At 67.5% G+C, this 111650-nt stretch carries 111 protein-coding genes, 1 tRNA gene and 1 riboswitch (1 of these 113 only partly in view); of the genes, 59 read left to right on the forward strand and 53 right to left on the reverse strand.

Going from position 1 to position 111650, the window contains the following annotated elements; genetic code table 11:
* Window positions 1–501, reverse strand: the 5' portion of a protein-coding gene (locus RQI43_RS03240; protein WP_311274194.1) for a WD40 repeat domain-containing protein. The gene continues 507 nt to the left of window position 1, outside the view; only the first 501 of its 1008 coding nucleotides appear in the window; its start codon is at window positions 499–501; the stop codon falls past the left edge of the window.
* A 13-nt stretch (window positions 502–514) separates the two neighbouring features.
* On the reverse strand, window positions 515–1186 hold the full coding sequence (locus RQI43_RS03245) for a YoaK family protein (RefSeq protein ID WP_056432017.1): 672 nt from the start codon (window positions 1184–1186) through the stop codon (window positions 515–517).
* 226 nt (window positions 1187–1412) lie between these two features.
* Between RQI43_RS03245 and RQI43_RS03250 the strand changes: the two genes are divergently transcribed.
* From RQI43_RS03250 to RQI43_RS03260, 3 genes are all read left to right on the forward strand, one after another.
* A complete protein-coding gene (locus tag RQI43_RS03250; protein WP_056432015.1) occupies window positions 1413–1841 on the forward strand; it encodes a response regulator in 429 nt (142 codons plus the stop codon).
* Between the two features lie 38 nt (window positions 1842–1879).
* Window positions 1880–2263 (forward strand): hypothetical protein, encoded by a 384-nt coding sequence (locus RQI43_RS03255; RefSeq protein WP_056432009.1) that lies wholly within the window; start codon window positions 1880–1882, stop codon window positions 2261–2263.
* A 200-nt stretch (window positions 2264–2463) separates the two neighbouring features.
* Window positions 2464–3543 (forward strand): ROK family protein, encoded by a 1080-nt coding sequence (locus RQI43_RS03260; RefSeq protein ID WP_056432441.1) that lies wholly within the window; start codon window positions 2464–2466, stop codon window positions 3541–3543.
* 63 nt (window positions 3544–3606) lie between these two features.
* Here the strand turns inward: RQI43_RS03260 and RQI43_RS03265 are convergent, their stop codons facing one another.
* From RQI43_RS03265 to RQI43_RS03280, 4 genes are all read right to left on the reverse strand, one after another.
* Window positions 3607–4275, reverse strand: coding sequence for a DUF2939 domain-containing protein (locus RQI43_RS03265; protein WP_056432005.1), 669 nt, complete (start codon window positions 4273–4275; stop codon window positions 3607–3609).
* Complete coding sequence (locus tag RQI43_RS03270) at window positions 4272–4850, reverse strand: RNA pyrophosphohydrolase (protein WP_405030543.1); 579 nt, start codon at window positions 4848–4850, stop codon at window positions 4272–4274. The genes RQI43_RS03265 and RQI43_RS03270 overlap by 4 nt, the downstream gene beginning before the upstream one ends.
* Before the next feature lie 67 nt (window positions 4851–4917).
* Complete coding sequence (locus RQI43_RS03275) at window positions 4918–5676, reverse strand: phosphatase PAP2 family protein (protein WP_056432001.1); 759 nt, start codon at window positions 5674–5676, stop codon at window positions 4918–4920.
* A gap of 13 nt (window positions 5677–5689) precedes the next feature.
* The gene (locus tag RQI43_RS03280; RefSeq protein ID WP_311274196.1) at window positions 5690–6265 is read right to left on the reverse strand and encodes a 2'-5' RNA ligase family protein; all 576 of its coding nucleotides are present in this window, start codon (window positions 6263–6265) and stop codon (window positions 5690–5692) included.
* 105 nt (window positions 6266–6370) lie between these two features.
* Here RQI43_RS03280 and RQI43_RS03285 point away from each other — a divergent pair, with 105 nt between their 5' ends.
* The 7 genes from RQI43_RS03285 to RQI43_RS03315 all read left to right on the forward strand — a co-directional run bounded on the left by RQI43_RS03285 (window position 6371) and on the right by RQI43_RS03315 (window position 11626).
* The gene (locus RQI43_RS03285) at window positions 6371–7348 is read left to right on the forward strand and encodes a glutathione S-transferase family protein (protein WP_311274197.1); all 978 of its coding nucleotides are present in this window, start codon (window positions 6371–6373) and stop codon (window positions 7346–7348) included.
* Window position 7349: 1 nt separating this feature from the next.
* The gene (locus RQI43_RS03290; RefSeq protein ID WP_405030544.1) at window positions 7350–7907 is read left to right on the forward strand and encodes a hypothetical protein; all 558 of its coding nucleotides are present in this window, start codon (window positions 7350–7352) and stop codon (window positions 7905–7907) included.
* A gap of 155 nt (window positions 7908–8062) precedes the next feature.
* Window positions 8063–8992, forward strand: coding sequence for a co-chaperone YbbN (locus tag RQI43_RS03295; RefSeq protein ID WP_056431989.1), 930 nt, complete (start codon window positions 8063–8065; stop codon window positions 8990–8992).
* Window positions 8993–9020: 28 nt separating this feature from the next.
* Window positions 9021–9689, forward strand: coding sequence for an LON peptidase substrate-binding domain-containing protein (locus RQI43_RS03300; RefSeq protein ID WP_056431988.1), 669 nt, complete (start codon window positions 9021–9023; stop codon window positions 9687–9689).
* A 26-nt stretch (window positions 9690–9715) separates the two neighbouring features.
* A complete protein-coding gene (locus RQI43_RS03305; RefSeq protein ID WP_056431985.1) occupies window positions 9716–9922 on the forward strand; it encodes a Trm112 family protein in 207 nt (68 codons plus the stop codon).
* Window positions 9923–9930: 8 nt separating this feature from the next.
* Complete coding sequence (locus RQI43_RS03310; protein ID WP_311274198.1) at window positions 9931–10920, forward strand: asparaginase; 990 nt, start codon at window positions 9931–9933, stop codon at window positions 10918–10920.
* 313 nt (window positions 10921–11233) lie between these two features.
* Window positions 11234–11626 carry a hypothetical protein gene (locus RQI43_RS03315; RefSeq protein ID WP_056431979.1) on the forward strand — a complete coding sequence of 131 codons (393 nt, stop codon included), beginning with the start codon at window positions 11234–11236 and terminating at the stop codon, window positions 11624–11626.
* 6 nt (window positions 11627–11632) lie between these two features.
* Here the strand turns inward: RQI43_RS03315 and RQI43_RS03320 are convergent, their stop codons facing one another.
* The 3 genes from RQI43_RS03320 to RQI43_RS03330 all read right to left on the reverse strand — a co-directional run bounded on the left by RQI43_RS03320 (window position 11633) and on the right by RQI43_RS03330 (window position 15471).
* Window positions 11633–11992 carry an STAS/SEC14 domain-containing protein gene (locus RQI43_RS03320; RefSeq protein ID WP_056432431.1) on the reverse strand — a complete coding sequence of 120 codons (360 nt, stop codon included), beginning with the start codon at window positions 11990–11992 and terminating at the stop codon, window positions 11633–11635.
* 84 nt (window positions 11993–12076) lie between these two features.
* Entirely contained in the window at window positions 12077–14254 is a 2178-nt protein-coding gene (locus RQI43_RS03325) for a primosomal protein N' (protein ID WP_311274199.1), read from the reverse strand.
* A 26-nt stretch (window positions 14255–14280) separates the two neighbouring features.
* Window positions 14281–15471, reverse strand: coding sequence for an MFS transporter (locus tag RQI43_RS03330; protein WP_311274200.1), 1191 nt, complete (start codon window positions 15469–15471; stop codon window positions 14281–14283).
* Between the two features lie 107 nt (window positions 15472–15578).
* Between RQI43_RS03330 and RQI43_RS03335 the strand changes: the two genes are divergently transcribed.
* The gene (locus RQI43_RS03335; RefSeq protein ID WP_311274201.1) at window positions 15579–16322 is read left to right on the forward strand and encodes an alpha/beta fold hydrolase; all 744 of its coding nucleotides are present in this window, start codon (window positions 15579–15581) and stop codon (window positions 16320–16322) included.
* 139 nt (window positions 16323–16461) lie between these two features.
* Complete coding sequence (locus RQI43_RS03340; RefSeq protein ID WP_311274202.1) at window positions 16462–17322, forward strand: cell envelope integrity EipB family protein; 861 nt, start codon at window positions 16462–16464, stop codon at window positions 17320–17322.
* A 123-nt stretch (window positions 17323–17445) separates the two neighbouring features.
* On the opposite strand, the gene RQI43_RS03345 is transcribed toward RQI43_RS03340, so the two are convergent.
* Window positions 17446–17751, reverse strand: a complete 306-nt coding sequence (locus RQI43_RS03345; RefSeq protein ID WP_056431966.1) for a DUF3572 domain-containing protein — start codon at window positions 17749–17751, stop codon at window positions 17446–17448.
* Between the two features lie 76 nt (window positions 17752–17827).
* Here RQI43_RS03345 and RQI43_RS03350 point away from each other — a divergent pair, with 76 nt between their 5' ends.
* Both RQI43_RS03350 and RQI43_RS03355 read left to right on the forward strand, forming a co-directional pair.
* Window positions 17828–18205 (forward strand): response regulator, encoded by a 378-nt coding sequence (locus RQI43_RS03350; protein WP_018045229.1) that lies wholly within the window; start codon window positions 17828–17830, stop codon window positions 18203–18205.
* 56 nt (window positions 18206–18261) lie between these two features.
* Window positions 18262–19635, forward strand: a complete 1374-nt coding sequence (locus RQI43_RS03355) for a PleD family two-component system response regulator (RefSeq protein ID WP_311274203.1) — start codon at window positions 18262–18264, stop codon at window positions 19633–19635.
* Between the two features lie 22 nt (window positions 19636–19657).
* Here RQI43_RS03355 and RQI43_RS03360 read toward each other — a convergent pair whose 3' ends face one another.
* From RQI43_RS03360 to RQI43_RS03375, 4 genes are all read right to left on the reverse strand, one after another.
* The gene (locus tag RQI43_RS03360; protein ID WP_311274204.1) at window positions 19658–20869 is read right to left on the reverse strand and encodes an O-antigen ligase family protein; all 1212 of its coding nucleotides are present in this window, start codon (window positions 20867–20869) and stop codon (window positions 19658–19660) included.
* A gap of 22 nt (window positions 20870–20891) precedes the next feature.
* Window positions 20892–21485, reverse strand: a complete 594-nt coding sequence (locus RQI43_RS03365) for a DUF2059 domain-containing protein (protein WP_207410209.1) — start codon at window positions 21483–21485, stop codon at window positions 20892–20894.
* Window positions 21486–21536: 51 nt separating this feature from the next.
* Window positions 21537–22247, reverse strand: coding sequence for a ribose-5-phosphate isomerase RpiA (gene rpiA, locus RQI43_RS03370; RefSeq protein ID WP_311274205.1), 711 nt, complete (start codon window positions 22245–22247; stop codon window positions 21537–21539).
* A gap of 164 nt (window positions 22248–22411) precedes the next feature.
* Window positions 22412–22966, reverse strand: coding sequence for a hypothetical protein (locus RQI43_RS03375; protein WP_244477879.1), 555 nt, complete (start codon window positions 22964–22966; stop codon window positions 22412–22414).
* 280 nt (window positions 22967–23246) lie between these two features.
* On the opposite strand from RQI43_RS03375, the gene gph reads away from it, so the two are divergent.
* Window positions 23247–23936, forward strand: a complete 690-nt coding sequence (gene gph / locus RQI43_RS03380) for a phosphoglycolate phosphatase (protein ID WP_207410205.1) — start codon at window positions 23247–23249, stop codon at window positions 23934–23936.
* Between the two features lie 6 nt (window positions 23937–23942).
* Here gph and RQI43_RS03385 read toward each other — a convergent pair.
* The 4 genes from RQI43_RS03385 to RQI43_RS03400 all read right to left on the reverse strand — a co-directional run bounded on the left by RQI43_RS03385 (window position 23943) and on the right by RQI43_RS03400 (window position 28114).
* A tRNA-Val gene (locus RQI43_RS03385) sits at window positions 23943–24017 on the reverse strand.
* 130 nt (window positions 24018–24147) lie between these two features.
* On the reverse strand, window positions 24148–25869 hold the full coding sequence (locus tag RQI43_RS03390) for an iron ABC transporter permease (protein ID WP_311274206.1): 1722 nt from the start codon (window positions 25867–25869) through the stop codon (window positions 24148–24150).
* Between the two features lie 11 nt (window positions 25870–25880).
* Window positions 25881–26909, reverse strand: coding sequence for an extracellular solute-binding protein (locus RQI43_RS03395; protein WP_207410196.1), 1029 nt, complete (start codon window positions 26907–26909; stop codon window positions 25881–25883).
* 125 nt (window positions 26910–27034) lie between these two features.
* Window positions 27035–28114 (reverse strand): ABC transporter ATP-binding protein, encoded by a 1080-nt coding sequence (locus tag RQI43_RS03400; RefSeq protein ID WP_311274207.1) that lies wholly within the window; start codon window positions 28112–28114, stop codon window positions 27035–27037.
* Window positions 28115–28496: 382 nt separating this feature from the next.
* Here RQI43_RS03400 and RQI43_RS03405 point away from each other — a divergent pair, with 382 nt between their 5' ends.
* Window positions 28497–29027, forward strand: coding sequence for a GcrA family cell cycle regulator (locus RQI43_RS03405; RefSeq protein ID WP_246747706.1), 531 nt, complete (start codon window positions 28497–28499; stop codon window positions 29025–29027).
* A gap of 449 nt (window positions 29028–29476) precedes the next feature.
* On the opposite strand, the gene RQI43_RS03410 is transcribed toward RQI43_RS03405, so the two are convergent.
* From RQI43_RS03410 to RQI43_RS03450, 9 genes are all read right to left on the reverse strand, one after another.
* Entirely contained in the window at window positions 29477–30754 is a 1278-nt protein-coding gene (locus tag RQI43_RS03410) for an aminotransferase (RefSeq protein ID WP_311274208.1), read from the reverse strand.
* 67 nt (window positions 30755–30821) lie between these two features.
* Window positions 30822–31742 carry an ROK family protein gene (locus RQI43_RS03415; protein WP_311274209.1) on the reverse strand — a complete coding sequence of 307 codons (921 nt, stop codon included), beginning with the start codon at window positions 31740–31742 and terminating at the stop codon, window positions 30822–30824.
* 9 nt (window positions 31743–31751) lie between these two features.
* Complete coding sequence (locus RQI43_RS03420) at window positions 31752–33143, reverse strand: dicarboxylate/amino acid:cation symporter (protein WP_056431940.1); 1392 nt, start codon at window positions 33141–33143, stop codon at window positions 31752–31754.
* Between the two features lie 266 nt (window positions 33144–33409).
* A complete protein-coding gene (locus tag RQI43_RS03425) occupies window positions 33410–34303 on the reverse strand; it encodes a hypothetical protein (protein ID WP_311274210.1) in 894 nt (297 codons plus the stop codon).
* Window positions 34304–34595: 292 nt separating this feature from the next.
* Window positions 34596–35003, reverse strand: a complete 408-nt coding sequence (gene msrB / locus RQI43_RS03430) for a peptide-methionine (R)-S-oxide reductase MsrB (protein ID WP_056431934.1) — start codon at window positions 35001–35003, stop codon at window positions 34596–34598.
* A 64-nt stretch (window positions 35004–35067) separates the two neighbouring features.
* Window positions 35068–36147 carry a YihY/virulence factor BrkB family protein gene (locus RQI43_RS03435; protein ID WP_311274345.1) on the reverse strand — a complete coding sequence of 360 codons (1080 nt, stop codon included), beginning with the start codon at window positions 36145–36147 and terminating at the stop codon, window positions 35068–35070.
* A 162-nt stretch (window positions 36148–36309) separates the two neighbouring features.
* Window positions 36310–37830: a malonyl-CoA synthase gene (locus RQI43_RS03440; protein ID WP_311274211.1), complete on the reverse strand. Its 1521-nt coding sequence runs from the start codon at window positions 37828–37830 to the stop codon at window positions 36310–36312.
* A gap of 54 nt (window positions 37831–37884) precedes the next feature.
* On the reverse strand, window positions 37885–39291 hold the full coding sequence (locus RQI43_RS03445; protein ID WP_056431929.1) for a malonyl-CoA decarboxylase: 1407 nt from the start codon (window positions 39289–39291) through the stop codon (window positions 37885–37887).
* A 225-nt stretch (window positions 39292–39516) separates the two neighbouring features.
* A complete protein-coding gene (locus RQI43_RS03450) occupies window positions 39517–39711 on the reverse strand; it encodes a hypothetical protein (RefSeq protein WP_056431926.1) in 195 nt (64 codons plus the stop codon).
* Window positions 39712–40085: 374 nt separating this feature from the next.
* Between RQI43_RS03450 and RQI43_RS03455 the strand changes: the two genes are divergently transcribed.
* Entirely contained in the window at window positions 40086–41273 is a 1188-nt protein-coding gene (locus RQI43_RS03455; protein WP_056431923.1) for an MFS transporter, read from the forward strand.
* On the opposite strand, the gene cobD is transcribed toward RQI43_RS03455, so the two are convergent.
* A complete protein-coding gene (cobD, locus tag RQI43_RS03460; protein WP_311274212.1) occupies window positions 41274–42293 on the reverse strand; it encodes a threonine-phosphate decarboxylase CobD in 1020 nt (339 codons plus the stop codon). It abuts the gene before it with no gap.
* Between the two features lie 51 nt (window positions 42294–42344).
* Between cobD and cbiB the strand changes: the two genes are divergently transcribed.
* Both cbiB and RQI43_RS03470 read left to right on the forward strand, forming a co-directional pair.
* The gene (gene cbiB / locus RQI43_RS03465; RefSeq protein ID WP_311274213.1) at window positions 42345–43346 is read left to right on the forward strand and encodes an adenosylcobinamide-phosphate synthase CbiB; all 1002 of its coding nucleotides are present in this window, start codon (window positions 42345–42347) and stop codon (window positions 43344–43346) included.
* Between the two features lie 58 nt (window positions 43347–43404).
* Complete coding sequence (locus tag RQI43_RS03470; RefSeq protein ID WP_311274214.1) at window positions 43405–44448, forward strand: DUF3616 domain-containing protein; 1044 nt, start codon at window positions 43405–43407, stop codon at window positions 44446–44448.
* 282 nt (window positions 44449–44730) lie between these two features.
* On the opposite strand, the gene RQI43_RS03475 is transcribed toward RQI43_RS03470, so the two are convergent.
* A complete protein-coding gene (locus RQI43_RS03475) occupies window positions 44731–46191 on the reverse strand; it encodes a cobyric acid synthase (RefSeq protein WP_311274215.1) in 1461 nt (486 codons plus the stop codon).
* A gap of 57 nt (window positions 46192–46248) precedes the next feature.
* Window positions 46249–46971 carry a hypothetical protein gene (locus RQI43_RS03480; protein WP_244477878.1) on the reverse strand — a complete coding sequence of 241 codons (723 nt, stop codon included), beginning with the start codon at window positions 46969–46971 and terminating at the stop codon, window positions 46249–46251.
* A 91-nt stretch (window positions 46972–47062) separates the two neighbouring features.
* Here RQI43_RS03480 and RQI43_RS03485 point away from each other — a divergent pair, with 91 nt between their 5' ends.
* Window positions 47063–47476 carry a RusA family crossover junction endodeoxyribonuclease gene (locus RQI43_RS03485; protein ID WP_311274216.1) on the forward strand — a complete coding sequence of 138 codons (414 nt, stop codon included), beginning with the start codon at window positions 47063–47065 and terminating at the stop codon, window positions 47474–47476.
* The gene (locus tag RQI43_RS03490) at window positions 47473–48123 is read left to right on the forward strand and encodes a hypothetical protein (protein ID WP_311274217.1); all 651 of its coding nucleotides are present in this window, start codon (window positions 47473–47475) and stop codon (window positions 48121–48123) included. Before RQI43_RS03485 ends, RQI43_RS03490 begins: the two co-directional genes overlap by 4 nt.
* A 13-nt stretch (window positions 48124–48136) precedes the next feature.
* Here RQI43_RS03490 and cobO read toward each other — a convergent pair whose 3' ends face one another.
* Both cobO and cobU read right to left on the reverse strand, forming a co-directional pair.
* Entirely contained in the window at window positions 48137–48757 is a 621-nt protein-coding gene (gene cobO / locus RQI43_RS03495) for a cob(I)yrinic acid a,c-diamide adenosyltransferase (protein ID WP_311274218.1), read from the reverse strand.
* A complete protein-coding gene (gene cobU, locus RQI43_RS03500; protein WP_311274219.1) occupies window positions 48754–49266 on the reverse strand; it encodes a bifunctional adenosylcobinamide kinase/adenosylcobinamide-phosphate guanylyltransferase in 513 nt (170 codons plus the stop codon). The genes cobO and cobU overlap by 4 nt, the downstream gene beginning before the upstream one ends.
* A 106-nt stretch (window positions 49267–49372) precedes the next feature.
* Window positions 49373–49567: riboswitch (cobalamin riboswitch) on the forward strand.
* A gap of 53 nt (window positions 49568–49620) precedes the next feature.
* Here cobU and RQI43_RS03505 point away from each other — a divergent pair.
* From RQI43_RS03505 to cobJ, 10 genes are read left to right on the forward strand one after another with little or no spacing between them, the layout of a single operon-like run.
* Window positions 49621–49797 carry a CbtB-domain containing protein gene (locus RQI43_RS03505; protein WP_207410167.1) on the forward strand — a complete coding sequence of 59 codons (177 nt, stop codon included), beginning with the start codon at window positions 49621–49623 and terminating at the stop codon, window positions 49795–49797.
* 30 nt (window positions 49798–49827) lie between these two features.
* Complete coding sequence (locus RQI43_RS03510; protein ID WP_311274220.1) at window positions 49828–50622, forward strand: CbtA family protein; 795 nt, start codon at window positions 49828–49830, stop codon at window positions 50620–50622.
* Window positions 50615–51037, forward strand: a complete 423-nt coding sequence (locus tag RQI43_RS03515) for a DUF1636 domain-containing protein (RefSeq protein ID WP_311274221.1) — start codon at window positions 50615–50617, stop codon at window positions 51035–51037. Before RQI43_RS03510 ends, RQI43_RS03515 begins: the two co-directional genes overlap by 8 nt.
* On the forward strand, window positions 51034–52068 hold the full coding sequence (gene cobW, locus RQI43_RS03520) for a cobalamin biosynthesis protein CobW (protein ID WP_311274222.1): 1035 nt from the start codon (window positions 51034–51036) through the stop codon (window positions 52066–52068). Before RQI43_RS03515 ends, cobW begins: the two co-directional genes overlap by 4 nt.
* Window positions 52065–52997 carry a DUF4349 domain-containing protein gene (locus RQI43_RS03525; RefSeq protein ID WP_405030545.1) on the forward strand — a complete coding sequence of 311 codons (933 nt, stop codon included), beginning with the start codon at window positions 52065–52067 and terminating at the stop codon, window positions 52995–52997. Before cobW ends, RQI43_RS03525 begins: the two co-directional genes overlap by 4 nt.
* Window positions 52998–53010: 13 nt before the next feature.
* A complete protein-coding gene (gene cobN / locus RQI43_RS03530) occupies window positions 53011–56505 on the forward strand; it encodes a cobaltochelatase subunit CobN (protein WP_311274224.1) in 3495 nt (1164 codons plus the stop codon).
* Window positions 56502–57830, forward strand: a complete 1329-nt coding sequence (locus tag RQI43_RS03535) for a hypothetical protein (protein ID WP_311274225.1) — start codon at window positions 56502–56504, stop codon at window positions 57828–57830. Before cobN ends, RQI43_RS03535 begins: the two co-directional genes overlap by 4 nt.
* Window positions 57827–58459 (forward strand): precorrin-8X methylmutase, encoded by a 633-nt coding sequence (locus RQI43_RS03540; RefSeq protein ID WP_056254407.1) that lies wholly within the window; start codon window positions 57827–57829, stop codon window positions 58457–58459. The genes RQI43_RS03535 and RQI43_RS03540 overlap by 4 nt, the downstream gene beginning before the upstream one ends.
* The gene (locus RQI43_RS03545; protein WP_311274226.1) at window positions 58459–59250 is read left to right on the forward strand and encodes a precorrin-2 C(20)-methyltransferase; all 792 of its coding nucleotides are present in this window, start codon (window positions 58459–58461) and stop codon (window positions 59248–59250) included. Before RQI43_RS03540 ends, RQI43_RS03545 begins: the two co-directional genes overlap by 1 nt.
* Window positions 59247–60002 (forward strand): precorrin-3B C(17)-methyltransferase, encoded by a 756-nt coding sequence (gene cobJ / locus RQI43_RS03550; protein ID WP_311274227.1) that lies wholly within the window; start codon window positions 59247–59249, stop codon window positions 60000–60002. Before RQI43_RS03545 ends, cobJ begins: the two co-directional genes overlap by 4 nt.
* Before the next feature lie 170 nt (window positions 60003–60172).
* Here the strand turns inward: cobJ and RQI43_RS03555 are convergent, their stop codons facing one another.
* Window positions 60173–60910 (reverse strand): cobalt-precorrin-6A reductase, encoded by a 738-nt coding sequence (locus tag RQI43_RS03555; RefSeq protein ID WP_311274228.1) that lies wholly within the window; start codon window positions 60908–60910, stop codon window positions 60173–60175.
* A gap of 44 nt (window positions 60911–60954) precedes the next feature.
* Here RQI43_RS03555 and cbiE point away from each other — a divergent pair, with 44 nt between their 5' ends.
* From cbiE to RQI43_RS03575, 4 genes are all read left to right on the forward strand, one after another.
* A complete protein-coding gene (gene cbiE, locus RQI43_RS03560; RefSeq protein ID WP_311274229.1) occupies window positions 60955–62184 on the forward strand; it encodes a precorrin-6y C5,15-methyltransferase (decarboxylating) subunit CbiE in 1230 nt (409 codons plus the stop codon).
* Window positions 62185–62474: 290 nt separating this feature from the next.
* On the forward strand, window positions 62475–62873 hold the full coding sequence (locus RQI43_RS03565; protein WP_311274230.1) for a cobalamin biosynthesis protein: 399 nt from the start codon (window positions 62475–62477) through the stop codon (window positions 62871–62873).
* The gene (gene cobM, locus RQI43_RS03570; protein ID WP_311274231.1) at window positions 62870–63652 is read left to right on the forward strand and encodes a precorrin-4 C(11)-methyltransferase; all 783 of its coding nucleotides are present in this window, start codon (window positions 62870–62872) and stop codon (window positions 63650–63652) included. The genes RQI43_RS03565 and cobM overlap by 4 nt, the downstream gene beginning before the upstream one ends.
* On the forward strand, window positions 63649–64977 hold the full coding sequence (locus tag RQI43_RS03575; protein ID WP_311274232.1) for a cobyrinate a,c-diamide synthase: 1329 nt from the start codon (window positions 63649–63651) through the stop codon (window positions 64975–64977). The genes cobM and RQI43_RS03575 overlap by 4 nt, the downstream gene beginning before the upstream one ends.
* A gap of 11 nt (window positions 64978–64988) precedes the next feature.
* On the opposite strand, the gene RQI43_RS03580 is transcribed toward RQI43_RS03575, so the two are convergent.
* Entirely contained in the window at window positions 64989–65387 is a 399-nt protein-coding gene (locus tag RQI43_RS03580; RefSeq protein WP_056431861.1) for a helix-turn-helix domain-containing protein, read from the reverse strand.
* Window positions 65388–65846: 459 nt separating this feature from the next.
* Between RQI43_RS03580 and RQI43_RS03585 the strand changes: the two genes are divergently transcribed.
* Entirely contained in the window at window positions 65847–66206 is a 360-nt protein-coding gene (locus RQI43_RS03585) for an antibiotic biosynthesis monooxygenase (RefSeq protein WP_056431858.1), read from the forward strand.
* 500 nt (window positions 66207–66706) lie between these two features.
* The gene (locus tag RQI43_RS03590; protein ID WP_246747704.1) at window positions 66707–68212 is read left to right on the forward strand and encodes an exopolysaccharide biosynthesis polyprenyl glycosylphosphotransferase; all 1506 of its coding nucleotides are present in this window, start codon (window positions 66707–66709) and stop codon (window positions 68210–68212) included.
* 18 nt (window positions 68213–68230) lie between these two features.
* Here RQI43_RS03590 and RQI43_RS03595 read toward each other — a convergent pair whose 3' ends face one another.
* Window positions 68231–68725 (reverse strand): Fur family transcriptional regulator, encoded by a 495-nt coding sequence (locus tag RQI43_RS03595; protein WP_311274233.1) that lies wholly within the window; start codon window positions 68723–68725, stop codon window positions 68231–68233.
* A gap of 134 nt (window positions 68726–68859) precedes the next feature.
* Here RQI43_RS03595 and RQI43_RS03600 point away from each other — a divergent pair, with 134 nt between their 5' ends.
* From RQI43_RS03600 to RQI43_RS03610, 3 genes are read left to right on the forward strand one after another with little or no spacing between them, the layout of a single operon-like run.
* A complete protein-coding gene (locus tag RQI43_RS03600; RefSeq protein WP_280136573.1) occupies window positions 68860–68991 on the forward strand; it encodes a hypothetical protein in 132 nt (43 codons plus the stop codon).
* 2 nt (window positions 68992–68993) lie between these two features.
* A complete protein-coding gene (locus tag RQI43_RS03605; protein ID WP_311274234.1) occupies window positions 68994–69857 on the forward strand; it encodes an ATP-binding cassette domain-containing protein in 864 nt (287 codons plus the stop codon).
* Between the two features lie 38 nt (window positions 69858–69895).
* Window positions 69896–70720, forward strand: a complete 825-nt coding sequence (locus RQI43_RS03610) for a metal ABC transporter permease (protein ID WP_311274346.1) — start codon at window positions 69896–69898, stop codon at window positions 70718–70720.
* Window positions 70721–70776: 56 nt separating this feature from the next.
* On the opposite strand, the gene RQI43_RS03615 is transcribed toward RQI43_RS03610, so the two are convergent.
* Window positions 70777–71379, reverse strand: coding sequence for an exopolysaccharide biosynthesis protein (locus RQI43_RS03615; protein ID WP_311274235.1), 603 nt, complete (start codon window positions 71377–71379; stop codon window positions 70777–70779).
* Window positions 71380–71773: 394 nt separating this feature from the next.
* Between RQI43_RS03615 and bcsS the strand changes: the two genes are divergently transcribed.
* Window positions 71774–72469, forward strand: coding sequence for a cellulose biosynthesis protein BcsS (bcsS, locus tag RQI43_RS03620; RefSeq protein ID WP_311274236.1), 696 nt, complete (start codon window positions 71774–71776; stop codon window positions 72467–72469).
* A 3-nt stretch (window positions 72470–72472) separates the two neighbouring features.
* Here bcsS and RQI43_RS03625 read toward each other — a convergent pair whose 3' ends face one another.
* Together RQI43_RS03625 and RQI43_RS03630 are read right to left on the reverse strand one after the other, a co-directional pair.
* The gene (locus RQI43_RS03625; protein WP_311274237.1) at window positions 72473–74023 is read right to left on the reverse strand and encodes a cryptochrome/photolyase family protein; all 1551 of its coding nucleotides are present in this window, start codon (window positions 74021–74023) and stop codon (window positions 72473–72475) included.
* Complete coding sequence (locus tag RQI43_RS03630; protein ID WP_311274238.1) at window positions 74020–74754, reverse strand: SDR family oxidoreductase; 735 nt, start codon at window positions 74752–74754, stop codon at window positions 74020–74022. Before RQI43_RS03630 ends, RQI43_RS03625 begins: the two co-directional genes overlap by 4 nt.
* 114 nt (window positions 74755–74868) lie before the next feature.
* Between RQI43_RS03630 and RQI43_RS03635 the strand changes: the two genes are divergently transcribed.
* Together RQI43_RS03635 and RQI43_RS03640 are read left to right on the forward strand one after the other, a co-directional pair.
* Window positions 74869–75735 (forward strand): formyltransferase family protein, encoded by an 867-nt coding sequence (locus RQI43_RS03635; RefSeq protein WP_056431836.1) that lies wholly within the window; start codon window positions 74869–74871, stop codon window positions 75733–75735.
* 12 nt (window positions 75736–75747) lie between these two features.
* Window positions 75748–75909 carry a DUF2256 domain-containing protein gene (locus RQI43_RS03640; protein ID WP_207410132.1) on the forward strand — a complete coding sequence of 54 codons (162 nt, stop codon included), beginning with the start codon at window positions 75748–75750 and terminating at the stop codon, window positions 75907–75909.
* Here the strand turns inward: RQI43_RS03640 and RQI43_RS03645 are convergent, their stop codons facing one another.
* Genes RQI43_RS03645 through RQI43_RS03660 form a run of 4 tightly spaced genes read right to left on the reverse strand, consistent with a single transcriptional unit; the run spans window position 75910 to window position 78582 of the window.
* Entirely contained in the window at window positions 75910–76503 is a 594-nt protein-coding gene (locus RQI43_RS03645; RefSeq protein WP_311274239.1) for a nucleotidyltransferase family protein, read from the reverse strand.
* Window positions 76496–77536 carry a molybdopterin-binding protein gene (locus RQI43_RS03650; RefSeq protein ID WP_311274240.1) on the reverse strand — a complete coding sequence of 347 codons (1041 nt, stop codon included), beginning with the start codon at window positions 77534–77536 and terminating at the stop codon, window positions 76496–76498. The genes RQI43_RS03645 and RQI43_RS03650 overlap by 8 nt, the downstream gene beginning before the upstream one ends.
* Window positions 77533–78249 (reverse strand): XdhC family protein, encoded by a 717-nt coding sequence (locus RQI43_RS03655; protein ID WP_311274241.1) that lies wholly within the window; start codon window positions 78247–78249, stop codon window positions 77533–77535. The genes RQI43_RS03650 and RQI43_RS03655 overlap by 4 nt, the downstream gene beginning before the upstream one ends.
* Before the next feature lie 9 nt (window positions 78250–78258).
* Window positions 78259–78582, reverse strand: coding sequence for an XdhC family protein (locus RQI43_RS03660; protein WP_056432390.1), 324 nt, complete (start codon window positions 78580–78582; stop codon window positions 78259–78261).
* 265 nt (window positions 78583–78847) lie between these two features.
* Here RQI43_RS03660 and RQI43_RS03665 point away from each other — a divergent pair, with 265 nt between their 5' ends.
* Together RQI43_RS03665 and infA are read left to right on the forward strand one after the other, a co-directional pair.
* Window positions 78848–79993 (forward strand): branched-chain amino acid ABC transporter substrate-binding protein, encoded by a 1146-nt coding sequence (locus RQI43_RS03665; protein ID WP_311274242.1) that lies wholly within the window; start codon window positions 78848–78850, stop codon window positions 79991–79993.
* 323 nt (window positions 79994–80316) lie between these two features.
* Complete coding sequence (infA, locus tag RQI43_RS03670; RefSeq protein WP_018045296.1) at window positions 80317–80589, forward strand: translation initiation factor IF-1; 273 nt, start codon at window positions 80317–80319, stop codon at window positions 80587–80589.
* 175 nt (window positions 80590–80764) lie between these two features.
* Here infA and parC read toward each other — a convergent pair whose 3' ends face one another.
* Window positions 80765–83017, reverse strand: a complete 2253-nt coding sequence (parC, locus tag RQI43_RS03675; protein WP_056431822.1) for a DNA topoisomerase IV subunit A — start codon at window positions 83015–83017, stop codon at window positions 80765–80767.
* A gap of 53 nt (window positions 83018–83070) precedes the next feature.
* On the reverse strand, window positions 83071–83811 hold the full coding sequence (gene recO, locus RQI43_RS03680) for a DNA repair protein RecO (protein WP_311274243.1): 741 nt from the start codon (window positions 83809–83811) through the stop codon (window positions 83071–83073).
* Window positions 83812–84007: 196 nt separating this feature from the next.
* On the opposite strand from recO, the gene RQI43_RS03685 reads away from it, so the two are divergent.
* The 4 genes from RQI43_RS03685 to putA all read left to right on the forward strand — a co-directional run bounded on the left by RQI43_RS03685 (window position 84008) and on the right by putA (window position 90002).
* Window positions 84008–84394: a hypothetical protein gene (locus tag RQI43_RS03685; protein ID WP_405030551.1), complete on the forward strand. Its 387-nt coding sequence runs from the start codon at window positions 84008–84010 to the stop codon at window positions 84392–84394.
* A 68-nt stretch (window positions 84395–84462) separates the two neighbouring features.
* Complete coding sequence (locus RQI43_RS03690) at window positions 84463–85260, forward strand: hypothetical protein (RefSeq protein ID WP_311274244.1); 798 nt, start codon at window positions 84463–84465, stop codon at window positions 85258–85260.
* 59 nt (window positions 85261–85319) lie between these two features.
* The gene (locus tag RQI43_RS03695) at window positions 85320–86036 is read left to right on the forward strand and encodes a gamma-glutamylcyclotransferase (protein ID WP_311274245.1); all 717 of its coding nucleotides are present in this window, start codon (window positions 85320–85322) and stop codon (window positions 86034–86036) included.
* Window positions 86037–86258: 222 nt separating this feature from the next.
* Window positions 86259–90002, forward strand: coding sequence for a bifunctional proline dehydrogenase/L-glutamate gamma-semialdehyde dehydrogenase PutA (gene putA / locus RQI43_RS03700; RefSeq protein WP_311274246.1), 3744 nt, complete (start codon window positions 86259–86261; stop codon window positions 90000–90002).
* Window positions 90003–90169: 167 nt separating this feature from the next.
* Here putA and RQI43_RS03705 read toward each other — a convergent pair whose 3' ends face one another.
* The 3 genes from RQI43_RS03705 to RQI43_RS03715 all read right to left on the reverse strand — a co-directional run bounded on the left by RQI43_RS03705 (window position 90170) and on the right by RQI43_RS03715 (window position 91928).
* Window positions 90170–90604, reverse strand: a complete 435-nt coding sequence (locus RQI43_RS03705; RefSeq protein ID WP_311274247.1) for an MEKHLA domain-containing protein — start codon at window positions 90602–90604, stop codon at window positions 90170–90172.
* 14 nt (window positions 90605–90618) lie between these two features.
* Window positions 90619–90978 (reverse strand): hypothetical protein, encoded by a 360-nt coding sequence (locus tag RQI43_RS03710; RefSeq protein ID WP_056431800.1) that lies wholly within the window; start codon window positions 90976–90978, stop codon window positions 90619–90621.
* 179 nt (window positions 90979–91157) lie between these two features.
* The gene (locus RQI43_RS03715) at window positions 91158–91928 is read right to left on the reverse strand and encodes an SDR family oxidoreductase (protein ID WP_311274248.1); all 771 of its coding nucleotides are present in this window, start codon (window positions 91926–91928) and stop codon (window positions 91158–91160) included.
* A gap of 99 nt (window positions 91929–92027) precedes the next feature.
* Between RQI43_RS03715 and RQI43_RS03720 the strand changes: the two genes are divergently transcribed.
* Window positions 92028–92417, forward strand: coding sequence for a helix-turn-helix domain-containing protein (locus RQI43_RS03720; RefSeq protein WP_311274249.1), 390 nt, complete (start codon window positions 92028–92030; stop codon window positions 92415–92417).
* 5 nt (window positions 92418–92422) lie between these two features.
* Here RQI43_RS03720 and dnaE read toward each other — a convergent pair whose 3' ends face one another.
* Both dnaE and RQI43_RS03730 read right to left on the reverse strand, forming a co-directional pair.
* Window positions 92423–95932 (reverse strand): DNA polymerase III subunit alpha, encoded by a 3510-nt coding sequence (gene dnaE / locus RQI43_RS03725; protein WP_311274250.1) that lies wholly within the window; start codon window positions 95930–95932, stop codon window positions 92423–92425.
* A gap of 109 nt (window positions 95933–96041) precedes the next feature.
* The gene (locus RQI43_RS03730) at window positions 96042–97904 is read right to left on the reverse strand and encodes an ABC transporter transmembrane domain-containing protein (protein ID WP_056431786.1); all 1863 of its coding nucleotides are present in this window, start codon (window positions 97902–97904) and stop codon (window positions 96042–96044) included.
* A gap of 188 nt (window positions 97905–98092) precedes the next feature.
* Between RQI43_RS03730 and rpmE the strand changes: the two genes are divergently transcribed.
* The gene (rpmE, locus tag RQI43_RS03735; protein WP_018045309.1) at window positions 98093–98347 is read left to right on the forward strand and encodes a 50S ribosomal protein L31; all 255 of its coding nucleotides are present in this window, start codon (window positions 98093–98095) and stop codon (window positions 98345–98347) included.
* 119 nt (window positions 98348–98466) lie between these two features.
* Here rpmE and RQI43_RS03740 read toward each other — a convergent pair whose 3' ends face one another.
* Window positions 98467–98994, reverse strand: a complete 528-nt coding sequence (locus RQI43_RS03740; protein WP_056431783.1) for a DUF1465 family protein — start codon at window positions 98992–98994, stop codon at window positions 98467–98469.
* 538 nt (window positions 98995–99532) lie between these two features.
* Here RQI43_RS03740 and rpmH point away from each other — a divergent pair.
* The 5 genes from rpmH to RQI43_RS03765 all read left to right on the forward strand — a co-directional run bounded on the left by rpmH (window position 99533) and on the right by RQI43_RS03765 (window position 103469).
* The gene (gene rpmH / locus RQI43_RS03745; protein WP_018045311.1) at window positions 99533–99667 is read left to right on the forward strand and encodes a 50S ribosomal protein L34; all 135 of its coding nucleotides are present in this window, start codon (window positions 99533–99535) and stop codon (window positions 99665–99667) included.
* Window positions 99668–99734: 67 nt separating this feature from the next.
* Complete coding sequence (gene rnpA, locus RQI43_RS03750; RefSeq protein WP_311274251.1) at window positions 99735–100379, forward strand: ribonuclease P protein component; 645 nt, start codon at window positions 99735–99737, stop codon at window positions 100377–100379.
* Window positions 100372–102216 (forward strand): membrane protein insertase YidC, encoded by a 1845-nt coding sequence (gene yidC, locus RQI43_RS03755; protein WP_311274252.1) that lies wholly within the window; start codon window positions 100372–100374, stop codon window positions 102214–102216. Before rnpA ends, yidC begins: the two co-directional genes overlap by 8 nt.
* Before the next feature lie 192 nt (window positions 102217–102408).
* Window positions 102409–103059 (forward strand): ribosome biogenesis GTP-binding protein YihA/YsxC, encoded by a 651-nt coding sequence (yihA, locus tag RQI43_RS03760; RefSeq protein WP_056432386.1) that lies wholly within the window; start codon window positions 102409–102411, stop codon window positions 103057–103059.
* Window positions 103056–103469, forward strand: a complete 414-nt coding sequence (locus RQI43_RS03765) for a DUF423 domain-containing protein (RefSeq protein ID WP_311274253.1) — start codon at window positions 103056–103058, stop codon at window positions 103467–103469. The genes yihA and RQI43_RS03765 overlap by 4 nt, the downstream gene beginning before the upstream one ends.
* Before the next feature lie 147 nt (window positions 103470–103616).
* On the opposite strand, the gene RQI43_RS03770 is transcribed toward RQI43_RS03765, so the two are convergent.
* Window positions 103617–104624, reverse strand: a complete 1008-nt coding sequence (locus RQI43_RS03770; protein ID WP_082469889.1) for a calcium-binding protein — start codon at window positions 104622–104624, stop codon at window positions 103617–103619.
* 527 nt (window positions 104625–105151) lie between these two features.
* Between RQI43_RS03770 and RQI43_RS03775 the strand changes: the two genes are divergently transcribed.
* The gene (locus RQI43_RS03775) at window positions 105152–105739 is read left to right on the forward strand and encodes a hypothetical protein (RefSeq protein ID WP_311274254.1); all 588 of its coding nucleotides are present in this window, start codon (window positions 105152–105154) and stop codon (window positions 105737–105739) included.
* A gap of 101 nt (window positions 105740–105840) precedes the next feature.
* Here RQI43_RS03775 and RQI43_RS03780 read toward each other — a convergent pair whose 3' ends face one another.
* Entirely contained in the window at window positions 105841–107322 is a 1482-nt protein-coding gene (locus RQI43_RS03780) for a short-chain fatty acid transporter (RefSeq protein WP_056452022.1), read from the reverse strand.
* Window positions 107323–107511: 189 nt separating this feature from the next.
* Here RQI43_RS03780 and RQI43_RS03785 point away from each other — a divergent pair, with 189 nt between their 5' ends.
* Window positions 107512–107868 carry a hypothetical protein gene (locus RQI43_RS03785; RefSeq protein ID WP_311274255.1) on the forward strand — a complete coding sequence of 119 codons (357 nt, stop codon included), beginning with the start codon at window positions 107512–107514 and terminating at the stop codon, window positions 107866–107868.
* A gap of 128 nt (window positions 107869–107996) precedes the next feature.
* Here the strand turns inward: RQI43_RS03785 and clpB are convergent, their stop codons facing one another.
* The gene (gene clpB, locus RQI43_RS03790) at window positions 107997–110627 is read right to left on the reverse strand and encodes an ATP-dependent chaperone ClpB (RefSeq protein WP_311274256.1); all 2631 of its coding nucleotides are present in this window, start codon (window positions 110625–110627) and stop codon (window positions 107997–107999) included.
* Between the two features lie 201 nt (window positions 110628–110828).
* On the opposite strand from clpB, the gene RQI43_RS03795 reads away from it, so the two are divergent.
* Complete coding sequence (locus RQI43_RS03795) at window positions 110829–111635, forward strand: MOSC domain-containing protein (protein WP_311274257.1); 807 nt, start codon at window positions 110829–110831, stop codon at window positions 111633–111635.
* The last annotated feature ends 15 nt before the right edge of the window (window positions 111636–111650 follow it).

Consider the following 111650-nt stretch of genomic DNA (forward strand, 5'->3'; position numbering starts at 1 on the left):
GGGCGTGGTTTCGAGATTCGGGTACCAGAGCGTCGCGCCGTTGTAATGCGCCACGGCGAGGCGGTAGCCCTTGGGTGCGAAGGCGAGGCCGCGTGCGGTGGACGGCGCCGCGAAGATCTTCTCGCGGCCCTTGGCATCGCGGGCGACGACGTTGCGACCGGCCGCGTAGGCGATCGCCCCGTCGGGATGAAGCGCCAGGGCGTCGATCCAGGCGCCGCCCTTGGCGACGGCGACTTGCGTCATGTCACCGTCCGCCGCCGTGGCCACGATGCGGCCATCGTCGCCGCCCGTCACGATCCGGCGGCCATCGCCGGACGCCACGAGGATGCCGGCCTCGGGATGGGCCTCGACGCGCCGGGTCGTCTCTGGGCCGACCAGCAGCACGGCCCCGTCACCCAGCGCCAGCGCCAGCACATCCTTCAGCCAGACCGCTCCCGTGACATGGGCGCCGGCCTCCAGCGGGACGACATGATCGAAGAGTGTCGGAGCGCTCACGCTCATCGGTGAAAACCTCTCAGGTCGCGGATGCGGCGTCCGGCGCCGATCTCACGACGGTCATGACCGTCGCGACCAGGGCGAGACAACCGGCGATACCGGCGGGAATGGCGAGGGCATACAACGCGAAGCGGCCATAGGCGACCGTTCCGGCCAGCGAACCGCAGAGCAGCGAGAGCCAGACGAGCCCGTCACCGACCCAGCCGAAGCGCGGGCCGCGCCCCGCCAGGGCGGTGGCGAGTTTCTGCCCGGTGCTGAACAGCGCCCCGGTGACGAAGGTGGTGCCGGCCCGGAATCCCTGGACATGGGCGAGAACCGCATTCTGCGCGCCCATGGCGAGGGCGAGAAGCAGCGAGGCGTGGCCGGGACCGGGATCCTCCACCGCCGTTAGATAGGCGCCGGACACGAGGACGGTCTCGAAGCCGAGGAGGACCGGCGTGCTCCACCGCGCCGGGGTCAACGCCGAGAGCCCGCCGCCGCACAGGGCGCCGAGGACGAAGGCAGCGATCAGGAGACCCGGCAGGATCGCCAGAAACGGCGTGTCGCGCCCCAGCGCCACGGCGAACTGGGTCGTGTTGCCGCTCATGAACGACGTATAGAAGCCGCCGAGCCGGATGAACCCGAGCGCGTCCACGTAGCCGGCCAGGGCCGTGAGGATGAGGCCGAAGCCCAGATGCCAGGAACGGCTCATGACAGGGACCGGCTCATTTCCGAGACCGGCTCATGGCAGCGCGCGCCTGCCCGGTGCCCCGTTCCGTCCCGGGACGACCGGTACCGGTCCGGTAGGGTTAAGGCATTGCTTACCAAGTCCGCGCAATTCGAATGAACGGGATCGAACATCGAAGCCGTGAGCCCCGTTGGTGTGACGATCCGGCGTCGGAATGGTCATTCCAAGCCGGGTGAGTTGGAGTTGCGTCATGATCCCTGTCGCTTACGCTGCCTTTGCGGTGCCGAACTTCGCCTCCGTGCGCGGAGCCGAAACCGTCCTCGTGGTGGAGGATGAAGCCATGGTGTGCGAGCTGGCCGTCGAGGCCCTTATCGACGAAGGCTATCGCGTTCTGAGTGCCGCCGATGCCGAAGAGGCCGAGGACATCCTGGCGCGTGAACGCATCGACCTGCTCTTCACCGATATCGATTTGGCCCGCAACACCAACGGCCTCACCCTGGCCCGTCATGCGCGGCGCCTGCGCCCGAACCTTCCGGTCATCTACACCTCGGGTGGTCGCGGAAGCCTGTCGCAGGCGGATGCGGTAGCGGAATCAATCTTCGTGCCGAAACCCTATCGGCCGAGCCAACTCATTGCCCTCGCCAACGGCCTGCTGCGCCGTTTCCCCCATTACGCCTGAGCGCCTTCCGCGCCCGCCTACTTGGAGCCCCATTCCCCATGCGCACCCTTCTCGCCACCGCCCTCGTCCTCTTCGGCACGACGCTCAGCGCCTACACGACGGGGAACGCGAAGGCCGCGTGCGACGTGAAGGGAGCGAAGCTGGAAGAGGCCATCGCGGGCAAGACCGAGCTCCGCGAGACGGCCAACAAACAGGCCGTGCGCGACTTGCGCACCCTGCGCGACGCCGCGATCATCCTGGAAACGTACAAGTATGAGAGCGAATGCGATCGTCTCGTCACGATCATCAAGGCGCTGGCCGCCAATCCCGAGAAGGCGATCGAGCAGAGCGGCGATACGGACGAGGAGAAGGCGGAGGACCTGATGGAGGCCCGCCAGCCGAAGGCGCCGACCGGTGAGGCCGCGCCCGCCAAGCCCAAATGACCGCCTTCCCTCGTAAGGGCCGTTCCCGAAGGTAGAACCTCTGTGACAGGGCCCCCGAGGGAACGGACCTGCGACAAGAATGCTTGCACCGCTGGTCATTCCGCTTCGATGCGGCGGACCAGCGGTGGCCGGGTCTCCACGAGGGCGATCTCGAGCCCCCGCACGTTTCCTTCGTCTTTGGTGAAAAGGATCGATCGAGCATGGGCACCGATACGGCAACGCGCGGATCGAGCATCTCTCACGCGTCGAACGATCTGCCCTCGGTCGTCCTCGACGATTACAATATCGAACTGAAGAACGGAGAGGGTTTCGTCGGCGATCGCGTGTCGAAGGCGGCGTTCCGGGATCTCATCGAGGATTGGCGGGAAAAGCTGCGCAAGCTCGGCCCCGATCCGCTGGGGGCGAAAGCGAGCCGCGATTTCAGCAAGCGGCGTCTCGACGATCTGCTGATCGACGGCCCTCCGCTCGCCGCCGGTGTGGTCTTCGGCGCGGTCGAGGAATTCGCGCAGGAGCTCGCCACCGTGGTGCGGCGCTTCCTCCGCCAGAAAGGATGGCGCGACACGCAGAGCATCGTCGTGGGTGGAGGTTTCAGCGACAGTCTCGCGGGACGTCTGGCCATCGACCGGGCGAGCGTGATCCTCCGGGCCGGCGGCCTCAACCTGAAGCTCGAACCGATCCGCCATCATCCCGACGAGGCGGGGCTGATCGGAGCCGTGCACCTCGCGCCATCCTGGATCTTCTCGGGCTACGACAGCCTCCTGGCCGTCGATATCGGCGGGAGCAACATCAGGGCCGGAGTCGTCTCCACGAACCTGAAGAAGGCCTCCGACCTATCACGCGCCGAAATCTGGCGCTCGGAACTCTGGCGTCACCGCGACGAGGATCCGGCTCCAAGCCGTGACGAGGCGGTGGACCGGCTGATCGCGATGCTGAACGACCTGATCTCGCGGGCGGAGCGATCGCGCCTGAAGCTCGCGCCGTTCATCGGCGTAGGGTGCCCCGGCGTCATCGCCGCCGACGGGACCATCGAACGCGGCGGTCAGAACCTTCCCGGAAATTGGGAGAGCAGCCGCTTCAACCTTACCGAGCGGCTCGTCGAGGCGATCCCCACCATCGGCGATCATGACACCATGGTGCTCATGCATAACGACGCCGTGGTGCAGGGCCTGTCGGCCATGTCGGACATGACCGACGTCGCACGGTGGGGCGTCCTCACCATCGGCACCGGCCTCGGCAATGCCCGCTTCACCAACCGCCGGCTTCCCGACACGGTGCATTGAGAAGAGACGGACCGTCCGGCCCCGATCAAAGATCGAAGGATGCCCCAGGGAGAAAGCGATGCCCTAGGGAGAAGAAGCTGGCGCGGCATCCTGGTCGGGCCGGTTCCGGGCACGGGCGACCTTGCTGGCGATGCGGTTCCGCAGTTCGCTCGGTAGTTCGATCTCGACCAGCCGCCACGACCATCCACGCAGGCGAAGGCGCAGGCGGAATCGCTGCGCCCGTGGCGCTTCGGGGGGTACGGCGATGACGAGGGCACGAAACCCCCGCATGTCGGAGGCGAAGTAGTACGGGACCAGCCGGAAGATCGTCTCGATCTTCAACCCGGCGGCGCTGCTTGCGTGCTCGGCCTTCAACCACGCCCCATCCCCACCGAGGGGGCCGAGATCGAGGGATTGAGGAATGCCGTCATCGAGAAGGTCGATGACCGACTGTGCCGTGACCAGGGATTCGGTCAAGGGTTCGGCGAGGGCCGCAGCGGCCTCGATCAGTCTCTGCTTGTCCGGGGAGAGTGGGACCTCGGCACCGGCCTCGCCGCGCGGCTGAGCGGCCGCTGCCGAAACCTGCCGGATCATGGATTGGCGCAGGGTGCGGAAATTGACGTGCCGCTCGACATAGCCGACGTCCCGCGCCTGCACGGCCCGGGCAAGGTCGTAAAGCATCCAGAACGGCGTCAGCGTATAGACGAACCACGCCAGAACCAGGGAAACCGGGATCCACCACAATCGCGTCATTGCGACGGAGCGGCCCTCTGTGCCTGTTCGCTCCAACCGGCGTGGCCCGCGAATTCCGCGATCACGGCCTCGTAGACCGGGCGTTTGAACGGCACGATGAGATCGGGCAGTCCGGCCATGGGCTCCCAGCGCCAGGCATCGAATTCCGATTTGTGGAGGCCGCCGCCAGGTGAAATCACGTCGATCTCGGTCTCCGGCCCGACGAGACCGAAGGCGAACCACTTCTGCGTCTGTCCGCGATAACGGCCCTTCCAGGCCTGTTTCAGCACGGCCGGCGGCAGGTCGTAGGCGAGCCAGCCGGACGATTCTCCCAGAAGCGTGACGGAACCGGGCGAGACGTTGGTCTCCTCGTGAAGCTCACGCAGCGCAGCCGCCAGTGGGGCCTCCCCTTCGTCGATCCCTCCCTGCGGCATCTGCCAGGCGAGGTTGCCGTCGACATGTTCCGGCCCCGCCTCCTTGCGACGACGGCCGACGAAGACGCCGCCTTTCGGGGCGATCAGCATGATCCCGACGCAGGGCCGGTACGGCAGGTCGAGTGCGAGGTCGGGGGTGGGGAGGTTCATGCGCGGGACCATAGGTCAGGGGATCGATGGGCCGCAATGCGCCACGCCGTCGTTCGACGCGTCAAAGCACGGAATGCTGTCATCCCGGAGGCGGATCGGGGGCCTCGACCTCTCCCTTGCGCTGGAGAATGAGCGCGACGAACCAGCAGAGCGAGGCCCATGCCGCGCCGATGCACCAGCCGGCGAGCACGTCGCTCGGCCAGTGAACGCCGAGATAGATCCGGCTGGCGCCGACCAGGAGCGTCATCCCGACGCCGACGATGAGGACCAGCACCTTCACGGACCGGTTCGGATCGACGCGGGCGAGAAGCGACGCCAGGGTGAGGTAGGCGATCGCCGACATCATCGCGTGGCCGCTGGGGAAGCTCGCGGTGAACACGTCCATGCCGTGGGGGACGAGATCCGGCCGGGGCCGGTGGTAGAACATCTTGAGCACGGTGGAGACGAGGAGCCCCCCTCCGATGGCGCCCAGAACGAAGACGGCAATGCGGTGCCGCCGGGTGGTGGCGAGATAGGCCACCGCGCTCAGCGTGACGAAGGTGATGGTGAAGACGCTTCCCAGGCCGGTGATGTCGCGCATGGTCTCCTCCAGCCATCGCGGTCCGATCGGGTCGGACAGGTCGGCCGGGTTGCGCAGGGCCAGGAGGATCTTGCGGTCGAGGGCGGCCGTGGATCCCTCCCCCACCTCGTCGGCGAGATAGAAGAAGCCGTAGCCGAGACAACTCACGCCGAGCAGGGCCACCAGGGGACCCACCTCGTTGAGGCGAAGACGCAGCCACAGGGCGGTGGCCCGGTCGAAGAGCGGATGGTTGAGATAGGTCGGAAGCGGAGCCTTCATGGTGCGGTCTTCATCATCCGTTCGTCCTTCGATCGATTTCCACGCCCGAAGGCGAACTTGCCCGCCCGAAGGCGAAGCGTCCCTGCTGTTGCCATGGTCCGCCAAGGTAACGCCAGAGCAGAAGCCCCGTCGCGGTGAAACGGAACGGCTCGAAATCCCGTTCCAGCGCCCGATGCAGGACACGCGCGGCCTCCGGCGAGACCTTGTTCTGGATGGTGACGTGGGGCCTCCAGCCCTGTCGATCCTGCGCGGTCAATGCATCGCCGTAGCGCCGGGCGATGCCGTCCCTGACCGAGGCGAGGACGTCGGAGGCAAGCGTGAAGGCGACGCCGCGCCCGAGGAAGCGCAGACCGGTCACCTCGACGACGACCGGCGGCGCGGCGGCAGTCTGTTCGGCGAGCGTCCTCGAGATGCCCTCCTCCTCGGGGCCCGGCAGATGATGGAACAGGGTGGCATGGGCCGGGATATGGTTGAGCTTTTCCGGGAAATGCCGCCGCCTCAACCCGTCGAAATGCGCGAAGGCCGCCTTGTCCATCTCCAGCGTGAGGATAAGGGGAACGGATGTAGGGCCGCTGGGGGATTCGCTCATTCCCGCCAGATGGAGCGGAACGGCGCGCAATCCAGCCGTCCGGCCCTACTCAGCGAAGATGCGTGGCCCATCTGAATCGAGCCAAGCACGGGAGAGGGATCGGGCATGGGACTTCTGGTCGACGGCGTCTGGCAGGACAAGTGGTATGACACCAAGGAGACCGGCGGGCGCTTCAAGCGAACCGACGCGAAGTTCCGCAACTGGGTCACAGCCGACGGCAAGCCGGGCCCGTCTGGCGAAGGCGGCTTTCCGGGTGAGGCCGGGCGCTATCACCTCTACGTCTCGCTCGCCTGCCCTTGGGCCCATCGCACGCTGATCGTCCGCGCACTGAAAGGTCTCGAGGACGCCATCTCCGTTTCGGTGGTCGATCCGCTGATGGGGCCGGACGGCTGGGTCTTCGGAGACACGCCGGGGGCGACGCCCGATACGGTGAACGGCGCGAGCCGCCTCTACGAGGTCTACCTCGCGGCTGTGCCCGACTTCACCGGTCGGGTCACGGTGCCGATCCTATGGGACAAGCAGCGCCGCACCATCGTGTCCAACGAATCCTCCGAAATCATCCGGATGCTGAACGACGCCTTCGGCGGGACTGGACCCGATCTCTATCCAGAGGCGCTGCGCGGCGAGATCGATGCAATCAACGCACGGGTCTACGACGCGGTGAATAACGGCGTGTACAAGGCCGGCTTCGCGACGAAGCAGGAGGCCTACGAGGAAGCCTTCGACGCCCTGTTCGCGGAACTCGATTCCCTCGACGAGCGCCTGGGCCGGGCGCGCTACCTCTGTGGCTCAGCGCTCACCGAGGCCGATATCCGCCTGTTCACGACCCTGGTGCGGTTCGACCCGGTCTATGTCGGCCACTTCAAGTGCAACCTGCGCCGGATCGCCGACTACCCGAACCTGTCGCACTACCTGCGCGACCTCTACGCCCTGCCGGGCGTCGCCGGGACCGTCGATCTCGTCCACATCAAGCGCCACTATTACGAGAGCCATCCGACCATCAACCCGACCGGCATCGTGCCGAAAGGCCCCGAACTCGATCTCGACGCGCCCAATGATCGCGCCTCGCGCTTCGGAGCCTGAGATGACGCGGTTCGACGCGATCGGCCCTCGACAGATCGAATGGGGGACATACATCTGCGTGATGACGACACGATCCTCCTTTCTTCGGCCCGCGACCCGCTCGAGCCTGCCCGGTCTCTGTCTGGCGCTTGCGATGGCGGTTCCTGCTTCGGCCCAGATGGCGATCAAGCTCGAAGGCTCTTGCGAAAAGCTGATCGTCGCCGGGTTAGACATCACCCAGAACTGCAAGGACACGATGATGAACACCGTGTCCCGCAACCGGGCGAGCTTCGATTTCTCGGCATGGGATGGGCGCGGCCTGAGCTTCAGCGGCAGCGGCGCCCAGCAGGAGCGCACCGAGGAGACCGACGCGCTTCAGCCGATCAACCTCGTCGTGCCGAGCGAGACGACCAGCGAAGGGGTGGTCCGTGGGCCGCTCGTCGCCGTCGGCTCCTGCAGCTTCAGCACGCCATCCGAGGGAAAGACCGCGATCACCTGCGAGGCGAATGCCGCCAAGGGTCGGTACGAGGCGCGGTTCGTCACCGATGCGAAGGCCCCGCCGACCGCACCCAAGCCCTGAGGCGGACGAGCCGTCCGGGTCTTGCATGGAGAAGCGGGATAGACGCGAAGGCGCTCTGGTCTCGCTGCGACATCGCGCCCATCTAGGGCTCGGTGATATGTGATCGGCGAGACCGGCCTCGTGCCGACGATCGGGCCGCTAGAGTTGAGGATGGCATGCTGAACGACGTTTCCACCGCCGGGGCGACCCCCGCCGGCGGCCCCCAGAACCTCATCAAGGATGTCACCTCCGCGACCTTCCGCGAGGAGGTGATCACCGCATCGATGACGCAGCCGGTGCTGGTGGATTTCTGGGCCACGTGGTGCGGCCCGTGCAAGCAGCTGACGCCGCTGCTCGAGAAGGCGGTGACCGCCGCCAAGGGCGGGGTCATCCTGGCCAAGGTGAACATTGATGAGAATCCGGCGATCTGGAGCCAGATCAGCCAGCAGCTCGGGCTGCAATCGATCCCCGCCGTCATCGCCATCGACAAGGGGCGTCCCGTCGACGGTTTCGTCGGCGCGCTGCCGGAGAGCGAGATCAAGGAATTCATCGGCCGCCTCGCCGGTCCCGCCGGCCCGACGCCGGTGGAGGCGATGATGGCCGAGGCGGAGGTCGCGCTCGGCGAAGGCGATTTCGCCGGTGCGTCCGAGCTCTATGCCGCAGTTTTGGGTGAGGAGCCGGGAAATCTGGTGGCCCTCGCGGCGCTCGCGAAGATCCAGCTCGATGCCGGCGAGATCGCCAACGCCCGCCAGATCCTCGACATGGCGCCGCCGGAGAAAACCGGTGACCCGGCCCTCGCCGGCATCCGCGCGGCGGTGGAGCTCGCCGAACAGGCCGCGTCCCTCGGCGATCTCGGTGTCTTCCAGAAGCGCATCGCCGCCGACCCGGCCGATTTCCAGGCCCGGTTCGACTTCGCCCTCGGGCTCAACGGGCTCGGCAAGCGGGACGAGGCGGTGGACGAACTGATCGAGATCGAGCGCCGCGACAAGACCTGGAACGACGGCGCGGCGCGCAAGCAGCTGCTGACCTTCTTCGAGGCCTGGGGCTTGATGGACAAGGCCTCGATCCGCGGCCGGCGACGACTTTCGACGCTGGTCTTCGCGTGACGCAGAAACGCCAGGGCGGAGACAGGCGATGAGCACCCATTCGGGCTATAAAGGACCGGGCGATTGCCCCGGCGTCATCCCTGTCTTTCCTCTGCCCGGCGCTTTGCTGCTGCCTCGCGGACAGATGCCGCTGAACATCTTCGAACCGCGCTACCTCGCCATGGTGGACGACGCGCTGAGGACGGACCGGGTCATCGGCATGATCCAGCCCGACGTTGAGAGCGGATCGTCGCCGATGACGCCGAAGCTGTTTCGCGTCGGCTGCCTCGGCCGGATCACCCAGTTCGCCGAGACCGGCGATGGGCGCTACCTGATCTCCCTCACCGGGATCAGCCGGTTTCGTGTGGAGAGCGAGCTCGCCACCACCACCCGCTACCGCCGCTGCCAGGTCTCCTACGACGATTTCCTCAGCGATTTCGAACCGAGGGCCGGCGAAGAGGCGGTGGACCGCGAGGGCGTGCTGAAGGCGCTTCGGGACTTCGTCGAGGTCAACGACCTCAAGGTCGATTGGGCCGGGATCGACGAGGCGCCGAACGAAGCCCTCGTCAACGCCCTCTGCATGATGAGCCCGTTCGGCTCGCGAGAAAAACAGGCGATGCTGGAGGCGGCCGACCTCAAGACCCGCGCCGAGGTCTTGATTGCGGTGACCGAGATGGAGTTGGTGCGCGGATCGGGGTCCGAACCGACCCTGCAGTGACTCCGTTGACCCGAGGATAGGACACGATGGCAGACGAGATCCCCAACGCCGTGGAAGCCACGCGCGTCGACCCCAAGCTCCTCGAACTCCTGGTCTGCCCCCTGACCAAGCAGTCGCTCGAGTACGATTCCGCCCGCCAGGAGCTGATCAGCCGTTCGGCCAAGCTCGCCTATCCGATCCGGGACGGCATCCCGATCATGCTGCCCGAGGAAGCGCGGCCCCTGAACGACTGAGGCGAAAGGTGACGGACGTCGTTCTCCCCACCGTCGCCATCGTCGCCACAGGCGGCACCATCGCGATGAAAACCGACCCGGTGACCCATGCACCGGTGCCGGCTTTGTCCGGAGCCGACCTCGTCGCCGCCGCGCCGGGCCTGGAGAAGCTCGCGCGGATCACCGTGACGGAGTTCTCCAACATCCCGAGCGCGGAGATGGGCCCGGACCTGTGGCCCTCGCTGACACGGACCGTCGAGGGATTGCTCGCCGATCCCGAGATCGCCGGAGTCGTGGTCCTGCACGGGACCGACACCCTCGACACCACAGCCTATTTCCTCGATCTGACGCTGCGCAGCGACAAGCCGGTCGTCGTCATCGGCGCGCAGCGCAACGCCTCCGACCCCGACAGTGACGGGGCCCGCAACCTGCTCAATGCGGTGCGCCAGATCCTCACGCCCACCGCCGCATCCCTTGGCGTGACGGTGACCCTCAACCACGCGATCAACGCCGCGCGTGAGGTGAGGAAGACCCACACCCACAATGTGGAGACCTTCCATTCCGGCGAGACCGGCTATCTCGGCACCATCGACGAGGATCGCGTGGTGATCCGCCGGACGCCCCTGCGACGGCAGACCCTGCCGCTGCCCGAACGGCTCGCCAGAATCGCCATCGTGTCGATGTATGCCGGTGCCGATGGCAGCCAGATCCGCCATGCCGTGGAGAGCGGCGCGGAAGGGATCGTGGTGGCCGCCCTCGGCATGGGCAACGTCAATGCCGCGCTCCTCGATGCGATCAGGAGCGCCATCGCCCAGGGTGTCGGCATCGTCATCGCCACCAAGCTGGAGAACGGCCGCGCCCTGCCCGTCTACGGCTTCCCCGGCGGCGGGAGCACCTTGAAGGCGGAGGGCGCCGTATTCGCCGACGACCTGTCGCCGGACAAGGCCCGTGTGCTCGCCCTCCTCGCGCTCCCGATCACTCGGGACCGTGACGCGTTGCAGGCCTATTTCGATCGTTGAAACGAGCGTTGATCTGAGGTGCCATCGCCCGGCACCGAAGCATTGCCAACATCGAAGCGATCCCGACTTGGCTATAGTTTGCACGCCATGTCACGCCGCGCCCGATTTGCACGCTCCCGCTCGACATTTCGCTCGAGCATTCGCCACCGTCTGCATACGAGAACGGCGAAGCTTAACTTGGCCGATGCCATAAATTTGCCCTGAGCATCCTAGATCTATACAATCCAACAACTCACAGAACGCAGGATTCCTCTCAAGAGCGCCGAAAGGCTGCCCGTGGGAATCTGTGAACTATCTCAACTCAGGGGGAAACATGTCGAAACTCGTGGCTGTGCTGGCGCTCGGAGCCGGACTCTCATCCGCTCATCTTCAACCGGCCGTCAGCCGCGAGGGCGGCAATTTCAACGGCGCGTGGTCCGTCGAGCTCGTGACCGAGAGCGGCATCTGCGACAGCCGCTACAGCTATTCGGTCTCGGTGCAGGACGGTCAGGTTCGGCTCATCTCGTCGGCCGACCGCGCGACGATGACCGGCCGCGTCGGCACCGACGGAACGGTGGGGCTCAATGTCTCGAATGGCGGCGCGAGCGGTGCGGCTTCTGGCCGGCTCGACGCCCGTTCGGGCAGCGGCACCTGGAAGGTTTCCCCGCTCTGCTCGGGGCGCTGGACGGCGCGGCGTCAGACCACGCGCACCGCCCAGGCCGAGTAGGGTGCGTTAAGCGGCGGCGAGCCAGCTCCGTGCCTCATCGATATGGGCGCGGTCGAAGGTCTTGATCTGCGCCGGGGACACCTTGCCGAACGTATCGGCGATCATCCGCAGCCAGGATGCGTCGGTGACGAGCGCGACGTGGCTGACGCCCTTCATCATGGCGAGACCGAAGCGGACGTCCTTGAAGAAGGCCGCGGGCTCCATGCCCTTGAACTCGCGCACGTCCTCCAGAAGCTTGAGCTTGCCGCCCTTGTCGAGGTCGGCCTGCATGGCGGCGATCACGGTGTTCATGTCCTGGTCGGTGATCTGCCCATCCACGACGATTTCCGCGACGGTCGAATCCGGGTTCTTGGTGTAGGTCAGCACGTGCAGCACTCCTCGTGGGGTCGAAGATCTTCAGGGCGTTAGGTCTTCAGGTCGAACGCTACCCAAGCGAACGTCAGGCCAGGGTTATAGGAAACTCTGAGGGTCTACGTCGATGGCGACCTTCACGTTGCCGCGAACCTTCGGTCCCCGCTTCAGCCAATCGCGAAGATACGACTGGAGATCGACCGCCCGCTCGGTCTTGACCAGCAGGCGAAACCGGTAGCGCCCCCGGATCAGCGCGAGCGGCGCTTCCGCCGGCCCCAACACCATCACACCATCGGGCGGATCGGCGGCACGGGCCAGGGCCTGCCCATGCGCCTCGGCGGTCTCGCGCTCATTGGCCGAGACGATGAGGGCGGCGAGACGCCCGAAGGGCGGCAGTCCCGCCGCTTCCCGAGCGGCGATTTCCTCCTCGTAGAACCGCGTCGCGTCGCCGGAAAGCAGGGCCGCGATCACCGGATGGTCCGGCTGGTAGGTCTGGACCAGGGCACGCCCCGGCTTCTCGCCGCGCCCGGCACGGCCCGTCACCTGCTGCAGCAACTGGAAGGTCCGCTCCGCCGCGCGGGGATCGCCCGAGGTCAGGCCGATATCGGCATCGAGCACGCCCACCAGGGTCAGGTGCGGGAAGTTATGGCCCTTGGCGACCAATTGCGTGCCGATGACGATGTCGCATTCCCCGTCCGCCACGCTATGCAACTCGGCGCGCAGGCGCTCGGCGCCGCCGGGAAAGTCGGAGGAGAGCACGATGATGCGCTTGTCGGGGAACAGCTCCGTCACCTCCTCGGCGATGCGTTCGACCCCCGGCCCGCAGGGGGTGAGGTTGTCGAACGTGCCGCATTCGGTACAGGCATCGGGCCGGCGCTCGGCATAGCCGCATTGGTGGCAGACCAGGGCCTTGCGGAAGCGGTGCTCCACCAGCCAGGTCGAGCAGTTGCGGCACTGGTAGCGGTGGCCGCAGGCACGGCACAGGGTGAGCGGCGCATAGCCCCGCCGGTTGAGGAACAGAAGCGCCTGATCGCCGGCCTCGATCGTGGCACGGACGGCATTGACCAGGGGCGGGGCGATGAAGCGGCCCTTCTCCGGCTTGTCCAGGCGCATGTCGATGGCGTGGATATCCGGCAGCCGCCGCCCGCCGAAGCGTTCGGGCAGGACGATATGGGCGTAGCGCCCTTTCTCGGCATTGACCTTGGTCTCGATTGAGGGCGTCGCCGAGGCGAGGACCACAGGGCAGTTCTCCAGCCGGCCGCGTACCACCGCCATGTCACGGGCATGGTAATGCACCCCGTCTTCCTGCTTGTAGGCCGCCTCGTGCTCCTCATCGACGACGACGAGGCCAAGATCGGTGAAGGGCAGGAACAGGGCGGAGCGCGCGCCGACCACCACCGAGACCTCGCCCGCCGCCACGCCGGCGCGCAGGCGCTCGCGGCGCTTCGAGCCGATGCCGGAATGCCAGGTCGCCGGGCGGACGCCGAAACGCTCGGCGAACCGGTCGAGGAACTGCGCCGTCAGGGCGATTTCCGGCATCAGGATGAGGGCCTGGTGCCCGCGCCGGACGGCTTCGGCCACGGCTTCGAAATAGACCTCGGTCTTGCCCGAGCCGGTGACGCCTTCGAGGAGGATCGTCGGCGCTTTCGCATCCTCCGGCGCGGGAAAGGCCAGGCCGATGAGGTCACGGGCCGCTTGGTCTTGCGCCTCCGACAGGGGGACGCGCTCGTGGTCCGGATCGGGCGGGAGCGCCACCGGCTCCGGTGCCAGAGCCAGGGCTTCGAGGGCGCCATCGTCGATGAGGCCGTCGACCACGCTGAGCGAGACGCCCGCCTCCTTGGCGAGCGCGCTCTTGCCGCGCATCGCCCCATCGGCGGTGACTGCCAGCACCTTCATCCGCGCCGCGGTCGGCCGGGCGGGCGGCTTGCCCGAACCGCGCACGCCGATCCGCGAGGTCTCGCCGCGCGCCGCCTCATCGGGCAGGCGCAGGGCCATGGCCAGAGCCGAGCCCTTCGGCGCCAGGGTGTAGCGGGCGAGCCAATCGACGAGCTCGCGCAACGGGTCGGACAGGGCCGGCGCCTCGACCCGCCCCGTCACCTGCCGCAGGTTCGAGCCGCCGGGGCTCTCCGCCACCTGCCAGACCACACCCACCGTCTCACGCGGCCCGAGCGGCACCTGCACGACATCGCCCGGCGAAAGGACCAGCCCTGCGGGCACGGCGTAGCTATAGGCGTTGTCGAGCGCGAGCGGGATTAGGATATCGGCGACGCTGGGCATGGGCTCTTCTGCATGGGAACCATGTTCTATCTATGTACTCTCTCGCCCGATCGCGACCGCTCGCCGCGCGCTAGAAGAACCGCCACCGGAAGGGCCGCGAGACTGACCCCGCTCATGACCCACAACCCCGACGCCCCGTAAGCGGCGAAGAGCGGACCGGACGCAAGCGTGAACAAGGCAGAGGACAGGCCGAGGCCGAGAGGACCATAGAGGGTCAGGGCCGTGACGGTGAGGTTCTGCGGCACGCAGCGACCGATCTCCTTCAGGCAGGCGAGATGCAGGAGCGCGAAGGTGAGCCCGTGCAGGCACTGGATCGCCATGAGCACGGTCAGCGACACGGTCTCGGCGCTGATCCCCCATCGCAGCGCCCCGACGAGGGCGGCGAGCCCGATCGCCCGGCCCGGTTCTAGCCGCGCCAGGATCCATGGGCCGGCGACGAGGAAGACCACGATTTCCGACGCCACCGCCTCCGCCCAGAGCAACCCGGCGACATCCGGCGTGATGCCATGGCGGCTCCACAGGATCATCGCGAAAGCGTCGTGCAAGGCATGGGCGCCGAGGATCAGGGAAGCGGCGAGGACGACGAGCCCGAACCGCCGGTTCGCCAGGACGATCATCAGGCCTCGCCCTGCGGCCGGTCTCGCGGGCTCAGCGATCGGCTGGGTCGGCAGCGTCCAGGCTGCGAAGCCGGCGGCGATGAAGAGCCCCGCCCCGAGGAGGATCGCGCCTCTGATTCCGACGGTCACCACCACCATGCCGGCGAGGCTGGTGGCCAGGATGAAGGCGGCCGAACCGGCCCCCCTCACCCAGCCATAGTCGAAGCGTCGCCTACCTTCCGAGGCCGAGAGGGCGAGGGCATCGGCGAACGGGGCCAGGGGCGCGGTGAAGACCGCATAGGCGAGAGCGACGACGAAGAGACCGGCGAAACCAGCAACCGCCAGATGGGCCGAGGCCGCCACCCCCGTCAGGGCGGCGGCAAGAGTGAAGACCGGGCCGACGATCCCCCATCGGTCGGCGATCCGTCCGGCCAGCGGCCCGGCAGCCATCCGCACCAGCATCGCCATCGCCAGGAGCCAGGCGATCTCCTGCGCCGACAATCCGCGCTGTTCGAGGAACAGCGGCAGGAACGGCGACAGCGCGCCGTACCCGCCATAAAGCGCCGTGAACAGCGCGAGATGGCCGAACAGGCTTCGGCGATCCTTGGCGCTGGCGCTCACGCGAGTGTGGCCGGCATCGGACGTTTCCTCGCTTGCGTCATGGCCGTGGCGGGCTCTACCCCTTCGGCAGCCCGATGATCGGGCGATGCGCTGCGGGGAGACACCCGATGACGGCTTTGCCGCTCACCTTCCTTGGCCCGGACGATCGGCCAGGGGAAGCCCGCGCCCGGGAAGGCGTCGTGCTGCTTCACGGCATCGCGCGCCGCTCGGCCTCCCTCGGGCGGATGGAGCGCGCCTTCAGGGCCGAGGGATTCCTCACCCTCAACCTGAATTATCCGGGGCGGAAGGCAGACCTCGCCAGCATCGTCGCCGAGGTGGCGCCACAGGTGGCGGGTTTCGCCGCCGGGGTCGCGCGGGTGCATTTCGTGACCCATTCCATGGGCGGCCTCGTCGCGCGCGGGCTCATCAACCGGCATCGCCCGGCCAATCTCGGCCGCGTGGTGATGCTGGGAACGCCGAATGGCGGCAGCGAAGTCGCCGATTTCCTCCACCGGATGCTACCCTACCGCCTGTTCTTCGGCCCGGCGGGGGTGCAGCTCACCACCTTTCGCGACCGGGATCTCGTCGCGCTCCTCGGCGAGGTCGATTTTCCCCTCGGGATCATCGCGGCGGACCGCTCGATCTGGCTGATCGAATCCTTCCTGATCCTGCCTCGCCCCAATGACGGCCGTGTCAGCGTGGCGCGAACCCGCGTGGCCGGCATGACCGACCATCTGACGATCCATTCCACCCATGACCTGATGATTCTGAACCGGGCTGCGATCGCGGCCGCCCTGCGCTTTATTCGGCATGGACGCTTCCGCGAGAACCGAACCGGCGAGGAATCACGTGTCGCGCTTCTCGGTGGATGAGGCCGATGCCCGGCCGCCTTCGAGGCCCGCCCCACCGCACCAGAATACGCCGCCGTTGCCGCTCCGGCATCGACCCCCTATCTGTGTCGACGCATCGGCACGCCGTTCCCTTCGACCGGCGCGTCCATCGGGAGACCTCATGCGGTTGCCAAGTTCCACCCTCGCCATCGCGTTCGGCGCATTTGCCGCCTTCACGGCCATCGCCGAGGCCGCGCCGATGCGACTGGCCGGCCACCGCGCGGTCTACGACCTGTCGCTGGCCGAGAGCCGGGGCGCGCGGGCGGTGGAGAGTGCGCGGGGTCGCATCGTCCTCGATTTCAGAGGCGATGCCTGCAAGGGCTACACGATGCAGACCCGGCAGGTGACGGAACTCGACAGCGGCGAGACCGGCAAGCGCCTTTCCGACCTGCGCAACACCACCTTCGAGGGCGGCGACGGACATCATTTCCGCTTCAAGACCAACACGGTGCTCAACGGCAGCGCATCCACGGCGGTGGATGGGACAGCCGAGAGCGGCGCCGAGGCGCTGAAGGTCAAGCTCAAGGAGCCCAAGCGCGACCAATACACCGAGACCGGCCCCGTATTGTTTCCGACCTTCCACATGCGCCGCATGATCGAAGCGGCACAGGCCGGCGAGACGACGATGTCGGCCAAGGTGTTCGACGGGTCGGACGACGGGCGCAAGATCTTCGACACGCTCGCGGTGATCGGCAAGCCGGTCACCACGGACGAGCCCGCGAAGAATGGCACGGCCGACCGCGACAAGCCCCTGCGGGAGGGCGAGATGGCGGGGATGCGGCGCTGGCCTGTGACCCTCAGCTACTTCACCGCCGGACAGGGCGAGCGCACCCCGGTCTACGTCCTCTCCTTTCTCCTCTACGAGAATGGTGTGAGCGGCGGACTGAGCCTCAACTACGGTGATTTCACCATCGCGGGCGACCTGAGCCGTCTCGACCTGCACAAGGCCGAGGCCAAGACCGAGGCCGAGTGCAAGCCATGACGCCAGTCGCCCCGCCGCCTCGTCGAGGCGGGCGGGCCTAGGCTCGAGACCACTCGTGTCTTGTCGCCCCCATACGGGAGTAGCGGCGCGCAGCCTTACGTTGCCGGCCGCCGGACCGGGGCGTCAGCCGAAATCGGCATCGGGATCGGGGGGGCCGAGACGGCGCCACGCGTCGGCAATGCGCTCCGGTTTCATATCGAGCGCCGTGGCACAGGCGATCAGCACGGCTTCGTCGCCCATGACATGGTCGAGGACCGCCGAGAGAAAGGCGGGATCGGCAGCACTCTCCCGCAACGTATCTGGTGTCAGGCCGGAGGAGGCCATGAACGGCAAGAGCCTGTCGCCGTCCTCCGCGATCCATCCGAGCACCGAGATGGCGACCTGCTCCGCGGATTGATCGGGGCGGTCGGATTTGCGTTTCGTCAACATGTATCCCTTAGGTTCTCATCGAGCGGGACGCCGGTCCTTCCAAAATGCGCCGCCAGCCTGCCGGGAACAATGAGCCATGCCGAAAACAGTGCTCATCGTCGAGGACAACGAGCTGAACATGAAGCTCTTCAACGATCTGTTGGAAGGGCATGGCTACGCGACTCTCAAGACGGCCAACGGGATCGAGGCCATCGAACTCGCCCGCGCCCACCGTCCCGACCTGATTCTGATGGACATCCAGCTTCCCGAGGTTTCCGGCCTCGAAGTCACGAAGTGGCTGAAGGAAGACGACGACCTCAAGCATATCCCCGTCATCGCCATCACGGCCTTCGCCATGAAGGGCGATGAGGAGCGCATCCGCGAGGGGGGCTGCGAAGCCTATCTGTCGAAGCCGATCTCGGTCGCCAAGTTTCTTGCCACCGTCCGCCTCTACCTCGGCGACGGAGCCCGTTGAGGAGCACACCGTCGACAGGGTCGCCCCGTCGAGCCCGTTAACTTGAGCGAGGAACGATGTCGGCCCGCATCCTGATCGTCGATGATCTCTTTCCGAATGTGAAGCTGCTCGAGACCAAGCTGTCGCTCGAGTATTTCGACGTTCTGGCGGCCATGAACGGGCCGGATGCGATCTCGATCTGTGAGAAGGGCCTGTGCGATCTCGTCCTGCTCGACGTGATGATGCCGGGCATGGACGGGTTCGAAGTCTGCCGCCGCCTCAAGAGCAGTCCGACCACCGCCCACCTTCCGGTCGTGATGGTGACGGCCCTCGACCAGCCGGCGGACAGGTTGCGCGGCCTCGATGCGGGGGCAGACGACTTCCTGACGAAGCCCATCGACGACACCGCCCTGTTCGCGCGGGTACGCAACCTCGTCCGCCTGAAGGCGGTCACCGACGAGCTGCGCCAGAGAGCGCTCGCCTCCCGGGAATTCGGCATGGGCGATCCCCTCGCCCTCGCCACCGCCGAGGACGGCCAGAATGCCTCGATCCTGCTGGTCGAGGATCGGGCGAGCTCGGCCGAGCGGCTATCGGCGGCCCTCAGCCAGCACCATCGGGTCACCGTGGTCGCCGATCCGCACGAGGCCCTGGTCCTGGCCATCGAAGGGGATTTCGAGCTGGCTCTCGTGAGCCTCGACCTTCAGGGGTTCGACGGCCTGCGCCTCTGCAGCCAGATCCTGTCCCTCGACCGCATCCGCAACATGCCGGTGATGATGATCGCCGAGGAGAACGAGAGGGCGCGGGTCATCCGCGGCCTCGAATTCGGCGTGCACGACTATCTGCTGCGCCCGGTCGACCGGAACGAGCTCGTCGCCCGCGTGCGCACACAGCTGCGTCGCAGCCGCTTTTCGGAAACCCTGCGCGGCGCCGTGCAGGCATCCATGGAGATGGCCGTCACGGATGGCCTCACCGGGCTCCACAACCGGCGCTACCTCGACAGCCATCTCGCGGTGCTGTTCGCCGATGCCGCCCCGCGTCACCGCGCCGTCTCGATGCTGATGCTCGATATCGACCGGTTCAAAACGATCAACGACACCTACGGTCACGATGCCGGTGACGAGGTGCTCCGCTCCTTTGCCAACCGCATCCGCCTGCATACCCGCGAGATCGATATCGTCGCCCGCTATGGCGGCGAAGAGGTGGTCATCATTCTGCCCGATGCGGAGCCGGACGCCGCCCATCACATCGCCGAGCGCATCCGCGAACGCATCGAAGCGGTGCCGTTCCTGATCCAGCGGGAAACGCGGGACATCCACGTCACCGTCTCCATCGGGGTAGCGTGCCGCCATGCCGATGATTCGGGACCGGCCGATATGCTGAAGCGGGCGGACCTCGCGCTCTACCGCGCCAAATCCTCCGGCCGTAACCGCGTCGAGGCCGAGGCCGCCTGAAGCGGCCAGGACGGGCCGGGTTTCATGTCGGCTCCTTGCCAGCCTCGCGCGTCCAGGCGACGGCGGCACCGACAGCCGCGATCCACCAGCCCTGCCAGGCCCCGTGCTCCACGAAGGCGACGGCCGTGCACGACCCCACGAGGCCGAGGGCGATGACGCTTTCCCCGCGCGGCAGGCGTCCGATGAGCGCCACCATCATCATCAGGATCGCCCCGGCCAGGGTCGCGCCGACGATACCGAGCTCAGCCCAGATCTGCAGGAAGATGTTGTGTGGGTGGCCCACCGCCAGCATCGGGCGCAGGCCGGGCTCGATCCGTGCGGCGACGGGCGTCTCGATGAATCGCGCCGAGGTCCCGAACCCGGCGCCTTGCCAGGGATCGAGGGCTACGGCCGCGCCGAAGCTGCGAGCGATGGCGACCCGTGCGCGCGAACTGCTCTGGACCAGACGCTCGTGGATGGCATCGGGCATGACTTTCTGAAGAATATCCCCCTCGACCGGCGAGAGGATGAGGGCGAGAGCCAGGGCAGCGCCCACGATGGCGAGCCCGACCCGGCGAGGGGTCAGGACGGCGATGAGGGCCGTGATGGCACCGGCTGCGAGACCCATGGCGGCGGCGCCGCTAATCGATCGCAGGATGGCCCCGGTACCGATCACGATTACCAAAAGCGCCGCGATCCCATGCCCGCGCCGGTAGAGAAGATAAGCCAGGGGCCCCATTACGGGCGCGATCGTCAGGGCTGGGCGATTGAAGACGAACAGCGCCACCCGTGAGCCCATCGCCCGATGAAGGGGAAGGTGGGTGGCCAGGGCCACGACGATGTAGAGCCCGGCGATCGCGATGGACCAGGCGGCGAGCCGGGGCGTGAAGGCCGGCATGTTTCCGGGCGCGAGGCGCGCGAGGAGATAGGCCCCCACGATGGTCGGCAGGAATTCCTGCATGTTGCGCCAGGACAGATCCTCCACCGGGCTCCAGGAGATGCTCGCCAGCGACCAGACGACGAAGCCGAGGACTGCGAGACCGATCGGCGTGGCGAGCGGCCTCGCCACGAACCGCACCGTACCGCGCGCATCCTCGATCAGCCCGGCGATGAGGAAGAACGAGGCGGAGAGGCCGACGACGGTCGGGCTCGACCGATTGGCCAGCGCCATGGCCACCGGAAGGATGGCGAGTGTGATGGCACCGGTGGCGCGCAGGCGCGCGACCGTCTCCGATCGGGGCGGGAAAGAGATCATTGGAGACGGGCGGACCGGACGGTTACTGGAGTTCGTGGCCGCGCTTGCCCATCTCGGCACGCACACGGACCATCATGTATTCGGACACACCCTGGGTCCAGTTCTGCATGGCCTGGACGATCTCGTCGAGCACCTGCGGCTGGGTCTCGACGTAGCGCTTGCCCGCCGCCGAATGGAAGAAGGCGACGATCTCGGTGAGCTCCGCCTCGGACAGGCGGCTCGCGTAGATCTTGGCCGCCGTCTCGATCATCATCTGCTTTTGCAGTTCCATCTCGGGCGCCAGGGAGGTGAGAACCTCATCGAGATCCTTGGTCAGGTCCGGGCGGGTGATGGCCGCCTGTTTGATCTGCTGGCCAAAGGCCGGAAGAATCGAGTCGAACGACCGGGCGATGCCGGAGCTGAGGGTGACTTCGCGGGCCAGGGCCAGATGGTTCGGCGTGTAGGTCGGCTGCTGGGCCGCGGGCGTAGCGGGCGCAGGTGCGGCGGGCTTGGCCCCGGGCTTGGCCGGCGCGGCAGGCTTCTGCGCCTGAGCCAGGCCGGCGGTCGGAGCCGAGACGGAGAGGATTCCGGCGAGGACCGAGGCGGTCAGGACAAAAAAGAGGGGGCGGCGGGACATGCGAGCGCTCCGGAAAGACGTGTCGAGAAATCAAGCGGATGGGGAAGCGCGTCAGACCGCGCCGAGACAGGTGACATGCGCCTGCCCGTCACGGGCCTCCGCCAGGATTGCGCCCGTGGCGAGCCCGATGAACAGACCGTGCTCGACCACGCCGGGCACCGCCCAGAGCGCGGCGGACAGGCGTTCGGGATCGGCGATGACCTTCAGATGGGCATCGAGGATGAGGTGGCCGCCATCTGTCACGAAGGGCGAGCCGCCGGGTCCGGAGCGCAGCACGAGATCGCCCGCGCAGCCAGCACTCTCGATGGCCTTTCCCACGGCGATGCGGGTAGCGCCAAGGCCGAACGAATTGACCTCCACCGGCAGCGGAAACGCGCCGAGGGTGGTCACGGATTTCGCCGCGTCGGCGATCACCACCATACGGCGGCTCGCGAAAGCCACGATCTTTTCGCGCAGGAGTGCGCCGCCGCCGCCCTTCACCAGACGCATCGCGGCATCGATCTCATCAGCGCCATCGATGGTGAGGTCGAGTTCGGGCAGGTCTTCGAGGGTGGTCAGGGGAATGCCGACGCGCTCGGCGGCGATTCGCGTCGCCTCCGAGGTGGGCACACCCGTCACCTTGAGTCCCTCGCGCACCCTGGCGCCGAGAAGCTCCACGAACACGTTGGCGGTGCTGCCGGTACCGATGCCGAGTCGCATCCCATCTTCGACGAGGTCGAGGGCGCGGGCGGCGGCGGCACGACGCAGATCGGGTCCGCTCACGAGGGAGACCGGTTCGTCGGGAGGGCGGGGACCAGATGCATGGATGGGCACTCGGGCTACGGGCTGGGCCGCTGAAAGTCCCGAGGCCCTAGCACGGCTGGCAACGGCGTCCAACGGAGCACTTGCCGAACGCGGCACTTGCCGAGAACACGCAGCGATTGTCGTCAGGGCCGGGTGTTCTGGGGCGGCGTGGCACTCGGCCCCGCTCGGCCGGGCGCCTGGCCCGTGGCCACGGCCTCTTCGGGACCGCTGGTGGCCGGGTTCGCCTGGGCCGTGCACACCACCGCTTCCTTCTGGAGCTGGACGTAGCAGATGCTCATCTCACCCGTGCGGTAGTTGACGCGGAACACCCCGGCCTCCCGGGTGTGGCGGGAGGCGACGAGGCCATATTCGGACGGGGCCTGGGCGCTGGCGCCCTCCCCGGAGCCGTAGCACACGGTGAGGCCGACGCTGCCCACCGCACCCTCGCGCAGACCGTACTGGCAGGACGTGACCTCGCCGGTGACCTTGTCCACGCGATAGACCCTGTTGAGGTCGATCTGCGGCGCGGGCACGAACTCGAAGGAAGCGGCGGACGCGGCGCCGACAGTGCCGGCGAGAACGCTGAGGGTGATCGCTACCCGGCATCCAAAATTGCTCCAGCGCCGCCCCCGCGAACGGGCGGAAGCGGCCGGAACCATGAGTGTGAACGCGGGATCGGTCGGCAGGGTCGAACGCATGGTCGCCTTCGTGTCCGGATGAAGACAAGGGAATCTCACGGCCGCTCCCCTATATCGGCCTTGCGGCGCAACCGTGACCCGCTCGCGAATGCCTTGATCGCACCACGTCACGATTCTAGAGGGTGGAATCGGATACCGGATCCGGGTCGATCGCGTAAGTCCTTGTCCCCTAACCGGCTTTTCCCAATGGGCCATGCCGCTTTATCGGGCGGGGACCGCCGCGCAAACCGGTTCTTCACCATCGCGCCCTTTACCGACCCACAGAACCCAGCGAGCCACCATGCCAAGCCTGCCGCCCATCGTCGTGTTCGACCTCGACGGAACCCTTGCCGAGACCGCGGGCGACCTCGTCGGCACCCTCAACGCGATCCTCACCCGCGAAGGCCTGCCGACACTGCCCCTGGATCAAGCCCGCGACATGATCGGCGCCGGCGCGAAGGCGCTGATCCAGCGTGGCTTCGAGGCGGCGGGGGAAACGCTCGACGACACAAGGCTGCAGACCCTCTTCGTCGATTTCCTCGACCATTACGGCCGCCATCTCAGCGAGCATTCCTACCTGTTCCCCGGCGTCGAGACGGCGCTCGAGATGCTGAGCGCCCGCGGCTTCCTGCTGGCGGTCTGCACCAACAAGGTCGAGGCCCATGCCAAGCAACTGCTTGAGGAGCTCGGTGTTGCCGGCCGCTTCGCCGCCATCTGCGGCCGCGACACGTTCCCGGTCTACAAGCCCAATCCGGCCCATATCACCCTCACGGTGGAGCAGGCGAAGGGCGACGTCTCGCGCGCGGTGATGGTGGGTGATTCCCGCGCCGATATCGATGCCGCGAAGGCCGCCGGCATTCCGGTGATCGCGGTGCCGTTCGGCTATACCGACCTGCCGGTGGAGCAACTCGGCCCCACGCGGGTGATCCAGCATTTCGATGACTTGGTGGATGCGGTCGAGACCCTCGTGCCGGCTATCGCTGCGGCTTGAGGGGAATGGTGGGCGCGACAGGGATCGAACCTGTGACCCTTCGCGTGTGAAGCGAATGCTCTCCCGCTGAGCTACGCACCCGGACCGAGGGCCTTCTAGGGCGAGGCCCACGCGCCCGTCAAGGGCCTCTGTCGCGTTGGTCGGCAGCGACCATGCCGAGCCGGCATACGATAAGGTTCGGAAGCCCGGCGAACGGCCTCGATCCCGAACCTCAACCGCCCCTCGGGGTCCGCTCCGGCGAGCCGAAGCGGAGGAGCAAAGCCACCGGGATCAGGCCGACGACGACGATGAGGAGGGCCGCCACCGCGCCGTCCTCGTAGGTGCCGCGCACCGCCTCCCCATAGAGATGGGTCGCGAGGGTCTCGACGTTGAGGGGGCGCAGGAGCAGGGTTGCGGGCAGTTCCTTGACGCAGTCGACGAAAACGAGGAGCGCGCCGCTCAGCAAAGCCGGCCACGTCATCGGCAGGTGGACGCGCATCAGCGTGCCGACAGCCCCCCGGCCGAGCATGCGCCCGGCTTCCCCGAGGGAGGCCGGCACTTTCGACAGGCCGGCCTCGCAGGCGCCGACACCGACCGCAAGGAAGCGCACCAGATAGGCGACGACGAGGGCGCCACCCGCTCCGACTCCGATGATGGCCGGGGCGACGCCGAAGAGCGCCGTCGTGACACGGGACAGGGAAGCATCGGCGAGAGCCAGCGGGCCGAGGAGCCCGATCGCCAGGATCGCGCCGGGAAGCGCGTAGCCGAGGGCGGCGATGCGGATCAGCCCCTGCCCGAAACGTCGCGCGACGAGGCGCGGGCCGGCGGCGACGAGGAAGCCGCATATCGCCGCCAGCAGGGTGGCGAGGCCGGCATAGAGCAGGGTGTTTCCCGCCTCGGCGATGACTCCCCGGGGAAATCCCAGCCGGGTCACGCGGGCGATGGCGGAATGGACGAGATAGGCCGCCGGAATCAGGAAACCGATGGCAATGGGAAGAGTGCCGAGACACAAGGCGGCCAGGACCGACGCGCCGGACAGGCGATGGCGGGCCATGCCGCGCTGGCGCTGTGCCGTGCCGGAATAGCCGCGCCCGCGCCGGCCCCAGCGTTCGGCCGCCAGCAGCAGGAGCACCATCGCCAGCATGACCAGGGCGATCTGCGCGGCGCCGGGCAGATCGGAGCGGTTGATCCAGGTGGCGTAGACCTGAACCGTGAGCGTCCTTACGCCGAGAAATTCGGCGGCGCCGATATCGTTGAGTGTCTCCATCAGGGCGAGGCTGGTGCCGAGGGCGATGGCGGGGCGCGCCAGCGGCAAGGCGACGTGGAAGAAGACCGCCATCGGCGACCGTCCGAGAATGCGCGCCGCCTCGATGAGCGTGCCTGCCTGCATCAGGAACAGCGCCCGCGTCGGCAGGTAGACGTATGGATAGAGCACGAAGCCGAGAAGCAGGATGCAGCCCGGCAGGGACCTGATCTCGGGCAGCAGCAGATCCTTCGGCCGCGCGACGCCGAGAGCATCGCGTAGCGCGGTCTGGACCGGGCCTATCGGATGAAGCAGGTCGAGATAGGCGAAGGCGACGATGTAGGTCGGCACCGCCAAGGGCAGCAGCAACCCGATTTCCAGGAGGCGTCGGCCCCGGAACTCGTAGGCCGAGACGAGCCAGGCGGAGCCGACCCCAAGCATGACGACGAGGAGGCCGACGCCGCCGAGGAGCAACGCAGTGGTGAGCGTCGCCTGCGGCAGGACATGCGCCAGGAGATGCGGCCAGACCTCGCTCGATCCCCCCGCCGCCGTCAGCGACAGGGATACGACCGGGCTCAGGATCAGGACGGCGAGCGCCAGCGCTCCCGCCGCCCAGGCGAGAGGCCCGGCGCGCAGGCGCGACGCCGGGCGCGGAACGACGTCCGTGCCGAGCGCGGCCTCCGATCCGGCCAGTTCGGCAGCCACCCGCATCGGCCTGGGCTTCAGTTGTCGAAGCCGACCGTATCCACCAGCAGGCTCGCGGCCTTCCGGTTACGGGCGATCTCGGCCAGGGGCACGGTATCGATGGTCAGCGGGCCCAGCGCGGTGAGCTGGGGGTCGATCGGCGCGCCCACCTTCACCGGATACTCGAAATTGGCCTTCGCATAGAGGCCCTGGCCTTCGTCCGAGACGAGGTATTCGAGAAGCTTGACCGCTTCGTCGCGGTTCGGCGCGCCTTTCGCGACGACGGCGCCGGAGACGTTCACATGGGTGCCACCGCTCGTGAAGACCGGCAGTACGACCTTGATCCCGTCGCCCCATTTCTGCTGGTCCGGGCCACCCTTGCCCGAGCGCATCAGCCCGACATAGTACGAGTTGCCGAGACCGACGGTGCAGGTTCCGGCCAGGATATCGCGGGCTACGTCACGGTCGCCGCCGGCCGGCTTGCGCGCGAGGTTGGCCTTCACACCGGTCAGCCATTCCTTCGCCTTATCCGGCCCGTGCTTGACGATGTAATGGGCGATGAGCGCCGTGTTGTAAGGGTGCTGGCCCGCGCGCAGGCAGAGCTTGCCCTTCCATTTCGGGTCGGCGAGATCCTCGTAGGTCAGGGCCTTCTCCGCGAGGTCCTTGTCGGCATAGGCGACACGGGCGCGCATGGAGAGGGCGTACCAGAGACCACCGGCATCGCGCAGGGGGGCCGGGACGGCGGCTTCCAGGGTCTCCGTACGGACCGGCTGCGCCAAGCCGCGATCCACGAGTTCGATGAGATTGCCGATATCGACGGTCATGAGCACGTCTGCCTTAGACCGCTCGCCCTCGGAGGCCACGCGCTCGGCGAGGCCCTTCTCGACGAAAACGGTGTTGACGGTGACGCCGCTCTTGGCCGTGTAGGCATCGAGCAAGGGCTTGATCAGGCCGGGCTCGCGCGTGGTGTAGATGTTGACCTCGGCGGCCGTCGCTCCGGAGATCCAGGCGAAAGCCGTCGCGCCGCCGACCAGACATTTCGAGACCCAACCGACCATGACGTCCATTCCTCTTCCCGTGGCGAACGGTTCTGGGCCGCATCTTCACGAGAAAAGCAAGACTTATGTCTTCAGTTTATTATCGTTAAAAACTATACTTCTGGATATTGCCAAGCACGAGCAACCGCGCGGAATTAATCCGTCTCGAGCGGAAAAACCAACCCTGCGCCGTTAGCGAGCCTCAGGCCGACGCAATCGCCCTCCCCCGCCGATGTCTCTTCCGCGACGGTGAGGCGGAACGTGTCGGAGAACCCCTCCGCCGCCAGGGTCAATTCCGCGACGGGTCCGAGGAAGCGCCGGTGGATGACCCGCGCCGGATGACCGGTTTCCGCGCCGGATAGCAGAATCGCCTCGGGCCTGACGCAGGCGGCCACCCTTGCGCCGCTGGCGATTCCCGGCGCCGGAAACTTGCCGAGCGGCGTCGTTGCCGCGCCGTCGATGCAGCGCGTGGGGAAAGCGATGAGATCACCGAAGAAGCTCGCGGCGAAATGCGAGACGGGACGCCGGTAGAGATCCGCACCGGTGTCGATCTGGACGATGCGTCCGCTCCGCATCAGGACGATACGGTCACTCACCAGCAAGGCCTCCTCCGGGTCGTGCGTCACCAGGAGCGCCGTCGCGCCCGTGGCGCGCAGCACCGAGATCGTGTCGGCCCGGACCCGGTCGCGGTTGCGCCGGTCGAGATTGGAGAAGGGCTCGTCGAGGAGCAGCACGCGTGGCCCCGGCGCCAAGGCGCGGGCGAGCGCCACGCGCTGGCTCTCGCCGCCGGACAGGTCGCCGGGATAACTCGCGGCCCGGTCGGCGAGGCCGACCTGTTCCAGCCGCGCCCTCGCCACGGCATCGGCCTCATCGGCGCGCAGCCGGTGAAGGCCGAAGCGAACGTTCTGCATGACGGTGAGGTGGGGGAACAGGGCGTAGTCCTGGAACATCAATCCGACGCCCCGCTCCTCCGGCGGCACCCTCGGGCCCATGATCTGCCCATCGAGAAGGACGAGACCGCCGCTTGGCTGTTCGAGCCCCGCCACCGCACGTAGCAGGGTGCTCTTGCCGCAGCCGGAATCACCCAGAAGGGCGATGATCTCGCCCGCGCGAACGGCGAGGGAGACGTCGTCGAGGGCGAGCTTGCGACCGAAATCGACACGCAGGCCGCGTGTTTCGAGGCGTGGCGGCACCTCGCCGGAGCGGCGTCCCTCGGTCGGATCGGGCGCGACCATGACCTCTCCTTCACTTCTCGGCTCTTGGTGAAACACGCGCTTCTCGCCCGATCCCGCGTCAGGTCAAGGAAAAGCTGGGCCGGCGGGCGATGCGGTCGGATGCGGAGGAGGATTATACCGTCGCACTCATGGTGGAGCCGCATCGCCGCCGCCCATTCAGAATACAGCCGAGACGCCCCCGACGGTTTGCCGGTGGAAAGTCCGTCCCGGCTTTCGGGCACCCTTGCATCGGCATCGAAGCGTCCTGTACGGTTCCGATCGTCGTCGTAAGGGTGCCCTGGGCGACCACCATCTGTATGGTATTGGACGGACAGGCCATGCGGGTTTTCGCAGGGTTCGTTCGGTGCCGGTCGGGGGAATCGAGCGGATGTCGGAGGGGGCGATGACGGATACCGGTGCTGGCTGGACGGACGAGCGTGTCGAGCTACTGCGGCGTCTCTGGGACGAGGGCCTGAGCGCGAGCCAGATCGCGGCCCAGCTCGGCGGCGTCACCCGCAATGCGGTCATCGGCAAAGTCCACAGGCTCGGCCTTTCGGGCCGCGTGAAGGCAGCGGATTCGCCGGGCAATGGCCGGAAGAAGCCCGCGGCACGGGCACCCGAGACCGAGGCCGACACGGTCGTGGAATTCGCCCCCGTGGCCGATCCCGTCGCGACGCCGAGCCTGGCATTTCCCGAGACAACCGCCTTGGTCATGCCTCAGGCCACGCCGCTGGCCGTGTCCAAGCGCGTGACGATCATGGATCTACGCGAATCCATGTGCCGCTGGCCGCTGGGCGATCCGACCTCGCCGGATTTCCACTATTGCGGCGACCGCTCGATCACCGGCCTGCCCTATTGCACTCACCACGCTCAGATCGCGTATCAACCGGCCGCCGAGCGTAAGCGGGATCGTCGCGTCGGCGGATTCCGCTGAACGACTAGGTTCGGCCGCATCACCGTCGCCCCCGGGGGCGACGCCGTACTTGGTCTCGCCTATCGCGCTTCACGCTCACATGCCGGCCAGCCGATCACGCGCCGGTCGCTTATCGAGCGATGCCGGGCCCGCCCTCCGTCCCCATCACGGGTAAAGAGAGCGGTAGGGATCCGTCCATATCCTGTGCCTCATCGTCGGCCGCCATCGCCCCCCCCTCTCGCCGAGGCAGGGCTATCGCATATGCCGATTTGCTTATCAGAAACCCGCTGGTACCACCCCGTCATCCCGGGTCCGCGCAGCGGAGCCCGGGATCCAGAAACACAAGTGGTGCAGGACTTTACACTGTCAGCGGCTCTGGATTCCGGGCTCGCCTGTGGCGACCCGGAATGACGGTGTGGTGTCATATGCGATCGCCCTGCGCCGAGGGGAGCGAATAGCGGCCGGCTTGGTCAGGCCGCCTGCTGTGTCTCCAGTCCGGCGAGGAGGATGCAGAGCGCGATCCCCTCCGCCGCCGCCTTCACGTCCGAGAGTGAGGGGAAGGTCGGGGCGAGGCGCAGGGTGCGGTCATGCGGGTCGCGTCCATAGGGCGAGATCGCACCGGCGGGCGTCAGGGCGATGCCGGCTTCCTTGGCGAGGGCAACGGTCCGCTGCGCCGCGCCGTCCACCGTGTCGACGGTGATGAAGTAGCCGCCTTCGGGCTTCGTCCAGGTGGCTGCGCCGGTTCCGCCGAGTCGGGACTCCAGCGCGTCGAGAACGGCCTGAAACTTCGGCGCGATGAGCGCACGCTGCTTCTCCATATGCGCCTCGATGCCGGCCATGTCCTTGAGGAAGCGGACGTGGCGCAGCTGGTTGAGCTTGTCCGGCCCGATGGTGCGGAAGAACGAGCGGCCGAGGAACCAGCGCACGTTTTCCGGCGAGGAGGCGAACACGGCGATGCCCGCTCCCGCCAGGGTGATCTTGGAGGTCGAGGCGAAGATGAAGGGCCGGTCGGGATGGCCGGCTTCCTCGCAGAGAGTGAGGATGTCGGCAAGGGGGTGGCGCGTCGTGGAGAGGTGATGGACCGTGTACGCGTTGTCCCAGAAAAGGCGGAAGTCGGGAGCGCCGGTCTTCATGGAAGCGAGGCGCCGGACTGTCTCGTCGGAATAGGTCTCGCCGCTCGGATTGGCGTATTTCGGCACGCACCACATGCCCTTGACCGCGGGATCGGCGGCAAGCTTCTCGACCACGTCCATGTCCGGCCCTTCGCCGGTCATGGGGACGGGCAGCATGCGGATGCCCAGGGCCTCGCAGATGGCGAAGTGGCGGTCATAGCCCGGGACGGGACAAAGGAAGACCGGCTCCTCTTCCTTCGACCAGGGCTTCTCCGAGCCGGGCACGCCCTTCAGCAGAGCCCAGGCGATGCAATCGTGCATGAGCGCGAGGCTGGAATTGTCACCGATGACGATCTGGGCGGCCGGCGCCTGCACCATCGGCGCGAACAGGGCACGCGCCTCGGGCAGGCCTTGGAGGCCGCCGTAATTGCGCGCATCGTCGCCGGCCTCGGCGAAGTGGTCGCCGTTCCCCGGAAGGGACATCATCGCGCTGGACAGGTCGAGCTGCTCGGGCGACGGCTTGCCGCGGGTCATGTCGAGCTTCAGGCCACGGGCCTTGAAGGCCTCGTAGGCGTCGCGGGCCTCTGCGTGAAGTGCGTCGCGGGCGGCGGGATCGAGGGAAGCCAGACTCGTCATGGGAATACGCTCACGTCGTTATGCGATGCCCCGTCCATACCGGCTGCGGGGAACGATGGGGAGAGGTTCAGGCGTGGAGGCCCCATAACCAGGCTGCACCCCGCACGCCGGAAGCGTCGCCGTGGCGGCTCACCCGGATCGGCGTCTCGCATTCTCCCGAGAAGACATGCGGATGGATCAGTCCGGTCAGGTCGGCGGTCAGTTCCGGCACGGTCGACAGCCCACCACCGAGAACCACCACATCGGGGTCGAGGACGTTGATCACGCCGGCCATCGCGCGAGCGAGCCTTTCCCGATAGCGAGCGACGCTTTCGCATGCGGCTGCATCGCCCGCCCGCGCGGCGGCAATGACGGATTCGCCCGTCGGGGCGGCCGCTCCGGTCCGCCTGCCATGGTCGGCGGCGAACCCCGGCCCGGAGAGCCACGTCTCGATACAGCCCTTCCGACCGCAATAGCAGGCGGGGCCGGGCCGTTCGTCGTCGCGAGGCGCGGGAAGTGGATTGTGCCCCCATTCGCCCGCGATGCGGTTGGCGCCCGACAGGGCCACACTGTCGATGGCGATGCCGGAACCGACGCCGGTCCCTAGGATGATCGACCAGACGACCCGCGCCCCGGCACCCGCGCCATCCACCGCCTCGGAGACCGCGAGGCAATTGGCATCGTTCTCCGCTCGGACCGGCCGGCCGAGCCGCGCCTCCAGATCGATGACGAAGGGCCTGCCGTTCAGCCAGACCGAGTTGGCGTTCTTCACGAGGCCGCTGCGTGGCGAGACCGCGCCAGGCATACCAATGCCGACACTGCCGATGCCGCCTGCCTCGCGCTCCATCCGCAGGACGAGCGACACGATCGCGTCGAGGGTCGCGTCGTAATCGTCCCTCGGGGTCGGGATCCGGCCCTCGGCGCGAACGGCTCCGCCGGCATCGAGAACGATGCCGGCGATCTTGGTGCCGCCGAGGTCGATCCCGATGCGGAGATGCGCCGGGTCCATGTCCTCGCCCTATTGTGCGGCGACCGCCGGACGGGGAGCAGGCTCCTGGTCCATGTTCGGCGCGTGGTCGGAAATGTCGGTGCCGATGGAGAAGGGATGCGCCATGACTTGGTTCAGCTTCTCCTGGTCGAGTTCACCCTCCCAGCGGCTGACCACCACCGTGGCGACGCCGTTGCCGATCAGGTTGGTGATGGCCCGGCACTCCGACATGAACTTATCGACACCGAGGATCAGGGTCATGGCGGCAACCGGCACCGGATTGTTCGGGATGGCGCTGAGCGTGGCCGCAAGAGTGATGAAGCCGGCGCCCGTGACGCCGGAGGCTCCCTTCGAGGTCAGCATCGCGACCAGGATGATGGTGGCGTACTGGCCGAACGAAAGGTCCGCACCCACGGCCTGGGCCAGGAACAGCGACGCCAGCGTCATGTAGATGTTGGTGCCGTCGAGGTTGAACGAGTAGCCGGTGGGGATCACCAGGCCCACGACGGAATCCGAGGCGCCCAGGCGGCGCATCTTCGTCATCATGTGCGGCAGCACCGTCTCGGAGGACGAGGTGCCGAGCACGATGAGGAGTTCGTCCTTGATGTAGGCCAGGAACTTGAAGATCGAGAAGCCGGCCACCCGGGCGATGCCGCCCAGAACCAGAACCACGAACAGAAAGGCGGTGACGTAGAAGGTGCCGACGAGCCAGGCGAGATCGATCACCTTGCCGATGCCGTACTGGCCGATGGTGAAGGCCATGGCGCCGAAGGCACCGATGGGCGCGAGCTTCACCACGAGGCCGATGATGCGGAAGAAGATCTGGCCGGCCGTGTCGATGGCGTGCGTGATCGCCTCGCCGCGCTTGCCCATGCCGGTCACCACGACGCCGGTGAGGATCGAGATGAGAAGAACCTGGAGCAGGTCACCCGTGGCGAAAGCGTCGAAGAAGCTCTTCGGGATCAGAGCCATGATGTGGCCGGTGACGGAATCGTCGGCGGCGATCTTGGCGTATTTCTCAACCGATTTACCGTCGAGCTTGCTCACATCGGCATTGAAACCGGCGCCTGGCTTCACCACCTCACCCACGAGCACGCCGATGAGAAGCGCAATGGTCGAGACCACCTCGAAATAGACCAGCGCCTTCAAGCCGACGCGGCCGACCTTCTTCAGGTCGCCGATGGAGGCGATGCCGTGGACGATGGTACAGAAGATGATCGGCGCGATCATCATCTTGATCAGGGCGATGAAGGCGTCGCCCAACCACTTGACGGACTTGCCCCATTCGGGGTGCAGATATCCGAGCAGGATGCCGAGCGCGATGGCGATCAGCACCTGGATGTAGAGGACCTTGTACCAAGGTTCGTGAGGTGTCGGTGCTGCCGGCGCGCTGCCTCCGGCATGGACGGTGGTCTGAACCATGTTCCCTCACAGGCGCCTCGTTGGGCGCACGCTCGTCTGTCTTGGCGAGACGCTAGCGAGTTTAATCCCTCGCCTCAACGCGGCTATGAGAGATAATCTTTGTTTCTAGCCGAAACCGTGAGGATGGGCTGCTTCTGTAACGCGCCGAGCTTCTGTCGCGCTACTGCATACAATCGTTGGTCATCCACTTTGCCGGATCTGCCCGGTGCCGCGGGCTCCTCGCGAGGAGCCCGGAGATGGGCATGACCACCTCCGGTACCAAGGGTTCAGGTCTGCGGAGTACGACGGGGACGCACGGTCCAGCGCTCGAATTCGGCGGCCGGATCGTCGTCGCGTGCAGGAGCGCGGGACGGTTGAGACGCGCCCAGAGCCTGCGACAGGCTTTCGATGACGTCGTCGATGCGGGCATCGGTGCGGATCGGAGTGTCCGTCGCGGTCTCCTCCGCCGCCGCGGGCTCTTCCCGACGCTCCTCGCTCCGTTCCTCAACGACGGGTTGCGGTGCGGGCTCTTCCACCGGGATGGCCGCAGGAGCGGCCGCCTTGGCAGCCAGGGCGGCAGCGCGGCGGTTCGCCCGAAGGGTCGCCTCGTCCTCACCGGCCTTCGGCGGCGGGGCATTGAAGCGGCCGAAGCCGAAGCGCGGTTCGAGCAGATCGAGGATCGCTTCGAGGGCGGCGTTGTTCAGGGGAACCTCGCCGGTTTGCGGCACACCCTGGATCGCCACGGAATGGCGGTCATAGGCGGAATTCTCGGTGACGTCGTCGCCGAACCAGGCCGGGGGTACGAAAGCGGCGGCCTGGGCGGGGTCGTCGAACACGACGCTGAGCAGGTCGAGGGCGCCCGGTGTCGCGTAGCGGTCGACGAGCGCCTCGCGGCCGTTGCCGAGCGCGAGCACAGCACGGTCGTAGATCGCCTTGCCGGAGCAGACATCCAGAAGGGCATCGCCGTGGGCGCGGGGAACGTCGGTCCGCTCCTCGCTCGACGTTCCGTCCGGCGCCGTGGTGACGAGGACGAGATGGCAGTTCTGGCCATCGACGCGGACATAGGAGGTGCGACCGGCCTGGGGAGCGAAATAGCCCTCGGTGATCTTCGAACCGCCGCGTTCCTTGCGGATCAGGCGGACGAGCGAAGGCGCAACCAGAAACCGACGAACGACACTCATGTATTCTCTCCCCCCGGATCGGCTCATCATGGCAGGCACTCCTCCGGAGCGCCGCACCATGGGCGCAACGTCAGCGCCGTTCGAAGCCATACCCTGTTTCGGCAGCGACGGAATGCCCGGCCTGTGGAAACCGGCCGGCACGAACCGTCCGAATTCGATCGTTTTCCCGCCTCGCACCGCCGACGGCACACAAAGGGGAAGACCACTTCTCTTCGACTAAGAAAAAATGGGACTAAATCAAGGCCGCTCTCGTAAGCCCGGCCCCGATTTTTATCCTTTTATACCAATGAGCTCACGCATTCGGCTCGAAACGCAGTGAAATGCCGTTCATGCAATAACGCAGCCCCGTCGGCGCCGGGCCATCATCGAAGACGTGGCCGAGATGACCTTTGCAGCGGGCGCAGTGCACTTCGGTCCTCACCATCCAGTGGCTCCGGTCGGTCGTCGTCTCCACCGCGCCGTCGATGGGATCGAAGAAGCTCGGCCAACCGGTGCCGGATTCGAATTTCGTGCTGTTCTCGAATAACGGGGCATCACAGCCGGCGCAGTGGAACGTGCCGGGACGCTTCTCGGCATTGAGGCAGCTCGTGCCCGCCCGCTCCGTACCGTGCTCGCGCAGGACACGGTACTGGTCCGGCGTCAGGATCTCGCGCCACTCGGCCTCGCTGCGCTGGACGGTGCCTGACTGGGTCTCGCTCATGATGGCCTCCGGTTCCTCGGGATAGGCTGGAGAAATAGGACTCCCGAGGCCGTCCCGCACCCTGTCACGCAGCCGCGCCGACCGTGTCCGCCATCCGTGCCTCGCGGTCGCCCATGGGCTTTTCCGGGCCCGTCGTCGTGTCCCGAGCGGTCTGATGCTCCATTTCGGCATTGATCTCGGCACCGAGGAGCACGATCGTCGTCGAGATCCAGATCCAGGTCATGAAGCCGATGGCGGCGCCGAGCGAACCGTAGGTCTCGTTGTAATTGCCGAAGCTGCCGACATACCACGAGAACAGGATGGAGGCGGCGAGCCAGAGGATGCCCGCCACAGCGCCACCGGTGCCGACCCATCGCCAGCGCGGCCGCTCGCGGCTCGGGCCATAGCGGTAGAGCAGCGAGAGGCCGCCGAGGAGGACGACGAGCAGGAAGGGCCAGCGCAGCAGGGCGATGAGCCTCGCCCCCTGCCCGAACCCGAAGAAGTTGAAGATCACCGGCAGCACGACGATGCTGGTGAGCGCGAGGATGGTGAACAGGAGCGCCCCGACGGTGAAGGTCAGGGAACGCAGGTTCAGCATCACGAAGGAGCGCTTCTCGTCTTCCTCGTAGACCACGTTCAGGGCATCGAACATCGCCTTCATGGCGGCGTTCGCGCTCCAGAGCGACAGGACGAGGCTGGAGAAGAACGTCAGTCCCAGCGTGCCGTTATCCTTGGCGGCGATCCGCTTCACCTGCTCGCCGATGATATCGATGGCGCTGGAGGGCAGCACGCCCTGCATGCTGGAGAGGTGCTCGTTGATGGCGCCGACATCGGCCACGAGGCCGTAGCAGGAGACCAGGGCGGCGATGGCCGGGAACAGCGACAGCAGGGTGAAGAACGTGACCCCGGCGGCGACCGCGAGCACGCGGTCCTTGTTGAATTCCAGATAGACGCGGACGGCGATGTCCTTCCAGCCGGCGCGGGTGATCTCGGTCGGGCTGTCTGCGGCACGGCCGCGATGGACCTGTGTCGCCGCCACCCATTCGGCGCTGCGCCCGCTATGCGAACGGGCACCTTCTTCGCGGCGCGGCTCGGGCGGTTCGCCCTCACGCCTGGCGCCGCGCGACCGCGGTGCCAGCGACAGGGCGACGAGCGCCGCCCCCATCGCCAGAGTCCAGACCATCGAATGGGTGGAGCCCGGCCCCGTGGGCTCGGGACGGTGAGGCTGAGACGAAGACATGACGGCAACCGGTACGGAGACGGCACGAGCTTGGCCGTTCGATGACGAGAACCGCCGGCCCGCCAAAGCGTTCCGCCGTCTTGCCCCTCAGCGGCGGTAGAGTTCCGCATGCGCTTCGCGCAGCAGGTTCTTCTGCACCTTGCCCATGGCATTGCGCGGCAATTCGTCGGCGAAGAGCACACGCTTGGGGCATTTGAACCGAGCGAGGCGCCCTTCGAGGATGCGGAGGATCTCCTGCTCTCCCGGCGAGTCCGGGCGGGCGACGACGATGGCAGTCACGCCCTCGCCGAAATCCGCATGAGCGAGGCCGATCACGGCGGATTCGACCACGCCCGGAAGCGCATCGATCTCGTTTTCGACTTCCTTCGGATAGACGTTGTAGCCACCGGTGATGATGAGATCCTTGCCGCGCCCGACGATGTGGACGTAGCCGCGCTCGTCGACCTTGCCGAGATCGCCGGTGATGAAGAACCCGTCCGCCTTGAATTCGGAGGCCGTCTTCTCGGGCATGCGCCAATAGCCCTGGAACACGTTCGGGCCCTTCACCTCGATCATCCCCACCGTATCGGCGGGCAAGGCCCGTCCCGTCTCGGGATCGACCACCCTGAGCGAGACGCCCGGCAGGGGCAGGCCCACCGTGCCGGCGATGCGCTCGCCCTCGTAGGGGTTCGAGGTGTTCATGTTGGTCTCGGTCATGCCGTAGCGTTCGAGGATGGCGTGGCCGGTGCGGGCCTGCCAGTCCCGGTGCGTCTCGGCCAGAAGCGGGGCCGAGCCGGAGACGAACAAACGGATTGTCGCCGCCGCCTCGGGGGTCAGGCCCGGCTCCTTGAGGAGGCGCGTATAGAAAGTCGGCACGCCCATCATCGAGGTCGCCCGGCCCATCAAGGCGAGCACCTGCTTCGGGTCGAATTTCGGCAGGAAGATCGCTGTGGCCCCGGCCAGCAGAACGATGTTGGTGGCCACGAACAGGCCGTGGGTGTGGAACACCGGCAGGGCGTGGATCAGCACATCGTCGGCGGTGAAGCGCCAGGCCTCCACCAGGGTGACGGCGTTGGAGGCGAGGTTGTCATGGCTGAGCATGGCGCCCTTCGAGCGCCCGGTCGTGCCCGAGGTGTAGAGGATCGCCGCCAGATCGTCTGGCCCGCGTTCCACATCCGTGAAGTCGATGCCGGCCGCGTCCGCCGCCTCCGCCATGGTGCCGCGTCCCGCCCCGTCGAGGGTACGCAGCGCTGAGACCTTCGCCTCGGCGGCGACGGGTTCCAGGGCAGCGAGCCGGGCGGGATCGCAGACGAAGAGGGACGCTTCGGCATCCGACAGGAAATACGCGATCTCGGGGGCCGTGTAGGCAGTGTTGAGCGGCAGGAAGACGGCGCCCGCCCGAACCGCGCCGAGATAGAGGAACACCACTTCGGCGCTCTTCTCGACCTGCACGGCGACCCGGTCGCCCGTCTTCACCCCGAGTGCCTTGAGGGCCGAAGCATAGGCGGCCGAACGCTCGAGCATGTCCGCATAGGTGATCCGCGCGCCGTCGCCGGTCTCGATGAAGGTCCGGGAGGCGGGATCGGCGGGCAGGCTCGCCCGGATGAGGTCGAAGAGATGGTTACGCATGACGTCGTCCAACCGTGATCGAACCGACAGCCGTGGCCGGACGACGCCCCGAAATCAAGCCTCGGCCAGGGCGACGGCGCGAATCGGCGGTAGGTTGGACCTCAGTTCGCGACTGACGGTGCTCGATGCCGCCACCGTGCCGAGATTGGCATAGGTTTCGTGGTTCTTCTCGATGGCCGAGAGATCGTAGAGGTAATTGACCATCAGCCCGCGCGACTGGCTCAGCCCCTTGGGCGAAACGTCGCCGAGGAAGTTCAGCCGCTCCAGCCGCGCGCCATTGCCGAGATGGAAGCGCGCCACCGGGTCGAGGGGCTTGCCGCGCTCGTTCTTCGCGCGGAGGAAATAGGCGGCGGCCGCCGGGATGAGGGCCTTCTTCACCGCATCGGCCCTGGCCTTGTCGGCGTGCCAGCCCGGCTCGTCGATGGCCCGCAACGCCTCGATATCGTCGCGCGTCAGCCCCTGCGGCGAATCCGAGCGGCGCTCGCGGTCGAGCCAGGCAGAGAAGCCGGGCACCGGCGACAGGGTCACGAAGGTCTTGAGGCTCGGGATTTCGCGGGCGAGATCCTCAACCACCTGCTTGATCAGGAAATTGCCGAAGGTGATTCCAGCCAAACCCTTCTGACAGTTCGAGATCGAGTAGAAGATGGCCGTAGTGGCGGCACGCGTCGGAAGCAGCTCGCGCTCATGCGCCAGGATCGGCGCGATGGCCGGGGCAATGCCGCCGGTGAGCGCCACTTCGACGAAGATCAGCGGCTCGTCCTGCAGGGCCGGATGGAAGAATGCGAAGCAGCGTCTGTCCGACGGCTCGATCCGCCGGCGCAGTTCGTCCCAGCCGGCGATCTCGTGCACCGCCTCGTAACGGATGATCTTCTCCAGGATATGGGCCGGCGTGGTCCAGTCGATATGGCGCAGAACCAGGAAGCCCCGGTTGAACCATGAAGCGAAGAGATGCTCGAAATCGCTGTCGAGACTGTCGACGGCGTCGATGAGGTCGTGATCCGCCTCGCTGCCCCGCAACTCCTTGCGCAGGGCGAACAGGTCCTCGCGCATCCGCACCAGAGCGAGGGTGCCGTTGCGGGCGAGGTTGAGGCGGCGGATGAGTTCCTGGCTGCGCGGCTCGGCCGCCACGTGCAGGACGCCGAGCGCGGCGCGGGTCGGGTCCCGGCGATAGGCGGCGATGGCATCGTCCACCGCTTCATGGTCGGCCCCGAACACGGTGGCGACACCCTGGAGGAAGACGAGACGCTCGGGCTTTGCCAAGCTCGAATAGCGCTCCAGGATCAGGCGGGCGAGCGCCACGCCGGAGGCTTCGCCGCGCCTGGAGATCAGGTCTTCACAGAGCTTGATCAGTTCCTGCGCGTTGGCCCTTGCCGCGAGGTCGCCGCGACCGATGCCGATGAGATCGCGACCACGGTCGCTGATAGTCTGAAGCAGGTCGCCGAAAAACGAAATCGCCGCCATGGCTCGCCGCCTGCCCCAAAAACCCTGTCACCCGGCTAGGGTGATGCCGGCCCCGCGGAACGCAGCCTTGCATGGCCGTCAGTCTATGATGTGGGGCGACCGAGGACCAGGGTCTTGAAAGCGGGACCATGCCGCAGCCGCAGGCCGACCTGTGATCGAGACCATGGCTGTGGCATCGTCCTGCTCGAGACTATGCAAAGACGGATCAAGACGACATTCCGTGTGTCAGGCTTGTGCGGCCTCGATGGCGACACGATCCGCCCGCTCGCGCCAATCCTCGACACCGTGCTGGCGCGCGAAACGAAGTTCCGCCGCACGCTGAGCACGACGCGGATCGCGCGCGCGCGAGATCTCGACCGATCCGATGGTGAACGGCACGCCGAGGATTTGCTTTGCGAAACTGACGCGGTAATTCGGCATTCCAAACTCCGTTGTCGACACGCGATGCTTGTCACCGGGACTTGGGACCGACTCGTCTCGACAGTCGAGACTGTGGCAGAACGACTTGGCTCCTGCCAAGTGGGACTCCACCGGAACGACGCACCAAGTCATTGTCCGGTAACAATTCGTATATGGGGATCGGTGCATCCGATGGAAGGTCGGGGCCCGCGTCGGCCGTCCGACGCGGCTGGGACCATTTCGCGCGGCCGCGGGTTGCCCCCGCGCGCCGCCGCCCCTAACCGAGGGCACGGCTCTCCCGTCGCTCACGGACCCGCCCACCGAATGACGTACAATCCATCGCTTTTTCATCGACTTGGCGCGACGGGCGGCACCGTTCCGGTGCACGCCTGACCATGCAACCCGAGACCGCTTCCAGCCACGGCTTCACCGCCAAGGCGCGCTTCGGCCTGACCCTGATCGCCGGGGGCGCCGTCGCCAACATCTACTACAACCAGCCTCTCCTCGCGGTTCTGGTGAGCGAGTTCGGCGAGCGCGCCGCCCTCCTCGTTCCCACCGCGTGCCTCGTGGGCTACGGCCTCGGCATTCTCGGCCTCGTCCCGCTGGGCGATGCCTGGCCGAGGCGGACTCTGATCGTGGCGCAGTTGCTCGGCCTGAGCGTGGCGCTGCTCGGCGCCGCCCTGGCAACAAACCTCGCCTTCCTGACGGTCGCCTGCCTCCTCATCGGATTCCTCTCCTCCGCGGCGCAGCAGGCGGTGCCTTTCGCCGCCGAACTCGCCCCGGATGAGAGTCGCGGCCGGATGGTCGGGCAGGTGATGACGGGTCTCCTCACCGGCATTCTCCTCGCCCGGACGGTGAGCGGCTTCGTCGGCGCGCATTTCGGCTGGCGTGCGGTGTTCTTCGCCGCTGCTGTCGTTGCCCTGGCCATCGCGTTCGTGGCAGCGACGACCCTCCCGAAGGTCAAGCAGACGAAGCCTCTGCGCTACCGCGCGCTGATGCTGTCGATCCTACATCTGGTGAAGACGCAGCCGATCCTGCGCAATGCGAGCCTCTCGCAGGGATTGTTGTTCGCCAGTTTCAACGCGTTCTGGGCGACCCTGGCCCTGCTGGTGGAAGCTCCGCCCTTCGATCTCACCGCTGCCGGGGCCGGCCTGTTCGGGGTGATCGGGGTCTGCGGCGCCTTCGTCGCCCCCCTCTCCGGGCGCTACACCGACCGGAAGGGCGCCCGTCCGGTGGTCGTCACCGGTGGTGCGCTCGTCCTCGCGTCGTTCCTGGTTCTGTGGCTGGGAGGAGAGGTTTCGCTGGTAGCAGTCGCCATCGGCGTGCTCCTCATCGATATCGGCATCAACGGCGCGCTCATTGCCAACCAGACCCGGGCCTATGCCCTCGTCCCAGGCGCCAGGGGCCGGATCAACACCGTGCTGTTCACCGTGATGTTCGTGTTCGGGGCGCTGGGCGCCTTCGCCGGCTCGCAGGCCTTCCTCATGGCGGGGTGGCCCGGTGTCTGCGCGGTGGGCGCCCTCCTCTCGGGGGCGGGCCTTCTCGTGTCGATCAATGACCGGTCGCGGTCGAAGCCCGCCTGATCAGGCGGGTTTGAGCACGCGGGACAGGCGGCACCATTCGCCCTTGTCCGCCGGCAGGCCGAAACGTAGCCATCGCGGGTTGGCCTCGAACCGGCGGACATAGATGCCCGCCTCGCCGAGGCGCCGGAACAGGCCCGGCGCATCGTCGAACTCAGCCGTGCGGAACAGGCAGGTGCCGCCGACGACACGCCCTCCCCGGCAGGCCAGAAGCCGGTCGAGACGCGACGAATCGGCATGGCGGGCAAGGGCGGCCTCGCGCAGCCAGTCCGTATCGGCCAAGGCAGCGCGGCCGATGGCGAGCGCCGGCCCCGGCACCGCCCAGGGTCCCAGCGCCTGCGCGATCCGCCGGGCGAGCAAAGATTCGGTGAGGGCGAAGCCGAGACGGATGCCGGCGAGGCCATAGGTCTTGCCGAAGGAGCGCAGCACGATCAGCCCCGGCCCCACACGCGGCGCAACGGATTCGACCTCTTCGAGATCGATGAAGGCCTCGTCCACGACGAGCCACCCGCCGCGCCGTACGAGGCGTCCCGCGAGATCGAGGAGGGTGGAGGCCTCCCAGGTCCGACCATCGGGATTGTTGGGGTTGACCACGACGACGACGTCCGCCTCCTCGGCCTGCGCCGGATCGGTCACCGTCGCCACTGCGTGGCCGCCCCGGAGCCAGGCAGCCTCGTGCTCGGCATAGGTCGGGCCGATGACGGCCACCCGCGAAGGGGGCCTCAGTCGAGGCAGCGTCTCGATGAGGATCTGCGTGCCGGGCGCCGCGACCAGATGGTCCGGATCGACGACGCCATAGGCGCGGGCGGCGGCGGAGAGCAGAGCGTGGAGGTCGGCACGGGAAGGAAGCCGCCGGAACGTGCTGGCGTCCAGCGGCGGACAAGGATACGGGACCGGATTGATCCCGGTGGAGAGGTCGATCCAGGGTTGTTCGGCGTGCGGGAACAGCGCCCCGGCGGCGTCGAGATCGCCGCCATGGGCGATGGGCAGAATCCCCCCGCCCGCCTCCTCGCTTCCGCTCATCGGGCCTCCGTCGCGCTCCCGCCCACCAGCCTGGATCCCCTCCGCGAACCGATGACCTGGACCACTGTCTTCCATCCGCCGGATACGCTCGTGGTGTTGGGCCTCGCCCTCGCCATCGAGGCGGCGGCCGGCTATCCGGACCGGCTCTACAGGGCGCTGGGCCATCCTGTCACCTGGATCGGCTGGGTGATCGCCCGGCTCGACCGGTCCCTCAATACGGGCAGCGAGGCGAGACGGCGCGCGGCCGGGATAGTCGGCCTTCTCGCCCTCCTGGCGGTCGTCGGGGCGATATCGATCGGGGCGACGGTGCTGGCCGCCGTGTCCGGTCACCTGTCTGCCCTGATCCTGCTCGGCCTCGTCTGCGCGTCCCTGCCGGCGCAGCGCAGCCTCCACGATCATGTCGGCCGTGTCTCCTCGGCGCTCCGCTCCGAGGGGCTGGCTGGCGGACGGCGCGAAGTCGCGATGATCGTGGGGCGCAACCCGGAGAGCCTCGACGAAGCCGGCATCTGCCGCGCCGCCATCGAGAGCCTATCGGAAAACTTCTCCGACGGGATTGTGGCGCCCGCGTTCTGGATCGGGATCGGCGGCCTGCCGGGGGGGGCGCTCTACAAGGCGATCAACACCGCCGACAGCATGATCGGCCATCGTACGCCCCGCCACGAATCCTATGGCTGGGCCTCGGCCCGCCTCGACGATCTCGTCAACCTCCCGGCCTCTCGGCTCTCGGCGGGGCTGATCACGGCGGCCGCCCTCCTCCATCCCGGCGCCTCCGCGGCCGGTGCGTACCGGGCAATCCGGTGCGATGCGGGCCGGCATCGCTCGCCCAATGCCGGCTGGCCCGAGGCCGCAATGGCGGGCGCGCTCGGCCTGAGGCTGGCGGGGCCGCGTATGTACGGCTCCGAGATCGTCGACGATTCCTGGATGGGCGACGGACGGGCGGAGGCGGGCCCTCATGATGTGGAGCGGGCGCTGGCCCTGTATCGCATCGCCTGCGCGCTGCTTTTCGGATGTGTCGTCCTTGGCGCATCGATACTCAAAGCTGTTTTTCTATAATTCCGATCACCGACATTCGAAGGGGCACCCGGCAATGACACGGACTGGTCTTCTGGCGATGCTTTTCCTTCACGGAGCCGCCGCGCCGGCCTTGGCAGCGGGGGGTGGCCAGCACGACCTCGTGCCCGTCGATCCGCCCTACACGATGACGTCCGGCCTGAAGGGCAAGGACGGCAAGCCCGCCAAGGACATCAGCGGCATCGCCTGCATGCCCCCACGGGAGGGCAAACGCCGCTGCCTCGTGGTCAACGACGAGAATACCGGCGCGCAATTCATCACCATCGACGGGCACACGATCACGCCCGGCGCCGATATAGACCTCGTCGGCGGTGGACCGAGCCCGAACACGCTGGGAACCCCGCCCTCGAAGAACGGATGCTCGGGCGGCGAGGGCAAGTTCGACGATCTCGACGGCGAAGGCGTCGCCTATGCCGCCCCGTATTTCTACGTGGTCGGTTCGCATGGCTGCTCGCGCGGCAAGGCGAAGTTCAAGCTCTCCACCTTCGTGCTGGCGCGCATCAGGGTCGACGCGGCCGGCGAGCCGGTGGGAGCGAGTGCAGTCGAGACCACCTACCGCCTCGGTGACGCCCTCGGCCTGGCAGAGACCGTCAGCGCCTACTACACGCAGGATCTCCAGACCGATGACGGCGACGCTACGCCCAACGGCCTCAATATCGAGGGCGTCGCCGTCGATGGAACACGCCTGTTCGCCGGGCTGCGCGCACCGTCCCATGACGGCAAGACCTTCATCGTCGAGGCGGATGTCGGGGCTCTCTTCGCGCAGGGGCACGAGCCGCTCAAGGCCGCCCCTCAGGTGATCCCCCTCACGGTCGGGCGTGGGGCCGGGATCCGCGATCTCGCCATCCTGCCCGACGGGCGGCTCCTCGTCCTCACCGGGCCGGCTCAGGGGCAGACCGACGTGCCCTACAGCCTGTTCGCGGCCGGGGCCTCCACCAACGCGAAGCTAGAGCCGATCGGCCATCTCACCGGGGCGGAAAAGGGCGCCAAGGCGGAGGGCGTCGCGGTGCTGGGCGACAAGCGCATCCTGGTGATGTTCGACAGCGTCAAGGATGGCGGACCGCTCGAATACAAACTTCCCTGACAGCCTTTGTCGTTCAGGCGGCGTGTGGGGCGACGACCGGCGCGGCGACGCTGCGGCGGACGGCGTCCCGGCACAGGGCGGACACAACCGCGACTATCGAGCTCGCCCCACAGGCGAGTTTGAGCGCGGGCCCAGGCAGCACCACGGTGGGCAGCCAGGAGCTCGGCCCCGTCTCACGAGTGAGGCGCGTCGACCTCCGGCGGCGACGGCGTCTCGGGCTACTTCCTCATGGCTCGTGCCTTGCGCGGGAGCCCGATCGGTCGAGCCTATGTTGGGGAACTGCTAGCGCGCCAAGGCGAACAGTCGGTCGCAATCGACATGCGCCTCGACATGTCGCGCGAGGGCATCGAGGACACGCTCGACTTCGCCTTCGTAGGAATGACCGTCGGAGGCCGCTCCCAGGCGCGCGAGCCAGGCGGCCCGCTGCCGGTCGTCGGCGAAGAGGCCGTGAACGTAGGTGCCGCAGACCCGCCCGTCGCCAGAGACCGCACCGTCCACCCGTCCGTCGGCGAAGCGTAGCAGCGGTGTCACCGTGTCCGCACCGGCCGTGTCGCCCACATGCATCTCGTAGCCGCTGAACGGCAGGTCGTCGGAGAGGCTCCGCCCGCTCACCGCCTCGAGGCGCTTCAGCGGCGTCATCACCGTCTCGACGTCGAGCAGGCCGAGCCCGGCGACGCTGCGCGGCTCGCCCTCGATCCCGTGCGGATCGCTCAACGTCCGGCCCAGCATCTGGTAGCCGCCGCAGAGGCCGAGCACATGGCCGCCCCGGCGCAGATGCGCGCGGATGTCGATGTCCCATCCCTCGCGACGGAGGGCGTCGAGATCGTCGATCGTGGTCTTCGAGCCCGGCAGCAGGACGAGGGCGACGTCGCCCGGAATCGCCTCGCCGGGCCGGACCAGCACGACCTCCACCTCCGGCTCCGCCCGTAGCGGATCGAGGTCGTCGAAATTGGCGATGCGAGGGAGAACCGGCACCGCGACGCGAATGCGCGTCCGGCCGGAGGAGGCGGAACCGGCGAGCCCCAGCGCATCCTCGGCGGGCAGGCGCGCGGCTTCAGGGAAATGCGGCACGAGGCCGAGGGCGGGCCAGCCGGTCGCCGTGGCGACGATCTCCATGCCGTCAGCGAACAGGCTCGGGTCGCCGCGAAACCGGTTGACGAGGAAGCCCACGATCATCGCCGCATCCTCGGGCGCGATCACCGCCTTGGTGCCGACGAGGCTGGCGATGACGCCGCCCCGGTCGATGTCGCCGAGCAGGATCACGGGCGTGTCGGTGGCCCGCGCAAAGCCCATATTAGCGATGTCGCCCCGTCGCAGGTTGACCTCGGAGGCCGAGCCGGCGCCCTCCACGATGACGAGGTCGGCCTGGCCCTTCAGATGATCAAAACTTTCGAGCACGGAGGCCAGGAGACGCGGCTTCCAGGCCTGGTAATCTCGCGCCTTCGCGGTGCCGACCATCCGGCCCTGCACCACCACCTGCGAGCCGGTCTCGCTCTGGGGCTTCAGCAGGACCGGGTTCATGTGGATGGAGGGCGCCACCCCGCAGGCCCGCGCCTGCAGCGCCTGGGCCCGGCCGATCTCGCCGCCATCGGCGGTAACGGCCGCGTTGTTGGACATGTTCTGCGGCTTGAACGGCCGCACGGCGAGGCCGCGCCGCGTGAAGGCGCGGCACAGGCCGGCCACGATCAGCGACTTACCGACATCCGAGCCGGTGCCCTGGATCATGAAGGCGCGGGCGGTCATGCGATCGGGTCTCGTCCGGTGTGCCGAGGGGTGTCGGCGAGCCCTAGCACGACCGCGTCAGGGCCGCGACGGCGGGCCGGCGACGCAGGCGGTATCGAGAGGCCGCGCGGCCCGGCGGAAATCGAGGATGGCGGAGGCGTAGGTCTCGACGACCTCCGAGAACGGCACCCGCTCGGCCGTGAACAGGACGGCCCGATGGCTGAACAGCCGGTCCGGAATCGCGAGCGGCGCGCAGGCGGGATCGGGCGGGGCCGCTTGGTCCCAACCGGGCGGCAGAGGCTGCCAGAGACGGTCCGCCCCGATGGTCTGGCGGGTGGTGCCCAGCGCCTGGACCGCCCTGCCAAAGGGTGTATCGGTCGTCTCCAGCAGGCGGTTCATCTCCGGGTTCAGTCGCTCCGGCACGTACCAATTGTCGGCCTCCGACAGAACGTGATTCCCGCAGGCGAGCCGGACCCGGCGATATTTCAGGACGGTTTCGGGTCCGGCGGCGAGGCGGCGGCGCGTCTCTTCCGAGGCGGGCTTGTCCACATCGCGCAGGAGGGTCGCCGTGAGCCGCGGGTCCGTCGCCATGCCGTGCTCGAAGCACCAGCCTTCGAGGGTCGCGGTGGCGCTGCGGCTCGCCAGGAGCCGCGCATTGAGCCCCTCCATCACCGCCAGCGCCTCGACGCGGGCGAGATAGGTGTCCGGCCAGGATGTGATGGACTCCGCGGAGGCCGCACCGGCACCGGACAGAAGAAGCGTGAGCGGAACGAGGCAGCGTCGGAAGCCGCGACGGAACACAACCCAAGGGAGATTCCGCGATACCCTATACACGTTGATGAAGCCGTGCATAAGTTGCGGGACCGAAGCCCGCGACGCTAGGCGATCTCTCGTGGAGCTCATCTTTCCCATCGAGTTCCTCGTCAGCGGCACACCGGTCTCGTTCCAATCGGCCCGATCGAGTTCCAAATCGCAATGGAAGCAGAAGGTCCGAGCGGCAAGCGACGGCTCCTTGCCCGAGAATCACTTCGCCTGCGAGGGTAAACTCGCCGTGACGCTGTTCTACTTCCCCGTCGGCTCCGTGCAGGGCGATGTGGACAATATCGTCAAACTGGTTCTCGATGCCCTCAACCAGCACATCTACATGGATGATTCTCAGATCGAACGGGTGGTCATCCAGAAGTTCGAACCGCAGCGGGTGTTTTCGTTCACGCAGCCGAGCCCCGTCCTGGCGGCGGCCCTGTCGGCACAGAAGCCGATTCTATACGTAAGGCTCTCGGACGATCCATTCGAGGAACTGGCATGAGCGGCATGGAACCAGAACGGCCGGTCCTCGACCTCATCATCCCGACACTCATGGATGCCGGCTACGAGGTCTATACTCACCCTTCCCGCCAGCTTCTGCCATCCTTCATGGGCGACTACGTTCCCGACGCGATTGCGCTCGGAAAACCCAAGAATCTCGCGATCGAGATCGTGCGGGATGGCTCGCGATCGGGAAGCCAGGAAAGAGTCGCTGACCGGTTCCTCGGTGTCGCCGATTGGGAACTTCGGATCTACTACGCTCGCTCCGGCGGCGGCGTACCCGCCATCGACGGCGTGACGCCCGACATCATTGACCGCACGATCGCGAAGGTCGAGGCTCTCATCGCAGCCGGCCAGATGGAGGCCGCTCTGCTGCTTGGCTGGTCGACCTTCGAAGCCATCGGGCGGGCCTTGATTCCGGACCGCCTGTCGCGATCTCAATCGTCCGCACGGCTGATCGAACAGCTCGCGGGCGAAGGCATCGTAACGCCCGACGAGGCGGATCGGCTTCGCCCCATGGCGAGCCTGCGCAACGCCGTCGCCCACGGGGCCCTGCAGCGAGACCTTGATCCCGCCGCCCTGGAGGATTTCGTCGCTACGCTGAAGCTCGTCCTCCACGAGAATCAGCCGGTCGGCGGCGTGGCCTGACCGCGCCCAGCAGTCAGAACTCGATCCCCTCCTGCGCCTTCACGCCGGCCGAGAAATGGTGCTTCACGCTGCCCATCTCGGTGACGAGGTCGGCGGCCTGGATGAGGGCCGGCTTGGCGTTGCGGCCGGTGACGATGACGTGGAGGTCGGGCCGGCGCGCCCGGAAAGCCGCCACCACGGCGTCGATGGGCAGATAATCGTAGCGCAGGGCGATGTTGAGTTCGTCGAGGAGGACGAGGCGGATGGTCGGGTCGGCCATCAGCTCCTCGGCCTTGGCCCAGGCATGCTCGGCCGCCGCGATGTCGCGGGCCTTGTCCTGCGTCTCCCAGGTGAAGCCCTCGCCGAGCGTATGCCATTCGATCCGGTCGCCGAAAGCCTTCAGCGCGTGCTTCTCGCCCGTATCCCACCCCCCCTTGATGAACTGGACCACGCCAACCCGCCAGCCATGGCCGAGCGCCCGCAGGACGAGGCCGAGCCCGGCCGTGGTCTTGCCCTTGCCAGGGCCGGTATTGACGATGAGCAGGCCCTTCTCGATCGTCTTGGCCGCGACCTCGGCGTCCTGGACGGCCTTGCGCTTCTCCATCTTCTCACGGTGCCGTTCGGCCTCCGGGTCGCTCGTGTCTGAAACGCTCATGCGCTCGCTCCGGGTTGGGGTTTCACGATCATCGGCAGTCCCGCCACCATGAACACCACATGGTCGGCCCGCGCGGCGAGGCGCTGGTGCAGGCGCCCGGCCGCGTCGCGGAAGCGGCGGGCGAGCGCGTTGTCCGGTACGATGCCGAGACCGACCTCGTTGCCAACGAGTACCACTGGCCCCGGCGCGCGACCGCAGGCCTCGATCAGCGCGGCGCTCGCCGCCTCGATATCGGCCTCGGACAGGATCAGGTTGGTAAGCCATAGGGTCAGGCAATCGACCAGCACCGGCCCGTTCGCCGCGGCGACGGCCTCGGCCAGATCGATCGGCACGTCCCGGGTGATCCAATCCGCCGAGCGGCGCGACCGGTGAAGGGCGACGCGCTCCCGCATCTCGTCGTCCCAGGCCTGCGCGGTGGCGAGGTAGAGCCACGGCGCCGGGTGGGCTTCCACGAGGCGCTCCGCGTGCAGACTCTTGCCCGAGCGCGCGCCGCCGAGGACCAGTGTCATTCTTGGAGAAGGCTGCCGCATGGCTCCCTTTAGCGCGAAACCGCCCTGCCCCGTCAAAGCCGGTAAAACGCTTTGGCAGCGCGTTGTCAGCGGTCGCGCGAGCGCGTAGAAGCGAAGTTCGGACGGTGCCCCGGCGACGGGGTGAAAAGGGAATGCGGTGAGGGCTCGCGCCTGAAACCGCAGCTGCCCCCGCAACTGTGAGCGGAGACGGGCCTGCCATCGGCCACCGGAGCGATCCGGGAAGGCGGCAGGACCGGATGACCCGCGAGCCAGGAGACCTGCCTTCCGAAGGGGACATTGTCCTCCCGCTCTATCCTCGAACGCCGCCGGCGGGGCGGCCGGAGACCTGACACGATGACCACGAACACCCTCGCCCTCACCGGCACCCGCAGCAACGAGCGTCTCGGCGCAGTGCTCATGGCCGCTTTCCTCGGCCTCGGGCTCGTCTTCATGGCCGGCTTCGCCCCGGCGATGGCGCTGCACAACGCGGCCCACGATTTCCGGCACGCCCAGAATTTCCCCTGCCACTGACCGCCTAGCGCTCAGCCAGGACCTGATTTCATGATGATCCGACTCGTGTCGGCGGCCCTGGTCGCCGGCTTCCTGGCGGCTGTCGTCGCCACGGGCTTGCAGCTTGCCCTCACCTCGCCGCTGATCATCGCGGCCGAGCGTTACGAGAGCGGCGAAGCCACGGCGCCAGCCGCGCAATGGATGCCGCGCGGCGTCTCCCCGGCCTCCCTCATCGTGCCCGTCCATTCGGGCCACGACCATGGCGGCAAGGACCATGGCGGCAAGACGGACGGTGTCGAAGGCGGCGAGGTCGCTCCGGCCTGGCAGCCCGGCCCCGGCCTTCCCCGGATGGTCTTCACCGCCCTCGCGACCCTGGTCGGCGGCGTCGGCTACGCCCTGTTGCTGGGCGCGGCTCTCATTGCCTGTGGGCGCGAGCCGAGCCCGGAAACCGGCCTGCGATTCGCCATCGCGGGGTTCCTCGCCGTGGCCCTCGCCCCGGCCCTCGGTCTGCCGCCTGAACTGCCCGGCATGGAGGCGGCGCCGCTCGCCGAACGCCAGTTCTGGTGGATCATGACCGCGGCCGCCACCGCCATGGGGCTCTACCTCATCGCGATCCGCCGCTCCTCCATCGCCATCGCTGGAGGGCTCGTGCTTCTCGTCGCGCCGCATCTGGCAGGCGCTCCGGAGACGAGCCACACTGCCTCCGCCCTGCCCCCGGGCTACGCGGCCCAATTCGCCGCTCGGTCGCTCGGCATCGCCTTCGTGTTCTGGGCGGTGATCGGCCTCGCCTTCGGCTGGGCCTGGAACAGCGTCGGGCGCAAGAGCCCGACGACGTCGCATGCCTGACGAGGACATCCAGGCCGGCAGACCGGTCGTACTCTATGTCTGCGCCACCTGCCGCACGGCCGGCGACACATCCGAGCCCCGTGCCGGGGCCCGCCTCGTCTCGGCGCTGCGCGATGCGGTGACGGAAGCCGCCATCGAGGGCATCGCGGTCGAGAGCGTGGAGTGCCTGTCGGTCTGCAAGCGCCCCTGCACGGTCGCCGTGGCGTCGGAGGGCCGCTGGACCTACGTCTACGGCGATCTCGACCCGGTCGAATCCGCCAGAACCATCCTCGCGGGCATCGGCCTGTACGCGGAGACGCCCGACGGCATCGTGCCCTGGAAGGCGCGGCCGGAGGCGTTCCGCAAAGGCGTCGTCGCCCGCATTCCCCCGTTTCCTCCGCCCCGCGCGGACAGAATTCCGGACGCCGCCGAATGAGCATCGTCGAGAAGATCCCCTGCACCATCGTCACCGGCTTCCTCGGAGCCGGGAAGACGACCCTCGTCCGTCACCTCGTGGAGAATGCCGGCGGTCGTCGGCTCGCCATCATCGTCAACGAGTTCGGCGATATCGGCTTCGACGGATCGTTCCTGGCCGCCTGCGGCATCGAGGGTTGCCAGGACGAGGACATCGTGGAGCTGGCCAATGGCTGCATCTGCTGCACCGTGGCGGACGATTTCGTGCCCGCCCTGAACAAGCTCCTCGACCGCGCCGACCCGCCGGAGCACATCCTCATCGAGACGTCCGGCCTCGCTCTGCCGAAGCCCCTGGTCCAGGCCTTCCACTGGCCGGCGATCCGCTCGCGGGTGACCGTGGACGGGGTGATCGCGGTGATCGACGGCCCGGCCGTCGCTGCCGGCTTCTTCGCCGACGATCCGGCAGCCCTCGCCGCCCAGCGGGCCGACGATGCCAGCGTCGATCACGACAACCCGCTGGAAGAGGTGTTCGAGGACCAGCTCCTCTGCGCCGACCTCGTGGTGATGAACAAGGCCGACCTCCTCGACGACGCCGGCAAGGCCAAGGTCCGCGCCGAGGTGGAGCGCCAGCTGCCGCGCGCGGTGAAGATGGTCGAGGCCGAGCATGGCCGCCTCGATCCGCGCGTGATCCTCGGTCTCGGCGCCGCCGCCGAGGACGATCTCGACGCCCGCCCCTCCCATCACGGCGAGGGCGAGGACCACGATCACGACGATTTCGACTCCGTGGCCATTGCCGTGCCTGCCACGGCGAGCGCCGAGGATCTGGCCTCCCGCGTCGCCCGCGCCGCCGAGACCAGCGGCGTCCTGCGGATCAAGGGCTTCGCCGAGGTCACCGGCAAGCCGATGCGCCTCGTGGTCCAGGGCGTCGGTGCCCGTATCGCCCATCATTACGACCGCCCCTGGCGGGCGAGCGAGAACCGCGACGGCCGGCTCGTGGTCATCGGGCTGAAGGGTTTCGACCAGGGGGCGGTGGCAGCCGCCCTGGCGGGGTGAGCGCGTTGACCGCCCGACGGATCCTGGCTCACGGGTGCCGCGGCCTCGTGGCCGCGTCCGGCCTGGCGGCTCTCGCGGCGATCGGTGGCTGCTCGGATTCACGCCCACCCAAACCGGAGTTTCAGGCCTCGGACAGCCGGGCGATGGCACGCCTCGCTCCGGTGGCCCGCCCACTGGCCCAGACGAGCGATGCGAAGCTCGCCTATACCCACGACCTGACCATCGGGTTACCGCCCCAGCGGGTGAACGCGCATTTCGAGGCGGCGCGCGACCGCTGCCTGAACGAGGCAGCCCTGAAATGCGTTCTCGTCGCTGCGTCCGTCGACGATGGCCGCAGGCCTGCGGGCCGTCCGCAGGCGCAGGTTCAGGTCCGACTGCCGCATGAGTCCGTCGCGCCCTTCATGGCCTTCGTCACGGCGCCCCTCCCCGGCGAGGCGACGGGTGACGTCGTGCTCCGGAGCCAGTCGACGCGTGCCGACGACCTGACGGACGCCATCGAGGATGGCGGCCGGCGCTTGGCCCAGCTCACCGCCTATCGCGCCCGGCTCGACGCGATCGCTGCACGGCCCGACCCGCGCGTGGAGGATTTGATCCGCATCGCGCAGGAATTGGCGCAGGTTCAGTCGCAGATCGAGGAAGCCGATGCCAAGCAGCGCGGCCTGAACCAGCGCGTCGACACGGAGCTCGTCTCCATCGCCCTACGCTCCGACGAGGCGAGGGCCGGGCCTCTCGCCCCCGTGGAGGAAGCCTGGGCCCAGGCAGGCCAGACCTTCGGCGAGAGCGCCGGATCGGCCTTGCGTTTCGTCGTCGCCGGCCTGCCATGGTTACCGCTGGTGCTGATCGGCGTGCTTCTCCTTCGGGCGCTGTGGCGCCGGCGCGGTCGCCAAAGCGCCGTGACCGAGCGGACGTCCTCCAGGGCACAGCCATGACGGCGCGCCGCCCATGCATCTGATCCGAATCGACACGGTCTCCCTCGACGAAGGCGAAGCCGCCATCGATCTGGGCCAGGCGCCCGGCGACATCGTGTTCCTGTCCTTCACCGATTCCGACCTCTCCGGCATGGCCGGCGCGCATGCGGCCGAGCGGGAGGCGGCGGCACGGGACCCGTCGGCAGTCGACGTCCCGACGCTCCGCCTCGCCAAACTGGCGCGGCTGCGCCATCCGATGTCCGTCGATCTCTACGTAGACAACGTGATCGCGCGGTCGAAATTCGTGGTCATCCGCTGCCTCGGTGGCCTCGATTACTGGCGCTACGGCGTCGAGCGCGCCGCCGCTGCGGCTCGCGCGAACGGCGTGAAGCTCGCCGTGATTCCGGGCTGCGACAAGCCCGATCCCCGCCTCACCGCCTTCTCGACGGTGGCTCCCGAACTGGTGGAGACACTCGAGGGCTATTGCCGCGCGGGCGGGTCCGACAACCTGCGCCGGATGATCCGGCGCCTCTCCCGCGAGATCGGGAACGCGGTCGAAGCGCTGCCGCCGGTCGCCCTGCCGCGCGGCTTCGCCTGGTGTCCGGGTTGCGGACCGGTCGCACACGAGACCGCCCTCGCCGCAGCTGGGCAGAACCGCCCCCTCGCGCTGATCCTGGTCTATCGCTCAGCTGTGCTCGGCGGCGACACCCGGCCGGTGGCCGAACTCATCAGCGCGTTGGGTGAGCGCGGCATCGGAGCCGCCACCCTCGCGGTCGCAAGCCTCAAGGACGCGCTCGCCCTCGATGCCGTGCGGGAGGCTCTGGCCGCGCGCAGCCCGGACATCGTCATCGCGGCGACGGCCTTCTCCGCGCGGGAGGATGCCGGCTTCGTCCTGGATGGGGCTGATGCGCCCATCCTCCAGGCCTATACGATCGGGGCCGCGCGGGAGGCCTGGGAGGCCTCGGCGCGAGGGATGAACGCCGCCGACCTCGCCATGCAGGTGGCGCTTCCCGAATTCGACGGCCGGCTTTCCGGCTTCCCGATCTCGTTCAAGGAGGACGGGCCGGAACTCGATGGGTTCAGCGAGCGCCGCGCCGTTCCCTTCCCGGCCGGCATCGCGGCCCTGGCCGACCGCGCCTCCGCCTGGGTGGCGCTGAAACACCGGCCGCGTGCAGCGCGTCGCCTCGCTCTGGTCCTGTCCGACTACCCCGCCCGGGGCGGCCGGGCCGGCTTCGCCGTGGGGCTCGACACGCCGGCGAGTGCGGGGACCATCGCGGAGACGCTGCGGCAGGCCGGTTATGCGGTAGGCCACCTGCCGGAGCCGGACGCTCTGATGCACGCGCTCACGAAGGAGGGGCCGACCTTCGCGGTATCGCTCGCGGCCTATCGCGACTGGCTCACCACCCTGTCACCGGACGAGCGCGACACGCTCGATCGACGGTGGGGCAAGCCGGAAGCCGACCCGGTCTGCATCGACGGGGCGTTCCGCTTCCCGATGGTGCTCGACAGTTCTCCGTCCGACGCTCGACCTCATCCTGAGGCGCCGCGTCAGCGGCCTCGAAGGAAACCTCCAGTCTCCGTAAAGGGTCCTGGAGGCCTCCTTCGAGGCCAGCGCTATGCGCTGGCACCTCAGGATGAGGTCGGTGGTGGGGACGACCAAGAACGAAGCGCCGGTCTCGCCGTCTTCCTTCAGCCCGACCGTGGCCGGGCCGCGGATCGCAAGGCCGGCTATCACGACCCCGACGAGCCGCCGACCCATGCCTATCTCGCCTTCCATCTCGGATTGCGGGAAGGGTTCGACGCCCTGATCCATCTCGGCACCCACGGCACCACCGAATGGTTGCCGGGCAAGGCGGTGGCCCTGTCGCCGGCCTGCTGGCCGGCGCGGGCGATCGGGCATCTGCCCGTGATCTACCCCTTCATCGTCGACGATCCCGGCGAGGCGGCCCCCGTGAAACGCCGGCTCGGCGGCATCGCCCTTGGCCACCTCACGCCCCAGACCGAATGCGCCGGCCTGACCCCGGAGGCCGCACGGCTGCGTGAACTCGTGGAGGAATATTCCTCGGCCAGTGTGCTCGATCCGCGGCGGGCCGAGATCATCGCCCGCGCGATCCTCGACGATGCGGCCGATGCCGGCCTTCTCTCGGGCGCCGGGATCGACGCCGACACTCCCATGGCCGACGCGCTCACCGCCCTCGACGCGCATCTGTGCGACCTCGGTGAGGTCACTACCCGCGACGGGCTCCACGTGTTCGGATCGGCACCGGACGACGCGCCGGCCCCTGTGAGAGCCTGCGCGGCCGCCGAGCGCGAGGGACTGCTCGCGGCCCTCGACGGACGCTTCGTTCCCCCAGGCCCCGCCGGTTCGCCCTCTCGCGGGCGGACCGACGTGATGCCCACGGGGCGCAACCTCACTACGCTGGATCCGCGCAGCCTGCCGACGCGGGCCGCCACGCTGCTCGGCTCGAAAGCCGCCGATGCGGTGGTCCGGCGCTACCTGCAGGACGAGGGCGACTACCCGGCCCGCATCGTCATGGATCTCTGGGCCTCTCCGACCCTCCGCACCGGCGGCGAGGACGTGGCGCATGCTCTCGCGCTCATGGGCGTGCGCCCGACCTGGGACCATGCCTCGACCCGCGTCACCGGATTCGAGGTGATGCCGCTCGCCCTCCTCGACCGGCCGCGCATCGACGTGACCCTGCGTATCTCGGGCGCGTTTCGCGACACCTTTCCCGAAACCCTCTCCCTCCTCGCCCGCGCGGCATCTGCCGTCGCCGAGCGCGACGAGGAGGACGACGAGAACCCCCTTGCCGCCGCGCGCCGCCGGGGCGAGGCTCCCGCCCGTGTCTACGGCGCAGCACCCGGCCGCTACGGCGCGGGCGCCGGCGAACTCGCCCTCGACGGGGCTTGGCAAAGCCGCGCCGATCTGGGCCAAGCCTATCTCGACGCCACCTCGCACGCCTATGGCGGGACCGAGGACATGGCCGATGCGGGCTTCGCCACCCGCGTCGCGCAGGCCGACGCCTATGTCCACGCCTTCGATGTCGCCGAACGGGACCTCCTCGACGGTGACGCCGCGGCCGATGCCATGGGAGGGTTCTCCGCCGCCGCCGCGCTCGGCGGGCGCGCTCCGGCACTCTACAGCCTCGACGTTGCCGACCCGGAAAAGCCCAAGGCACGCACCGCCCGCGAGGATGCGGCGCGCCTCATCCGGGCCAAACTCGCGAACCCGCGCTGGATCGCGGCGCAGCTGCGCCACGGCTATCGCGGTGCCCAGGAACTGGCACAGGGGATCGATGCGGTCTTCGTCCTCGCCGCCGCCACGGACGCCATCCCGGACGCCGATCTCGACCGGCTCTACGGGGCGATGATCGCCGATCTCGATACGTTCGATGCCCTGCGCGCGGCCAATCCCGATGCCGCCCGCGCCATCCTCGAACGGTTCGACGAAGCGCGCCGGCGCGGCCTCTGGACCACCCGCCGCAACGCCATGGCGGCCGACGAGCTGATGCCGGAGGCGGCCGAATGAGCGCGCCGCGCCGCGTCTCTCCGGAGCCTGCACGCCGGGGCTGGTGCCCGAGCCTCGCCCGGCCGATGCCGACAGGGGATGGGCTGCTTGCCCGCGTGCATCCACCACTGGGCATCCTTACGCCGGCGCAGGCGCGGGCGGTGGCGGAAGGCGCGCGCCGCTTCGGCAACGGCCATATCGACGTGACGGCGCGGGCTAATTTGCAGGTCCGGGGCGTCACCGAGGCTACCCGCTGCGGCCTAGCGGAGGCCCTCGGCGCGGCCGCGCTCGACGATGTACGTAGCGACGGTGGGCCACAGCGGCTCACCCTGACCGCGCCGCTCGCCGGCCTCGAAGCGACGGCCATCGACATTCCGACCCTGGCCGGGGCGATCGAGGCCATCGGGTTGGCGATCCCGGGCCTGCCGCCCAAGGCGCTGGTCGCCGTCGAGGCGGCGGAGTGCGGCGCCTGCCTCGGCGGGGCCCAGCCGGATTGCCATCTCATCGCCACGGCGGAGGGCTTGGCGTTGCAGCTCGGAGGCGACGCGGCTTGGTGGCATGTCCCGGCCGACGGCGTGCATTCTGTCCTCGACGCCGCCTTGCGCCGGCTCGCCGGGAGCGGTCAGCGCCGGATGCGGGATCTATCCTCTTTGGAAAGGAGCGGCCTGGCGCTCGGCCTCGGCCTGCGCTCCGCAACGCCTCCTCCTGGCGCATCGCTGCCGCGTCCTGGCCTACTTGCCCTGAACTCACATCTTCCCATCGCTCGCGGGGAGCACGTGTCCCACCCTAGCGAAGCTTCGCCCGTCGGCATCCTGCTCGACGCGCCCTTCGGCCGCTGCACGGCGGACGCCCTGGATTCCCTCGCCGATGCAACCGAAATTCTCGGCATGGAGCCCCTGCGGCTCTCGCCGACGAGGGGGTTTCTGCTCGTTGCCCCCAACGCGGCGGCGGCGGAGGCGGTGCGACCCATCCTCGCGGCGGCAGGCTTCTTGACGGAGCCGGACGATCCGAGGCGGGCGGTTGCCGCCTGTCCGGGAGCGCCGGCCTGCGCTTCCGGCTCGACGACGACGCTTATCGACGCGGCACGGCTGGCCAACGCTTTCGAGGCTTTCTCGGCGCGAGGCCTGTCGGCCCATGTCTCCGGCTGCGCCAAGGGCTGTGCCCATCCTGCCGCCGCCTCGCTCACCCTGGTCGGACGCAATGGCCTCTATGGCATCGTCCTCGACGGCCGGCCCGATGCATTGCCGGCGACCCTCCTCACTTTCGACGCGGCGCTGGAGCGCGTAAGGAGGGCCGATCCGGCCTATCCCGACACCCTCGCCCACGCTTTCAGGACATCCCCATGAGTTCGCGCCTCGACTATCTGCGCGACGGACAGGCGATCTACGCCCGATCCTTCGCCATGATCCGCGCCGAGGCCGACCTCGCCCGCTTCTCCGGCACCGCCGAACGCGTCGTCGTGCGGATGATCCATGCCTGCGGCATGACCGACCTGCCCAAGGACGTGGAAGCCTCCGAGGATTTCGCCGCCAGCGGCGAGGCCGCGCTCAAAGCCGGAGCACCGATCCTGTGCGATGTGCGCATGGTCGCCGACGGTGTCACCCGCTCGCGCCTTCCCGCCGACAACCGGGTGATCTGCACCCTGACCGACCCTCGCGTGCCCGGCCTCGCCGCCGAGATGAACACGACCCGCACGGCCGCCGCCATGGAACTCTGGCGCGAGCATCTTCCCGGCAGCATCGTCGCCGTCGGCAACGCGCCGACCGCCCTGTTCCGGCTGCTCGAACTGCTCGATGAAGGCGTCGCCCCGCCGGCGGCGGTCATCGGCATCCCGGTGGGCTTCGTGGGTGCCGCCGAATCGAAGGAGGCCCTTGCCCGCGACGGTCGGGTGCCCTTCATCGTCGTTCATGGAAGGCGCGGCGGCAGCGCCATGACCGCCTCCGCGATCAACGCCCTCGCCAACGAGATCGAGTGATGGATTCGAGCGAGCGGCTTCCCCCCGCCGAGCCAGCGGACGTCACCGAGATCCCGCGACAGGTCACCACCGGCACGCTCTACGGCGTCGGGATGGGGCCGGGCGACCCGGATTATCTCACCGTCCGCGCCATGAAGCTCCTGGCCGAGGCGCCGGTCCTGGTGCATTTCTGCAAGAAGGGCCGGCGCGGCAATTCCCGCACTATCGCCGACGCGGTGATGCGCGATCCGGCCCGCGAGATGCCCCTGGTCTATCCCTACACCACCGAGCTTCCGCCCGAGCATGGCGAGTACGTCTCCGCCCTCGCGTCCTTCTACGACGATGCGGCGACGCGGATCGCCGACCATCTCAGGGCCGGGCGCGACGTCGCGATCCTGTCGGAGGGCGACCCGTTCTTCTACGGCTCGTTCATGCATCTGTGGCGGCGCCTGAAGGACCGTTTCCCGGTGGAAGTCGTACCCGGCGTCACCGGCATGTCCGGCTGCTGGACCAGGGCCGGAACCCCGATCACCTGGGGCGACGACGTGCTGACCATTCTGCCCGCGACGCTGGGCCATGACGCCCTGGTGGAGCGCCTGCGCATCACCGACGCCGCCGTCATCATGAAGCTCGGCCGCCACCTGCCGAAGGTGCGCCGTGCTTTGGCCGAGACCGGCCTCCTCGACCGCGCGGTCTATGTGGAACGCGGCACCATGGCCGGCGAGAAAGTGATCGCGCTGGCCGAGAAGCCGGACGACGACGCCCCCTATTTCTCGATGGTCCTGGTCCCCGGCGAGGGGCGCCGCCCGTGACCGGCTCCGTCACGGTCGTCGGCCTCGGGCCGGGCGATCCACGTCTCCTCACCCAGGCGGCGAGCGAGGCCCTGGCGCAGGCGCAGGACCTCATCGGCTACATCCCCTACGTCGCCCGTGTGCCCGATCGTCCGGGGCTGACGAAACACGCCACCGACAACCGCGTCGAGATCGACCGTGCCGGCCATGCGCTCCGGCTCGCCGCTTCCGGCCGCCGGGTCGCTGTGGTGTCCGGCGGCGATCCAGGGGTCTTCGCCATGGCGGCGGCTATCTTCGAGGCGGTGGAGACCGGCGACCCGGCCTGGCGCCACCTCGCCATCACGGTCGAGCCCGGTATCACGGCGATGCTGGCCGCCGCCGCCCGCCTCGGTGCGCCCCTCGGCGGCGATTTCTGCGCGATGTCGCTGTCCGACAACCTCAAGCCCTGGGAGGTCATCACCGCGCGGCTCGAGGCGGTGCTGCGGGCCGATTTCGTGATCTCGCTCTACAACCCGATCTCGTCGGCCCGACCCTGGCAGCTCGGGGCTGCCCTCGGTCTGGCGGCCGAGCACCGCGCACCGGAGACGCCGGTCATCTTCGCCCGCGCGGTCTCCCGCCCGGACGAGGCGATCCGGATCCTCACCCTGGCGCAGGCGCGTGAGACCAAGGCGGATATGGCGACGATGGTGATCATCGGCGCTTCCAGCACCCGGCTGATCCCACGCGGTGACGCGACGCCCTTCGTCTACACCCCGCGCAGCGTGCCGGCGTGAGGGCGGGACGTCGGCCACACGGAGACCCTCCCCCCTTTGCGGGGGAGGGTGCCTGCGGAGCAGGCGGGAGAGGGTGCGACCTCTCCGGAAATGGATTTCCCCTCATCCGACCCGCTACGCGGGCCACCTTCCCCCGCGGAGGGGGGAAGGAGATGCGCGCCAAAGGTCGCTCAGGCTTCCAGGCGCTCCCGCAGCCACGCCAACGCACCCTCGGCATCCGGCACGCTGTCGACATCCGGCTTATCGGGCGGGCGTACGATCACCACTGGCACGTCGAGCGCGCGGGCGGCGGCGATCTTGCCGTAGGTGGCGGGACCGCCGGAATTCTTGGTGACCAAGACCTCGATTTGCCGCTCCGCGAGGAAGGCTGCTTCGGCCGCCTCGTCGAACGGACCGCGCGCGGCGATCTCGGTGAGGCGCGGCACGGGCAGAGCATCGCCGATCGGTTCAATGGCGCGGACCACGTAATCGTGCTGCGGAGCAGTCGCGAAGGCGCCGACTTCGAGACGGCCGATCGTCAGGAACACCCGCCGGGGCATCTCGCCGATGGCGAGAGCGGCCTCCGCCATGGTCTCGACCTCGGTCCAGCGATCCCCATGAATACGCTCCCAGGCCGGGCGACGGATGGCGAGGAGCGCCACACCGGTCCGCTCGCAGGCGAGCGCCGCGTTGCGGCCGATCCGCGCCGCGAACGGATGCGTGGCGTCGATTACCGCCTCTATCCGGTTCTCGGCGATCCACGCGGCCAGGCCCTCGGGTCCGCCGAAACCGCCGATGCGGGTGGGGACCGGTTCGCGCTTCGGCGCGCTGGTACGGCCGGCAAGCGACAAGGTCGCATCGATCCTCGGATCGAGTCCCTTCACCAGAGCGCTCGCCTCGGTGGTGCCGCCGAGGATCAGAACTCGCATCGTCGTTCGTTCGCCCGCCATGGTTCCGAAAGGACGCCTTCTCCATGAGCGACGCTTCGCTGTCGAGCGTTCCACCCTGGCTCACCATCATCGGGATCGGCGAGGACGGGCGCGCGGGCCTGAGCCCCGCCGCCGCAGCCGCCCTCGACGGGGCGGAGGTGGTCTATGGCGGAGCCCGCCATTTCTCCCTCGGTGCACCGCTGAGGGGTGAGACGCGGGTCTGGCCGCGCCCGATCTCCGACGCTTATCCCGGCCTCCTCGCTCGGCGCGGACGGCCCACCTGCATTCTCGCTACCGGCGACCCGTTCCATTTCGGCATCGGCGCAGAGATCGCGCGGCTGCTGCCTGCGGCCGAGATGTGTGTGTTCCCCCACCCCTCAGCCTTCAGCCTCGCGGCGGCGCGCCTCGGCTGGCCGCTCGCCGAGACCACCTGCATCACCCTGCACGGGCGGGCATTGGAGCGGATCGTACCTCATCTCCAGCCCGGCGCCCGCCTCCTCACCCTGACCTGGGACGAGACGACGCCGGAGGCAGTCGCCACCCTACTTACGGAGCGTGGTTTCGGCGCCTCTGGCCTCGTCGTTCTCGAGGCCATGGGCGGCCCGCGTGAGCGCCGCCTCGAAGCAAGGGCCGATGCGTTCTCCCTCACCGGGATCGATCCGCTCAACACCCTGGCGGTAGAGGTCGTAGCCGATGCCGATGCACGCGTCGTCAGCCTGAGCCCCGGCCTCGACGATGCCTGGTTCGAGAATGACGGCCAGCTCACCAAAGCCGATATTCGCGCCGTGACCCTCGCCGCCCTGCGCCCCCGCGCCGGCCAACGCCTCTGGGACATCGGCGCCGGAGCCGGCTCCATCTCCATCGAGTGGATGCTGCGCGGTTCCAGCCTGCGCTCGCTGGCCATCGAGGCGAACCCGGCCCGTGCGGCGCGGATCGCCCGCAACGCCGCCCGCCTCGGTGTACCGGACCTACGCGTGGTCGAGGGCGAGGCGCCCGCCGCCCTGGAAGGGCTCGAGCGGCCGGACGCGATCTTCATCGGCGGCGGCGTAGCGCGGCTTGGCGTGCTCGACCACGCCGTCGACGCCCTCAGGCCCGGGGGCCGGCTGGTCGCCAACGTCGTCACCCTTGAGGGCGAGGCGGTCCTGCTTGGCGCCTTCGCCCGTCTCGGCGGACAGCTGAAGCGGCTATCGGTGGCCCATGCCGACCCGGTCGGCCATCTCCACGGCTGGCGCGCCGCAATGCCGGTGACGCAATGGGTGTGGACGAAGCGGTGACGGGCGGCTTGGCGATGCACCGGTTCTCCCCTCTCCCCGCCGGGCGGGGAGAGGATCGCGGGCACCTCGTCGTGTCCGCGATGAGCGGAGGCGAAGCCGAAGCGAGGGTGAGGGGGTATCGCCGGATAAGCCTCATCCGCTGTCGCCCCCTCACCCTCGGCTGCCGTCTCGACGTGCTCCCCGACAAGGGGGAGACACGTCCCTCTCCCCGCGAGCGGGGCGAGGGGAAATCTTTGCCCGCCGAACGTATTGAGCTTGATCACACCGAGAAAGAAGCGTTTGGGCCTCGAATGCTTGTCGCCGGCATCGGCTTCCGGCACGGGGCCATGCCCGACGAGATCGTCGCCCTGATCCACCGCGCGCTTGCCGAAAGCGGCCATGAGCCGGACCGGCTCGGCGCGATCGCCACCGCTGAAGACCGCGCGAATGAACCGTCGATCGTCGAGGCCGCCGCTGTGTTCGGCCTCGCGCCCGTCGGACTATCACCCGCCGAGATGATCGCAGTCGATGCGCGTGTACCCACCCGCTCGGGCCGGATCGAGGCGAGCCGGGGGGTCGGATCGGTGGCGGAAGCCGCCGCTTTGGCCGTGGCCGGCGAGGGCGGAACCCTCATTCTGCCGCGCATCGCGTCACCAGCGGTGACATGCGCCCTTGCGCTTCCCGCGTATTTCGCCACTCAAGCGGGATGACCGTACATTTCATCGGCGCCGGCCCCGGTGCGGCCGACCTCATCACGATCCGCGGGCGCGATCTCATCGCGCGCTGCCCCGTCTGCCTCTATGCCGGTTCGCTGGTGGCGCCGGAAATCCTGTCCTGGTGCCCGTCCGACGCCCGCATCGTCGACACCGCCCCCCTCGACCTCGACGCGATCGTGGCCGAGATCACCGCCGCGCACGAAGCCGGGCAAGATGTGGCGCGGCTGCATTCGGGCGACCTCTCGATCTGGAGCGCGCTGGCCGAACAGACCCGCCGCCTCGACCGGCTCGGCATTCCCTACACGGTGACACCGGGCGTGCCGTCTTTCGCCGCCGCCGCCGCCCTGCTCCGGCGCGAACTCACCGTGCCGGGCCTAGCCCAGTCGGTGGTCCTCACCCGGACCTCCGGCCGCGCCAGCGCCATGCCTGAGCGCGAAACGCTCCAAGCCTTCGCCGCCACCGGCGCGACCCTGGCCCTGCACCTCTCCATCCACGTGATCGAGACCGTGGTGACCGAGCTCGTGCCGTTCTACGGGGCGGATTGCGCCGCCGCCGTGGTGTTCCGGGCCACTTGGCCGGACGAACGCGTCATCTCAGGTACCCTCGCCACCATCGCGGAGGATGTTCGCGCCGCCGGTCTCGAGCGGACGGCGCTGATCCTCGTCGGCCCGGCCCTCGCGGCCAGCGAGTTCCGCGAGAGCGCGCTCTACTCCACCGATTACGACCGGCGCTTCCGTCCCACGGGGCAGCCGGCCCCCGGAGTCGAGTCATGACGAAGACGGACCGATCGCATCCGCCCGGCCTACTCGTTGCCGCCCCACGGTCGAGCTCGGGCAAGACCACCGTGACGCTGGCATTGATGCGGGCGCTCGCCCGGCGCGGCCTCGCCGTGCGCGGCGCCAAATGCGGGCCGGACTATATCGACCCGGCCTTTCACCAGGCCGCCACGGGCTATCCCAGCGTCAATCTCGACAGCTTCGCCATGCCGGATGCCATGCTCGATTCGGTGGCGGCGATGGCGGGCCATGGCGCTGATATCGTCATCGCCGAAGGCTCCATGGGCTTGTTCGACGGCATCGTCGCCAGCGAAGGCCGAACCGGAGCCAATGCCGACATCGCCGTCCGCTACGGCTGGCCGGTGCTCCTCGTCGTGGACGTCTCGGGGGCCGCCCAATCGGCCGCCGCCGTGGCACTCGGCTGCGCCCGCTACGATCCCCGCATCCGCATCGCCGGCGTCGTGCTGAACAAGGTCGCCAGCGCCCGCCATCGGCGTCTGGTCGAGGCCGGACTCGCGCGGGTCGGCATCCCGATCCTCGGAGTGCTCATGCGCGACGCGACCCTCGCCCTGCCCGAGCGTCATCTCGGTCTGGTGCAGGCCCGCGAAACGGGAGACCTCGCCGCGCGGCTCGACCGCCTCGCCGATCTGGCGGAGGCGAGCCTCGATCTCGACGCCATCTTCGCAGCCGCGTCGGGACGCCTGCCGGACGTGTCGGATGCCGTCCTGCCCCCTCCCCCGGGACAGCGCATCGCCATCGCGTCGGATGAGGCCTTCTCGTTCCTCTATCCGCATATGGAGGCGGGCTGGCGCGCCGCCGGCGCCGAACTGGTCGCCTTCTCACCCCTCGCCGACGAGGCCCCCCCGGAGAGCTGCGACGCCTGCTGGCTACCGGGCGGATATCCTGAGCTTCATGCCGGGAAACTGGCAGCGGCGGGCCGGTTCCTGAACGGCCTCCGGAGCTTTGCCGAACACAATCCCGTCCATGGCGAGTGCGGCGGCTACATGGTCCTCGGACGCAGCCTGGAAGACGCGGCCGGCGTCACGCATACGATGGCGGATCTGCTTCCGGTCGCGACCTCCTACAAGGTGCGGCGACTGCATCTGGGCTACCGAGTGGCGACGCTCGTCGGCGACGGCGCCCTCGGAAGAGCGGGTTCACGCCTCGTTGGCCACGAGTTTCACTATGCGAGCGAGCTCACACCTCCACCGGGCGAAGACATCGCCTTAGCGGCGGTGACCGACGCGGAAGGCGTTTCGCAAGGGATGGCCGGCCACCGATGCGGTCGCGTGTCCGGAAGTTTCTTCCATCTCATTGGATGATGTAAAAACGTTCAAACAGCTACGGGGAGCTCTGAACGTTTTCCCATCTTTGCTGCGGTCCGGACGAGTGCCAGAACATCACGCCGAAGCTGGTCGTCCTCAATGGACGCGTAGGCTTGAAGAAGCTCGATCGCCCCATGAGCGCTCAGGAAGCCGAACACTTCGGATTGCGTTCCGCCCGCATCGTCTTCCTCGAAGAACGCCGAGACCGGAACCTCCAGAAGGCGGGAAATCTCGCGGAGACGCCCGGCACCGACCCGGTTCTGCCCCTTTTCGTACTTCTGGACCTGTTGGAACGTTACGCCAACGGCGGTTCCGAGCGCGGTCTGGCTCAGGCCACGGGCCTTACGCAAGGCGGTGATTCGCAACCCAACTAGGCGGTCGACGTCGGTGGTTTGCTTGGGCATCATCACTCGTTTCAGTGCTCAATACGGTCTTGGCCGGCTGTTTCGATCCCCAACCAAGTCGCCATCTGCCACGCGACTCATTCGGAAGGGTTAAGGGTCACACGAATGTGAGTCTATCATCTTCACGGTCCGCCCCCGGAGGGCCGGCAATGTCCTGGAACATCCAAAGAACACCATCGGTACGATAGGATCAAGCATGCGCGAAAACAGCTTGACCACAAATGAGGCAAGGATGGCAAGAGTGACCGCAAATTTGCCCATGCAAACGACGGTCGCCCAGTGAAGCCCCGATGCAAACGAAATGAATCCGCTCTTCTAACTCATAATGCTAATGACGCAAAAAACACTATTTCGATGAAAATTAATCGTTTTCATATTATTTTTTAATCCGCCTCATAAGGCCTAGGATAACCCCCAGGCGGCCGGTCGACCCTCGGACTGGCCTGACGAAGAAGGTTCTCGATGTTCATCGCTATGAATCGATTCAAGGTCGTCCCCGACGCAACGGAAGAATTCGAACAGGTCTGGCTCGGTCGTGATAGCCAACTTGGCGAAATGGAAGGCTTCGTAGAGTTCCAGCTGCTTCGCGGCCCAGCCTATGAAGACCATGTCCTTTATGCGTCCCATACCGTCTGGGCCTCCAAATCGGCTTTTGAAGCCTGGACCCGGTCAGAGCAGTTTCGAAAGGCGCATAGCCGGGCACCCTCGACGAAACCTCTCTATCTCGGCCATCCCCAATTCGAGGGCTTCGAGCCCATCCAGACCTTGGCCAAGACGGAGGACGGATCCTCGTCCCGGACACATCCCGAAACCGTCGCCTGATCGCCCTTCCTCGCTGCTGCATCCTCCGGCTCACGCGGTCTGAAGTATATGGTGCACCAGCACGCGACGGGTAGGTCCGCCAGACCTTGCATGCACCTCCTTCGCTTGGCCAAGGTAAAGCTGCACCGCGCGGCAGGCGCTGCAATCGCCTGCCGGCCCATCTGTATCGGCGGCAATCCGCTTGCGGGGCTGCGCGAGTTGGTCCTGCCGTCGACAAAGCGGTCTTCCGGCTTCGCAGGATGAGTTTTTTACTTGGAAGCCGCCGTTCAGGTCGATGAGACCACCCAAATGCCGGATCGGCGCGAGGGAAATATCGAGGCCGAGCAAGCCTCGGTCGCACGACCATTCCTCAAGTGACGGCCCCTCCGGGCGAGGCGGCAGTTCCGGCACGACGCCACCGGGTCCGAGCTTTGCGGACCTGGCAGAGATAAGGTTGGCCGGACCGGATACTGACCCGTTCTGGCACAATCCTGGTCTCCCTTCGGTACACGGCGTCCCAGATGTTCCAGCAACGTCTTCCCGAAATCTACGAGAGCCTGCCCTCGGCTCAGAGCGCCCGGCGTGATGCCTGGGCGGCGGTCCTTCCGCGACGGTGGGGAGGTACGCTCCGGTTCGGCCTGTCCATGGCGTTAGCCGCCTCCGACCTCGCAGCGATCATCGTCACCGCCTATCTCGTGGAGGCGATCTACTACGAGTTCGCGTTCGACCAGCAGATCACCACGGGAATGACCGGGAGCTTCCAGCTGGGGGCCCTGGTGGCCGTCTTCGTACTTCTGACCAATCTCGTTCGCGACGAGTACAGGATCGAGACCCAGCTCACCCAAGGCCCCCATCGCCGCCGCATGGCGAGCCTCTGGCTGGCCGCCTGGGCGATCGTTCTCGTCGTCGGCTTCGCGACCAAGACCACGACCGAGTTCTCGCGCGCCACGGCCATCGGTTTCTTCCTGGCCGGTCTGCCGGCCCTCTACCTGTCCCGTCTCGTCGTCGTGGGCCTGATCCGGCAGACCACGAGCCCGAGTTCGCCGTCGATCAATCGCATCCATCTCGTCGGCTTCGAAGATGACATCGCCAGCTTCCACGCCAATAACGACGCAGAAGCCCTGAACCTGCGTGTGGTCGGAACCAGCTACCTGCGGCGGGTCGATCCACGCGAGGACGCCTCGGTGCGCCAGAGCCAGATGGCGGAGGATCTCGACCTCGCGGTGTCGGTAGTGCGCTTCCTGCGGCCCGACGACGTCTTCATCCTGGTTCCCTGGACGGATGCGGCGGATATCGAGCGTTGCACCGAGGCGTTCCTGCGCGTGCCGGCCGCCCTCCACCTACGTCCCGGCTCGGTGATGGACCGTTTCCCTGATCTCAAGCTCGCGCGGGTCGGGCGGCTGTCGGGCATCAATATCGGGCGCCGGCCGCTCAGCTTCACCGAGATCGCTTTGAAGCGCGGCCTCGACATGGTCCTCGCCGCCATCGCGCTGCTCCTGCTCGCACCGCTGCTGGCGTCCATTGCCCTGCTGATCAAGCTCGACAGCCCCGGGCCGGTCTTCTTCCGCCAGCGCCGTTACGGCTTCAACCAGCAGGCGTTCGGCGTGTTCAAGTTCCGCAGTATGAAGACGGAGCAGAACGCCGTCTTCCGACAGGCGACCCGCCACGATTCACGAATCACCCGGATCGGCGCCATCCTTCGCCGGACGAACCTCGATGAATTGCCCCAGCTCATCAATGTCCTGATGGGGGAGATGTCCCTGGTGGGTCCGCGTCCTCACGCCCTCGCCCACGATCGCAGCTTCGAGCGGCGGATCGCCCAATATGCCCGTCGCCACAACGTGATGCCCGGCATCACCGGCTGGGCACAGGTGAACGGTCTGCGCGGCGAGACCCTGACCGATCTCGACATGGAGCGGCGTGTGAACCACGACCTGCATTACATCGACAATTGGTCGGTCTGGCTCGACATCCAGATCATGATCCAGACGGTCGTCTCGCGCAGGGCCTATCGCAACGCCCGCTGAGCCCCATGCATCGGGTCGCTATCGGCTCGGCGCACGACCGGAGCAGGAACCGCACTCGCCCTCGACTTCGAGAATCCGGCTCGAGGGCTTGAAGCCGGCTTTCGCCAAAGTCCTGTCGAGCTGGTCGTCCACTTCCGGCGAGGTCGTCTCGTCGATGCTGCCGCAGGTCCGGCAGATCAGGAAGACGAGCCCGGCACCGTCCCCGTGCTGATGGCCGCAGGAGACGAAAGCGTTGCGGCTGGCGATGCGGTGGACGAGGCCGTTCTCGGTGAGAAAATCGAGGGCACGGTACACCGAGACCGCGGCGACCCGGCGCCCCTGCCCGCTGAGACGCTCCGCGATGTCATAGGCGCCGAGCGGCTTCGCCTCGGACGCCACCGCCTCGAGGACGTCCCGCCGCAGCCGCGTGAATTGCAGGTCGCGCTCGGCGCAGAGACGCTCCGCCCGTGCGAGCGTGTCTGTGGCATTGCCGCAGCAGGCGGCATGCTCGTGGACGGCACTATGGTCGTGCACGCCATCCTCCCCTGATCGCCGGTCGATATGGTCCGGCACGTTGAACTTATGCGATGTTACAGTGTATCAGCACCAGAGATAGTTCGCCGCCCCCGTTCGGACAAATCTGGCCCTTTCCTGGTACCCGAACCGCTGTGACGCGTCCTCCCCAGATCAAACCCTCCCCCCGTCGTTCCCTGTTCCAGGCCGGGGCCGCCTCGCGACTGGTCCTCGCCGCGATCCTGTCCGGGCTGGTCTGGGGGGCGATCGTCTGGGCCATGGGATAACGATGACACACGCCCCCGCTCCGCCCGGCGCCATCGCCTTGCGTGGTTTGACGCTCGGCTACGATCGCCATCCCGCCGTGCATCATCTGGACGGGATTATTCCCGCCGGAGCCCTTCTCGCGCTTGTCGGTCCCAACGGCGCGGGAAAATCGACCCTGCTCAAGGGGATCGTCGGTGAAATCCGCTGCCTCGACGGACGGATCGACCGCCCCGGTGGTGCCGATGCCATCGCCTACCTGCCCCAGGCCGGCGAGATCGACCGCAGCTTTCCGTTGAGCGTCCTCGATCTGGTGGCGATGGGACGCTGGCGGCGCCTCGGCTTCTGGCGCAGCGCGCTCCCTGACCGCCGGACGCTGGTCAGCGCCCTCTCGGCCGTGGGCCTCCTAGGCTTCGAGGATCGGCTGATCGGAACCCTGTCGGGCGGCCAGTTCCAGCGCGCCCTGTTCGCGCGGCTCATCGTCCAAGACGCTCGCATCATCCTCCTCGACGAGCCGTTCACCGGGATCGACGGGCGCACCACGACCGATCTGATCGGCCTGATCCGCGGGTGGCACGGGGAGGGCCGCACCATCGTCGCGGCCCTGCACGACTTGCATCAGGTCAAGGCACATTTTTCGACGACGCTGCTACTGGCCCGCGAGCCGGTGGCCTGGGGCGAGACCGGAACGGTGCTGACCCGGGAGAACCTCGCGCGCGCGCAGGCCCTGTCCGAGGCCTGGGACGAGGACGCCGCCATATGCGGGCGCGGCGACGGGCATCACCACGCACCACCCCCTTCCGAAGGCGGGGACCTGCATGATCACTCTCACGATCATCCCCATGGTCACGCGCACGATCATCGTCACGACCACGGACACGCCGCGTGATCGATCTCCTGTTCGGTCCCTTCATCGAGTTCGGCTTCATGCGCCGGGCGTTGGCCGGCTGCTTCGCCCTCTCGCTCTCGGCCCCGCCGGTGGGGGTCTTTCTCATGCTGCGGCGCATGAGCCTGATGAGCGACGCCATGAGCCATGCGATCCTGCCCGGCGCCGCGGTCGGTTTCCTCGTCGCCGGCCTGTCCCTGCCGGCCATGACCATCGGGGGCCTCGCCGCCGGTCTGTTCGTGGCACTGCTCGCCGGCATCGTCACCCGGACGACCTCGATCAAGGAAGATGCGAGTCTCGCCGCCTTCTACCTGATCTCCCTGGCGGCCGGCGTGCTGCTCGTCTCTCTGCGCGGATCGCAGATCGATCTCCTGCACATCCTGTTCGGGACGGTCCTGGCCCTCGACGATCCGGCGCTCATGCTCCTCGGCGGGATCGCCACGGTGACGCTGTTCGCCCTCGCCGCGCTCTACCGCCCCCTCGTCATGGAATGTGTCGACCCGCTGTTCCTGCGCACGGTGAGCCGTGCCGGGGGCCCGGTGCATTACGCCTTCCTCGGCCTCGTGGTGATGAACCTCGTGGGGGGCTTCCAGGCCCTCGGGACGCTGCTCGCGGTGGGACTGATGCTGCTGCCGGCGATCACCGCGCGGTTCTGGGCGGCCGACCTGTCGGGCCTGATCCCCATGGCGATGGTGGTGGCGATGGTGTCGAGCTTTGCCGGACTCACCGCCTCGTATCGCGCCGACCTGCCCACAGGGCCTGCGATCGTGCTGGCGGCGGGAAGTCTCTACCTCGTCTCGCTCCTGTTCGGACCGAGGGGCGGCCTCGTCTGGCGCCTGTTCAAGCCGCGCCACCTCGAAGGCTAGCAACGGACCTCCCTGATCCCAACCGTGGGTCGGGGTCAGGGATACCTGGTCAAAGTCTACACGCTGAAGAGGCTCATGAGGCCCGAGACGATAGCGTAGACGAAGCCGGCGTTCAGAAGCACGCCGACGGCACCGACGCCGAGACCCATGACGACCAGCAGGCCATCCCGCTCGACGAGGCCGAGGCCGACGAGGCAAATGGCCAGACCGAGGGGGATCTGTCCCACAAGAGGCGCTGCCACGACCAGCGCCAGGGACAGGGTGAGAAGGATCAGCCCCACCGTCCGCATGCCGAGCCCGGTCTCGAACAGGCTCATGCGCGGACGCGACCAGCGTTCCAGGCGCCGCAGCAGCGGCACCGCGCGCTTGGCGGCACGCTCAACGTCGCTCCGGGCGATCGAGCGGCTCAGGAGGGCGCGGGGCAGCCAAGGCGACGACATCCCCGCCGTGATCTGAACGGCCACGAGCAACAGCAGCAGGCCGCAGACCAGGGGGATCGGAGGCGGCATCGGCAGGCAATTTGGCAGGCCGAGGATGACGATGAGCAGGGCGAAGGCACGGTCCTTCAGCACCGCGACGATGTCGCCGATGGTCAAGCGATCCGTCTCCTGTGCCGCGAGCACCGTGAGAACTTCGGACGTTCGAGCAGCTGATGACAAGAAACTCGGCCTTTGGCGACGGTCCTGCCGCGGGCTCTATCCTAGTCCCCGCCCGACGCCAACCGAATCAGCTTTGACCTCCATGCGGCATCGCGGGTCCACCATTGCCGATACGGACGGAACATACCAGCAGATCGAACACGGACGCCACACAACCTAAAATCAAGCAAACACATCCTGAAGTTTTATCAAATAGAACAAAAGCAAAACGGCGCCTGTTCCCGAATCGCATTGGGCGGTCTATACGCACGACCCACAGTCCAATATTCACGAACCAGTACAACTTCTCATAGGATGTCGTACATTTGTCCTCCGGTAATACGGAGCGAGAAGGGACGTGGGACGACCGGCCAGATCGACGAGACGGTCACTGCATTCGGCTCATCCGATACTCATGTGCTGCGCCGCACTCTGCTGTGGCCTCGTCTCGAACCCGGCTCAATCGGAAGAGGGCTCGATCTCGGCACTGATCTTCGGCAGCCTTGATGCCGGAGCATCCCCCTTCATCACGGCGGGCGCGAAGATCACGTTCGACGGGCGCGATCGGGACGGTTTCGCTATCCTCGCGAGCGGCGGCGCAGGGGCGAGGGCCGAACGCGGCCCGACGATACGGGGCATTTCCACGGATCAGACGCGCCTTACGGCGCTCGGAGCTGTGCTCGCCGGATACCAATGGTTCCGCGATTGGGGCGTGGTCGCCGCTTTCGCTGGTCCGGAGGGAAGCATCGAAGTGGAGCGGAACGTCGTCGGCACGCTGGTTCTGCCCGACCGCTACGGCATCAGGCTGCACGGGGAGGTCTGGGCGCGGCCGACGCAAACCAGTCTTCTCACCGCCACTGCGATCCTCGGCTCGACGCGCCAGAGCGCCTGGGGCCGGCTCGCCTGGGGTCATGGCCTGTGGGGGACCTATCTCGGCCCGGAGGCTACCTTCTATCTGGATGGAAGCGGCTACTCGAAGTTCGGGATCGGTGTCCACGCCACCGACTTTCGCATCGGCGACGTGAGTTTCCGCGCCTCGCTCGGCTACCAGACCGAAACCGATGGCGGGGGAAGCCCCTATGTCACCCTGGCCGTCTGGCAGCCCTGGTGAGTTTCAGGGCGGGGCGGGACGCATTTCCGGGCCGGCCAGGAAGCGGGCCGCGTCAGTCGTGATCTCCTCCCGTCGCTGCTCGCCCAATCCGTCGAGGGTACGGTAGGGCATGGCCATCCTCGGGTTCCCCGCCAGGCGATCCGCATTCTCGATGAGGAAGTTCCAGTAGAGGTAGTTGAACGGGCAGGCGCTGTCGCCGGACTTGGCAGCGACGTCGTAGGTGCAGCCCCGGCAGTAATCCGACATCCGGTTGATGTAGGCGCCCGAGGCCGCATACGGTTTCGAGCCCATGACGCCGCCATCCGCCCACAGGACCATGCCGTGGACGTTGGGCAACTCCACCCATTCGTAGGCATCGGCATAGACCACGAGATACCATTCCTCCACCTGCGCCGGTTCGATCCCGGCCAGCAGGGCGAAATTGCCAGTCACCATCAGCCGCTGGATGTGATGGGCGTAGGCATGGGCCCGCGTCTCGGCGACGCATTGCGCAAGGCAGTTCATGCGCGTCTTGCCCGACCAGTAGAACCAGGGCAGATCACGCTTGGCGCCGAGGGTGTTGGTCTCGGCATAGGCCGGCATCCTGGCCCAGTAGAGCCCTCGGACATATTCGCGCCATCCCAGGATCTGGCGGATGAAGCCCTCGACGCAGTTGAGCGGCGCTGCCCCCTCGTCATAGGCGCGGGCCGCTTCCAGGCATACTTCTCCCGCCGTGAGCAGGCCCGCATTCAGTGCCGGCGAGATCAGCGCATGATAGAGAAACGGCGCGCCCGACTTCATCGCATCCTGGTAGTCGCCGAAACGCGGAAGACACTCGGCCAGGAAGTGCTTCAGAGCGACGATGGCGTCGGCGCGGGTGACGGGCCAGCGGAAGGCATCGAGATCGCCGAAATGCCCGGCGAACCTGTCCGCGACCAGGGCGATGACCTCGGACGTGATCGCATCGGGCGCGAAGCCCGGGCGTTCCGGGGGGAGGTGCCCGCGTGGCAATTTCTTTCGGTTGTCGTGGTCGAAGTTCCACTGGCCGCCGATCGGCTCGCCGTCCTTCATCAGGAGGCCGGTGCGCTTTCTCATGCCGCGATAGAACGTCTCCATCCGCAGGGCGTGCCGTCCCTCGGCCCAGCGCGCGAAATCCGAGCGCGGGCAGAGGAAACGGTTGTCCTCGCGGATCTCGACGGGCATCGGCAGATCATCACGCCATCCCTGCATCATCTCCCAGACGCGCCACTCGCCGGGCTCGGTGACGACGATCCTGTCGGGTTCGTGCCGCGCGACCGCTCGCTGGAGTTCTCCGGTGAACGAGCCGGTATTGCCCGGCGCATCGAGGCGCACATAGTCGACGGTGATGCCCTCGGCCTCCAGATCGGCCGCGAAATGGCGCATGGCCGAGAACAGGAAAGCGATCTTCTGCTTGTGGTGGCGGACATAGGTCGCCTCCTCCCACACCTCGACCATGAGAACGATGTCGGAGTGCGGGTCGAGATCGGTGAGCGAGGAAACGCGGCGGTGAAGCTGATCGCCGAGGACGAAGCGGAGCGTGCGTTGGCGGGTCACCCCTTCGTACGCAGGGCCGAGCGGCCGCCATCCGCGCCGATGATCTGACCGGTGATCCACCCGGCTTCCGCCGAGACGAGGAAGGCGGCGAGCGCGCCGATATCGTCCGGCGTGCCCAGGCGCTGGAGGGCGTGCATGGATGCGATCCCGGCGGCCAGCGTCTCGTTGCCGGTGATCGCGGCGGCGAGCGGCGTGCGCGTCAGCGAGGGGGCGACGACGTTGATCCGGATCTGAGGGCTGAGTTCGGCGGCGAGGGACAGGGCGAGACCCTCGACCGCTCCCTTCGCCATGGCGACAGAGGCATGGGCCGGAAAGCCCTGTGCCACCGCCACGGTGGAGAACAGGACGACGCCCGCCCCTGCCTCGCCTGCACCAGCTTTCAGCGCCGGCGCCGCGGCCTGGAGAGCGAGAAGTGCGCCGAGGGCGTTGAGCTTGAAATCCGTCACCGCGTCGTCGGCGGTCAGCTTCGCCAGCGGCTTCAGGTTGATCGTCCCGACCGCGTAGACGAGGCCTGCGAGCGAACCGCCCGCTTCCTGCGTCACCGTGGTGAAATGGGCGGGGTCAGTGACGTCGCCGGCCGTGAAGGTCGTGTCCCCCAGGCGGGCGGCGGCGTCTTCGAGGCGCTGGGGATCCCGTGCCGCGAGATGCAGCGGGATACCGCGCTTACGCAGGGCCTGCGCCGTGGCCATGCCGATGCCGCCGGTTCCGCCGTAGATCACAACCCGGTTCATGACCGCTCCCATTCCCTGCCGGATCGGTTAGGTAAGGCGGATCATGCTGCCGTGGAGCCTGTGAGGCCCCATCCGTAGAGTCGCACGTCTCGCAACCACGCCCCGGGGATGTTCATGAAGTTTGCCTTCGCCGGCATCGATTTCCTCGGAGGCGTTTTCGAAGCGCTGGTGGAAGCCGGATGGACTCCGATCAAGCTGTTCACCCGGCCCTGCGACGGGCTCTACGATCACAACGAGGCGGTCGTGGCCCAGAGCCGCCGACATCGCATCCCAATGCAGCTTTCCCGGATCAAGCTCGCGGATCTCGATGCCCTGACGCAGACCCACGGGACGGACTGGGCCTTGGTGGTGGCCGGTTACCCCTGGCTTATCAAGGGCTGGCGCAACCGGGCCGCCTACGCCCTGAACTTCCATCCCTCGCCCCTGCCGGTGGGGCGCGGCCCCTATCCCCTGTTCAAGGCGATCACCGATGCACGCGACAGCTGGGGCGTGACTGCGCATGTGCTGGCCGAGGAGGGGTTCGATACCGGCGACATCCTCGCGCAGGAGACCTTCGCGATGGCGCCGCAGGAGACCCACGAGACCCTGTTGGCCCGATGCCAGATCGCCGCCCGGCGGCTCGCCTCGGGACCCATTGCGCGTGACCTGCCGGCGCGCTGGCAGGCAGCCCAGCCCCAGGGCGAAGGCTCCTACTGGGCCCGTGCCACCGATGCGGACAGGACCCTCGATTTCCGTACCGATGTCGAGGCGATCCTGCGGCGGATGCGGGCCTTCGGCACCATCGAGACCATTGCGCGGCTGGGCGACAACTCCATCTTCGTGGCGGCAGCGGAGGGCTGGCGCGAGCCGCACCGCCATGCGCCGGGAACGATCGTTCACCGCTACCGCCGCCACGTGGTGATCGCCGCGCGCGACGGCTTCATCCAGATCACCCGCTGGAGCCCGGTCGCCGTCGCGGATGTCGGGCAACTCGGGCGATAGGACGAAATTCCCATGTCGCGCATGCGCAAGAAGGCGGATCTGCCCACCAAGGTCTGCGTCGCCTGCGGCAAGCCCTTCGCTTGGCGCAAGAAATGGGAACGTGTCTGGGACGAGGTCCGCTACTGTTCCGACCGGTGCCGGAACGAGGCGAAGCGGTCGGGCAAGGCCTCCTGATCAGGCGTGGGCGGCAGCGATCAGGGCCGCCTGCGTATCGATGTCGAAGGTGACGGCGGCATCCATCTCCCATTCGACGACGTCTGTCCGCGCCGCGAGGAGACGGCCGGCACCCTGGTCACCGGTGAGCGAGGCGAGGTCGGGCGCGAGGAGCGCGCGATTCAACAGAACCGGGTTTCCGCACACGCCGAGATGGACCGGGACAATGGCGGCGGGCACCGGATCGGCAGCCAGGAAGGCGGCGGCCAGGGTGGCGAGGTGGGACGGCCGGACACGCGGCATGTCCCCCAGCATCACGATGATTCCATCGGGCTGCGGCAGGGCGTCGAGCCCGCACCGCAGGGAGGTCGACAGCCCGTCCGCATAGGCCGGGTTGTCGATGAGCCGCAGGTCGAGGCCGCCGAGTGCCTGCCGAACCGCTGCGCCATGCGCGCCAATTACGACCGCCACGGGCCCGAGTTTCGCCGCGACTGCTGACTCGGCCGCGTGGCGCACGAGTGGCTTGCCGTCGAGGGTGCCGAGCATCTTCGACGCTTGGCCGAAACGCGTCCCCCGCCCGGCGGCGAGGAGGACGATGCCGATCCGATCAGACATCGTCCGCCATGCCCTCGTCCAGCGCGCTTTCCTCGCCTGATCTAGGCTGCGGACGGGACACGATCTCCATGAGCAGGCCTCCGACACCGAGCCCGACGATATCGGCCCGGCTGACGACGAGGCCGGCGAGAAGGCGGTGGAGAATCCAGTCGAACCCGTTCTCGGCGGGCGAGCGCGCGCATCCCGGCGCACCGATGACCGGGACGTCGCCGATACGGCCGACCAGAAGCAGGTTGCCGGGATCGACGGGCATGCCGAAATGCTCCACCTCACCGCCCGCCGCCTCGATACCGGCGGGGATGACGTCGCGCCGGTCGGCGATGGCCGAAGCGCCGAACACCACGACGAGATCGGCCTCGTCGCGGGCGATGGTCTGGCGAAGGGCGGCGGCCATGGCGCCAGCCTCGTGCGACACCCGGATATCCGAGACGATCCCGGCCCCGGTCGGCGCCAGCCGGCGCTCGAGGTTGCGCAGGGTCTTGGCGATGGTGGTCTCCTTCAGCCCCGGCAACAGGGTCGAGACGACGCCGACCCGGCGGCGGCGATAGGGGATGACCGTCAGTGCCTCGGGCGTCGCGATCCCACACGCGCGCTCAAGGGCGGAAGCCGAGACGGCGTAGGGGATGATCTTGACGGTCGCCACCATCTCGCCGGGGATGACAGGCCGGAAAGGCGACAGGGTCGCTAGCGTGATCGCCTCGTCCACCCCGTTCACGGCGTCGATGACGGCGCGGTCGATCATCAGAAGGCCCGGCACCTCCGCGTGGAGATTGCAGCGTCCCGTGAAAGCGGGACTTGCCGAAAGGCCAGCCCCCGCGACCCGGCCGGCGAGGCGGGCGGCGGCCTCGTCCTCGCCGACATCGCCCGCCTCCAGGGTCACCGCCACCACACTGTCGAGGCCGGCCTCACCGAGACGGCGCGCATCCTCACTCCCGATCGGCCGCCCCTTGCGGACGATCACATCGTCGGCCCGCAGAGTATGGGCCGCGATGAGCCCCGCGGCTCGCGAGATCGCGACCGAACCGAACTTCACGCGGGAACTCCGGGTTTGGTAGCGCGCGGATCGGCGCCGCGCAGGGTGGAGACGACCTGCGCCAGGATCGAGACGGCGATCTCGGCCGGGCTCACGGCACCGATATCGAGGCCGATCGGCGCCTCGATCCGCCCGATCTGTTCCGACGAGAACCCCGCCTGCGACAAGCGTTCGACCCGCGCGGCATGGGTCTTCCGCGAGCCGAGGGCGCCCACATAGAAGCACTCGGCCTTCAGGGCCGCGATCAGCGCGGGATCGTCGATCTTCGGATCGTGGGTCAGGGCGGCAACGGCACAATAGCGGTCGAGGGGCGGAACGGGGCCTGCGAGGGCTTCGTCCGGCCATAGTGGCACGAGGGAAACCTCCGGAAAGCGCTCGGTCGTGGCGAAGGCCGTTCGCGGGTCGATGACGCTTACCGAAAGGTCGATCGCCGCCGCCATCGGGCACAAAGCCTGACTGATATGCACTGCCCCGATGAGGACGAGCCGGACCTTGGGAGCCTGGACGGTGAGGAAGAATTGCCGCCCCTCCACCTCGATAAGGCCGCTCTTTCCCGAGGCGAGGCGCCGCGCCAGGATGTCGGCGAGGGGATCGGCCGGGATCTCGGCCTCGCGGACCACACGCTGGCTGCCGTCATCGAGGTCGGTGACGAGCAGCGCGGCGCGGCGCGCGGCGCGCTCGACATTGAGGGCACGGAGAGAATCGAGTTGCATGGCGCCGCTTCAGTCGATGCGTTCGACGAAGACGCGGATGCGCCCGCCGCAGGACAATCCCACCCGCCAGGCGGTCTCGTCGGCAACGCCGAACTCGATCACCCGTGGCCGTCCATCGGAGATGGCGTCCAGTGCCTCGGTGATGACGGCCCCCTCGACGCAGCCGCCAGAGACCGAGCCGAGGAAGTTTCCGCCCTCGTCGACGACGAGGTGGCTGCCGACCGGGCGAGGCGCGGAGCCCCAGGTCTCGACGACGGTGGCAAGCGCCACGCCGCGCCCGCTACGGCGCCACGACTCGGCCGCGTTGAGGATATCGGTTTCGGTGGAGAGCATGGGACACTCCGCGCGCTGCGCGTCTTCGAGCATGACGGCACTCACGCAACGCCGCCTCGGGGAGATAAGCTCCGGCGCGGATGGCACAATGCGGAGGCGAAGCCCATGCCATGCCTGCCGGACGTCCCATCTCCGAAACGTGCGGACGAGCACGGAGGAGACGTCTCGTCGCCCGGGCGCACACGCGCTTCAAGCCGCGCCAAATCCGCTGGCGCGCGCTATGAAGATCGGGCCCTCTACTCGCCAATCCTCCGGGCCCCGTTCCATGAGACCCTTTCTCCCCTCGGCCGCCGTAGCGATCCTCGCTGTGCTTGCCCTCTCACCCTCCGGCGCCGTGGCGCAGAGCGCCGCGCAGGCGCCGATCCGGATCGGGCTCTCGCTTCCCCTGACCGGGCCTGACGCCGCCTTCGGGCAGGGCCTCCGGGCCGGGGCCGAACAAGCGGTGGCGGATCTCAACCGCGCGACGGGAGCCTCGGGCCGGAAGCTCGCTCTCGTCGTTGCCGACGATGCCGGCGACGGCAAGCAGGGGCTGGCCGTCGCGCGGAAATTCGCCGCCGATCGCGTGCCCCTCGTCATCGGGCCGCTCAATGCCGCCGTGGCCGCATCGGCGCTGCCGGTCTACGAGGAAGCGGGGATCGTCGCTGTGACGGTCGGCATCGCCTGGCCCGCCTTGACCACGCGTGGGGCCTGGAACGTCTTCCGCCTCGGTGGTAGCGATGCGGAGCAGGGGCCGATCGCGGCGGGCTATCTCCTCGAGCGTTTCAGAGGGCGGCGTATCGGCCTCGTCCATGACAGGAGCACGTTCGGTCGGGGTCTCGTCGACGACGTCGCTCGCAGTCTCAAAACGAATGGACAGGCGGAGACTGCCTTCGAAAGCCTCGGCCGCGGCGACAAGGATCTCTCCGCCCTCGTCGCCCGCCTGAAGCGCGCCCGGATCGAGGTCGTTTATTTCGGTGGCCTTGCGCCGGAAGCGGGGCTGCTGATCCGTTCCCTGCGCGAAGCGGGTCTGGCCATTCCCCTCGTCGGCAGCGATGGACTGCTCGACAAGGAGTTCGCCGCCGGGGCCGGTCCCGGCGCCGAGGGGACCGTGATGACCCTTGCCCCCGAACCGCGAAAGCTGCCGGAGCCCAAGGGAGCGGCGGCCAAGCCGAGGAGTCCGGAGACCGACATGGTCGCGGCGCAGGGCTATGCGGCGGTCGAGATCCTCAGACAGGCCGTCGAGCAAACCAAATCGAATGAGGGCCGCAAAGTCGCGGCGTTCCTCCATGGCGGTGCGCCGCTGAAGACCGCCCTTGGCGAGGTCTCATTCGACGATAAAGGCCAGACCACAGCGCCCGGCTACCAGCTGCAGGTGTGGAAGAAGACCCCCGACGGCCGTATCGACTACGCCGGCAATGTCGTGACGCCCTGATCCGGGCGAAAAGTGGCGCCTTGCCGCCAACCCGATGAGGCAGCTGTCGCCTCGGATTGGGACGAGCCGAGAGGATGACCGGGCAGTTGAAGCACCAACGAAGATTTCCCGGTCTCAGGACAGGATGTGCTTTTCTGTCGACGGGATACCGTTCACGGCGGTAAAAGCTTGCTTACGGAACGCGCGAACATTATGTCTCGCCGACGCTCGCCGGTGTTGCGCATCCGATGGGATCGGACCCGCCGCCCGCAGCGTTTTGCCGAACGGCTATGTTTTTGGTGTCCCGGAATGCCCCGTTCTGGCGTTCCGGCTGGAGAGTGTGGATGGCGAAAGAAGAGTTGATGCAGTTCGACGGTCTCGTGATCGAGATCCTGCCGGACGCACGCTACCGCGTGCAGCTCGACCAGGGCCACGAGATCGTGGCCTACACGGCCGGCAAGATGAAGAAGAACCGCATCAAGACTCTGGCGGGCGACCGTGTCACCGTCGAGATGTCGCCCTACGATCTCGAGAAGGGCCGCCTCGTGTTCCGTCACAAGGACGAGCGTTCCTCCGGTCCGCGCCCGCCGATCCGCGGCCAGTTCCGCCGCCGCTGAGCCTTACGAAAAGGCGGCCCCTGCTTCGAATATGCCGGGCCACCCGTAGGCGAAGCTATCTCCCCGAAGGTGCCGTCTCGTTTTACGAGATCGCTCCTACGGTCTTGGTCCCGGGGATCCGCTGAGCGGTCCCGGAACACCCGAGACCCCACAGAATCTCGCCCCTCCCGGACGCCTACCTCCCGAACCGCTCGAATTTCGGGAAGCTGCGGGTCATCAGAGTGCCGGCCTCGGCCCGGTGGCCCATCCACTTCTCCAGCAGTGCCGCGTTGGCGAGCCGCTCCTGACCGGCACTGTCGCGCCAGGGCAGGCCCTCGGCCAGGGTGAAGACATGGGCGTCGGTGAGCGTGCTCTGGCGGCAACGCTGCAGGCGCACCCCCTTGCCGCGCGACAGTTCCGGCAATTCCGACAACGGGAAGACCAGCAATAGCCGGTCGGCACTGCAGACGGCGACATGATCGCCGCTGCTGGCAGGCACGAGCAGCATGGCCTGGGCCGGCTCATCGAGCCCCATGATGCCCTTGCCCTTGCGGGTATTGGCCACCAGCGCGTCGGCGGGGGCCAGGAAACCGCGCCCATCCGAGCCCGCGATCAGGAGCTTGCCACCTGGCTGATACGGCAGGGCGGCGACGATCTCGGCGCCGTCGTCGAAATCCACCATCAAGCGGATCGGGTCACCGAAGCCGCGTCCGCCCGGAAGCTTCGCCGCTTCCAGGGTGAACACCTTGCCGTTAGAGGCCAGGACCAGGATCTTGGCCGTGGTCTCGCTGAGGAACGAGATCTTGAGCGCGTCATCGCCCTTGAAGGCGACGCCCGACAGATCGGCCACATGCCCCTTGAGGGCGCGGATCCAGCCCTTGGCCGAGACGATGACGGTGATCGGCTCGCGCTCCACCATGGCGGACGTGAAATCGATCCCTGCGGTGTCGGGCGGGTTCTCCAGGGTGGTGCGACGGGCTCCGATCTTGGTCTCGGGCCCGAAGGTCTTCTTCACCGCCCGGATCTGCTTGGTGATGTCCGACCATTGCATCTTTTCGGAGCCGAGCAGTTCCTCGATCCCGTCCTTCTCCTTGGTCAGCGTATCGAGTTCGCGCTTGAGCTCCATCTCCTCCAGCTTGCGCAACGAGCGCAGGCGCGTGTCGAGGATGGCGTTGGCCTGGAGTTCGGTGAGTTCGAACCGCTTCATCAGGGACGGTTTCGGCTCGTCCTCCTCGCGGATGATGCGGATCACCTCGTCGAGATCGAGATAGACGATGAGAAGGCCGCCGAGAATTTCGAGGCGGCGTTCGATCTGCCCGAGGCGGTGGCGCGAGCGGCGTTGGAGGACGACGCGGCGATGGTCGAGCCATTCGCGCAGGGCCTCGGCCAGCCCGATCACGCGCGGGACGAGACCGCCCACCAGGACGTTCATGTTGAGGGGAATGCGGGCTTCGAGTTCGGTGAGCCGGAACACGGATTCCATGAGGATCACCGGGTCGACGCTGCGCGAGCGCGGCTCCAGCACGACACGGACGTCTTCCGCCGATTCGTCGCGCACGTCCGCCAGCAGTGGCAGCTTCTTCTCCTGCAGCAACTCGGCCAGCTTCTCGATGAGCCGTGCCTTGGGAATGCCGTAGGGGATCTCGGTGACGACGATGTTCCAGGTGCCGCGCCCGGTATCCTCCTTCGCCCAACGCGCCCGCACGCGAAAACCGCCGCGCCCGGTACGGTAGGCCTCGGCGATCGACTCGGCACTGTCGATCAGAATGCCGCCGGTGGGAAAATCGGGCCCTTTCACGAAGGTGAGGAGCTGGGCCGACGTCGCCTCGCGATGGCCGATGAGATAGAGCGCCGCGTCGCAGAGTTCGGCCGCGTTGTGCGGCGGGATCGAGGTGGCCATGCCCACCGCGATGCCCTGGGAGCCGTTGGCGAGCAGGTTCGGGAAGGCCGCCGGCAGGACGATGGGCTCGTCCTTCTCCCCATTGTAGGACGGCCGGAAATCGACCGTGTCCTCGTCGATCCCGTCGAGGAGCAGGCGCGCCACCTCCGTCAGCCGCGCCTCGGTGTAGCGGTAGGCGGCGGGGCCATCTCCGTCGATATTGCCGAAATTGCCCTGGCCATCCACCAGCGGATAGCGCTGCGCGAAATCCTGTGAGAGGCGCACCAGCGCATCGTAGATCGCCTGGTCGCCGTGGGGATGGAAATCGCCCATCACGTCGCCGACGATCTTCGCGCATTTCTTGAACGCCGTGTTGGGGTCCAGGCGCAGGAGCCGCATGCCGTAGAGGATGCGCCGATGCACCGGCTTGAGGCCGTCGCGGGCATCGGGCAACGCGCGGTTCATGATGGTGGAAAGCGCATAGGCGAAGTAGCGCTCTTCGAGCGCCGACTTCAGTTCGACGCTCTCGATACCGTCGGATCCCGACGGTGGATCGAAGGGCTGGCCCATGACGAACTCCCGGGCCGGACATGGCCCATATCAGAACATAACGAGAACGGAACTTAATCGCTCTGCGTCCCCAACGCAACGAATCGCGCCCGCTCCGCCGGAGGGGCGATGGCGCGGGGTCCCCAGATGTGCTGGTCGAGGAAATACCCCGTCAAGGTAAATCCATTGGCTACATCCCTCTCGTCCGGCGGGATGGAGCCGCCCCGGCCCTTCTCCCGCTCGAGAAGGAAGCCCGGCAGAGCCAGCAGCCTGTCACGGAAGGGCTCCCCGGCCGAGGCGCTGACAGCCCGCCCGGTCCTCGGCGAGACGTAGATCAGCGCGTCGTTGCCGCCCGTGGCGGCGCAGGCGCTGAGATCGAGGCCGAAGCCGAGTTCGGCCAGGATCGCGAGTTCGAACCGCACCATCAGGAGCGGCGCGATCACCCGGTCGTCGAGATGGGCGACGAGGATGCGTGCGGCCTCGTAGACGGCGGGATGGGGATCGCGCTCGGGCAGGAGGCGCAGGAGCGCGGCCATGTGAGTGACGCCGTAGAGGGCGAGGCCGGAGCCCATGAGCCGCGCGGCGGCGGATTCGAGGGGCTCCACCGCGAAAGCGCCGAGGCTCTCATCGAGACGCGCGCGCCAGGTGAGGCGAACGTGGTTGCCGGTCTGGAGCACCGGCTGCATCCGCCGCGAACGCCCCCCATGGACGAGGCCGAGATGGCGGCCGTGGCACGCGGTCATGACTTCGAGGACGATTCCCGTCTCGCCCTGCTTGCGCAGCCCCAGCACCACGCCGTCGTCGGTCCATTGCATGGCCCTCTCATTAAGGCGTGGCGAATGCGTTGGAAACGGGCCGACGGCATCGAGAAACGCGCTGGATTGTGGTGATCCATATATTCCCGCGCAGCGTGTCAAACGCTACGCTTCGGGTTCCGCCGTTAGGTGCTCCCCTCCCATGGTACTCTTCCGACATGGCATCGCCGGAAACGGCCCGTTGCTGCCGCGATCCATGGTCGCCATCGCGGCGATGGCATTCCTCGCCCTCACGCTCGCTGGATGCGGGCGGCGTGAACCGGCTCCCGCTGCCGTTGCCAGCTTCACCATGCGCGAGCGGGTGGCCGCCCTGGCACTTCGCCAGAGCGGCTTCGGTTCGATCTCGGTGATCCCGGTCCGGTTCGAGTACAGCCGCATCGCCGGACCCTTTCAGGACGACGGCCGTACCCTTTATTGCGTGTCCGCCCGGATGATGGGCCGCCGCTTCCTCAAGGGCGAGAAGGCCAAGGTCGTCATCCGCGAGGAGGCCGGCAAGCTCAGCATCCTCGAGGATGTCGAGGAGGTCTGCGAGGGCCACCGGACGGAGCCGTTCAAGGAACTGGAGGCGCTGGGGAACAGATAAAAATGTATGTTTCCGGCAATGGCCGACGCAGTAACACGCGAGAAAATACCTGAAAGAACGATCTAGAAATGAAAGCCAAGCACGGCCTCCGGTTTCTAATCCTGCTGTTACTCTCCGTCCCCTCGCTAACGGCGGGAAACATCGTCGCCGTGGCACATACCCCTTACATGACGCAGACGGAGCGATTGACGCTGCCCGATGGCGAGCATGGTGAAATCAGGCTCCTTCACGGAGATGGAATCCTCTTTACTGATCCTGTTCGTCTCCTCGTTCTCGATGGCCGGGGGCGACCGTTAGCGCGCAGCGGCAAGTACTCCCTGATCTCCCTGATTTGCGACGGCACACCAAGATCCTGCCGAGGCTACGTCCACGATACAGCAGGGGTTCTGACGATTGATCCGTCTTCGTTCAGGTCGGCAGACACGACATTGCCGAGCGCGAGCGTCGAAGGCGACGACTTCATGTGGAGCATGGAATCGGGGAACGAGAGTTGGGGATTCGCGGCACGCATGGCGTCGCCCAGCGAGATCGTGGTTCGCGAGTCTGCATTCATCATGGAGCATCCGTATCTCCATGGCTCAGTGATGGGCCTTGGATGCCTCACGGCAGTCCTGGCATTCGTGGGCACCTGGCGTCCGACACATCGCAGCCGCTGGCTACACACTCTCTGGGCTTTCAGCATCCTGTTGCGCGCTATGACTGCGGCACTGGTTCTTTATCTGATATTCGCTCTTTTCGTCGTCATTCCACTCAGCCTTGTGTCGACGCTGCTAAGCTTCACCGTCGGCATTGCTATCGTCCTGGGAATACGAAAACATTGGGGTCGATCCGCATTGATCGTACCGGTTAGCAGCGTCCCGCCCTGAACGCATACGATCAAGGTGGCAGCTTGCTCCGACCGGCCGGTGATGCTCCGATACGGGCCATGCGGCATCGCCCCCTTTCGCTCACCCTCGACCTCATCGCCCTCGCCCATCCGACCCCCGTCGCCGACGATGCGAGCGCCCTGCATCTCATCAGCGATCTCGACCTCGCGCCCGGCCTCGACAGGATGCTCCGGCACCGGCCGACGGAGGACGAAGGGCTCTGGGTGTTCGGCTACGGTTCGCTGATCTGGCAGCCGGAATTCGCCGTGACCGAGCGGCGCGTCGGCACGGTGAGAGGCTATCACCGGCGCTTTTGCCTGCTGCAGCGGCGGTTTCGCGGGAGCCGCGAACGGCCGGGCCTCGTCCTTGCCCTCGACCGGGGCGGCATCTGCCGCGGAATCGTGTTTCGCCTGAGGGGATCGGATCCGGTCGAGACCCTGATGCCGGTCTGGCGCCGGGAGATGCGCGGCGGAGGCTATGCGGGACGCTGGGTCGTCGTCGAAACCGCGGCCGGGCCGGTCACCGCCCTGACCTTCGTCGTCAACCGCGCCAGCAACCGCTACACCGGGCGCCTCGCGGAGGAGGAGATCGCCGACCGGATCGCCACCGGCGTAGGGCATCTCGGCCCGAGTGCGGAATATCTGTTCCGCACGGCACAGGCCTGCGCGGATGCCGGCATTCTCGACGACCATCTCTGGCGGTTGCAGCATCTCGTGGCCGAGCGCCTGGAGGCCGCATATCGACAGCAAGCGGAGCTGCGCGTCGCCACGCGGTAACGGGTCCCTCCTTCCCGCATCGCTGATTTCGAGGTGGAAGAGAGGGCCGGCGACCCGCCCGGAAACTACGCAGGTGCGGCCTCGTTGGTCTGCATCGGCAAGGTCGCTCCGCACAGGTGTGCACGGGCGAATTCCGGTGCATCTTCCTTCGAGGAGATGCCGGATATCGGTGATCGTCCGGGGGGCAGCAGCGGGAAGGCTTCGACCCATGAGCCTCACACCATGAGCAAATGCCCGCCTCCGACGCCGCTGCCGCCCGATCGCAGGCTGGCTTTCTTTGAATGGGAGGGTCCCGCCGCGCCGCGCGGAGCACTTCGAGCCAGGGTCCGCGCCGTCCATCGCCGTTCCGAATCCCAATGCGTCGCCTCCTTGATGGCGGAAGTGCATCAAAGTCCGTCGGAGGATGCCGCGGCGACGCATCTGGCCGGGCGCCTCGTCGCGGCCTTGCGCGAGAAAGGCGCCCGCGGGCCCGTCGAGCAGCTGATGCGCGAGTTCAGCCTGTCGAGCGCCGAGGGCGTCGCCCTGATGTGCCTCGCTGAAGCACTTCTGCGCATTCCGGATACGGCGAGCCGCGACGCCCTCATCCGCGACAAGATCGGACATGGCGATTGGCGGTCGCATCTCGGCCATCCCACCTCGCTGTTCGCCGGTGCAGCCGCGTGGAGCCTCGCGCTGACGGGGCGGGTGGTCGGCGTCGAGGACGAGGCCGGCCTGACGGCGGCGCTGACGGGCGTCCTGCGTCGGGCGGGCCAGCCGGCCATCCGCATGGGTGTCGATCTGGCGATGCGGATGCTCGGCGGCCAGTTCGTCACCGGCCGCAGCATCGCCGAAGCGCTCCGCAACAGCCGGCAGAAGGAGGAGAAGGGCTTCCGCTATTCCTATGACATGCTCGGCGAGGCGGCAGTGAATGCAGCGGATGCCGCCCGCTATCTGGCGGATTATGCCGGCGCCATCGCGGCGATCGGTATGGCCTCGGCCGGGCGCGGTCCTCTCGATGGGCCGGGCATCTCGGTCAAGCTCTCAGCGCTGCACCCGCGCTATGCCCGTGCCCAGCGCGAGCGGGTGATGGACGAGTTGCTGCCGAGGCTGACGGACCTCGCCCTCGCGGCCAGCCGCCATGATATCGGGTTCAACATCGATGCCGAGGAGGCCGACCGGCTCGACCTCTCCCTCGATCTCCTCGAAGCCCTGGCGTCGGACGAGCGTCTTGCCGGCTGGGACGGGCTCGGCTTCGTCGTACAGGCCTATCAGAAGCGCGCGCTCCCCGTGCTGGACGTCGTCATCGATCTCGCACGGCGGAGCGGGCACCGCCTCATGGTCCGCCTCGTCAAGGGCGCATACTGGGATTCGGAGATCAAGCGCGCCCAGGTCGATGGGCTCGACGGTTTCCCGGTCTTCACCCGGAAGCTCCATACCGACGTGTCGTACCTCGCCTGCGCGCGCCGGCTTCTGGCGGCCGGAGACGCAGTGTTTCCGCAATTCGCGACCCACAATGCCCGCACGCTCGCCGACATCGTCGCCATGGCGGGGGAAGATTTCCAGCCCGGCGACTACGAGTTCCAGTGCCTGCACGGCATGGGCGAGGCGCTCTACGAGGAGGTGGTCGGCGGCGCGATCCTCGACCGGCCGTGCCGGATCTATGCGCCGGTGGGCTCGCACGACACGCTGCTCGCCTATCTCGTCCGGCGCCTGCTGGAGAACGGAGCAAACTCCTCCTTCGTCAGCCGGATCGCCGATCCCGCCGTGTCGGCCGGCGACCTCGTTGCCAACCCGCTGGAGCTGGCCCGCCGGGTCGTACCGCCGGGATCGGGCCATCCGGGGATCGCCCTGCCGCGCAATCTCTTCGGCCCGAGCCGCGTGAATGCGCGCGGCCTCGACCTGACCGACGAGGACGTGCTCGCGTCCCTCGGTGCGGGCCTGCGGGCGGGTGCGGGGACACCCCGCCTGTGTCGGCCCGTTCCGACGGATGGGTATGACGGCACGAAACGCGCCGTACTCAACCCCGCCGACCGGAACGACATCGTCGGCCATGTGATCGAGGCGGAGGCGGGGATCGTCGACGCCGCCATCGCGCGTGCGACATCAGCCTCCAGCGCCTGGGCGACGACGGCGCCATCGCGGCGGACTGAAATCCTGAACGCAGCGGCCGACCGGATCGAGGCGCGACGCGACGCGTTCTTCGGGTTGCTGATCCGAGAAGCCGGCAAGACCCTCGCCGATGCCGTCGGCGAGATCCGCGAGGCGGTGGATTTCCTGCGCTATTACGCAGCGCAGGCAGCGGGATTCGATCCCGCGACTCATCCGCCCCTTGGCGTCGTCGCCTGTATCAGCCCCTGGAACTTCCCCCTCGCCATCTTCATCGGGCAGGTCGCGGCGGCACTCGCCGCCGGCAATGCCGTCCTTGCAAAGCCGGCCGAGGAAACGCCCCTGGTGGCCGGGCTCGCCGTGGAGATCCTGATCGAGGCGGGAATTCCGGACGGCGTGCTCGGTCTCCTGCCGGGAGACGGTGCGATCGGCGCGCGCCTCGTGGCCGATCCTCGGGTCCAGGGCGTGCTCTTTACCGGTTCGACCGATGTCGCCAAGGCGATCCAGGCCGAACTCGCCAGGCGGCTCGGACCGGATGGACGGCCGATTCCGTTCGTGGCCGAGACGGGTGGCCAGAACGCCCTGGTCGTCGATTCCTCCGCCCTGCCGGAGCAGGTCGTCGCCGATGTGGTGATGTCGGCCTTCAATTCCGCCGGACAGCGCTGCTCGGCGCTTCGCGTGCTCTGCCTTCAAGAGGAGGTGGCCGACCGCATCCTCGCCATGCTCGAAGGCGCCATGGCCGAACTGACGATCGGCAATCCCGACCGGCTCGCCACCGATATCGGGCCGGTCATCAGCGAGGCTGCGCGGGAGGCGATCGAAGAACATGTGGCGCAGATGCGGGAGCGCGGCCACGCCGTGCATCGGGTCGCGCTGCCGCCCTCCCGCGCGGCCGGCCATTTCGTTTCCCCGACCCTGATCGCCATCGACAGTCTCGACGACCTGTCCGGCGAGGTCTTCGGCCCCGTCCTCCACGTCCTGCGCATCAGGCGCGACGATCTCGGCCGGATCGTCGATGCCATCGCCGGGACCGGCTACGGCCTGACCTTCGGCGTCCATAGCCGGATCGACGCTACCGTCTCGCGCCTCGTGGACCGGGTCCATGCGGGCAACATCTACGTCAACCGCAACCTCATCGGGGCCGTCGTCGGCCTTCAGCCCTTCGGCGGCGAAGGCCTGTCGGGGACGGGACCGAAGGCCGGCGGACCGCTCTATCTCCACCGCCTCCTGGCTTCGGCGCCAGCGAAGACCGGCCTCGTCCGGCGGCCCGCCGCGATGCCCGAGGCGCTGGCGTCCCTGCGCGACGCCCTGTCGGCGGCGGGCAGGGAGAGGGACGCGGCGCGCTGCGACGCCTATGCCGAACGGAGCCTCCTCGGGCTCGACATCGCCCTGCCCGGCCCGGTGGGCGAGAGCAACCGCTACAGCCTGCAGCCGCGCGGCACGGTGCTCTGCTTTCCGGCCAGCGAGACCGGGCTGTTCGCGCAGATCGCCGCCTGCCTCGCCACCGGCAACGCGATCCGGCTTCAGATGCCTGCCGCCTTGCGACCTGCGCTCGATATGCTGCCCGGCGCCCTGCGGCGCCAGATCGACATCTCGGCCAAGGCGGAGGCGATGGGCTGCGCGGCGATCCTGGTGGAGGGCGGAGCGGATGCGACCCTCGCGGCGACGCGGAGAGCCGCCGCGCTGCCGGGCGCCATCATCCCAGTCCTCGCCGTGTCGCCGGACGAACTGGAGAAAGGAGCCGACGATTACTCGTTGGAATGGCTTCTCCGGGAGCGCAGCGTCAGCATCAACACCGCGGCGGCAGGCGGCAATGCCGCCCTCATGACCCTCGGCGAGGATAGCGATGCGATCACGGTGCCGCCCACCACCTCATCCTGAAGTGCCGAAGCGCAGCGAAGGCCTCGAAGGAGCCCTCCAGCTCGCGTAGCGGGTTCTGGAGCCCTCCTTCGAGGCGGTTATCGCAGCGCCTCAGGACGAGGTCGTGGAAGGGAAGAAAAACGTCACGGTCTCCGCTCGTCGATACCTGTCGAACCGAGGGAACCCTCTCAGACAGAAAAGGTCGCGGCCTGTCCGTGCAGCAGACCGGCCTCATCCACGAGTTGCCAGACGATGGCGTCGCGGATCGGGAAGCGGGTTCCGTCCTTGCGGATGCGGATGCCGGCATAATTGGCGACGAACCCGTCACGGGTGACGGCGTCGAGCAGGCGCTGACGCTCGGCGCGTTCCGGGGCCTCGGCAGAGAAGCGAGAGGGCAGCCCGATGAGCTCGTCCTTCTCGTAGCCGAAGATGCGCAGAGCGGTCAGGTTCGCATAGATGAAACGCGGGTCCTCTGCCCCATCATGGGCCAGGACCGCGAAGGGGGCGTCGGCATGGAGCCAAGCCGCGTCGCCCCCAGACTCGGGCACCAGCGACCGGCCGACGGCACGGCGGAAACTCCCGGTCAGGAGCGTATGGAAACCGGGATCGTTGCAGACATCCACGTCAGGCACCTGTGTCAGCGGGAGGCCGAGGGCCGCTCGAACCGGGCATAGGCGGCCAGGACGAGATAAGCGACGACGCTGCCGAACGCGGCGGCGACTGCTTTCACGAGGAAATCGCTCAACCGCGCATGGCGGGTCGACGACAATTCCTGGCCGAATTCGAGGAGGCCGGCCACCGCCATTCCAGTCATGAGCCCGAGATACCAGCGCTTGGGATAGGCCAGGATCAAGAGGAAGCCGAACAGGGCGTAGGCGCTCATCCGCTCGACATTCGCCGAGGCGACGACCGGCCGGAGCCCGATCGGGGACAGCGTCACGAAGACCAGGATCGCGAGGATGACGAAGACCGACAGGCGCAAGAGAGTTCTCGTCATCGAAGCGTGCCACCGAACCGCGACGCCAGCTTGCGTCATGCCGGGTCTTGTTGGGCAAGCACCGGGTCCAGCCTAATGTCGACCATGCTGAAGGTATTATTAAGACGCGGTTACGCGGCGGATGTTTCCCGCCGCGTCTTTCCGATCGGCAAGCCGGCTCGCATGGCCGCTGCGGAGCGTCAGTGCTGCTCCGCGCGCGCCTTGTTGGCGAAGTCGTTCACGGTAGCCAAGGCCTGGTCGAACCGCTTCTCGCTTTCCGCGAAGCGCAGGAATCCCACGCGTTCCACCAGGATTTCCGGCGGAGTCGGCTGCGTCGCGAAGAGCATCATTACTTCGTCCATGAAGTCGCCGAGGGGCATGTATCCCTCCCGCGTCGACTGGCCGGGCGTGAGTTCCGTCTGCACGGCGGGCGGCACGAGCTCGATGACCTCGACCCTGCCCTTAAGGGCGTCCCGCAGGCTGACCGTGTAGGAATGGATCGCCGCCTTCGTCGCCGAATAGGTCGGGGTCGAGACGAGTGGCACAAAGGCGAGGCCCGACGAGACGTTGACGACCGCCGCGTCCGGCTGAGCGGAGAGATGGTCGATCAGCGCGTTGGTGAGGCGGATCGGCCCCAGCAGGTTGGTGGTCACCATCGCCTCGGCATCCGCCAGTTCACGGGACCGGGTGAGATCCTCGAACAGCATGATCCCGGCATTGTTGATCAGGACGTTCAGGTCGGGATGGGCGGCGATCACCGTCGCGGCGAAAGCGTCTATCCCGGCCTTGTCCTCGACATCGAGCACATAGCCGACCATGCCGGGATTGGCCTCCGTGACCGCATCGAGCCGATCACGGCGGCGGCCGGCGATGATCACTGTGTTGCCCTGGGCCTGGAAACGCTCCGCCAGTTCGCGGCCGATCCCCGATGCGCCGCCGGTGATGAGAATGGTGTTGCCGCTCGTCTTCATGGGACATCCCTCCTGGTTGTCCCAAACAGATGCCGCGCCTACTCTCCGATGGGTAGAAGGCACCAAAAAGATTTGTACTTACCAAAAGGAGAGCGTGAAATGCCGGCCCCGCCCCCACCCGCCGATGCGGATCCGCGCGTCGAGGCGCTGGTTCACGACCTGATCGGCCGCGTCGCCGACAAATGGACGATGCTGGTCCTCGAAATCCTGGAGGAAAGGGGCGAGCTTCGTTTCACCGAACTCAGCCGCTCGATCGGCACGATCAGCCAGAAGATGCTGACTCAGACCCTCCGCCATATGGAGCGGGACGGATTGGTGATCCGCACCGTGCATCCGGTGGTGCCGCCCAAAGTCGAGTACCGGCTGACGGAACTCGGCCAGAGCCTCGGCGCCGCCTTCTGCGGCGTGTGGATCTGGGCCGAGCAGAACCTCGCGGCGGTGGAGACGGCGCGCGAGACGTTCGACGGGCCCCTCCCCTCGGGAGGCTGACCCAGTCAGTTTACTTCGACCTGCACCACACCGGGCACTGCCCGCAGGGCACCGGCGATCTGCGGCGTCGCCTGGTAGCGGCCGGGGAGCTTGACCTCGACCTCCCGGTCGCCGCCGTCGAGGAGGAGGATCAGTGAGACCTCGCCCTCGCCGCGCACCTGCAGGCGCTGCTGCACGCTGACGATGGGGCGCTCGTCGCGGAGATAGACGCGCATGCCCTTCTGGTGCCGTGCCACCGCCTCGTCGAGAGGCTCGGCGGTGACGATGCGCGCGCGCACATCCTCGCCTTCGAGATTGGCCTGGATCTGGAGCACAAGCGGGCGGCCGGGCTCCAGGATCTCGCGGTACTGGCCGAGGCCTTCCTGGAAGATGATCGCCTCGAAATGCCCGGTCTGGTCCGAGAGCGTGACGATGCCGAGCTTGTTGCCGGATTTGGTGCGGCGCTCCGACCGGTCGAGGACGGACGCGGCGACCTTGCCGACGCTCGAGGTGCCGGCGCGGACCGAGCGGCAGAACTCGGCCCAACTCTGGACGCGCAGCTTCTCCAGCAGGCCGGCATATTCGTCGAGCGGATGGCCCGAGAGGAAGAAGCCGATGGCCTCGTATTCCTTCTTCAGCTTCTCGGCCATGGGCCAGGGCTCGTAGGCGGGCACCCGCAGGGTCACGTCGGCCGAAGCGATGCCGCCGAACATGTCGACGATGCCCGTATTGGCCGCCTCCGCCGCCCCTTGCGCCAGCTTCATCATCGGCTCGACGGCGGCGCAGGCCCGCGCGCGGTCGACCTCGATGCAATCCATGGCGCCGGCCGCCACGAGATTCTCCAGGGTGCGCTTGTTGATGAGGCGCGGGTTGAGCCGGCGCGCCAGGCAGGCGAGGTCCTTGAACGGCGTGTCGCCGCGTGCCTCCACCACGGCCTCGACGGCGGCCCGGCCCACGCCCTTGATGGCGGCGAGCGCATAGCCGATGCGTCCGTCATGGACCTCGAAATTGACGCCCGAGGTGTTGATCGAGGGCGGGTCCACCGGGATGCCGAGACGCTGGGCGTCCTGGCGGAACTCGGCGAGCTTGTCGGTGACGTCGATGTCGAGCTGCATCGCGGCGGCCAGGAACTCCACCGGGTAGTTCGCCTTGAGATAGGCCGTCTGGTAGGTCAGCAGCGCGTAGGCGGCGGCGTGCGATTTGTTGAAGCCGTAATCGGCGAATTTCGCCAGCAGGTCGAAGATCTCGTTGGCCTTGGCCTCGGTGAGGCCGCGCTCCACCGAGCCCTTCACGAAACGGTCGCGCTGGGCGTCCATCTCGGCCTTGATCTTCTTGCCCATGGCGCGGCGGAGCATGTCGGCGTCGCCGAGCGAGTAGCCGGCCAGAAGCTTGGCCACCTCCATCACCTGCTCCTGGTAGACGATGATGCCGAAGGTCTCCTTGAGGATCGGCTCCAGCTTCTCGTGCGGGTACCAGCTCGCCTCGTTGCCGGCATCGCGGCCGAGCTTGCGCTCGCAATAGACCGGGATGTTGGCCATGGGGCCGGGCCGGTAGAGCGCCACGAGGGCGATGATGTCCTCGAACCGGTCGGCCTGCATCTCGACCAGCGCCTTGCGCATGCCGGCGGATTCCACCTGGAACACGCCCACCGTCTCGCCGCGCTTCATCGGCGTATAGGTCGCCGCGTCGTCGAGAGGCAGCGAGGCGAGATCGACGATGATGCCGCGCTGCGCCAGGAGGTCGGTGCAGCAGCGCAGCATGGTCAGGGTCTTGAGGCCGAGGAAGTCGAACTTCACGAGGCCCGCCGCCTCCACCCATTTCATATTGAACTGGGTCACCCGCATCCCGGTCTTCGGGTCGCGGTAGAGCGGCACGAGCTGTTCCAGCGGCCGGTCGCCGATGACCACGCCCGCCGCGTGGGTCGAGGCGTGGCGGTGCAGGCCCTCGAGCTTCTTGGCGATCTGCATCAGCCGGGCGACGACGGGCTCCTCCTCCATCGCGGCCTGAAGCTTGGGCTCGCCCTCGATGGCCTGGACCAGGGTGACGGGGTTGGCCGGGTTCTGCGGCACCAGCTTCGTCAGCTTGTCGACCTGCCCATAGGGCATCTCCAACACGCGGCCGACGTCGCGCAGCACGCCGCGCGCCTGCAGCGTACCGAAGGTGATGATCTGCGCGACCTGCTCGTGGCCGTAGCGTTCCTGCACGTACTGGATCACGCGCTCACGGCCATCGACGCAGAAATCGATGTCGAAATCCGGCATCGAGACGCGCTCGGGGTTGAGGAAGCGCTCGAACAGCAGACCGAAGCGCAGCGGATCGAGATCGGTGATCAGGAGCGCGTAGGCGACGAGGGAGCCGGCACCCGAACCACGGCCCGGCCCCACCGGGATGTCGTGGTCCTTGGCCCATTTGATGAAGTCCGACACGATGAGGAAGTAGCCGGGGAACTTCATCTTCACGATGACGTCGAGCTCGAAGGCCAGACGGTCGCGATAGACTTGTTCGGTCATGCCCTCGCATGGGCCGTGCTGGGCGAGGCGCAGTTCCAGCCCGGCCTCGGCCTGGCGGCGCAGTTCGGACGGTTCGTCGAGGGCGATCTCCTCGGCGACATCCGGCGAGACCGCCTCCACGGGCAGCGCGTCGAGAGCGGCCACGACGCCGAAATTCGGCAGGATCGGCTTGCGGGTGCGCACCCGATAGGTGCAGCGCATGGCGATTTCCACGGTGGCGGACAGGGCATCCGGCAGGTCGTGGAAGAGCTTGGCCATTTCGGCGCGGGTCTTGAATCCGTGGCGCGGAGTGAGCTTGCGGCGGCGCTCGTCCGAAACGAGGCGCCCCTCGGCGATGGCGAGCAACGCGTCGTGGGCGTCGTAATCGTCAGGCTTGGCGAAGAACGGTTCGTTAGTGGCCACGATCGAGAGGCCGTTGGAATCGGCGAGCCGGATCAGCTCGCGCTCCACCATGCGCTCGTCATCGAGCCCGTGGCGCAGGATCTCCACGTAGAGCCGGTCCTCGCCGAAAGCCTGTTTCAGCTGGGCGAGACGGGCGGCGGCGAGCTCGACACGTCCGCCGCGCAGGGCCGTATCGAGGGGGCCGGTGGTGCCACCCGTCAGAGCGATGAGGCCTTCCGCGTTCTCCGCCAGTGCCTCTACGGTGAGACGGGGCGCATCGCCCAGGGGGCCGTCGAAATAGGCACGGCTCGCCAGACGCAGGAGGTTGCCGTAGCCGGCCTCGCTCTGCGCCAGCACGACGACGTTGGAGGTGATGATCTGCGACAGCCGCGCCATCGGATCCGGCGCCTCGAAAACCACCGAGAGTTGCATGCCGGCGATGGGCTGGATGCCCGTTCCGGCGGCCTTCTCGGAAAATTCCAGCGCCCCGAACAGGTTGTTGGTGTCGGTGAGTGCCAGCGCCGGCTGCCGGTCGGCGGCGGCCGCCTTGACGATGTCGCCGACCTTCAGCGCCCCTTCGAGCAGCGAGAAGGACGAGTGGACATGGAGGTGGACGAAACCGGGATCTTTGAGGATGCGCGCCATGGCTCAACCCATCCCGAGTCGCGGTTCACGGTCCATTACCATTACCACATCCGGCGCATTTGCCTGTGGAGAGGGCCTTTCCCGCAACGCCCCCTCCCCCCATTGCCGCCTATTCGGCCGGCAGGGCGAACCGCTTCGTCTTCGGTTCTTTCCCCCGCGCCGTCTCATCGAGGGCGTCGGTGAATTGCAGGGCGGCCAGCTGCGCGTAGAGCGCCCCCTGCGCCAGCAAGCTCTCATGCGTTCCCGTCTCGACGATCCTGCCGCCGTCGAGGACGAGGATGCGGTCGGCAGCGCGGATCGTGGCCAGCCGATGGGCGATGACCAGGGTCGTGCGCCCCCGCATGAGCGTATCGAGCGCGGTCTGCACCGCGCGCTCGCTCTCGGCATCGAGGGCCGAGGTCGCTTCGTCGAGGAGCAGGATCGGCGCGTCCTTGAGAATGGCGCGGGCAATGGCGACACGCTGGCGCTGACCGCCGGAAAGCGTGACGCCGCGCTCGCCGACCTGCGTGTCGTAGCCCTGCGGCAGGGCGCGGATGAAGCCATCCGCATGGGCGAGTTCCGCCGCGCGATGAACCTCGGCCTCGCTCGCCCGTGGGCGACCGTAGCGGATGTTCTCGATCACCGAGCCGGAGAAGACAGTGGGATCCTGCGGCACGAGGGACATGCGCTCGCGCAGGGCATCCGGATCGACGCTGGCGATGTCGATTCCATCGACGCGCACGATGCCGGATTGCGGATCGTAGAAGCGCAGCAGCGCCTGCAGCACCGTGGTCTTGCCAGCCCCCGAAGGGCCGACGAGGGCGACGCGCTCCCCATGCGCCACTTGGAAGCTGATCCCGTCGAGGGAGGGATGCTCCGGCCGGGTCGGATAGGTCAGGCGGACCGATTCGAAGGCCACCTCGCCGCGCGGCGGCACCGGCAGGAGTTTCGGCTCGGCGGGTGCGCGGATCGCGGGCTCGGCGGCCAGAATCTCGCCGAGGCGTTCGGCGGCGCCGGCGGCCTGCGCGAGTTCGCCGTAGACCTCTGAAAGCTGCCCGAGGGCGCTCGCGCCGAATACCGCGTAGAGCACGAATTGCGAGAGCTGGCCCGCCGTCATCGTGCCGGCCAGCACCCCTTGGGCGCCGTACCACATCACCCCGACGACGCTGGCGGAGATGAGGAAGATCGCGACGCCGGTGAGCAGGGCGCGCGCCTTCACCGAGTCACGAGCGGCCGAATAGGCATTCTCGGAAGCCTGCCCGAAATGCTCCGCCGTGGCGCGACCCATGCCGAAGGCCTGCATGGTGCGAATCGCCCCGATCGCCTCCGCCGCATAGGCCGAGGCGTCGGCGAGCCGGTCCTGCGCCGCGCGGGAACGCCGCCGCACGCCGCGTCCGGACAGGATCAGCGGGAACACGATGAGCGGGATCGCCACGAGAACCAGGATCGACAGTTTGGGGCTGGTGATGACCATCATCACCACCGCGCCGACGAACAGGAAGGCGTTTCGCAGCAGGATCGAGATGGAGACCCCGAACACGGCCTTGACCTGGGTCGCGTCGGCGGTGAGCCGGGAGACGATCTCTCCCGATTGCGTACGGTCGAAGAAAGCGGGATCGAGGATGGTGAGGCGGGCGAAGACCGCGCTGCGCAGGTCCGCGACCACGCGCTCACCCAGCGTCACCACGGTGTAGTACCGGGCGGCACTCGACAGGGCGAGCACCGACACCACGCCGATCAGAGCCATGAAGTAAGCGTCGATGACGCTGTGGCCTTCGGGCGAGAAGCCGTGGTCGATCACCCGGCGCAGGGCGATGGGCACCACGAGGGTCGCAACCGAGGCCGAAAGCAGCGACAGGAACGCCGCGAGGATGCGACCGCGATAAACCAAGGCGAAGGGAATCAGCGGCCTCAGCGACCCGAGAGGAGCTTTGCCGCGACCGTTGCCGCCCGGGCCTTCGCCCTGTGAATTCTTTTTACGCCCGCGAGCCATCGTGCCTCGTCATCATCCCCGACACAGAATCGGTTTCAAGAAAATAGCGGTCCCGGCGATCTCCCGCGCCCGACCGCTTGTTCGGAAGAAGCACGTGGGGTATAGGCCCGCCTTCATCCGATTGCGCGTGATCTAAGGCCGCGGGCCGCCAGGCGGGCCGGTCGGCGTGGCTATTCAAGGATTTCGTCATGGCAAAGAGTGCGGCCGACAAGGCCAAGGGTACCGAACATCCCGACTACCATTTCATCAAGGTCGTGATGACCGATGGGTCCGACTACATGACCCGGTCGACCTACGGCAAGGAGGGCGACACCCTCAACCTCGACATCGACCCGAATACGCACCCGGCCTGGACTGGCGGCGAGCAGAAGATGCTTGATCGCGGCGGCCGTGTTTCGCGGTTCAACTCGCGCTTCGGCGCCCTGTCCTTCGGCAAGAAGTGATTCGAGCGAACTGACCGCCGCGACCGGTTGGTGGCGGCGGAGGGTTTTGGATACGCGAAAGGGCGGCGCCATCGAGGCGCCGCCCTTTCGCGTTTCAGGCATCGAAGCCCAGCCCTGTTTCAGTGGGCGGTACCGAAGGCACTCCGCAGCAGACCCTGCTGCGCGGCGACGGGGCTTTCCCCGAAGACCGGGGTCGGGCGGTCGTCGGAGATGAGGCCGTCGAGATGCAGGATGCGGGCGTGGAGCCGGCGCGAGCGGACGGTGAGGTCCTGAAGGCGAGCCGGGAGAGTGACGAAGGTCTCGGCGCGGAAGGTCTCCGGTGTCGCGAGACGGACGCGGGTCTTCTCCTGGAGGGCCTGGGCGGGGGTGATTTCGCCCTCCGACACGGCACGCTGCACCAGCAGCCACGACGCGATCTGCATCAACCGGGTGGTCAGGCGCATGCTCTCGCTGGCATAGGACAGGGTGCTGTCGCGCGACAGCAGACGCGATTCCTCGCGCCCATCGCCATCGAGATAGGCCGCGGCCTCTTCGACCATGGTCATGCCTTCGCGGAACAGGACTCGAAAGGCCTCGGAATTCACATACGTGTCGCCGAAGTTGACCCAGTCCCGCTCGTCGCGAAAGGTGACATCCAACTCGTTCATCCTGCCTCCTGTGCCGCTACCGGACCGCTTTGTCCCGATCTGAGACACGATCAGTGCGTTCGCGACCAGAGGCGCAACACTAGCGCCGAACGTGCCGCCCCGCGCCGTTGACCGGAGATTAACGTTAATGGGCCGGACTGGTGCCGATGAAACCGCATTTGGCGACGTCGTTCCGCGAATCGGCGGAACGAAAAAAAAGCCGCCCGGAGGGGCGGCTTTGGTGAAGTCGACAGAGGCATCAAAACAGCGGCAGACCGAAATCTGCCCCACATCCGGAAAACCGGACATGATTTCTTCATAGGCTGAAAAGGTTAACGCCCGACTAAGGGCGGACACGGTCCGGCGACAGAACGGGCGCTGGGAAATGCCCGCGCCAGAATTGACTTCGCCCCCCCTCTCCGCCATAAGCCGCGCCATCGCGTTGCCGCGCCCCATGTGGGCGCTCTTCGCGCTTGCAGACACATTTCAGGGCGAGTGAAGATGTCGGTGGGGCTCCTGCAGCCAGCCGGATCGATCCTCGGCCATCGGAGATCGCGCCATGAAGAGAACCTATCAGCCCAGCAAGCTCGTGCGTAAGCGTCGTCACGGCTTCCGCGCTCGCATGGCGACGGCCGGCGGCCGCAAGGTCATCGCTGCCCGCCGCTCGCACGGTCGCAAGAAGCTCTCGGCCTGATTTCTAGGCGCCCCGGCGGCGTAGTCCGCTGGGGTAGGCCTTGATCAACCCGAGGCTTGCCCAAGCGATGACCTCGCCCCTTGGCCGCAGGATCGAACCGGCAGTGTCGACGATCGGACGGCTGAAGCGGAGACCGGACTTTCTCGCTGCTGCGGGAGGGCGCCGTTTTCACACCGAGCTCATGAGTGCCCAAGGCCGGCTGCGTCATGCGGCCGGCACGCCTGTGCCTGCTACCTCGGAGAGCGCAGCGGTCGATGGACTTCGCATCGGCTTCACGATCACCAAGCGGGTCGGTCACGCGACGGAGCGCAACCGCATCCGCCGCCGATTGCGCGATGCCGTGAAGCGCGCAGCAGCCGAGTTGCCGTCCGCCGAGGCCGATATCGTGCTCGTGGCCCGTCGCCCCGCTCTGCATGCGCCTTTCGACACGCTGGTCGCCGATCTGCGCCGTTCCGTTGGCGCGGTGATCAAGCCGAGTGACGGCAGGCAGCAGGGCCAGAAGAACCGCCCCGGACGTGGGAAAGGTCGCTCCGGCGCGGCCAACCCGGCCGATGCCGTGAAAGGCCCGGTTCGCGGCGACCCGACACCATCCTGCCATCATGCGGCCGATGCGCCCCTGCAGCACGAGGCGCCGTCGATGCCTCGCGCGGCGAGCGGAGCCTTCGACGCCTCCCCTCCTTCGAACACACGCGACGGATCTCTCGATGGGTAATGACAAGACGAACATGATCGTCGCGATCGCCTTGTCGCTGGCGGTCCTGCTCGGGTGGAACTACTTCATCGCCGCCCCCCGCGTGGAGCAGCAGCGTCAGGCCGAGCTTCAGAACAAGGCTGCTGCCCAGGCTGCCAACCCGACCGGCGCTCCTTCGGCGAGCCCGGCGGAAGGCGGTCCCTCGGCTCCCGTTCCGGGCACCCTGCCGAACGCGGCCGTATCGGTGGAGAGCCGCGAGGCGGCTCTGGCCCGTTCCCCGCGCGTGGCCATCGACACCCCGGCCCTGGCCGGTTCGATCGCCCTGAAGGGTGGCCGCGTCGATGACGTCTCGCTCAAGGGCTACCACGAGACCGTGAGCGATTCGAGCCCGCGCATCGTGCTGCTCTCGCCCACCGGTAGCGCGAACCCGTATTACGCGGAATTCGGCTGGGTCGGTCAGAACACAGGCCCCCTCCCCACGGGCGACACGGTGTGGACCGCCGATGCCGCCGCGCTGACGCCGGCAAAGCCTCTGACCCTCACCTACGACAACGGCGCAGGCCTGCTGTTCAAGCGCGTCATCGCCGTCGACGACAAGTTCATGTTCACGATCCGCGACGAGGTCGAGAACAAGGGGGCGAGCGCCGTCACGCTGTATCCGTATGGGCTGGTCTCGCGCTGGGGCAAGCCGACGACGCAGGGCTATTACGTGCTGCATGAGGGCATGATCGGCGTCCTCGGCGCCGATGGCCTGCAGGAATACACCTACGACCACGTTGCGAAGGAGCCGGCGCTCGGCAATGCCGGCACCAAGGGCAAGGCCTGGGCGAACGTGAGCGGCGGCTTCGTCGGCATCACCGACAAGTACTGGGCCGCGGCCACGATCCCGGACCAGGCCACCCCCTATACCGGCAGCTTCACCGAACGCACCGACGGTGCCACCAAGGTCTATCAGGCCAGCGTGCGCGGCGATGGCCGCAGCGTCGAGCCGGGCGCGACCGTGACGTCGACCCAGCAGCTCTTCGCCGGTGCCAAGGAAGTCAACACGATCAACGGCTACCAGAAGGATCTCGGCATCAAGCAGTTCGATCTGATGATCGACTGGGGCTGGTTCCACTTCATCACCAAGCCGATGTTCCGCGCGTTGGACTTCTTCTTCCATCTGTTCGGCAATTTCGGCGTGTCGATCCTGGTGGTGACCTTCTGCCTGAAGCTGCTGTTCCTGCCGATCGCCAACAAGTCGTACCAGTCCATGGCCAAGATGAAGGCCGTGCAGCCGGAGATGGCCTCGATCCGCGAGCGCTACGGCGACGACAAGATGAAGCAGCAACAGGCGATGATGGAGCTGTACAAGAAGGAGAAGATCAACCCGGTCGCCGGCTGCTGGCCGGTGCTGATCCAGATCCCGGTCTTCTTCGCGCTCTACAAGGTCCTGTTCATCACCATCGAGATGCGGCATGCGCCGTTCTTCGGCTGGATCCAGGATCTCGCCGCTCCCGATCCGACGAACATCCTGAACCTGTTCGGGCTCCTGCCCTTCGCTGCCCCGGACTTCATCCATCTCGGCATCTGGCCGATCGTGATGGGCATCACGATGTTCATCCAGATGAAGATGAATCCCGCGCCGCCGGACCCGGTCCAGGCGCAGATCTTCACCTTCATGCCCATCGTGTTCACCTTCATGCTCGGCTCGTTCCCGGCCGGTCTGGTGATCTACTGGGCCTGGAACAACACCCTCTCGGTCATCCAGCAATACGTCATCATGCGCCGTAACGGCGTGAAGGTGGAGTTGTGGGACAACCTCGGTGGGATGTTCAAGAAGAAGCCTGCCGACAAGAACGCACCGGCCAAGAGCTAGGCTTCGCGTTCTTCTCAACGAGACCACCCCGGCTCCTCATCCCGAGACGCCGGAGCGAAGCGGAGGCCTCGAAAGAGGCCTCCAGGACCCGACGCGGTTTCTGGACGCCTCCTTCGAGGCCGCTTCGCGGCACCTCAGGATGAGGTCGATGGTGGGACACGTCACGTTTCCCTCTCTCAGCCGGAGACCATGATGACCGAGCCCGAAGCCGACGCAGCCCTCCTCGAATCCGGCCGCCTGCTGTTCGCGGGAGTGGCCGATTTCCTGTCCTCCGCGCCGAACGTCGCCGCGCTGCCGCCGATGAAGGGCGTCGAGATCGCCTTTGCCGGGCGCTCCAATGTCGGCAAGTCGAGCCTCGTCAACGCACTGACCGGCCGCAATACCCTGGCGCGGACGTCGCATACGCCGGGCCGGACGCAGCAACTCAACTTCTTCGATATCGGCGGGCGACTGACCCTGGTGGACATGCCCGGCTACGGCTACGCGGCCGTGGAGAAGACCAAGGTCGAGGCCTGGACCGACTTGATCCACGACTACCTCAAGGGTCGCGCCAATCTCGCCCGCGTCTTCATGCTGATCGATTCCCGCCACGGATTGAAGAGCATCGATACCGACGTGCTCGACGGGCTCGACAAGGCCGCCGTGAGCTATCAGATCGTCCTGACCAAGGGCGATGCCCTGAAGAAGGCCGAAGTCGATGCGCGCATTGCCGGCATCCGCTCCGCCATCGCCAAGCGCCCGGCGGCCTACCCTGAGATCCTGATCACATCCAGCCGCGACGACCGTGGCGTGCCGGAACTACGGGCGAGCGTCGCCCGGATCCTGGCCGAGCGCGGCGCATGACCGGCTTCGACCGCGCCCTCCTTGCTCTCGGCGCGCTCGCCGGCCTGCTCGGCGTCGCCGCTAGCGCGGCCGCGGCCCATATCCCCGGAGCCGACAGCCTGAAGACGGCGGCGCAGTTTCTGCTGTTCCACGCGCCCGCCATCATCGCACTCGTGGCCCTGACGGCCACCGGGCTCACTCACCGCCTCACGACCCGGGTCGCCGCTGCCGCCCTGGTGATCGGACTCGCGCTGTTCTCCGGTGATCTGTCCTTGCGCGCCCTGAAGGGCATTCACCTCTTTCCGATGGCCGCGCCGACCGGCGGCGTCATCCTGATGGCCGGCTGGCTGGTCGCGGCATTGGCCGCTTTCGTTCCGGCGCGGACCCGACAGGGTCCACTTGGCCAGCACACGCCCGCAATTCGATCCTAGCGACACCTCGACCCTGGGCGCGTTCGTCCAAGGTCGAGGGGCGGTTCGGAGTGGCACCCGGTCCTTGCAGTGCCTCAAGAAAGTTCCGGTTCACACACGGATCCCGTTCCGAACCCTAGAGCAAAACGGAAGTTCTACGGGTGGGACTCAGACGAACAGGAAATCGGTCGCGTGCAGATCCGCGACCTGCAGGCCGGCGAGCCTGATGCTGCCCTCGTCATACTGAATGACGACGCCGGCGCTGGTGTTCTCGGCGTGAGAGACCACGGCGGCAAAGGAGCCCAGCACATCCTTCTCCAGGCGAATGACGTCGGGCGAGCCCGATCCGGGGCTGAAGTCGGTGATGACGTCCTTGCCTGTGAGCCGATCGAAAACGAAGGTATCGCGGCCGGCGCCGCCGGTCAGTCTGTCGTTGCCGGTCCCGCCGATCAGCATGTCATTGCCGTCATCGCCTAGGAGCGAGTCGTTGCCGGCGTCGCCGAACAGGATGTCGGCGCTTGACCCGCCGTTCAGTACGTCCTTCCCCTCGCCCCCGAACAGCTTGTCCGACGAGCCATCCCCCGAAAGGACATCGTCGCCGCTGGCGCCCACGACTCGGTCCACCCCGTCCCCGCCCTGAAGCGTGTCGTTGCCGGCACCACCATTGAGTTGGTCGTCCCCGATGTTGCCGCTCAGGAGATTGTTGGCGGCATCGCCCGTAAGCTTATCGTTCTGGTCGGTCCCACTGACATTCTCGACGCCGGAGACGGTTTGCTTGCCTTCTTCACCGCCGACGATGAAATAAGACTTCTGGCTCAGATTGACGTTGGCGGCTCGGTCGAAAGCAAAGAACGCGAGGGTATCGGTACCCGACTGGCCATAAACGTCGTCGATGAACAAGTCGTAGCGCATGACGAACCGGTCGTCGCCAGATCCGCCGTAGAGCGTGTCGACGCCGTTATCTCCGATCAGCAGATCGTTGCCACCGCCGCCATAGAGGGTGTCGCTGCCGATATAATTCGTTGCCGAATCGGAGTCGCCAAAAATGGTATCATCCCCGCCTCGACCGTAGATCACATCGTTACCACTGTAGCCGAGAATATAGTCTTTCTCGTCAGTCACACCCGTGGTGTAATCTATGAGATCAGCCTGACCCGTGCCCATTACATACGCCATGACGTTCCTTTCCTTCGCATTCTCCAACGAGGATCGATTTGCATGACTAGCCTAGCCTTTTGCAGGCAGACAGGCAATAACGGAATATATACTTGATTTATAGAAGTATTTCTCAGACATCTGGTCTTTGTTTGCAGTTTTCAGCGCTCTCGACGCCTTATCCCTGATGGCCTCCTTCACGGGATCGAGGTGTTCGCCCAATGTGGGGACGGCGCGGAATCATCCTTCGCGAGTGCCCAACCCCGATAGGCGGGGCATGAAATCTCGGCGCTCAGACAAGAGGATCAGTCATCACCGGCAGGGCGAAGTCGGCAATATTGAATGCTCCACGCCATAGGCCGGGCATCCGAATGGATCGGGACGACAGGCTACAGCGAGATCCCGTTCACCCGCGTTACCACCGCCCTGATCACGGAGCGCCGCTGACGCACCGGTTCGCCGTGACCGCCTTCTAGATCACCGTCGCCATCGGCCTGCGGGGGCGATGGTATACGCTCTCTCACCCCCCGCGCCGGAGGGAGGATCGCTTGCTGAAACCCTGGATACTGTTCGCCGCCTGCCTCGCGGCCTTCCCCGCCAGCGCCGCGCCGATCGAGGAGAACGAGCCGTTGGTGATGCGGATCATCTTCGAGGATTGCCTCGGTTATATCCGCCACGGCCGCACGCCGTTCCAGGGGCTCGCGACGCGGCCCGCCTCGCGTGAGGCGATCGACACCATCCCGCGCCGCGCGCCGGACCGGGAGAAGGCAGTGGAGGTTTTATCGCCGCGCTACGTCGCATCCTGGGGGCAGGACAATAACGGCAGGCACTGCCTCATCCGTACGGTCTGGAACGCCGAGCCCGACGTCCGGCCAATACGCCTCGGCGTGCGAAGTGAGGGCTTCCTCCAGCGCGTCGATGCGCGCGCCCGCGCCGAGGGTCTGACGAGCAGCGGTATGGCGGATGCGTTCACGCCGATATCCGTCAGCTCCTGGTCCGAGGGCGAAACCGGCCATGACAGCGGTCCGCTGCGGCCGGTCAGTTTCTCGCTCGTGGCCTCGGCCGCCGACGAGGCCGGGGGCCTCGCCGATGCCGGCGTGATCGCCATGGGCGGTCCGCCGCAGGGACGCCCTTGAAAGCCCGACCGTTGCCCATGCGGCGGATCGGAATCTTTGATCAGGACGATCGGCGGGCTCGCGCCACGTAGTCGGGTCAGGCCCGAGAAACAGGCCGGCCCCTACGGCATCACCGGAGGGTGGTAGGTGAGCGTGAAGGCCAGCGCCCAGAGCAGGAACAGCACCACCGGCAGATGGATGATGAGCTGCAGGAAGCTGAACCCGACGATGTCGCGGGCCTTGAGGCCGAGGATGCCGAGAAGCGGCAGCATCCAGAACGGGTTGATCAGGTTCGGCAGCGCTTCGGCAGCGTTGTAGATCATCACCGCCCAGCCGAGATGGACCTGCAGCTCGTTGGCCGCCTGCATCACGTAGGGCGCTTCCAGCAGCCATTTGCCGCCGCCCGACGGCACGAAGAAGCCGAGCACCGCCGAATAGACGCCCATGGAAATCGGGAAGCTGCCCGTGGTGTTCAGCGCCACGAACGCGTGAGTGATGACATCCGAGACCGAGGTACCGCCCGCGTTCTTCGCGTTGGTCAGCATGGCGCTGATCGCCGCGTAGAGGGGGAACTGGATCAGCACACCGGCGGTGGCCGGCACCGCCTTCGCCACGGAGGCGAGGAAGTTCCGCGGCCGCCAATGCAGCAGCAGGCCGAGGGTGAGGAAGAGCAGGTTGTAGGTGTTGAGGTTGGAGATCGCGGTGATCCAGGATTGGCGCGCGAATTCCTGGTAGAGCCAGCCGGCGGCGATGATGACGAGGAGCAGGGTCAGGATCGGCGAATGCTCCAGCCATTCCGAAGGCTGCTGCGGCCGGGACTCGTCCGGCTTGTCGCGCGAGACGTCGAGGCCGAGATCGTCGGCCGTCACGGCGGTGGCGGGCTGCGGCGCCGAGACATAGGCGATGATGATCGAGATCACGAAGAGGATCAGGGCGATGAGCATCGACTGCCAGAGGAAGATCGTCTCGCTGAACGGGATCACGCCGGTGATCGGCAGCAGGCTCGGCGGCAGGCTCTTCGGATTGGCCTGGAGCTGGGCGGCCGATGAGCTGAGCCCCATGGCCCAGGTGGCGCCGAGCCCGAGATAGGCCGCGGCACCGGCGGCCCGGTAATCCATGCGAAGTTCGGTGCGGCGGGCGAGCGCGCGGGCGAGAAGGCCGCCGAAGATCAGGCTGAGGCCCCAGCTCAGGAACGACGACAGCATCGTCGCCGCCGCCACGAAGCCGACCGCGCCCCGGCCGGTCTTCGGCACGAGGGCGAGCCGGTCGATCAGCCGCTGCACCGGCGGCGCCGTCGCCACCACGTAGCCGCCGATGGTGACGAAGGCCATCTGCATGGTGAAGGGGATCAGGCTCCAGAACCCGTCACCGAAGCTCTTGGCCACCGTCATCGCAGGCGCGCCGTTGGCCAGCGCCCCGAGGGCCACGATGACCACCGCGATGGCCACGAAGATGAACGCGTCGGGAAACCAGCGCTCGGCCCAGACGGTGAAGCGGATGCCGAGGCGGGACAGGGCGCCATCGGTGGCGACTTCGCCGACGGGGCGGCCGGTTCCCGGTTTGGACGGAACCGGATCGCGGGATTCTGGACTGGGTGCCGACATCTGAAATCCCGCCGTGATCGGGCCTGGTCCACCAAGCCGATGCCGTGCATGTTGCCCAAACATGGAGCGGGCTCAAGCCCGGCTTTTTGGCTTGTCACCAAGCTAAAGTCGGCGGGGATGGGTCGCCTTCAACCTTCCTTCAGTACCGCGCGTCTCACTATGCGCCGCGATCCTTCCAGGGGATGACGTGTGACACGGCCAGCGAGAAAATCCGTCAAGGAGATCATTCGCGACCGTCGCCCGAATGCGGATGCGCCGTTCCGTGATCTCACCGATGGAACGGAAACCGGCCCTGCTGACAGGGTAAGGAGAACCCACGGCTCGCAACTGGCCTGGCTGTTCGGCCTCGTTGCCAGCGCCGCGGCGATTGCCGGTGCTGTGCTCGTCGTCCTGGCGGCGCCACCTGTGTTCGACTGCCGAAACCGGGCCGAACAGGGCTTCTTCGTAGGACAGACCTATGGTGGCTGCGTAGCAAGTGAGGTTTCGACGCGGTGGAACCTGCTCGAACAGCGCGTGAAGCTGGCACTGCGCGGCTCGGGTCGCTGAACTGCGCTTTCTTTCCCGTGCCAGGAACCCCGTCTATTCAGAAGTTATCCGAGAGGTGGTGGCGACTGCCATGAGATCGGCTTCCGGCGGAGGCGGTCCCCGCCGGAAGCATGGAAGCGAACCTCGCCTCAGTTGAGCGTAGCGCTCGCCGGACGCCGCTCCGGTAAAGCGGGATCGTCGCCGATCATCAGGCCGGATGGGCCGAGCCGGACCGGCACCGCCTCGCCGTCATGGATGCGGCCCGCGAGCAGTTGCTCGGCCAGCCGGTCCTGCACCGCCTTCTGGATGACGCGCTTGAGCGGACGCGCCCCGTAGGCCGGGTCGTAGCCCTTGTCGGCCAGCCAGTCGCGGGCATCGGGCTCCACGTCGAGGGCGATCTTGCGCTCGTCGAGGAGGGTCTGGAGGCGCCCGAGCTGGATATCGACGATCGCCCCCATCTCGGACCGCCGGAGACGGTGGAACAGGATGATCTCGTCGATGCGGTTGAGGAATTCCGGCCGAAAATGATGGCGGACCACACCCATCACCTCGTCGCGGACCTCATCCGTATCCTGCCCTTCCGTCTGCGCCACCAGATATTCCGACCCGAGATTCGAGGTCATGATCAGCAGCGTGTTGCGGAAGTCCACCGTCCGCCCCTGCCCGTCCGTCAGGCGTCCGTCGTCGAGAACCTGCAGCAGGACGTTGAACACGTCCGGATGCGCCTTCTCGATCTCGTCGAACAGCACGACCTGATACGGCCGGCGCCGCACAGCCTCGGTGAGCGCACCGCCCTCCTCGTAGCCGACATAGCCCGGAGGCGCGCCGATCAGCCGGGCGACGGAATGCTTCTCCATGTATTCCGACATGTCGATGCGCACGAGGGCCGTGTCGTCGTCGAACAGGAAGCCGGCCAACGCCTTGGTCAGCTCGGTCTTGCCGACGCCTGTCGGCCCGAGGAACATGAACGAGCCGATCGGCCGGTTCGGATCCTGCAGGCCGGCGCGGGCACGCCGCACGGCGGTGGCCACCGCCTCGACGGCTTCCCGCTGGCCGATGACGCGCTTGCCCAGTTCGGCCTCCATGCCGAGGAGCTTCTCGCGCTCGCCCTCCAGCATCTTGTCCACGGGCACGCCGGTCCAGCGCGAGACGACGCCCGCGATATGGGCCGGCGTCACCGCCTCCTCGACCATGCCGTCGCGGGCGACAGCGCTTTCGGCGGCCGCCTCGTTCTCGGCGAGCTCCCGCTCCAACCCGGGGATCACGCCGTATGCGAGCTCGCCCGCGCGCTGGTACTGGCCCTGGCGCTGGGCCGAGGCGAGTTCGTTGCGCGCCTCGTCGAGCTTCTTCTTGAGCTCGGCCGCCGCACCCAACTTGTCCTTCTCGGCCTTCCAGCGGAAGGTGATCGCGGCCGACTGCTCTTCGAGATCGGCCAGTTCCTTCTCCAGCCGCACCAGACGGTCGCGGGAGGCGGAATCGGTCTCCTTCTTCAGCGCCTCGCCCTCGATCTTGAGGCGGACTACCTCACGGTCGATGTTGTCGAGCTCCTCCGGCTTCGAATCCACCTGCATGCGCAGCCGCGACCCGGCCTCGTCCATCAGGTCGATGGCTTTATCGGGCAGGAAGCGGTCGGTGATGTAGCGGTTCGACAGAGTCGCGGCCGCCACGAGGGCCGCGTCCTGAATGCGCACGCCGTGATGCTGCTCGTACTTCTCCTTGATGCCGCGCAGGATCGAGACCGTGTCCTCGACGGTGGGCTCGGACACGAAGACGGGCTGGAAGCGGCGGGCCAAGGCCGCGTCCTTCTCCACATGCTTGCGGTATTCGTCGAGCGTGGTCGCGCCGACGCAATGCAGCTCGCCGCGTGCCAGTGCGGGCTTGAGCAGATTCGAGGCGTCCATCGCCCCGTCCGCCTTCCCGGCTCCCACCAGCGTGTGCATCTCGTCGATGAACAGGATGATGCCGCCGGCGGCCGAGGTGACCTCGGAGAGCACGCCCTTCAGCCGCTCCTCGAACTCGCCGCGATATTTCGCGCCGGCGATCAGCGCGCCCATGTCGAGGGCGAGCAGGCTCTTGTCCTTCAAGCTCTCCGGCACGTCGCCATCGACGATGCGCAAGGCCAACCCCTCGACGATGGCGGTCTTGCCGACGCCGGGTTCGCCGATCAGAACCGGGTTGTTCTTGGTACGCCGGGACAGGACCTGGATGGTGCGGCGGATCTCCTCGTCGCGGCCGATCACCGGGTCGAGCTTGCCCTCCCGGGCGGCCTCGGTGAGGTCGCGGGCGTATTTCTTGAGGGCGTCATAGGCATTCTCGGCCGTGGCATTGTCGGCCGTGCGGCCCTTGCGGAGCGCGTTGATGGCGGCGTTCAGCGACGCGGCGGTGACGCCGGCGGCGGCGAGCGCACGGCCGGATTCGGTGTCCTTCTCCACGGCGAGGGCGAGCAGCAGGCGCTCGACGGTGACGTAGGAATCACCCGCCTTCTGGGCGGCCTTCTCGGCGGTGTCGAACAGGCGCACGAGTTCTCGCGTCGCCTGGGGCTGCGCGGAATTACCCGAAACCTTGGGCTGCTTGGCCAACCATTGCTCGACCTGGGCGAGTGCCACGCGGGACTGTCCGCCAGCGCGGTCGATCAGGCCTGCGCAAAGCCCCTCGGGATCGTCGAGGAGCACTTTCAGGAGGTGGCCGGGCTGCAATTGCGGATGGCCTTCGCGAAGGGCCAGGGATTGAGCGGCCTGGACGAAGCCGCGGGCGCGTTCGGTATAGATCTCGAAATTCATGTCTTTCCTCTCCCCCGTGCCGACGATCCACCGCCCGCCAAGCGGCGCGGCCCCGTCGAGACGTCGCTCCCCGACCGAATGGTCCTGGGAACACCGGCGCCGCGAGGGCCGCCGATGTTTACGATGTAGTGTTGCATATGAGCACCACAAGACCCGATCACGGACTTGCGCTTCAGGAAAGCTTCGGGCGAAGCTGGCGCGATGAATGCCCAGCCGCCGCCCCCAAGCGAACTGCACCTCGAGGCGCTTCATCGCTATCCGGTGAAGGGTCTGTCGCCAGAGCGTCTGGACGCGGCGACGCTACGGGCCGGAGCCTATTTTCCCGGCGATCGGCTCTTCGCCATCGAGAACGGGCCGTCGGGGTTCGATCCCGCGGCTCCCAAGCACCAGCCAAAGATCAAGTTTCTGATGCTGATGCGCAACGAGGCCCTGGCGCGTCTCGTGACGCGCTACGACGCGGACCGTTCGATCCTGACAATCTCTCAAGACGGGCGCTGCGCCGTCGAGGCGGACCTGTCGGTTCCAGAGGGGCGCGAGGCGGTGGAAGCGTTCTTCGCAAGGGAATTCGCCGACGCCCTGCGCGGGCCGCCGAAGTTGCTCACCGCGCCGGAAGGCTTCCGCTTCACGGATTCGGCGCGCGGCTTCGTCTCGCTCCTCAACCTCGCCAGCGTGGCGGCGACCGAAGACATGGTGCGATCGCCCGTCGATCCGTTGCGCTTCCGCGCGAACCTTCACCTTTCCGGGCTCGCGCCGTTCGCCGAACTGGATCTGGTCGGTCGCGTCCTGGCGTCAAAAGGCGGCGTCCGCCTGCAAGTCTCGAAGCGGACGGAGCGCTGCGCGGCGACGAATGTCGACCCGGCGACCGGACTCCGCGACCTCGCGATCCCCAAGGCCCTCTCGACGCAACTCGGCCATACGGATTGCGGTGTCTATGCCGAGGTGCTGAGCGGCGGCCGCCTCGAACAGGGCGAGACGCTCCTGCTCGAGCCGTGCGAAGTCAGGCCATAATCGCACCTGGGTTCC

This window comes from Methylobacterium sp. WCS2018Hpa-22 (assembly GCF_031843785.1).
Classification (GTDB): domain Bacteria; phylum Pseudomonadota; class Alphaproteobacteria; order Rhizobiales; family Beijerinckiaceae; genus Methylobacterium.

Coding starts and splice junctions, on each gene's coding strand:
- RQI43_RS03770 (WP_082469889.1), bottom strand. CDS start 104,624: ATGGCGTATGTAATGGGCACGGGTCAGGCTGATCTCATAGATTACACC.
- RQI43_RS03265 (WP_056432005.1), bottom strand. CDS start 4,275: ATGACGCGATTGTGGTGGATCCCGGTTTCCCTGGTTCTGGCGTGGTTC.
- RQI43_RS03610 (WP_311274346.1), top strand. CDS start 69,896: ATGCGCCGGGCGTTGGCCGGCTGCTTCGCCCTCTCGCTCTCGGCCCCG.
- RQI43_RS03280 (WP_311274196.1), bottom strand. CDS start 6,265: ATGAGCGAATCCCCCAGCGGCCCTACATCCGTTCCCCTTATCCTCACG.
- RQI43_RS03440 (WP_311274211.1), bottom strand. CDS start 37,830: ATGCGTAACCATCTCTTCGACCTCATCCGGGCGAGCCTGCCCGCCGAT.
- RQI43_RS03585 (WP_056431858.1), top strand. CDS start 65,847: ATGTTCATCGCTATGAATCGATTCAAGGTCGTCCCCGACGCAACGGAA.
- cobD (WP_311274212.1), bottom strand. CDS start 42,293: ATGAGCGGAAGCGAGGAGGCGGGCGGGGGGATTCTGCCCATCGCCCAT.
- RQI43_RS03295 (WP_056431989.1), top strand. CDS start 8,063: ATGCTGAACGACGTTTCCACCGCCGGGGCGACCCCCGCCGGCGGCCCC.
- RQI43_RS03690 (WP_311274244.1), top strand. CDS start 84,463: ATGAAAGCCAAGCACGGCCTCCGGTTTCTAATCCTGCTGTTACTCTCC.
- RQI43_RS03655 (WP_311274241.1), bottom strand. CDS start 78,249: ATGCAACTCGATTCTCTCCGTGCCCTCAATGTCGAGCGCGCCGCGCGC.
- RQI43_RS03450 (WP_056431926.1), bottom strand. CDS start 39,711: ATGCCGAATTACCGCGTCAGTTTCGCAAAGCAAATCCTCGGCGTGCCG.
- RQI43_RS03335 (WP_311274201.1), top strand. CDS start 15,579: ATGACGGCTTTGCCGCTCACCTTCCTTGGCCCGGACGATCGGCCAGGG.
- RQI43_RS03340 (WP_311274202.1), top strand. CDS start 16,462: ATGCGGTTGCCAAGTTCCACCCTCGCCATCGCGTTCGGCGCATTTGCC.
- RQI43_RS03630 (WP_311274238.1), bottom strand. CDS start 74,754: ATGAACCGGGTTGTGATCTACGGCGGAACCGGCGGCATCGGCATGGCC.
- dnaE (WP_311274250.1), bottom strand. CDS start 95,932: ATGGCGCGCATCCTCAAAGATCCCGGTTTCGTCCACCTCCATGTCCAC.
- RQI43_RS03515 (WP_311274221.1), top strand. CDS start 50,615: ATGCCTGACGAGGACATCCAGGCCGGCAGACCGGTCGTACTCTATGTC.
- yidC (WP_311274252.1), top strand. CDS start 100,372: ATGGGTAATGACAAGACGAACATGATCGTCGCGATCGCCTTGTCGCTG.
- cobO (WP_311274218.1), bottom strand. CDS start 48,757: ATGAGCGTTTCAGACACGAGCGACCCGGAGGCCGAACGGCACCGTGAG.
- RQI43_RS03660 (WP_056432390.1), bottom strand. CDS start 78,582: ATGCTCTCCACCGAAACCGATATCCTCAACGCGGCCGAGTCGTGGCGC.
- RQI43_RS03270 (WP_405030543.1), bottom strand. CDS start 4,850: ATGGTCCCGCGCATGAACCTCCCCACCCCCGACCTCGCACTCGACCTG.
- RQI43_RS03605 (WP_311274234.1), top strand. CDS start 68,994: ATGACACACGCCCCCGCTCCGCCCGGCGCCATCGCCTTGCGTGGTTTG.
- RQI43_RS03285 (WP_311274197.1), top strand. CDS start 6,371: ATGGGACTTCTGGTCGACGGCGTCTGGCAGGACAAGTGGTATGACACC.
- RQI43_RS03245 (WP_056432017.1), bottom strand. CDS start 1,186: ATGAGCCGTTCCTGGCATCTGGGCTTCGGCCTCATCCTCACGGCCCTG.
- RQI43_RS03355 (WP_311274203.1), top strand. CDS start 18,262: ATGTCGGCCCGCATCCTGATCGTCGATGATCTCTTTCCGAATGTGAAG.
- RQI43_RS03740 (WP_056431783.1), bottom strand. CDS start 98,994: ATGAACGAGTTGGATGTCACCTTTCGCGACGAGCGGGACTGGGTCAAC.
- RQI43_RS03780 (WP_056452022.1), bottom strand. CDS start 107,322: ATGTCGGCACCCAGTCCAGAATCCCGCGATCCGGTTCCGTCCAAACCG.
- bcsS (WP_311274236.1), top strand. CDS start 71,774: ATGTGCTGCGCCGCACTCTGCTGTGGCCTCGTCTCGAACCCGGCTCAA.
- RQI43_RS03435 (WP_311274345.1), bottom strand. CDS start 36,147: ATGGGGGCGGCGCTCGTCGCCCTGTCGCTGGCACCGCGGTCGCGCGGC.
- rpmH (WP_018045311.1), top strand. CDS start 99,533: ATGAAGAGAACCTATCAGCCCAGCAAGCTCGTGCGTAAGCGTCGTCAC.
- RQI43_RS03590 (WP_246747704.1), top strand. CDS start 66,707: ATGTTCCAGCAACGTCTTCCCGAAATCTACGAGAGCCTGCCCTCGGCT.
- gph (WP_207410205.1), top strand. CDS start 23,247: ATGCCAAGCCTGCCGCCCATCGTCGTGTTCGACCTCGACGGAACCCTT.
- RQI43_RS03315 (WP_056431979.1), top strand. CDS start 11,234: ATGTCGAAACTCGTGGCTGTGCTGGCGCTCGGAGCCGGACTCTCATCC.
- RQI43_RS03555 (WP_311274228.1), bottom strand. CDS start 60,910: ATGCGAGTTCTGATCCTCGGCGGCACCACCGAGGCGAGCGCTCTGGTG.
- cbiB (WP_311274213.1), top strand. CDS start 42,345: ATGACCTGGACCACTGTCTTCCATCCGCCGGATACGCTCGTGGTGTTG.
- rnpA (WP_311274251.1), top strand. CDS start 99,735: ATGACCTCGCCCCTTGGCCGCAGGATCGAACCGGCAGTGTCGACGATC.
- putA (WP_311274246.1), top strand. CDS start 86,259: ATGAGCAAATGCCCGCCTCCGACGCCGCTGCCGCCCGATCGCAGGCTG.
- msrB (WP_056431934.1), bottom strand. CDS start 35,003: ATGAGCGAGACCCAGTCAGGCACCGTCCAGCGCAGCGAGGCCGAGTGG.
- cbiE (WP_311274229.1), top strand. CDS start 60,955: ATGAGCGACGCTTCGCTGTCGAGCGTTCCACCCTGGCTCACCATCATC.
- RQI43_RS03395 (WP_207410196.1), bottom strand. CDS start 26,909: ATGGACGTCATGGTCGGTTGGGTCTCGAAATGTCTGGTCGGCGGCGCG.
- RQI43_RS03260 (WP_056432441.1), top strand. CDS start 2,464: ATGGGCACCGATACGGCAACGCGCGGATCGAGCATCTCTCACGCGTCG.
- RQI43_RS03425 (WP_311274210.1), bottom strand. CDS start 34,303: ATGAGTGTCGTTCGTCGGTTTCTGGTTGCGCCTTCGCTCGTCCGCCTG.
- RQI43_RS03375 (WP_244477879.1), bottom strand. CDS start 22,966: ATGCGTTCGACCCTGCCGACCGATCCCGCGTTCACACTCATGGTTCCG.
- RQI43_RS03365 (WP_207410209.1), bottom strand. CDS start 21,485: ATGTCCCGCCGCCCCCTCTTTTTTGTCCTGACCGCCTCGGTCCTCGCC.
- RQI43_RS03545 (WP_311274226.1), top strand. CDS start 58,459: ATGGATTCGAGCGAGCGGCTTCCCCCCGCCGAGCCAGCGGACGTCACC.
- RQI43_RS03635 (WP_056431836.1), top strand. CDS start 74,869: ATGAAGTTTGCCTTCGCCGGCATCGATTTCCTCGGAGGCGTTTTCGAA.
- RQI43_RS03715 (WP_311274248.1), bottom strand. CDS start 91,928: ATGAAGACGAGCGGCAACACCATTCTCATCACCGGCGGCGCATCGGGG.
- clpB (WP_311274256.1), bottom strand. CDS start 110,627: ATGAATTTCGAGATCTATACCGAACGCGCCCGCGGCTTCGTCCAGGCC.
- RQI43_RS03695 (WP_311274245.1), top strand. CDS start 85,320: ATGCGGCATCGCCCCCTTTCGCTCACCCTCGACCTCATCGCCCTCGCC.
- RQI43_RS03470 (WP_311274214.1), top strand. CDS start 43,405: ATGCTTTTCCTTCACGGAGCCGCCGCGCCGGCCTTGGCAGCGGGGGGT.
- RQI43_RS03720 (WP_311274249.1), top strand. CDS start 92,028: ATGCCGGCCCCGCCCCCACCCGCCGATGCGGATCCGCGCGTCGAGGCG.
- infA (WP_018045296.1), top strand. CDS start 80,317: ATGGCGAAAGAAGAGTTGATGCAGTTCGACGGTCTCGTGATCGAGATC.
- RQI43_RS03505 (WP_207410167.1), top strand. CDS start 49,621: ATGACCACGAACACCCTCGCCCTCACCGGCACCCGCAGCAACGAGCGT.
- RQI43_RS03540 (WP_056254407.1), top strand. CDS start 57,827: ATGAGTTCGCGCCTCGACTATCTGCGCGACGGACAGGCGATCTACGCC.
- RQI43_RS03290 (WP_405030544.1), top strand. CDS start 7,350: ATGACGCGGTTCGACGCGATCGGCCCTCGACAGATCGAATGGGGGACA.
- RQI43_RS03535 (WP_311274225.1), top strand. CDS start 56,502: ATGAGCGCGCCGCGCCGCGTCTCTCCGGAGCCTGCACGCCGGGGCTGG.
- RQI43_RS03325 (WP_311274199.1), bottom strand. CDS start 14,254: ATGCCCAGCGTCGCCGATATCCTAATCCCGCTCGCGCTCGACAACGCC.
- RQI43_RS03685 (WP_405030551.1), top strand. CDS start 84,008: ATGGTCGCCATCGCGGCGATGGCATTCCTCGCCCTCACGCTCGCTGGA.
- yihA (WP_056432386.1), top strand. CDS start 102,409: ATGACCGAGCCCGAAGCCGACGCAGCCCTCCTCGAATCCGGCCGCCTG.
- RQI43_RS03565 (WP_311274230.1), top strand. CDS start 62,475: ATGCTTGTCGCCGGCATCGGCTTCCGGCACGGGGCCATGCCCGACGAG.
- recO (WP_311274243.1), bottom strand. CDS start 83,811: ATGCAATGGACCGACGACGGCGTGGTGCTGGGGCTGCGCAAGCAGGGC.
- RQI43_RS03575 (WP_311274232.1), top strand. CDS start 63,649: ATGACGAAGACGGACCGATCGCATCCGCCCGGCCTACTCGTTGCCGCC.
- RQI43_RS03275 (WP_056432001.1), bottom strand. CDS start 5,676: ATGAAGGCTCCGCTTCCGACCTATCTCAACCATCCGCTCTTCGACCGG.
- RQI43_RS03400 (WP_311274207.1), bottom strand. CDS start 28,114: ATGGTCGCGCCCGATCCGACCGAGGGACGCCGCTCCGGCGAGGTGCCG.
- RQI43_RS03455 (WP_056431923.1), top strand. CDS start 40,086: ATGCAACCCGAGACCGCTTCCAGCCACGGCTTCACCGCCAAGGCGCGC.
- cobU (WP_311274219.1), bottom strand. CDS start 49,266: ATGACACTGGTCCTCGGCGGCGCGCGCTCGGGCAAGAGTCTGCACGCG.
- RQI43_RS03475 (WP_311274215.1), bottom strand. CDS start 46,191: ATGACCGCCCGCGCCTTCATGATCCAGGGCACCGGCTCGGATGTCGGT.
- RQI43_RS03360 (WP_311274204.1), bottom strand. CDS start 20,869: ATGATCTCTTTCCCGCCCCGATCGGAGACGGTCGCGCGCCTGCGCGCC.
- cobW (WP_311274222.1), top strand. CDS start 51,034: ATGAGCATCGTCGAGAAGATCCCCTGCACCATCGTCACCGGCTTCCTC.
- cobN (WP_311274224.1), top strand. CDS start 53,011: ATGCATCTGATCCGAATCGACACGGTCTCCCTCGACGAAGGCGAAGCC.
- RQI43_RS03490 (WP_311274217.1), top strand. CDS start 47,473: ATGAGCGGCATGGAACCAGAACGGCCGGTCCTCGACCTCATCATCCCG.
- RQI43_RS03350 (WP_018045229.1), top strand. CDS start 17,828: ATGCCGAAAACAGTGCTCATCGTCGAGGACAACGAGCTGAACATGAAG.
- parC (WP_056431822.1), bottom strand. CDS start 83,017: ATGGGCCAGCCCTTCGATCCACCGTCGGGATCCGACGGTATCGAGAGC.
- cobM (WP_311274231.1), top strand. CDS start 62,870: ATGACCGTACATTTCATCGGCGCCGGCCCCGGTGCGGCCGACCTCATC.
- RQI43_RS03305 (WP_056431985.1), top strand. CDS start 9,716: ATGGCAGACGAGATCCCCAACGCCGTGGAAGCCACGCGCGTCGACCCC.
- RQI43_RS03345 (WP_056431966.1), bottom strand. CDS start 17,751: ATGTTGACGAAACGCAAATCCGACCGCCCCGATCAATCCGCGGAGCAG.
- RQI43_RS03795 (WP_311274257.1), top strand. CDS start 110,829: ATGAATGCCCAGCCGCCGCCCCCAAGCGAACTGCACCTCGAGGCGCTT.
- RQI43_RS03410 (WP_311274208.1), bottom strand. CDS start 30,754: ATGACGAGTCTGGCTTCCCTCGATCCCGCCGCCCGCGACGCACTTCAC.
- RQI43_RS03300 (WP_056431988.1), top strand. CDS start 9,021: ATGAGCACCCATTCGGGCTATAAAGGACCGGGCGATTGCCCCGGCGTC.
- RQI43_RS03510 (WP_311274220.1), top strand. CDS start 49,828: ATGATGATCCGACTCGTGTCGGCGGCCCTGGTCGCCGGCTTCCTGGCG.
- RQI43_RS03640 (WP_207410132.1), top strand. CDS start 75,748: ATGTCGCGCATGCGCAAGAAGGCGGATCTGCCCACCAAGGTCTGCGTC.
- RQI43_RS03645 (WP_311274239.1), bottom strand. CDS start 76,503: ATGTCTGATCGGATCGGCATCGTCCTCCTCGCCGCCGGGCGGGGGACG.
- RQI43_RS03420 (WP_056431940.1), bottom strand. CDS start 33,143: ATGGTTCAGACCACCGTCCATGCCGGAGGCAGCGCGCCGGCAGCACCG.
- RQI43_RS03390 (WP_311274206.1), bottom strand. CDS start 25,869: ATGCGGGTGGCTGCCGAACTGGCCGGATCGGAGGCCGCGCTCGGCACG.
- RQI43_RS03250 (WP_056432015.1), top strand. CDS start 1,413: ATGATCCCTGTCGCTTACGCTGCCTTTGCGGTGCCGAACTTCGCCTCC.
- RQI43_RS03415 (WP_311274209.1), bottom strand. CDS start 31,742: ATGGACCCGGCGCATCTCCGCATCGGGATCGACCTCGGCGGCACCAAG.
- RQI43_RS03710 (WP_056431800.1), bottom strand. CDS start 90,978: ATGACGAGAACTCTCTTGCGCCTGTCGGTCTTCGTCATCCTCGCGATC.
- RQI43_RS03405 (WP_246747706.1), top strand. CDS start 28,497: ATGACGGATACCGGTGCTGGCTGGACGGACGAGCGTGTCGAGCTACTG.
- rpmE (WP_018045309.1), top strand. CDS start 98,093: ATGGCAAAGAGTGCGGCCGACAAGGCCAAGGGTACCGAACATCCCGAC.
- RQI43_RS03580 (WP_056431861.1), bottom strand. CDS start 65,387: ATGATGCCCAAGCAAACCACCGACGTCGACCGCCTAGTTGGGTTGCGA.
- RQI43_RS03665 (WP_311274242.1), top strand. CDS start 78,848: ATGAGACCCTTTCTCCCCTCGGCCGCCGTAGCGATCCTCGCTGTGCTT.
- RQI43_RS03445 (WP_056431929.1), bottom strand. CDS start 39,291: ATGGCGGCGATTTCGTTTTTCGGCGACCTGCTTCAGACTATCAGCGAC.
- RQI43_RS03730 (WP_056431786.1), bottom strand. CDS start 97,904: ATGGCTCGCGGGCGTAAAAAGAATTCACAGGGCGAAGGCCCGGGCGGC.
- RQI43_RS03765 (WP_311274253.1), top strand. CDS start 103,056: ATGACCGGCTTCGACCGCGCCCTCCTTGCTCTCGGCGCGCTCGCCGGC.
- RQI43_RS03255 (WP_056432009.1), top strand. CDS start 1,880: ATGCGCACCCTTCTCGCCACCGCCCTCGTCCTCTTCGGCACGACGCTC.